This is a genomic window from Lachnoclostridium sp. An181, from assembly GCF_002160325.1.
Lineage (GTDB): Bacteria > Bacillota > Clostridia > Lachnospirales > Lachnospiraceae > An181.
Window position 1 is genome coordinate 1 of sequence record NZ_NFKJ01000014.1, and the last position, 88,320, is coordinate 88,320.

Sequence of the window (88,320 nt, forward strand, 5' to 3'; positions counted from 1 at the left end):
ATCAAGTGGTAGGAGAAAAAAACCAATCCACAGTATCTCTAAACAGTATAGCATACAGACCTTGGAGAGGGTCTATAAATACTACTACTATATAATACGAGGAGAAAAATTATGAGGTTTAAAAACATCTTAAAATATTTATCATTACTTTTAATTCTAAGTATTATTACAATAACTTCCACATCTTTTGCAAAAGCCGCTGATTTAGACTTGCAAACAAAAGCAGAAATGTTCCTAAAAAAAATAGGAACTCCTGAAGAAATTATATCACAATTAGAACCTTGGAAAGTGGAACAGTTTTATTTAAAATATGGGAATATGGAATATTTAAAATTTAGCGGATATGATAAACAAATTTTAGACGTTTCTGAAAACTCTGTATCAGAGGGAACTCCTCAGACTTACGGTAATATTCCAACTTCACAATTACAACTTAGTATTCTAACAGTGGATAATTATAATCCAAATACCAATGTGGTGTCGAGTGTTATTGTAGAATTAAATTATAAGTGGTTAAAAAGACCATTTTTTACTATGACTGATGCCATGACATTTAACTGGGATAGTAATTTATTTGTATTAAAAGGGTTTTATGCACAATCTGGCTATATGATTAGGGACATGTATAACAGGAACCAATGGGCAGAAGTAGAATTTATAAATAGTCCTGCTCGTAGTACTTCTGGTGGAATTGGTTGGTATTTAGAAACAGGCAGAAATATAACGGTACCACCTTCATCAACAGTTATATCTAATAATCAAGGTGCGGCAAGTATCTTATTACATCCTAAACGTACTATATATACAAATACGACCTTAAATAGCGATATGCATTTTAATTATGCACATCAAATTTTAGGAACAAATATTTCGTTAGGTATATCATCAGGTGGCCCAAGTGCAGGTGTTTCTTTCTCAGGCGGATCATATGATGAGTTAGCTGCATATTATACTTACCATTAATTTTGAAAAGATTCAGATTTTGTGTAAAACGAAAAATTTATATAAAATATATCATTAATGGTGAGGGACAAAACGAGACCGTTTCAAGTTGGACCTGTTGACAAACTCATTTCCCCAAGTCTATTTTTGTATATTTTCTTCTGGAATTGAATAGAAAGACTGGTAAATCCGGTTATTCACACCGCTTTTACCAGCCTTTTGAGATTTAATGCAATTGCCGATAAGAAACATTCTTTCGTGGCTTTCTGGACGCCTCTTTTCTGTATCTTATTCAGTTTATATTCCAGACGGAAGGCCATTTTTCTTTACTTTGTCAACAGGCCCACTTGAGGACGCTCCCTCTCGTATCAGGAGCCGGCACAGGCCGGCTCCTTTTTCTATACTATATTAAAAATATCTACCCTTCTAAAACTTCATCGCCATTGCCTCAAACGGCCTTAACGTCATCGACTTCTTTATCTCCTGACCCTCATAATTTCCAATCAAAATTTCACCTTTTCCCGGTTCAAACCCTTCCGGCATAGTAAACTCCTGCGTCTCTTTTCTGAAGTTGCAGATGACAAGCATTCTCTCCTGTCCAAGTGTCCTTGTATACACGTAGAGATTTTTGTCTTCCTCCATCAAAAGCTGATATTTTCCATAGACAATGATTTCGTGCTCTTTTCTAAGCCGGATGAGTTTCTGATAATAATGAAATACGGAATCCGCTCTTCCCATCTGCTCTTTTGCATTGATCTCTTTGTAATTTGGATTCACCTTGATCCACGGCACTCCATCTGTAAATCCTGCATTTCCGCTGTCATCCCACTGCATCGGCGTTCTGGCATTGTCCCTGCTTTTATAGCAAAGATAACGCATCATATCTTCCGGGGCGATCTGCCCGTTTTGGGTATACTGATGGTAGGCATTAATGCTCTCAATATCCCGAAAATCCTCTAGACTTTCAAAGGTTGTGTTTGTCATACCAAGCTCCTCGCCCTGATACACATACGGGGTTCCCTGCATCATATGAAGACATGTTCCAAGCATCTTTGCAGATGCCTCCCGCAGCTCTTTTGTACTCGTATCGCCCAGCCTGGAGATCATCCTTGGCTGATCGTGGTTGCACCAATAAAGGCTGTTCCATGCCTTTCCATAGAGCTCATACTGCCATTTGGACAGCGTTTTCTTTAACTCCACAAGATCGATCTTTCTGTCATTCCATTTAAAAGATTCTCCCCCGTCCAAATCCATGTGTTCAAACTGGAAGACCATGTTGAGCTCCCGACCGTCCAGGTTTGCATATTTCTTTGCCTCCTCAATGGTCACGCCTGCACATTCCCCTACGGTCAGAAGATCATATTTTGACAAAACTTTTTGATTCATTTCCTGCAAATATTCGTGTACATGAGGTCCATTGTGCACATACGGTCCAAAATCTCCGTACCCGTTCTCTCCCACTTTTCCATCCGGCAGCCCGGGTGTTTTGGAAATCATGCTGATGACATCCATGCGAAACCCATCAATGCCTTTTTGACACCACCAGTCCATCATCTCAAATACATCTTCTCTCACTTTTTCATTGTCCCAATTTAGGTCCGGCTGTTTTTTGGAAAAAAGATGAAGGTAGTACATCTGTGTCCTGCTGTCGTATTCCCATGCCGGGCCGCCAAAGCAGGAACCCCAGTTGTTCGGTGCCTGGCCGTCTTTTCCCTCCCTCCATATATAATAGTCCCGGTACGGATTGTCCGCTGACTTTCTACTCTCCACAAACCAGGCATGTTCATCTGATGTATGGTTGACAACCAGATCCATCACGATCCGAATCCCCCGTTCATGGGCAGCGGCGAGCATTCTTTCGTAATCCTCCATTGTGCCGAAATCTTTCATGATCGCCTTGTAATCACTGATGTCATATCCATTGTCATCGTTTGGAGACTGGTACACCGGAGACAGCCAGATGACATCAATTCCGAGTTCTTTTAAATAATCCAGTTTTTCCGTAATGCCGTTTAAATCTCCGATCCCATCCCCATTGCTGTCATTGAAACTGCGCGGATAAATCTGATAAACCACACTTTCTTTCCACCATGTCTTTTCCATTTTCGCTCCTCCTCTATGCTAAAACCAATGCCTGGAAAGGCTGTAATTCCACTTGTCCAAAACAGCTTTCCTCAGTCTTGTAATTCGAAAGGACAATTTTTCTCTCCTCATTCCCTAAAGAAATCTTCTGATTTTCCCCAAGAAAATTTAGGACAATGAGTAGTTTTTTCCCATCCCTCACCCTTTCATAGGCGATCACATCTTTTTCTTCCTCCAAAGCCGGATAGATTTCTCCGTAAGTGAGAAGTTCCCTGTACTCATCTGACTTGCGAAGTGCAGTCAGTTTCCGGTAATAGTCAAGCACACTGCCTTCCCGCTCCTCTTTCTTTACATTGATGGTCCGGTAATTGTCATTGACCGGCAAAGCAGGTTTTCCGGTCGTAAAACCTGCCTGTTCACTGTCATCCCACTGCATTGGCGTTCTGGCGTGATCACGGCTTCTCCTGTTTGCCATGTCCAGGCACTCCTCCTCCGTACATCCTTCTTTTTTCGCTCTGTCATATTGTCCCCACAGCATGATATCCTCATATTCACGGATGTCGGAAAAAGTGCTGTTCGTCATTCCGATCTCCTCTCCCTGGTAAATGAAAGGAATTCCTCTAAGCATCAGATTCATGGTCGCCAGCATTGTCTGGCTCTCATACCCTACCTGTTTTGGGAACCATTTTTCCGCAGCCCTTGGCTGATCGTGGTTTTCCAGTACAACTGAGAGAAAACTTTCTGCTTCTTGTGCCATGGACTGGCTTTCAAACAACTTTTCCTTTACCATGGTGGCATTTACCTCAACCGGACGGTACCACTGGAAAAGTTCCACATCAAGCTCCATGTAGCTAAAATCAAAAATGCTGGAAAAAAGGCCGTCCGGTCCAATATATTCTCTTAATTTTGCCGCATCCACTCCGGACATTTCTGCAACGGAAAATGCATCGTATACGTCAAATGTCTCTTCTCTCATCTCTTTTAAGAAGACTTCGATTCCAGGATAATTGGAGGAAACTTCAGATAAAGCGGCAAGTCCGTCAGCTCCATCGGCCGGAAGACTTTTATAGGAAGGATCTTTTTTGATGTACGTGATTGCATCTACCCGGAATCCTCCAAGCCCCTTTTTAAGCCACCAGTTCATCATATCGTAAATCTCCCGGCGCAGTTGCGGGTTTTCCCAATTCAGATCCGGTTGTTCCTTTGCAAACGTATGATAATAATAGTATGGTGTTCCCTTGATCGGCTCCCATACGCTTCCCCCGAAGATGGAGCGCCAGTTATTCGGCGCTTTTCCGTCTTTTCCTTCTTTGATGATAAAGTAATCTCCATATGGTCCTTTTGGATCCTTTAACGCCTTCTTAAACCACTCATGCTCGCTGGAGCAGTGATTCACAACTAAGTCCATCAAAACCTTGAGCCCTTTTTGTTTTGCTTTTAATAGCAGTTCGTCCATGTCCTCCATTGTACCAAAAATTGGATCAATGGCATAATAATCGGAAATGTCATACCCATTGTCTTTCATGGGAGATTTGTAGATGGGACTGATCCAGATCATATCCACCCCTACACTCTTGATATAGTCCAGTTTTTCTATGATTCCTCTTACATCGCCAATCCCGTCCCCGTTAGTGTCCTTAAAACTCCTTGGATAAACCTGATAAACGATTTTTTCATTCCACCATTTTTTCTTCATGCCTTATCTCCTTGTCTCTTATTTCACTGCTCCGTTTGTCACACCATTTATGATAGCCTTTTGTGCAAACAGATAGAATATCAGAATCGGCAGCAATGCCAACAAATAAGATGCAAACGCCACATTATAATTTGTCCCGAATGTGGACTGGAACAAAAGCTGTGCCAGCGGCAGTGTTGTGGAGCTTTCATCCCCTCCGCTTAAAATGACAAGCGGCATCATGACATCGTTCCATGTAGACAGCGCTGTCATGATCGCAACTGTCGCATGCATTGGTTTCATCATCGGGAAGATTACTTTCCAAAATACTGTCCAGTGGTTTGCCCCGTCCACATAAGCTGCCTCCTCAAGTGCGATCGGTATGTTTTTCAGATACCCTGTGTACAAAAGGGTATTGATCGGCATATTAAATACAATGTATAAAAGTATCAGCCCAAACCGGTTGTCTAATCCCATGATGCTGACTTCTTTTACAAGGGGCAGCATGAGCATGGAAAATGGAACAAACATCCCACAGATAAAATACAGATAGATGCCTTTAAAATATTTGCTTTTTGCCATATTCCTTCCGATTGCATAGGCTGCTATGGAATTTAAAAAGATAACACCTATGACAGCACCTGCTGTGATGACAAAACTATTCCACAATGTATGGAAGAAATTCGTTGTCTCAATGGCCTCAATAAAGTTGTGAAAGGACCACTCTTTTGGAAGGGAAAGCAGCCCTGCAATATTCGTTGTCATGTCGGAAGGATTTTTAAAAGCAATGACGATTGTCATATACAGCGGAAAAAGGATCGTCACAAGCCCCACTGCCAAAAGCAGTGTCATCCAGATATTTTTCTTTTCCTTCTTTGTACGCATTACAGCTGCACCTCCCTTTTATTCAATACTTTCATCTGGAACAAAGATATCAGTACAATGACTACAAAGTAGATAACAGAGTTCGCAGATTGGTATCCAAACTGATCAGCTGTCATTCCTGCCTTATAGATCAACATGGAGATCGACTCTGTAGACTGTGCAGGTCCTCCGTTTGTCAAGGACATGATCTGGTCAAACACCATGAGGAAGTTTCTCATGCACAGCACCATATTGATTGTAAAAAACGGCGCTATCAAAGGGAATGTCAGTTTCCAGAACCGTTTCCATCCTGTAGCTCCGTCAATGGCCCCCGCCTCATAGACGTCCTCCGGAACTGTCTGCAGACCGGAAATATAGATGATCGTATTGAACGCAATGGACTGCCACGCCACAACGATGACAACGCCGATCCACGCAAGACTCGTATTTCCAAGGATACTCACGCTGAGCGTCTCGTTTCCGACCATCTTTCCAAACTCCGGCACAATAAAAGTAAAGATGTAATTGAAAATATAACCGACGATCAAACCTCCAAGAATATTCGGCAGAAAATACATGCCTCTGAAAAATCCTTTTGCCTTAATTTTTGAATTTAAAAGAAGGGCCAGACACATGCTCAAAATATTGACTACGATTGTACATACAATTGCAAACTTAAACGTGAACACATAGGAGTTCAGTACCCTCTCGTCTTTGAACAATTCTATGTAATTTGATAATCCGACAAAATCATAACTTCCAAATCCTTTAAAGTTTGTCACACTGTACATCAGTCCCCGGATGAGCGGAAACGTATGAAAGGTGAAAAACAGCGCAACCATTGGAAGTGTAAAAAGAATGTGGATTCTCTTTTGCTTTTTCATCTCACTTCTCCTCCTTCAGCTTTCGGATAATATCCTTATTGGCTTTCTGCCATTCTTTATCTATCCTGTTTAAAAAATTGTCTTTGTCCCCGTCGATCAGATAGGTCTGTACAAGCTCCGCATAAGGAATGGCTGCATTGTAGACAGACTGTGCACTCATAACAAGGTCTTCCTCCTCAAAATAATGTTTGACCTCGTCAAGCTGTTTTGCATAAGTGAACTCTCCTTCAATCGCAGGAACAGCTGTCTGTTCATCCATATACTGCTGCATACTGTCCTCTTCCGTCAAAAACTCAATAAACCGCATACATTCTTCTTTGTGCTCTGTAGTCCGAAACAGAGAAAACATCAAATCAATCTGCGTTGTCATATGGTTGTCCTCTTCGTTTTCTGTGACAGGCAGCACAAACATGCCGATATTGGCATCCGGGTTTGTCTGCAGGATCACCGGAAGAGCCCAGTTTCCCTGAAGGAACATGGCTGCCTCTCCGTTGGCAAAACTTACGCAGGCATCATTATAACCGTATCCAAACAAATCTTCCTGCCCAAAACCGGAAAGTTCTTTCATCTGATCCGCACATCCATCATAGGCATCTTTTAAGGTAGCCTCCCCTTGATTGACCTTTGTGTACAAATCCTCTTCCACTGTATTCGCAACAATCGCTCCCCACGGCGCAGACACATTCCATGCATCTTTAAATCCGAACACACATGGGGTCACGGAATTTTTTTTCAATTTCTCGCAAAGTGCGGTGTATTCACTCCATGTCTTTGGCACCGAAAGCCCGTTTTCTTTGAAAATATCTTTATTATAAAGCACTACATTTGCATTTCCCGCAAATGGAACCGCATACTCACCTTTTTTTGGTATGGATTCCAGCTGTTTTGCCATGTCGCGGTATACTGGTTTCACTTTATCGAGCACTTCTTCCCCATTAAGATCTAAAAACATGTCAGAATCCACAAAACTGGTGTAGCTGGAATCTCCAAGCACAGCCACCATGTCCGGCTCGTCGTTTTTGATCAGCCTTGTCTTCAAAATGGAGATCGGGTCTGACGGTGCCGACATTTCCACATGGATATCCGGGTTCTCGTCCTCAAACTTTTCAATCAATGACTCAAATGTCGCAATACACTCTCTTTTTCCAAGGAAAAATTCAATGGTCGTACCATCCGTGCCCTCTTCCTTTGCACACCCTGCAAACAGACAGGATGCCAACATCAAGCCAAGGACCATTGCCATCTTTTTAATCTTCATGCCCGTTTGCCTCCTCTTTTTTTTGACTCAGATAAAGCTCCTTTTGTCTGTTCCAATACCTGGCATCTTCTTCGGTGAGTTCACGCAGTACTTTGCATGGATTGCCGACTGCAATCGTGTTTGCCGGGATGTCTTTTGTCACGACTGATCCGGAACCAATGATCACATTGTCTCCGATCGTTACTCCCGGATTCAGGACAACATTTCCTCCAACCCAGACATTATTCCCAATGGTCACCGGCTTTCCAAACTCAATTCCAAAGTTGCGCACGTCCGCATCCAGCGGATGTCCTGCGGCGTAAATCCCAACTCTTGGTCCAAACATTACATTGTCCCCAATCCGCACATCACACACATCCAGGACGATCAGATCATAATTTGCATAGAAATAGTCACCCACATAGATATTCCTGCCATAATCACAGTGAAACGGCGGTTCAATGTACGGTGCTTTTCCTGCGTTTCCCAAAAGTTTTCTCAAGATTTCTTCCCTGTACTCCATTTCCTCTTCAGTTGTACGATTGTAAAGTCTTGTGAGAACTCTGGACTGCCTCATCTCTTCCTTCAGCTGCCTATCCACTGGACAATACATCATACCTGCGAGCATTTTCTCTTTCTCCGTCATAATTCCACCTCCATAGGTTTTACGTTAAACTTTATATTGTTATCATAGCAACTACGCTTTAGTTTTTCAATAGTTTTACGTTAAACCATCATTTTATATAATATTTATATTATTAATTTGTGCATTTTGTCCATTCCATAATATAAAAGAAGGAGAATCCATTCCGATTCTCCTCATTTATATGCCTATTTCCTGTTCTTTTCAGCCTTCTCTCCTGCAGATCACAGCTGAGCGCCAGCCTCTTCTGGCACCACAATTTCCAGAAAAGATCCAAGGCTCTCCATATCCTTTAACAGCATATCAACCTTTTTTACATTTTCCATGTTGACATGTAAATAACATTCCAACAATGGCTCGCACTTCTTTAATTCCTTTTCATCCCTTACCATACCGCAGAACTCCTGATATGACATGATCTTTTTTTCCTGCTCATCATATACCAGATCACCAATACTATTCTGCATCATATAATGGATCTTAAAATATTTCATATAATCTTTCATAATATTATTGAGCAGATCCAGCATCTTTGTATCGTCTTTCACTGTCAATTTCAAAAACGGAGAGCTCTCCCTTACCCGTTTCATCATGGCAAACAAAACTGCTGTATAATAGTACGCACTAAGAAGATGATTGCTCTCCTCGTCAAACCATGCATCTTCCCTCCTCAAGATCTCATCTGCCGTACGGATATCAAACAGGCTCTCCTCCTTAAGCTCTTTTATCTTTTCAGAAATCCAGCCTATCCTGCCCTGGCTCTCTTTTAAATATCTTTTCAGCAAGTTTAAAACCTCTTTTTCAGCCTGCTGTTTTTCCTTCTTTTTTTTAAAAAACTTAAACTCAATCCCCATATGTAGACCCTCTCTGTATAACATCAAATTAATCAAGCTAATATACTATCACTATTTCTCTGTATATTATAACACGAAGTAATATTTATACAATATGGCTCATTCTACTTGGAGAGATTTTTCTCAAAACATAAAAATTAAACACTGCCCCTTCACCAAAGCAGCTTTCCCGTTTTCAAAAGATTGTCTGTGATTCCAAGTCTTTCTATTTACTCTTTTACCATAACTGCATTGCCGCCCTCTTTTTGTATTTCTTTCTCTGTAAAATATTGCCATACCATTCCATCCTCATTCTCCGGAGCATAGCAGAAATATCCTCCCTTCACCGGATATGCAACCCAATATTCCTTCTGTGCGACTACGGCCTCCATTTCAAACTCTTTCATGTTATAGATTTCTCCCAAGCCCTTTTCATTTTGGACAACGATATGCTCGGCATCCAAAATAGTATACATATATTTTGCAGTAATATCTCCTTTTTTGAGAATCGTTTCTTCCCCTGTTTTTCTGTCCTTTCGGCACAGATTTTTTGTCTCCATATATCCGGTTCCGAGAAAGTCATTGTAGTAAATTCCAATATCATCTGTAGCAGCACTGACAAACCCACTCTTCAATTCAAAAACCTGCTCTTTTCCCCCATTTTTTGCATCTGCTCTGCAAACCCTGGTGTTCATCTTTTTTTCCTGCTCTTTCCACTCTTCCTCCGTGGCTGTCTCAGGCTGAAAATCTTTGTCATACGCATTTTGCGCCTGATAATATGTAATGTTATTTTTTGCGCTCAATATTTCCAATGTTTCTTTTGAGGCATCCACGGTCTCAAGTACTGTCTGCTTTTTCGCCGCAGTATCCAACACGTGGAGTTCTTCTCTTTCCTTATAAGCCCCCTCTTCATCCGTGTAAGCAATTCGTACCACTGTATATACGTAGTTTCCTGTCACAATATATCCTGAAAAAGAAATGGATGTCTCATCTCCCATTTCTTTCCTCAATGTTTTCCCCATGTCCCATATTTTTTCTTCGGACGTATTGTCAAGCTTTTTTCTGGTAAGCTCTCCTTCCAAAGAAAGATAATAAAGGCTGTCATTTGCCGCATCCGGCATACCGAATGTTTCTATATATGCAGGACAGCTTTTCCCTTCATGAGAACATCCTTTTTTGTTGCAGAGTACGGTTGCCTTTTGGGAAGAGGTATCAAAATAACACAAAATGTCATTCTTATTTTTATAATATACACCATCTTCATATGGCTCTATCCCTGATACAGATCGAATGTTTGTCCTCCATTCCTTGTCTTCATATACATGATCCTTTTTATCTGCACAGCCACAAAAGAGTATACTGACTGCCAGAAATACGCTTATAAAATTTATCTTTCTCATAACTTTTCACCTCAATTTCTTTTTGTTTTTTCACGCAAAGCTATCACCAAAAGCATGGCTCCTGCCACAATGTACAGCCACACTTTGTTTCCTGACTGCAAAATCGCATTGCCGTCCAAAAAGGCATTCATGGACCCCATCTTCACGAACGGAATCGCAAGCACTTCCATCACTGCAGGGACAGCGAACACAAACAGGGAAATCCCCATTGCCATGACATTGCTTTTACATTTTTCTGAAATTTTCAAAATACAAAGGCAGGTCAAAATTCCCCCGGCTATTCTCAGCAAAAATAACATGGCCAGGTACATCCATATTTTTATTCCTTCATTCCAGCTTTCAAATTCCAAAAGCCAGTTTAATGGCGATCCAAGATGGGATATCCCATACTGTTTTGCTATCCATACAACGTCAAATCCCCACGCAAGGAAAGCTCCTGCAAACGCATATCCCACTGCGATCCACTGTTTCTTTCGTTTTACAAAACTCCATCCTTTTTTCGTCGGTCGAATCAACTGTACCATACCGCCGGAATTTTCCATGGACAGATACATACCACACCCAAATACAAGCGTCATCGCATACAAAAGTACATGCATAGCATCCCTGCTTTTATTGGAAATGCCAAACAATTTTTCATATCCGCTCTGCAGGATAAACTGCGTTTCTTCACCTGCATCCTTCTTTTCTTTCAGGCTTTCATAGAGAGGAAGGATTTTATTTTCAAACACCATGCGCTCTTGTGCTGAAATCTCCTGATCCTGATTCATGCGCGCCTGCTCATTTTCCATAAACCTTTGCTGCTTTTCTCCAAATTCTCCTTCCAACTGCCTGATATAGATGGTTTCCAGTATTTCCTCCGAAGAAGGTCTGTAATCTACCGGATATAACCACAGTTGCAGCAGCGCGAACAGCACTAAGAGGCCCCCTCCTCTTTGCAGGACAAACAATTTGTACACTTCCTGCCCCCACACACTTGCACAGTAAGGACGTTTTTTTTCTCTTACCTTCTTTTCCAAAATCTTCTTTTCGCTTTTTTCCGTTTTTCTAAACAGCACCATACCTGTCATAAGAAACACAACAGCCAACGCCATTGCTGCAAAAATCATGATCACCGGATTTACCGGATTGCCAAATACATTTATGTATGCCTCTTCTAAAAACAAAGGCGCTGCCTTTAAAACTGCCACCGGATTCATGTAGTGCGGCACTCCAAAACACGTTTCCGGGGAACTTCCATAAAAGGAAATCATACCAATCGCGCCCAAGGCCAGACTAATCCCAAAGGAAGAAACCGTTTTTTTCGTCCAGATAGTGCAAAGCAGAGCAAACTGCGCGATCATACAAAGAGCTGCCGAACGCACTGCCCAAATGAAGACCAAATACAACCATACCGGAATCCGAAAACTGACCGCCTCATATCCTGCCAACGACTGCAAGGGCCTTGTCAGATCTCCAAGCCCATACAGCCATCCGCCTGCTGCCAGATTTTCCAGAAGAAACAACGCACACAATCCCATTCCCAAAATCCAGACCGCTATGCTCTTCCTTAAAAAGAATTTCCCTCTTCCATTTTTCGTACACCGCAACACCGGAAGAATCCCATCCTCCTGTTCTTTCATAATGGAAGAAACAGCCAAAAACAGCACCAGGCATGCAGCCAGCAAATTGCTGGCAGAAAAATCCACCATGGAAATCCCTTCTGACGGCCCATAAGTCACCGGTACCTGATGCAGTTTTTCATAGGATGCGAGCAATTTTTCATCTGTTTACTTTTCAAATGTTCCTGTGTCTGCAAAAATAGAGATCTCATATTTCCGTCGTATATCGCTCTCCAGTTCATGCAGGTATTTTTCATAGTATGCTATCTTTTCAGCATCCTTTGCAAGTTCCATGCTCATGCGCTGTGTTTCAAAGTCTGCAATTGTCATCTGATCTGCTTGCTTTTCCCCCATCTCTTTTAAATACACCGCTTTTCCAATGGAGTTTTTGCCTTCCACTTCCGAAAACAGCCTGCGGTATCCTGATGGTTCATACTGATTTCCGTACATCCCATTGACAGCTAGGATTAACAGGACAAGAAAATTTGCAGCCAGAACGCAAAGGATCAGCAAAAGATTTCTTCTGGAGCAAAGCTTTTTCAGTTCATCATACATACCTGCTCCCCTCTTCCTCAAAAATCGTCAAATACAGATCCTCCAGATTCGCGCCTGCCAGCTCCCACTTTCCTTCTGGCTCCTCATTCGCAATGATACGCACCCGGATATTCTCCTGCTCGTCCTTTCGGATATTGCTGACAAGGTGATGTTTTTGAAACGTTTCCAGTCCACTTTCCTCTACTACGACTTCATAAACTTTTCCATTCAGTCTTTTCAGCCATTGGCCCGGAGATTCCATCCCCAAAATCTCACCTTTTTTCAACATCACAATCTCTTTTGCAATAAATTCAATATCGGACACCACATGAGTTGCAATGAGGACAATCTTTTCCATTGCAATCTTGGAGATCAGATTCCTGATGCGAATCCTTTCTTTTGGATCCAGACCTGCCGTTGGCTCATCCAAGATCAAAATCTTTGGATTGCCCAGGATTGCCTGGGCAATCAAAACACGCTGTTTCATTCCTCCGGAGAAACCGCCAAGTTTTTTGCCTGCTGACTGCTCTAAGTTGACCAATTTTAGTACTCTCTCAACTTCTCCTTTGATCTCCTTTTTTTCTATTCCTTTTAAAGCTGCCATATAGGTCAGGAACCGCCCTGCTGTGAAAGATTCATACATTCCCTGCTGCTGTGGCATGTATCCAAGTGTCTCCCGGTATGTTTCTTTCAGTCTGCGGATATCTTCCCCACAGTAAAGGATCCTGCCTTCATCCGGCAAAAGCGTATCTGTGATCAATTTCATCATCGTACTTTTACCTGCTCCGTTCGGCCCGAGCAAGCCATAGATTCCTGGTGTGAACCGAAGGTTCACCTCACGGAGCGCAGTAAAATTTCCATATCGTTTTGTCAGATTTTCCAAACATAACTCCATCATTCCCCAGCCACTTCCTGTTCTTTTAACTCTTTGATCTGTTCCAGCACGTTGCTCATTCCTGCTTTTTCCAATTTTTGATTCCATGCATCTAATCCCTTTTTTATGCTCTCCGACGTAACCTCGCCGTTTTCCGAGAAATAACGCATCAACGGATTCGCTGTGGCCTGGTCTGTTTCCTTACAGTAATCAAGAAATACTTTGCGGACAGCCTGTACTTCCGGGGTATTGATCTGCTTTACCTGATGAGCGATCTCAAAAGTTGGCGCTGTCTTTATGATCTCCTTATATCTTTCCTCCTCTTCCTCATCATATCCGGTCTCAAATACAAGAGAAACTGTCTGATCTGGAGAAACCTCTTTTAACGCCTTATGCAAAGTTTCATCCGTGATCATATCAGCCAGCACTTCAAATGCAAGATCCTTATTTTCACTTTTAGAACTGATCCCAGTGAATGGATCCAACGGAATTCCTTGTTGTTTTGTAATATGCAACGCATATTCCTGTGGGCGCACTGACAAATACACTTTTCCGCTGATCTCCGACTCGTCAACCCCAAAATAATTCCCCGCCATTTGCACAAGCGGTTGTTCTGATGTATCCGTATTCACATATCCTTTTTCTATGTATCTGTTCCATGCATTCAGCACACTTTCCATATAATCTGCAGAGAGGATATTGCTCGTATCCAAATCTGTTCCGCTGGATATGGCCGCCCCTATTCCCGCATCATTTACCTGATAAATTCCATAATTATTCTGGATTTCTTCAAGGAACTGTGGAATATCATAGATATTTCCATTGACTCCGCTCCCTCTCTTTTCATCGCTGAACGTCAAAAAAGGCGTTTCCCCTAATTGCTCATATATTTTTTGAAAAATTTCATCACACTTAGTAAAGTCCGGAAACTCATCGCTTTCCTTCCATCCCATTTTTTCAAACAAACCCTTTTCTATCAGCAATGATGATCCAATGGCCGGGGTGAGAGCTGTCGGCAAAAGCATTTGCCTTTCATTCCATTTTCCTGACTCCAATGTCATTTCTGAAAGCATTTTTTGTTTTATGCGTTGTCCGTCATCCGTCTCCATAAAATCGTCCAGAGGTGCAAACAGCCCTTCTTTCATATAGTCAATCAACGTAGGATACATTTGAACACTGTAATCTTCCGGAAGAATAACCTGATTTTCCATTGTAATGATATCGCATTTCTGCATAGTTTGTTCCTGCTCTTCAGTGAAAGTTCCATTATTTCCCGGAACCACTTCAAATTCCACCTGATACTCTTTTTTATTTTTTTTCAAAGTATCATTAAAGTTTTCTTCAATTTCTTTTGTAATAACCCCTTCCTCTGTAAATCCTTCTACGTTCAATCCCGCAATACACCATTTGATCGTGTGCTCCTGTTTTGTTGTTTCAGGTTTTGAGTCATTGTTTTGGCTGCTGCATCCCATGCCCAAGACCAATGCCATCAGGCAAAGACCTCCACATAATTTCCTTCTTTTTTTACGGTTACTCATGTTCTCTCCTCCTCTCCGGTTTTGTTTAGTCCTTTACAATAACCGCCTTCCCATCCTCTTTTTGTGCCTCTTCATTTGTATACAAAAATTACTTATCTTTTTTTCTTGTACTTCCTCCTCATCATAACCTGTTTCAAATTTAAATTTCTCATTTTTAATTATCTGTATTTTTATTTTGTTTTGATATTTTTTTGTATTTTTCAACCTTAATATAACATAATTTTTAATTATTTCCACTATTTGGATGTGGAGCGATGATATTTCTTTTATAGATACGAAAAACGGTATTACTTCAAAAATAACATTAAAGTAATACCGCTAAATCTATTTACTATATTTTAGTTCTTTTATTACATTTAGCCCCAAGTCTAATACAGAAATTTTCGTAGATTCTCCTTCCTGCATCATCAATACCTCTTTTTCAATCGGATACAAAAATATCTGGCCTTGAAGTCCGCTTTTTCGCACCTCTCCTTTCTTTCTATTTTTAATACTGACAAAGGTCAGATAGAGACATGACCAAAATACCTTTTCGCTTGTTTTCCCCCGAAATACCATAGTTCCAACAAATATAAAAACAATGACTGTTGCCATAAAAGCAATCGATGTATCGATTTTTAAAAGGCTAAAGCCTGTCTGCATACACACTATTCCCAATGCTCCGCAAAAAACACGCCCTACCCTGCTGATTCCAAAAACATTCCACAAAAAAACGAAAAAAAGAAATGCCTCTATACAATTTGCTAATATATTTAAAAACATAATTTCTCCTCTAAATATATAACGCACTTAAATTCAAAAACTTACTTCAAACGCATCAAAAAACGCCATTATTTTGAAAATTTTTCTATTTCCAAAATAATGGCGCTTTTCTCTGAAAGTCATTTTCCTATTTCAGTTGTTTCACCGACTCCCTCTCCACAAGTGCAACCGGAAGTCTTACACATTTTTTCTCCATCTTCTTTTTCTGTATCTGATTCATCAACACCTCCACCGCGAGCTGTCCTTTCCTTGCAACCCCTTGTTTCATGGTCGTCAACCTTGGAGTTACCAGTCTTGCCATATCAATATCGTCAAACCCGATGACAGAAATATCCTCCGGGATTTTCACCCCTTTGTGTCTGAGAAAATCCATGGCCTCAATGGCATAATAATCATAGCAGAAAGCAAGCGCTGTCATAGAGTTTAGGTTTCGGTAAATATGTTCAAACATTTCCTCCTTATTTCTCATCCTCTTATGTCCCCAGAAAAGCCATTCTTTCTGCGGCTCGATCCCTGCCTCTTTCATGGCTCTTAGGTATCCCTGATATCGGAAATATCCAACTCCCGAATCTTTTTTCCCTTCCTCATAGCTTTCATCCGCCACGTAACCAATCTTCGTATGCCCCTGTCCGATCAAATAACGAACCGCCCCATAGGCGCCTTCTTCATCTTTTGTGCCTACGTTAAAATACGGTTCTTTTTCCTCAAAATAGCAGTCCGTGTACACTGCCGGTACTTTGGTGATCTTGCCAAGTTTCCTGCACACTTTTGTCTCTATCCCAATGGTGATGATGCCGTCTACATTCCATTTTGAAATCAATTCTTCAATTTCTTCTGTATTTTCCGTTGCATATAGCATCATATAGTACCCTAATTTTTGAATTTCTTTTTCAATTGCTCCGAGGATTTCCGCTCCAAACGGGCTGTGAAGATTCTCTTTTTGTGCGTCAGACAGCACATTGGATATTACGCCAATGATCCTGGACTGATTCTGCACGAGCATCCTTGCGCCCATATTCGGTACGTAATTCTTCTCTTCCATAATGCGGTTGATCTTCTCTATGGTCGCCTTGGAGACTTTTTTGGTATTTCCGTGAATGACATTGGAGACAGTCGTAAAGCTGACGCCTGCCTCCTTTGCAATATCTTTAATTGTTGTCATATTCCCCATCCTGCCTGTTTTTTTCTTCCACCACTGCCCGGACTTCTTTTAGAGAGTGGATCACCCTCCCCTCTGTCCATGTGCTCTTTGCACTTCTGTCCAAAAGCACAGGACAGATTCCCACAGCCTTTGCTCCAAACACATCCGATTCCACGGAATCTCCGATGTGCAGCACTTCGCATGCCTTGCATCCGCTCACTTCCAACGCCTTTTCAAAGATTTCCCTGTGAGGTTTATAGGCCCTTACCATATCCCCGGAAATAATTCCTGCCGGGTGAAGATCTTTTTCCCTCATACTCTCCTCTATATAGGCGCAGCCGTTGTTGCTGATGATATAGATTGGCAACGAACAGGTTTCAAAAAATTCTTTTGTATCCGCAAATGCCGGTGCATGCATCCAGAACTCCTGAAACAATCTGTGCAGCTGCTCAAAGTCATCTTTCAGTCCAAGCTCTTTTTCGCACTTTTCCAAAAGCCTGTCCACGATTTCATCTTCCGTAATATACGTTTCCTGATAGCTTTTCTGTTCATATTCTTTCAAATGTTTCCACCAGTAAGAAAGCACTTCTTTTGGATCTTTTACATTGCTGTTTTGACAGCAGCGTCTCACAATCTCTGTCATTTCTTTCCCGGTTTCTTCCATAATGGTTCCCGTATAATCGATAAATATCGCTTTTATCATATATTACCCTTCTTTCAGAAATTGTTATACGGATATTATAACCATATTCTTCCTGCTTTTTCAACGAAACTTCTATTTATCAATATATGATCTTGTAATCTTTTTTCGTTTCCTGAAGTTTCCAAACTTTATCAGCTTAGCCAGTTTGTACACTTCCCTCACCACGATAAAACTCCAGGCAATGATGAGAACGATCCTCATCATGATCCCATCATTCTCAGTCATCAAAAATCCTGTGAGCATGACGCAGATTCCCATGCACACCACTGCACAGATGCTGACATACATGCCTGCCTTTGAGCGGAACCTGCCCTCCGCCATATCTGCGATGACCATACACAAAATCGCACAGTCAATCGCAAGCATTTCCGGCTTTCTCTCATGAGATATCTCATAGATGATCAGCAGACTCATGATCGCTATCCCACAGATCCAGTACCAGATTGGCCAGTCAATTCCGCGGTGAATCTCCCATTCTCTTTTGGAGATTTCCAGTTTTCGAAATTTTTCTTCTTTCATAAACTTTTTCCCTCTTTTTCATCAAACCAGTACAACATCCTCCACATCTTTTACTATCCTTTTTCACTCTGCATTTCCCTCACCTTCTTTCTTTGATATTATTACACATATTTAATATATAATAAATTTTCAAAATATTTCTTTATTTTTATATTTTTGTCTGTATTTATTATATAGCACAGAATTCCTGTTTTCAATTTTATTATTTGTTCATTGAGCAAAATAATTTTCTTAAGAGTACGAATTGTGCCGTAAACACGGTATTCTCTTCACTCATTCCTTGACCTCGGCTCTCTTTCTCTATATACTAAAATCGAAAACGAAGACACAAGGAGATGAATTTTATGAAATTTCAAATGGTTCATGAAAACTACAATGTTCTGAATCTAAAACGTTCTCTTACTTTCTACGAAGAGGCTTTGGGATTGAAAGAGCTCAGGAGAAAAGAGGCCGAGGATGGGTCTTTTATCATCGTATACGTCGGAAATGAGACAACAGATTTTGAGCTCGAGCTGACTTGGATAAGAGACTGGGAACGCCCATACAATCTGGGTGACTGTGAATTTCACCTTGCATTTAAGACTGATGATTTTGAGGCAGCACACAAAAAACACGAAGAGATGGGCTGCATTTGTTTTGAAAACAAAGAAATGGGGATCTATTTTATCCAGGACCCGGACGGATACTGGCTGGAAGTGGTACCTGCAGACATGTAAGCAAACGAAAGCTTACACAATAGGAGCAGATGCTTTCAATTGTCGGCATCTGCTCCCTATTTTTAAATACCTTACTCACTTTTTTGATCCACAACACCGTCTCCGTGGAAAATCAATTCCATCTTTGTCCCTTTTCCCGGTTCACTGGTGATCCTGATATCCGCTTTGTGCAAAAGCGCTCCATGTTTTACTATGGAAAGCCCAAGGCCGGTTCCGCCTGTCTCTTTGGAGTGGCTTTTATCCACCCGGTAAAACCTTTCAAAAATGCGCTCCTGCTCTTCCTTTGGAATGCCGATACCTGTATCCTCAACCATGACCTTGATTCCCTCTCTCGTAAGTCCGGTCCATACAGTTACAGTTCCACCCTCCACATTGTACTTGATGGCATTTTCACAGAGATTGTAGATCATCTCATTTAAGATAATTCGGATACCCTTGTACACAACGGAACGGCCATAGCAGATAAGACTCACATTTCTCTTCTTTGCGGTCAGTGAAAGCCTGTCGCATATTTCTTCAGACAGCTTATACAAGTCCACCTCTTCTTTGTCAAGTGTGATGTCATCCTCCTCCAGCCTGGACAGCTTGATGATATCGTCAATAAGAGATACCAGCCTGCTGGCTTCATGATAAATACGCTCAGAGAAAACTTTGATGTCCTCCGGTCTTGCAATTCCTTCCTTCATAAGCTCCGCATAACCGGAGATGGAGGTCAGTGGGGTTTTCAGCTCATGGGAAACATTTGCAGAAAATTCCTTTCTCATCTTTTCCGTCTGCTCTTTCATGACATTGCGGTTCTCAATATTTTCTAAAAGCGGGTGCAGTTCCTCGTAGATCTGATTGTCCAAAGGGTGCTCCAGATTGATCTTGTTGATCGGATTTATCAGCCTGTCTGTCTGCCATCTTGCAAGGAAAAATGCAACCAGGCACATAGTGAGGGCAATGAAAAACATATAAGGCGCAACATCTTGCATTGTAGCAAATACAGTATCCGTTGTGTTGGAAATGCGGATCACTGTTCCATCGTCCAGTTTCATGGCATAGTAATAAGTCTGTTTGTCCAGGGTATCTGACTTCCTCCTGCTTTCGCCTTCTCCCTTTTTTAAGGCATCTTTGATCTCTTGTCTGCCTTTGTGGTTTTCCATATTCCTCTCATCTTCTTTGGAATCATACAAAACCGTACCATCCGGAGAAACCCATGTCAGTCTTTTTGCCCCAATAAAGTTTTTTACCCTTGTGAAAAATTCAATTCCGGAACGGTCCACTGAATCTGAAACAAACTGTGCTTCCTGTTTCACTTCATTCTTCATATGTTCCAGCGTCTGGCTGTACACCATGATCGTGATCAGGATAAATGAAATAAAAAGCGTGATCCCAAGTACCAGGATCATACTTCTTTGGATTTTACTGCGCATACTTTTTTGCTTTTTATGACTCATCTTTCTCACCTATCCGATAGCCGACTCCACGCACAGTTTCTATATACTTCCCGGCACTGCCCAGTTTTTGGCGCAGCGTACGGATATGTACATCCACAGTCCTCGTCTCTCCCGTAAAGTCATATCCCCAGATTTTTTCCAGAAGCTGCTGTCTAGTCAGCACCACATTCTCATTCTTCAAAAGATATCTTAAAAGTTCAAACTCCTTGAACGTGAGTACAACCTGTTCTCCGTCCACGAGCACTTCATGTTTCTGGATATCCAGTACAAGATTCCCGATCTGCATGGCATCCAAGTCCGTCTCCTTTTTGTTAGCCCTGCGAAGGACCGCCTTGATCCTGGAAACCAACTCCATCATCCCAAATGGTTTTGTGATGTAATCATCTGCCCCGCTGTCCAGCCCAATGACTTTGTCGTACTCAGAGCTTTTCGCCGTCACCATGATAACTGGGATCTGCCTTGTCCTTGCGTTTGCTCTGAGCTCTTTTAAGATGTCCATACCGTCTTCATTCGGAAGCATAATGTCCAGCAAAATAAGCTCTGGAAGATTTTCTTCCAAAGCCTGTCGAAACGAATTTCCGTTTTCAAATCCTTTTGCATGAAATCCTGTTGATTCAAGTGTATATACTATCAGTTCTCTTATATTGCCATCATCTTCCACACAGTAAATCATTGTTTTCCTCTTTTCTTATATGACTTCTTCTGACCGGTGGATACCAGTGATGGAAAATTCCACCCACTCTGCAATATTGGTCGCGTGGTCGCCGATCCGCTCCAGATATTTTGCGATCATGAGGAAATCAATCACATCCTCTCCCTGATTTCCACCCTCTTTTGCAATAAATTCTATCAGCTTATGTTTGATGTTGTCAAACATATTGTCGACTTTGTCATCCGCCTCCAATACTTTTTTCGCCAGATCCAGGTCTTTGTTTACATAGGCCATAACACTGCTTCTCACCATCGCAGATGCTGCTGATGCCATTTTTACGATTTCCGGAATCGCTCTTGTATCCTTGATCTCAGCGGAAAGAATGATCTCAGCGATGTCAGATGCCTGGTCGCCGATCCGCTCCATATCCGTGATCATCTTAAGTGCTGCCGAAATCTGTCTTAAATCTTTTGCAACCGGCTGCTGCTGCAAGATCAGTTTCAGGCAGAGCTGCTCAATTTCTTTTTCTTTCTGATCGATCTCCGCATCTGCAGAGATTACTTCTTTTGCGATTTCTTCAGAATCCTTTTCCAGCGCCTTTGTCGCTTTTCCAATGGCAACTTCGCAAAGCTGCCCCATATCGATCAGTTCCACATTCAGCCTGTCGAGCTGTTTGTCAAATTTATTTCTCATTTTATCCAAACCTCCCTGTGATATAATCTTCTGTTCTCTTATCCTGAGGTACTGAGAACAATTTCTCTGTATCCCCGTATTCCACCAGCTCTCCAAGGAGGAAAAATGCTGTGTTATCCGAAATACGCACTGCCTGCTGCATATTGTGAGTAACGATCACGATGGTATAGTTCTTTTTCAAATCAGCTGCAAGATCCTCAATCTTGGATGTGGAAATTGGGTCCAGAGCCGATGTCGGCTCATCCATGAGGAGAACTTCCGGCTGTACCGCCAGTGCTCTGGCAATACAGAGTCTCTGCTGCTGTCCGCCGGACATGCCAAGCGCGCTCTTTTTCAGTCTGTCTTTTGTCTCCTCCCAAATCGCCGCATCGCGCAGAGATTTTTCCACAATATCATCCAGCTTTGATTTTGAATGAATTCCATGTGTCCTCGGTCCAAATGCAATGTTGTCATAAATACTCATCGGAAATGGATTTGGTTTCTGAAATACCATACCAACCCTTTTTCTTAAAAGGTTTACATCCATGTCCCTGTAAATATCTGTTCCGTCCAGTGTGATGGAGCCATCGATTTTGCATCCTTCCACCAGGTCATTCATCCGGTTGATACTTTTTAACAGTGTTGATTTTCCGCATCCACTTGGTCCGATAAAGGCAGTGATCTTCTTTTCTTCGATATCAATGTTCACATCCTTCAATGCGTGAAAATCGCCATAATGCAGATTTAATTTTTTTACTTCTATTTTATTCATCGATTTTCCCTTTCGTAATCCGTTTCGCTAAAAATGCTGAAAGCGCATTCATTCCAATTACAATGACCAGCAATACCACAGCAGTTGCGTAAGCCTGATTCATATACAGGCCTTCGTTGGAAAGATTATACATATGCACTGCCAGCGTCCTTCCTGAACTCATCAGATTTTTCGGTGTCTCTGCAACCGTACCTGCTGTATAGATCAGCGCAGCAGTCTCTCCCATTATTCTACCGACTGCCAAGATGACTCCGGAGAGAATGCCAGGCACTGCGGCTGGAAGTACGATCCGAAATACAGTTCGAAGTTTTCCTGCGCCCAATCCAAAACTTCCTTCCCTGTAGCTGTCAGGCACTGACTTCAATGCCTCTTCTGTTGTACGCATGATCAGCGGCAATATCATGATCGCCAGCGTAAATGCCCCAGCCAAAAGCGAGTACCCCCATTTGAGCGTGGTTACAAAGAATATCATACCAAAAAGTCCATACACAATGGAAGGAATTCCTGACAAAGTTTCTGTGGTCAGCCTGATCACTCCGATCAGCTTATTTCCTCTTTTGGCGTATTCAACAAGATAGATCGCTGAGAAAATTCCAAACGGGACCGCGATCAGCAGTGAAAAGAACGTAATGATGACCGTATTGATCAAAGCCGGCAAAAGCGATGCATTTTCTGTCGTATATTTCCATGCAAACAATTCCGGTTTGATGTGTGGAATCCCCTTTATCAATATATATGCGATCAAAAACAATAATACCGCAAACGTAATACATGCCGCCAAAAGTACCAAAATGCGCACCAACAAGGAAAATGGTTTGCTCCTATATCCTTTCAACAGCTGTTTCATATTTCCCTTACTCATGCTCGCTCCTCCTCTTCATCAGTGCAATACAGAAATTGATTATGAGAATGAACACGAACAAAACGACCGCTGTAGCGATGAGTGCCTCTCTGTGCAGATCCGCAGCGTACCCCATCTCCATAACAATATTTGTCGTCAATGTACGTACACCTCTTAAAAATCCTCTTGGCATTCTCGGCTGGTTTCCTGCAACCATGATAACAGCCATGGTTTCACCGATGGCACGCCCAATCCCAAGGACAACTCCCGCCATCACTCCGGATTTTGCCGCCGGAAGGACAACTGCAAAGATACTTCTCTCCTTTGTCGCTCCAAGTGCAAGCGCCCCTTCATAGTACATACTCGGCACTGCGCGGAGGGCAGATTCTGTCACGCCGATGATCGTCGGCAGGATCATCATTCCAAGAAGAAGTGATGCTGTGAGGATGCTGTTTCCGTTTCCTCCAAATAAATCCCTCACAAGAGGTACCATGACAACCAATCCAAAAAATCCATATACAACTGATGGAATTCCCGCCAGCAGTTCCACCGCTGGTTTCAGGATTGGATAGATTCTTTTCGGGCAATACTTTGCCATAAATACAGCGGTAAGGATTCCGATCGGAACACCTACAATGATCGCCCCCGCTGTCACATAAAGACTTCCCATGATCATTGGGAAGATTCCGTAAATATCATTACTCGGTCTCCAAGTTTCTCCAAGGAGAAAATCAAAAAGGCCGATTTTTTTCATCGCTGGTATTCCGTTTGCAAACAAAAATACACAGATTAAAATGACTGCTATGATAGATGCGCAGGCGGCAATCAAAAATACCGCCTGCATTCCTTTTTCTTTCCAAACCTTTGATTTCATATCAAAACTCCACATTCCTTAAGATAAGGATTATTCTACTACCTGATCCCATGTAAGTGCATCGCCTGTGTAGATGCTTTTTACTTCTTTTGTTCCAAGCTCATCCGTTGGGTTTTCTTTGTTTACAATAACTGCAATTCCGTCAAGAGCGATCACTGTCGGTGTAAGTCCTGCCTTGGTCTCGCTGTCTTTGAGCTCACGGGATGCCATACCGATATCCGCAATTCCGTCTTTTACTGCTGTCATACCTGTAGTGGAATCGTTTGTCTGGAGTTCAATGTTGACATTTGGGTTCTTTGCCACATATGCCTCTTTTAATTTTTCCATCAAAGGTGAGATGGAAGATGATCCTGCGATTGCTACTTTTCCAGACGGATTTGTGGAAGAATACTCTTTTGCGCCGTCCATTGGAATATATCCGTTCTCTTCCACGATTGCCTGTCCCTCTGTACTCATGATAAAGTTAATAAAGTCCTGTGCCTGTGCACTTACTGTTCCTTTTGTAGCAATGTTGAATGGTCTTGAAACTTTATAGGAACCGTCTTTGATATTCTCAGCTGTTGCTTCAGTCCCGTCAATCTTCAGTGCTTTTACACTGTCATCCAAAGATCCAAGTGATATGTATCCGATCGCATATTCATTTCCTGCAACTGTTGTCATCATGACAGATGTGCTGCTTGTTGTATTTGCCTCTGTTGTAGTCATGTCAACTTTTTCACCGTCAACCTCTTCTTCCACTCCAAACAGTTCCACAAAGGCTCCTCTTGTACCTGAACCTTCTTCTCTGGAAACTACCGTGATGTCATTGGAAGAATCCCAGCCAGCCTCTTTATCATCTCCATTTCCACATCCTGTCACGACAGATCCTACCATCAATGCCGCTGTCAATAATGCTGCAAATCTTTTCATTTTCATAATTTTTGTCTCCTTATTTTATTATTGTTATTATTTATTCTTTTCATCCTTACAGCCGCTATTTTATATAGCCAATGTAAAATCCAAAATCTTCTGTTTGTTAAACCTTTGTAAAATCCTTTCTTTTTCTTTCTGGCTTTTACCTTAGCACTCCCTCATTAACTCTGTATCAAGACCGGGTAAAATCTCCGTAAAACAAATATAGAAATCCTCTGGATTATCCACGTAAACGGCATACATGTACATCATCCAGAGGATTTCCATCAATTTTTCATTTTCGGCTCAAACACAAACGATGCCAGATATCCAAAGATGAGTGCTGCAGAGATTCCTATCGCGCTGGCTTTGAAACCTCCGCTGAAAATCCCAAGAAATCCCTCCTTGTCCACTGCCTCTTTGACTCCGGTCCACAAAAGGTGCCCGAATCCAATGAGCGGAACACTTGCACCAGAGCCGGCAAAATCCACAAGTGGTTTGTAAAGATGCAGGAAACTTAACACCGCCCCCGAACACACAAGCAGTACCATCACTCTCCCCGGCATCAGTTTTGTTCTGTCCAGGAGAATCTGCACAAGCGCGCAGATTAGCCCCCCGATTAAAAAAGCTTTGATATAATCCATGTTTCCTCCTTAACAATGCTCCAGAACGATTGCATGCGCAATACCAGGCACACTGTTTCCTTCATTGTAACTGACTGTTGACATGAGAGCCCCTGTCGGCACAAACAATACCTTCTTCCATTCCCCACTTTCCAGTTTCGGTAAAATGTAGGCAGCCAATGTGATTGCTGCACACCCGCATCCGCTTCCTCCGGCATGCGTGTCCTGGCTGTCCTGATCAAATATCAATTTTCCACAATCTGCATGGTTCGGCCTGATATTGAACCCTTTCTTTCTCATCAGATCGAAGAGGATTGTCTGTCCTACATATCCAAGGTCCCCGGTAATGATCCTGTCGTATTCCTCCGGCTCCCTTCCGAAATCCTTCAGGTTCGTGACAATGGTATCGCAAGCTGCAGGCGCCATACATGCACCCATGTTCTGGGAATCCTTAAGTCCAAAATCCACAATCTTTCCGATCGTCACCCCGGAAATCCTCACATGGCTTTTCTTTCTGCCCACCACAAAAGCTCCGCTTCCCGTCACTGTCCAACTGGCAGAAAGCGGCCTTTGACTTGCATATCCAAGGGGAAAACGGAACTCTTTTTCTGCGCTTCCAAAATGGCTGGACGTGACTGCCAAAATCATATCCCCATATCCTGCAGCCACACACATGGCGCTAAGCGCCAGCGCTTCCCCGGACGTGGAACAGGCTCCAAAAAGCCCGAACATCGGAATCTGCATCTTTTCTACGCCCATGGATGTGGCCACACCCTGCCTTAAGAGGTCGCCTCCGAACAGGTAGCGAACATCCTTTGGCGTCACATCCGCATTCTCCATTGCATGCCTGCAGGCCATTCTCTGCATACTGCTCTCGGCCTGTTCCCATGTTTTCTCTCCGAACATATTTGTATCGTCAACATAGTCAAATTTTTTGCCGAGAGGACCTTCACTTTCTTTTTTCCCTGCCACAGCCCCATGTCCGATCACATAAGGAGATTCCGCGAACATAAGACTTTGACTGCCCTTTGTCATCGTCATCATAGAACAATCCCCACTTTCGTAAGTAGATAATACACAAGCCCTAAAAGCCAGCTCACAAAGATTCCATAGAGAATCACAGGCCCTGCAATGGTGAAGATCTTGCAACCGATTCCAAAGACCTGGCCTTCTTTTTTGTACTCAATCGCAGGAGCGGCCACAGAATTCGCAAATCCGGTGATCGGAACCAGTGTGCCTGCTCCTCCCCATTTGGCCATCTTTGGATAAAGCCCAAATCCGGTCAATATCACACTTGCCAGTACGAGCAGAAGAGAAGTCCACGATCCGCTCACTTCTTTAGAAAGCCCAAGCTGAATACAGTAATTGTTTATCCACTGCCCGACCACACAGATGGCCCCTCCTGTGACAAAGGCTTTCAGCATATTCAGGTATACATTGTGCACCGGCGTTTTCTGTTTTACATAATTTTCATATGCCTCCTGTTTCTTTTTTCTTGTTTCTTCCATTGTCCTTTCACCTCTTCCATTTTTGACTGTCACCATCTTTGCCAAAAGTACAGCAATCCTCCAAGTCCTTTCCCAAGTGCAATCCCAACGATCAAATACGGGATTGCCTTTAAGATTTTCGCCCTTCTGATAAATATTGGGAAAATATTGAGAATTTCCGCCAACGCCATTGCCCAGCATCCGACAAATATTCCCCCGAATATTCCGAATAGGGGGACAAGAAATTCCCCGTAAGGAATACGGATATGGTAAATATACATAAGATTCCCAAGGATTCCTCCAAGCGCTGTGCACTCTTCATATAAAAGAATTTTGTCTCCTGTATGAGTCCTGTCCGCAAACTGAGAGATCACGCCAAGGCCGATGATAAAAGAAATCAGTCCTCCTGCAATGACAACGCCGGAAGAAAACCCGATGATTCCAAGTAATACCTGCGTCATTGTTTCCCGCTCCCCTTCTTACGTGGAGACTGCCCCACATCCATCTCCTGTTTTTCTCTGGCATAGTTTTCTATCAGTGTCTCCTGGATCTCCATCTCATACGTACGCATCTCAACCTCCATCGGCGTTGGATCCACGGAAAATTTCTTCCCGCCAAAATGGTTGAAAAAGATAAGGATTCCAGAGATCAACCCGATACAGTACGTAAGCTCCAGAATGGTAAAACCGTTTGAATGCTTACCGGTCAGCAGCTCATAAATATTGGAGAACATATTCGTGATATCCACATCATTGTTGAAGGACATGATGGAAAACGCTGCGCCGATGAAGGTGAGAAGCACGATTCCTGTTGTCTTTGCCGCATGCATCCATTTGTGATGTTGTTTTGGCTCCTCGTACGTCACGATAAAATCCGGCTCTCCCACGCTTTGAATCTCCACATTCGGTATTTCCCTGTGGATGCATTCAATAATCTTTAATATGGAAATCACATAGCGGTGCTGCCCTGTATCCGGGACTTTTAAAATTCTGATCGCTTTCAGCCTTGCGACAATCTGCGGATTGGAAGACTCCATAGTCAGAATGTCCCCAAGGGTCACTTCTCTTTTTTGCACTTCCACATTTTTATCCGCTTTGATATACACAGTCTCATTCGATGCCATGTCCATCATCCTCTATTTCTTTTATGACAAGTGTTCCCCTGTTGTGCTCCTGGGCCTGCTGCCTTTGCTGAGTATAATAGACAAGTCCTGCAACAATGGCTGCCAGAAGAACTGTTATAACACAGGCTGCAATCTTTTTTCTTGCTTTTTCCAAATCTACCCACCTTCTTTTCTTGGTTTTACACCTAGTATGCCGGATTTTTTTCAAAATATGCGAAAAAATAGGGCTGTCATAAAATCGCGACAACCCATAAATTTTTCATATTTTTTCACGTAATTGTTTCAATATCCTCTTTTCCATTCTGGAAACCTGTACCTGAGAGATTCCAAGTTTTTTTCCAACCTCTGATTGTGTCTCATTCTGAAAATAACGAAGATAGATCAACTGTCTCTCATCTTTATCCAGGCTCTCCAACAGTTGCTGGAGAAGCATTCGGTTTAAGATGCCTTCCTCTCTTTCTTCCTGTTCTTCCAGCTTGTCCAAAAGCAATATTTCATTTCCGTCTTTCTGGTAAATGGTTTTGTGTAAAGACTCCACCTCATTGGATGATTCCATGGCCATCATCAAGTCCTCTTTGTCAATCCCAAGCTGACCTGACAATTCTTCGATCGTCGGCTCCCTGTTCCATTTCATCCGGAAACTCTCTTTTGCCTGGTAGGCTTTATAAGAAATCTCTTTCAAGGATCTGCTCACCTTTATCATACCGTCATCTCTTAAAAACCTTTTGATCTCCCCGGAAATCATGGGCACTGCATACGTGGAAAACTTGACATCATACTGCAGATCAAACTTGTCGATCGCCTTCAAAAGTCCAATGCTGCCAATCTGAAATAAGTCTTCCGCCTCCGCCCCTCTGCCGTAGAATCTTTTGACAATGCACCATACAAGCCCTACGTTTTCTTCCACCAGCTGTGCCCGCGCTGTTTCATCCCCTTCGTGGCTTCTTTGAATCAGAGCGGCTGTGTGGTCCATAGTTCCCTCCCTTTTCCAATTTCCTTCTTCATTTTTACGGTTGTGCCCTCTCCCACTTTGGATATGACTTCCAGTTCATCCATAAATGCCTCCATAAATGCAAATCCCATACCCGAACGTTCCAGCTCTGGCTTTGTGGTGAACATGGGCTCCATTGCTTTTTCCACATCCAAAATTCCCTTTCCTTTGTCTTCCACCTCTATCCAGATGCTCTTTCCTTCCAGGCGGCAGGAAATTTTTATTTTATGTACTTCTTCCTCATATCCATGGATAATGGCATTGGTGACTGCCTCCGAGACAGCAGTTTTTACATCTGACACCTCCTCCAGTGTCGGATTGAGCTGCGTCATAAAAGAGGACACCGCAACCCTTGCAAAGCCTTCGTTTATCGAACGGCTGTCAAAAATAATCTCCATTTCATTCGTGTTTTTCATCTCACTTCTTCCTCCTCACACACATGAATATATTTCCCTACTCCGGACATCAAAAGCGTCTTCTTTAGTCTCTCGCTTACGTGTACTGCCCAGATTTCTCCTCCTATAATGCTCAGCAGGCGATATCTGCCCATGATAACTCCTATTCCCGAGCTGTCCATAAAATCTGTGTTTTTAAAATCAAAAATCATATGTTTGATATGCTTTTTCTGAATCAACTTGTCTGCATCCTGTTTGATTTTTTCTGAGCTGTAATGGTCCACCTCTTTTGGCATAAATACAGTCAGACAGTTCTCCTGAATCTGATACTCCATTTTGTTTCCCCCTTAAATTTCGGTATATTTTCCCCTCTTTTTAAACACCTTACTGTGGCGTTCATATCCTTCCCGGAAGGCTTATTTTCATATGGGAATGTCAGCCGGACTTCCCCGTATGAAAACAAAAAGAGCTATGATTTCTTTCATAGCTCTTGTACTTTCTACTGCTGTCCCTGCGCCTGGTCTTGTGTATTTCCCGCAGTACCGGCATTGTTATTCTGTGTATTTGCATTGAGTTCATCCAGTGCTTCCTGCGCCTCCCTGGCCGCATCTGTGTCAGGGAACAAGGTGATCACTTTGTTGTAATTTTCAATCGCTTTATCATTTTGTCCGTTTTTCGCATAACACTCTGCCAGAAGATTCAGTGCATCCCCATCCAGATATGTCTCCTGCAGAGCAACCACATCCTCAAGTGTGGTGATCGCAGTCTCATAATCTTCCGCATTGTAGGAACGCTTTGCACTTCTGTAATTCTTCTGAAGAATAGGTTCGACAATGGATACATGAAGCTCATCATACAATTTTTTTGCTTCTTCGCCCAAAACATCTGCATTGACTGCCTTAAGATTCTTGGCAAGCGTTGTGTTGCCGTATCTTCTTGAGTCATAGTCATCATTTACCTTCAAGAGTGCCTCATAGCTTTCCTTTGTCTTCTCTGCGTCCTGCTGTGCTGCCTTTGCGGCCTCACTTTCTTTTCTGTACTCCTCCAGTTCCTGCTGCATCGCATTGATCTGAGACTTCTGCGTTGCGATCTTTTCGCTGTATGTCTTGTCCCTTTGGTTTGCCTTCTCAGCTTTTGACTGATCCACTGCAGGCACGATCAAAAACCAGACAACTGCAGCCCCTACCAAAAGACCGATGAGCATATTCAAAACTGCCGAGCCAAGAGTCCTCTCTTTCAGAGAAGTCTTTGCCGGCTGGATGATCGTCTCATTTCCAAGATTATAGCTTATGGCTTCCTGTTTTTCTCTTTCTTCTTTCATCTTCTCCGCTTTTTTCGCATACATGCGGTTGAGTTCATGCATGTATCGAAGTGTCATCTCATTTGTAGTGTCCAGTTTGTTTGCTCTTTTTAAAACCTGCCTTGCCTTTGCATACTGTCCTGTGTGCATCAGCAGAAGTCCTAAAAGCTGGTGAGCCTTTAAAAAGGATGGCTGTTCTGCCGTCACCTTTTTAAGCTGGAGAATCGCCAGATCCTCTCCGCCCTGATCACAGGATACCAAACATTGGTTGTACTTTTTCACAGCCTGATCGACTGCCTCAAGCTCCGATGCATTCTCCTGCACTTTTGTGATAAAATACTCGGCAAGATTGTCGTCTGTCTTTAAATTCTTGCTGATGATCCATTCCACAAGCGCCTCCATCACTTCGCCTCTGCCAAAGTACACAAGACCCAAAAGGTTTCTTGCGTCAATATTGGCGCGGTTGTACTGGAGACTCCTCTTAAGAGCAATCACAGCCCCGGATAAATCTCTGATATTTGCTTTCTTTAATCCATCATTGTACCAGTAATTTGACTGGTTTCTTAATTTTTTCGTGTAATCCACCCCGGTATCACCCACAATCTATCTACTCCTTTGTCTGCTGTTGCTGCATCATTTCACGCAGAATATCCGTCATGTCCGTAAGGTCTTCCTGATACACTGCGTCCTCAATATCTTCCACTTCCAGACTTGGCTTAAATTTCTTTAATTCTTCCTCAAAATTCAACATGGAAATTTTCCTCCTGCAATCGCTTTTTTATCATCCCTACAAGATACAATGAGCCAAGACAATATACTACGCCATCCTCTCCGCTTCTTTCTTGTGCTGCCTTCAGCGCGTTGTCCAAGTCGTTCTCTGCCACGACCTCCCTGTCTGTATACTTTTCAAACACGTTTTTTAACTCTTCTGCCAAAACACATCTTTCATCTTTGATCGTTGTCACGACATAAGCCCTTGCCGGCAGTTTTTCACATAGTATGCGGATCATCTCTTCGTAATTTTTGTCCTTTACTGCTGAAAAGAGAAGAACCCTCTTCTTTCCTGCATCTTTTCCTGCACAGACACTTTCCACAAAGCCCTCTACAGCACCCGGATTGTGGGCGCCGTCCACGATAATTCCTTTTCTTATCTCTTCCATACGGCCCTCCCAGTGTACATGCTCCAAAGCCTGTTTCCAGACCTCTATATGTTTCACTTTTGGCTGCAGCATCCACACAAAAGCCTCAAGCGCCAATGCGGCATTCATAGCCTGATAAGGAGCTGGATTGGAAAGTCTCCATACAACATCTTCATAATACGCATTTGCCATAGAAAATGCAATATGACTTTCTTTTGTTTCTGTGATTTTATACGCACATTTCGAGATTTCTCTACAAGGTGCTCCCATTTCTACTGCTTTTTTACGAATTACTCCAAGAGCCTCCTCTTTGCTCGAGCCATCCAGGATAAGCGGAACTCCTGCTTTTATAATTCCAGCCTTCTCTTCCGCAATTTTTGCCAGTGTATCCCCAAGAATATCCGTATGATCCAGGCTGATGGAAGTGATGATTGTCATCTCCAAAGACTCCACAGCATTTGTTGCATCCAGCCTTCCTCCAAGCCCGGTCTCTAAAATCACATATTCCACATCCTTTTTTCGAAAGGTTTCCATTGCCATGGCAAAAAGAAACTCAAAAAAGGTCGCGTGCTTTTTCCCTTCTCTGTGCATATCCATGACTGCCGAATAAACTGTTTCAAATGCATTGAGAAATTCTTCGCCGGAGACCTCTTTTCCATTGACACGGATCCGCTCTTTCATGGAGACAATGTGAGGGGATGTAAAAAGCCCGACACGCCTGCCTTCCGATAAGAGCAAAGATTGCAGATAGGCACAAACGGAACCTTTTCCGTTTGTGCCTGCCACATGAATCACTTTCTTCTCTTTCTGAGGATCACCAAGCCTTGCGAGCAGTTCCTTTGTATGCTCCAAAGGATTCTTTGATGTAAATTTTGGAATTTCCAGAATATATTTTTCTGCCTCCTTATAATTCATCGTCTTCCCCTTTCCTATCTTGGATACATATCCTCCCAGCTGATTCTCTCTTCCGGTGGTTTTGCATTGTTCTCCTCCAGTTTGCTGTTCCACTCATCGTCTGGTTTTTCCACTAAAGCATTGTTCTGGTACAGATAATTTTTCGAGGAACGGAAAACAGTATTGCTCGAACCCACCTGCTTGATGCTGATGACATCCCCCTCGTTTAAGGTGATATCCTCCAGCTCAATTCTCGTATTGTTTAAAAATTTTGCACTCTGTTTTTCTCCATTTACATAAACCTTGCTGGATTTTGTAAAGTTCTCTCCATACAGGCTGTAGCTGCCGTCCATCTCCGGCACAATGGAATTTAATGAAACGTCCTTGACTCCCATCTGCATATAGTTTCCAATATCCGGACTCTTCTCATCATACACATACTCTTTTCCGTAAAGGATATCATACTGCAAAAGCTCCAGGTCGGAAAGATAATCCTTTGTCTTTCTTCTGTCCTGATGATAGTTGAACACTGTTCCTGTGTGAATGTCCAGCCTGTCAAAAACATCTGCCATGATCTGATAGGACGGAATATTCCGGTTCTCTTTTTTCAGTCCGATATTGTCCCAGATCACATAGTTTGTATTGTAAAGATACCTGCTCTTTAAGTCTTTTACAGAAAGCCCCATCGTCGGGAGGTGGTCTCCGTAGAAGACGACAACTGTCGGCTCATCCCGCTTTTCAATCTCACTGATCAGCCTTCCGGCAAAAGCGTCCATCTCATAAACCTGGTTCACATAGTATTCCCATTTATTCTTCAGCCCTTCATCCTCGATTCCGGTGACCTTGATCTCCGGGTTCTCCAAAATCTGCTCTGTCGGATACTCACCATGTCCTTGCACGCTGACGCAGAACACAAAATCCTGCTGCTTTGTCGTATTCATGGAATCCAAAATACAATCCACAAGAATGTCGTCCTTTGCCCATCCGTTTTCTGTGTACTGCAGAATATTCATAAACTCTTTGCTCGTAAAAGAATCAAATCCGATATGGTTGAATACCTTTGCCCTGCTGTAGAAATTTCCTCCGTTATTGTGGATCGCATGTGTGCCATATCCAAGGGACTTTAAAGCAGAGGCAGCACTTTCACACGAATTATCTTTTAACACAGTTTTGTATGGATATTCCCCTGGTCCAAAATATCGAAGATTCATTCCTGTCAAAACCTCAAATTCTGTGTTCGCTGTTCCCGCACCAACAGAAGGTACTTTAAAATATCCGCTTGAATATTCTTTAAACATTTTGCGAAGATTCGGTATCGGATCCTTGGAAGTCTCGAAGAACTCTGCCTCCGAAGGATCAAAAAACGATTCCAGCTGTACAAAAATAATGTTCGGCGTCTCCTCTGGAAACTCTCCCTGGCTCGTAAGCTTTCCATTTTGGCTGATCCTCTCCATAGTCTCTTTTCCGTAGCCGTTTGGCTCATTGATGCCTGTGTTAAATAGACTGGTACTAAAACAGTACGGAAGGCCATAGTCCTCATATGCAAACGCAATATTTCCAAAATAAGTAGAGATCACCCGGTTGTCCACCGCTGCTTTTGTCACAAAGCTGTAGAGTCCGAACCACACAAACACGCCCACAAGGGCAAGGATGCGGTGCATTTTCCCTTTATACTGTCCTCCTCTTCTCCACATGGCAATGACCCATATGATAACAGCGACAAGTCCGACTGCCAAAGTGATCAGCTCCTGCACTGAAAAATAATTCGTAAAAAGCGAAAGTCCTTCCTTCCAAGTCTTCAGATCCTGAGCATTGAAAGGCGTTACCCTCTTAAGCAGCATGTATCCATTGCACACTCCGATAGCCAGCCAGATGACACTGATGATGATTCTCGTAAAGACACGTCTTCTGACAAGATAGACAATGGAAAACGTAACAAATATGAAAAATGCATTGTACAAAAATACCCATGGACTCTTTGTCATGTAATCCCATGCCTTAAAAAACGAGTGCCTGGAGATCACTTCAATGACAAAATTCAAAAGACAGGCCAGTACAAAATGAAGGATCAGCGAAATCCGGTTCATGATCTTGTATACCTTCTGCATTTTCTTCGCAAAAGCTGTGTTTCTTCTCGCCTCCAGAATCCTCTCCCTTCGCTCTTTTCTCTCCCTGAAATGTCTTTTGATATCTTCCCTTTTCAAATGCCTCAGTTTTTGTAATGACCCTTTGATATTGGGCTTTTTAATATGAATATGTTTCATCTATGAACCTCTCCCGGGCTTACCAACAGATACTCCCCTATTTCTGCAGCTGTGCAAGTCTTTCTTTGACTTGATTCATCATCTGTGTGTAAGTCTCCAATTTCTCTTTTTCTTCCTTAATTTTTGTTTCCGGTGCTTTACTCATAAATTTCTCATTACTCAACATTCCATTTACACGTGCAAGTTCTTTTACAAGTCTTGCCTCTTCTTTTTTCAGTCGCTCAATCTCCTGTTCAAAGTCGATAAGCTCTTCCAAAGGCACATACACAGTAGCATCAGGAACGACAATGGATACCGCATCCTCGGAAATTCCATCTTTGTTTTCCTTAACCTCCATGCCAGATGCACTCATCAGTCCACAAGCGGATTCCTTCACACTCTCCAAACCTGCTCCAAGCTCTTTGTCAGCACACACCACATATACATTTGCTTTTCTGCTCGGCGGCACATTCATCTCAGCGCGCGCATTTCGAACTCCTCTGATGACTTCTTTCATATGATCCATGATCGTCTCCGCCTCTTCATAATGGCAGGACTCCTCGTATACCGGCCATGTGGACATCATCAAAGATTCTTCCTCCGGCACAAGCGCTCCATAAATCTCCTCTGTCACAAACGGCATGAACGGGTGAAGCAGTTTCAGTGCATCCGCCAATACTGTCTTCAATGTGTAAAGCGCTGCATTTGCCGCTGCCGGATTTTCATCTGAATGGTAGATTGGATATTTTGCCAACTCAATATACCAGTCACAGAATTCATCCCAAATAAAGTCATATACTTTCTGAACCGCAATTCCAAGTTCGAATTTATCCATGTTTTCGGTCACTTCTTTTGTCAGGGTATTCACCTTGGAAGTGATCCATTTATCCACTGAAGAAAGCTCCTCTTCCAGCGGCTTTCTGATCTTTCTGCCCTCCATATTCATCATGATAAATCTGGATGCATTCCACACTTTGTTTGCAAAGTTTCTGCTGTTTTCCACTCTTTCTTCGTAGAAACGCATATCATTTCCCGGCGCATTTCCGGTCACGATCGTAAGACGCAGCGCATCTGCTCCGTATTTATCAATGACTTCCAGAGGATCGATGCCATTTCCCAAAGACTTGCTCATCTTTCTTCCCTGGGAATCTCTGATAAGTCCGTGGATAAATACTGTATGGAACGGGGATTTTCCTGTGTGGGCATATCCGGAAAATACCATACGGATCACCCAGAAGAAAATGATATCGTATCCTGTCACAAGCACATCCGTTGGATAGAAATAATCGTAATCCTCTGTCTTTTCCGGCCATCCAAGCGTGGAGAACGGCCACAGAGCGGAGCTGAACCATGTATCCAGCGTATCCTCATCCTGTGTAAAGTGTTCGCATCCACAGTGAGGGCATTTCTTTGGCATTTCTCTGGCCACTACAAACTCACCGCACTCGTCACAGTAGTAAGCAGGGATTCTGTGTCCCCACCAAATCTGTCTGGAAATACACCAGTCTCTGATATTCTCCAGCCAGTGCAGGTAAATCTTATTGAACCGCTCCGGCACAAATCTCAATTCACCTTTCTCCAATGCCTCAATCGCAGGTTTTGCCAGCTCTTCCATCTTGACAAACCACTGCTGCTTGATAAGAGGCTCTACTGTCGTCCCGCATCTGTCGTGCGTTCCTACATTGTGAGAGTAGTCTTCTACTTTTACAAGATAGCCCTGCTCCTCTAAGTCTTTTACCATCTCTTTTCTTGCTTCGTATCTGTCCATGCCTGCATACTTTCCGCCAAGCTCATTGATGGTCGCATCATCGTTCATGATGTTGATCTCAGGCAGGTTATGTCGTTTCCCAATCTCAAAGTCATTCGGGTCGTGGGCCGGGGTTACCTTCATGGCTCCAGTTCCAAACTCTTTATCCACATAAGCGTCCGCGATGATCGGGATCTCTTTGTTTACAAGCGGCAGAAGAGCCATCTTTCCGACAATGTCCTTGTATCTTTCATCGTCCGGATGAACAACGATCGCAGTATCTCCAAGCATGGTTTCCGGTCTTGTTGTTGCGATCACAAGGTAACGGTCTGTTCCCACCACCGGATATTTGATATGCCAGAAATGTCCTGCCTGCTCCTCGTGTTCCACCTCCGCATCAGAAAGGGACGTTTTGCACACCGGACACCAGTTGATGATTCTGGATCCTTTGTAAATATATCCTTTCTCATACAGACGGATGAAGACTTCCTCCACTGCTTTGGAACATCCCTCGTCCATTGTAAAACGTTCTCTGTCCCAATCACAGGATACACCCAGCTTTTTGAGCTGTGCCTCAATAGTGCCTGCATACTCTTCCTTCCACTGCCATGTTCTTTCCAGGAATCCTTCCCTTCCCAGCTCTTTTTTGTCAATGCCCTCTTCTTTGAGCTGGTTTGTCACCTTTACTTCCGTGGAAATAGCTGCGTGGTCTGTCCCCGGGATCCACAAAGCATTATAGCCCTGCATTCTTTTATAGCGGATCAGAATATCCTGCAGCGTATTGTCAAATGCATGCCCCATATGCAGTTTGCCCGTAATATTCGGTGGAGGCATCACGGTTGTAAACGGTTTTTTGCTCCTGTCCACTTCAGCGTGAAAATATTTCTTCTCACACCATTTTTCATATAATTTTGGTTCAATCTCTTTTGGATTGTACGTTTTTTCCAAATGTCTGCTCATGGCATCCTCCTTATATTTTTCCTCATAAAGTACACTTTTTAGGCGGACTTGAAAGAATTTTCTGAAATAAAAAGCCCTTTACATCACTGTAAAGGGCGAATCTTCCGCGGTACCACCTTTATTATATAGAAACAAAATTTCCATACTTCTCTATGGTCCGTTAACGGGAACCATCCGTGACATCTTACTTTCCTTGTAACACATGGACTTTTCAGACATCCGGCTCCAAAGCTACCTTCCGCCCAACCTGCTTGCAGCCACCTTTCAGCCAGGGATGGCATTCTCTTTCAAGGGTTTACAACGTACTCCTCTTTTTCATCGCCTTATACCATAAATGTTAAACAAATGTTAACTAATGATAGTTTATTCTCCGGTTTTCTCTTTGTCAAGGAAATTAAATAATCTTTATAAATCCTTAAGGAAATCTATAGAGCCTCCTCATCAAACTCCACGACCACCTCAAATCCTCTTGGCGTATCCTTCACCTCATACACAGTCCCCTCACTGTTTTTTATCCTCTGATGACTCCTGAAGATTCCTGACATGGCCACGGATGGCTCGATCACATAGCTGTACAGTGTGCCGTTTGCCCTCTCCGTAATCTGAACATGATCGCCCTTTTTCACAAGTCCCGGACGCTCCATTCTGAATTCCTCGTAACGCATTCTGACTCCTTCTTTCTCTACCTAATTTGCACGTTTATATTTTGTGAATAAAATATCATGATTCACCATTGTGTAGAACATTTCTTTCATCTTTTCGTAAGACAACCCGGGAATCCCCATCAGCCACATCATCTTTGTGATCACGGCCTCCAATGTCATGTCGTAGGATTCCATCATGTCAAAATCCTGTTTTACTTTCTTTCCCACTTCATAGACTGTCATGTTGCTTCCTTCATTGGCAACCTGTGTGGCCATCACCACGACTTTTCCTTTTTCCCTCCAGGCATCCATCTGTTCATAAAACTCCTCGGTAATGCTTTCTGGTATTCCCCCCACTCCGAAACTTTCTATGACAATACAGTCATAGTGCTCAAACAAATAGGACAGCATGTGCGCCCGCATTCCCGGGATCATCTTCAAAACAAACACGCTCTCCTTCATGTCTTTATAAAAACGCACGGGTTCCCTGTATGGAATAACCGGAATATAGCGGATGATATGTCCGTCCTGGATCACAGCCGGATATGGAAAATTAATGCTGGAAAATGCATTGTAGCTTTTTGCCCGATCTTTCTTTGCTCTTGTCCCCACGATCACTTTCCCGTCAAACACAATGTTCACATCCTGAGATTCATCGTCCGCAGCGTAGATAAAGCTGTCCAAAAGATTTGTCTTTGCATCTGTCACATCCATATTGATCGGTTTCTGTGCCCCTGTGATCACGATCGGTTTTGAGGAATACTGGATCATATAGGACAATGCCGCAGCTGTGTACGCTAACGTATCCGTACCGTGACAGATTACGAATCCTCCGTAGTCCTTATAATTCTCCTCAATTGTCCGCACCATCAGTTTCCAGTGCTTTGGGGTCACATTTGTACTGTCAATATTACAGATCTGAATGGCATCCACCTCGCAAACATCTTTCACCTGCGGAATATAAGATAACACATCCTCTGAGGATAACCCTGGAGCCAGGCCCTTATCTGTCTGCCTGCACGCAATGGTCCCTCCTGTACCAATCATCAAAATCCGTTTCATACTTATCTCCTTCTTCCTGTACTCTGCATCTTAGTATATCATTAACCATTGCATTTTACAAAACTTTGTGATACACTACATGCGAATTATGAAACAGATTGGAGATGAAAGGATGTATACAATTTCCTGCTAATTTTTATGGCACAATCAAAACAGACGGATTCCTCTTTTGACAAAAGAGCTGTTTTATTGTGCCCGCAGGAAAGTATACATTCCAGGATTCTTTTGAGAAGGGCATAGCATGCTCTCCAAATGGACTGCCAGAATACTTTTCTGCGGTCCATTTTTATTTTTGAAAATAATGTTAATGATTGAAAAATGGGAGGGATTCTATTGTCTATGATACAAATTTCAAATTTATCGTTTTCCTATGAGACAAGCGGGGACTCTATTTTTGACCATGTGTCCCTTTGTCTCCACACAGACTGGAAACTTGGCCTGATCGGCCGCAACGGACGGGGAAAAACTACACTTTTTCGCCTTCTTCTCGGAGAATTTCCCTACAGTGGCACCCTTTCTTCATCCGTGGAATTTTCCTATTTTCCGTATGAGGTGCCTGACAAGACAAAATATACGTATGAGATCATTGAACAGATCTACCCTGACTACGAACACTGGCGTCTTGTGAAAGAATTTCATCTTCTGCATCTTTCGGAAAATGTGCTGTACCGAACCTTTGAAATGCTTAGTTTTGGAGAGCAGACTAAGGTTTTGCTCGCCATCTTATTTTTGCGGGAAAACCGTTTTCTCCTGATCGATGAACCAACCAATCATCTGGATGAGGAGGCCCGAGAGTTGATCGCCAGGTATCTGAATACGAAAAAAGGATTTATACTCGTATCCCATGACAGAAAATTTCTCGACACCTGTATTGATCATGTCCTTTACATCAACAAAAAGACCATCGGCATCCAGCAGGGAAATTTTTCTTCCTGGTATGAAAACAAACTCAAACATGAACAATTTGAGACTGCCGAAAACGCAAAACTCAAAAAAGAGATCAGGCACTTAAAAGAGGCTGCCACCAGAACAGCCGGATGGTCTAATGAGGTGGAGAAGACAAAATATGCCACCCAAAATGGCGGGCTGCGCCCTGACAGGGGATACATCGGACACAAAGCGGCCAAAATGATGAAACGTTCCAAGTCCATTGAAAAACGCCGGCAAACTGCATACGAAGAAAAGGCTGCTCTTTTTCAGGATTTAGAAAGTGCGGATGACCTGAAACTTTCGCCTCTGATCTTTCACCATGAAAGGCTGCTGTCCCTTGTGGATGTCTCCCTTTCCTACGGAAAACATACTGTGCTGGAGCATTTCTTTTTGGAGCTTAACAAAGGAGAGCGCGTCTGCCTTGACGGGCCAAATGGCTGCGGAAAATCCACGGTGTTCCGCCTTATCTTAAAAGACCTTGTTCCGTCTTTTGGATGTGTGACCACTGCCGGCGGACTTAAGATTTCCTATGTGCCGCAAAATGCAGACTTCTTAATGGGACCCTTAAAGGACTATGCCGCGGATTGTGGAATTGACATCAGCCTCTTTTTCACCATTCTCAGAAAACTTGGTTTTGCCCGCTCACAGTTTGAAAAACAGATGGAACAGTTCAGCGCAGGGCAAAAGAAAAAAGTGCTGCTCGCAAAAAGTCTTTGCGAATCAGCACATCTTTACCTGTGGGATGAGCCACTTAATTATCTTGATATTTTTTCCAGGATCCAGCTTGAAGAACTGCTGGTCAAATATGAACCCACACTGCTTTTCATTGAACATGACAGCTATTTTCAGGAAAAAATCGCGACAAGGATCATTTCTTTTTCATAGCCTTAAGCTGGTAGGATTTTACTCTTACTGTGTTTGTGTCATTCTCCCGAACATTGACGCTCCATTCCTTCATATCCGTGGAGTGCAGATCATTATCTGCACTCCAATATTTCCAAGGGAAATAGTAATCTGTAGTGCCGTAGGTGGAGATATCCAGCATATACATACCGCGCTCCATCTCACACCACATCACGCAGGAGTCCTGAGGTTTGCCTATGCGTTTCCAGAATGGAATCTTATACCCACTCCACGCGCATTTTTTGATGGTGTCCCCAAGGCGGTAGGATGACGTACAGTAATGGTATAATCCATGCTGCTCTTTAAACAAATGTTCCGGACGGCTGTCCACCTTAATTTCATCCTGATACCGGAATGTCCGATTGATACCGAGCAGCTCGTTGAGCGCCGGCGCAAACAACGCCCATGTGGTACGGTTGAAAGCAAAATCTATACACTGCAGTGCTCCGTCTTTCCATACGAACATATCAATCCTGCTATACAGAAGTTCTGTCACATGAGCAATATAGACTACCATCTCCCGCGTCAGACTGTATTTTTGTATTCCAGATGCCGCTAAATCCTTTAGGATCAACACCTCTCCATCTCTGACACAGAGTAAATATTCATAATACGATTTTCGGTACGGGAGTTTGGGAACTTTCACGATATAGTCCCTACTTCCCTCTTCCTTCCATCCTGACAGGAATTCCCTGTATTTTTCCGGAATATCCTCTTTTTTTTCCAACTCCAACGGCCAGTCATTCAATGTCGGAGTGTGATTGATCCTAAGCCAGCTCATCTTTCATCTTCCTTTCCTTAAATCTTACTCCATTTCGCGGATAATTTTTCGGATTGGCAAGATAAATGTCGGAGAAACAGAGAGTTCATCCACTCCCATCTCCACAAACCGTTTTGTCAATGTCATATCCGCGCCGAGTTCGCCGCAGATTCCTGCCCAGATTCCTGCTTTGTGGGCATTATCCACAACCATCTGAATCATGCGCAACACTGCTTCATGGTGAGAATCATAGAAATCATCCAATTTTGCATTCTGCCTGTCAATCGCCAGCGTGTACTGGGTCAAATCGTTTGTTCCGATACTGAAGAAGTCCACTTCTTTTGCCAGTTCTTCGCTGATCATGACGGCTGCAGGTGTCTCGATCATGATCCCCTGCTCGACATCCTTAAACGGAATCCCTTCTTCTTTCAGTTCCGCTTTCACCTGATCCACGATTTCTTTTATCTTCTTCACTTCACTCACTGAGATGATCATCGGGTACATCACAGAAATCGTACCATATACACTTGCTCTGAGAAGCGCGCGCAGCTGTGTGCGGAAAATTTCCGGCTGTGTCAGGCAGATACGGATTGCACGATAACCCATAGCCGGGTTTTCTTCATGTTCCATATTAAAGTAATCCACCTGTTTATCTGCACCGATATCCAATGTTCGAATAATTACCTTCTTTCCCGCCATGTTCTGGGCAACGGTCTTGTAAATCTGGAACTGTTCTTCCTCTGTCGGAAATGTATCTTTCTCCAGATAGATAAATTCACTTCTGAAAAGTCCGATTCCGCCGGCATCATTTTGGAGGACAGACGCAACATCGGAGAGATTACCAATATTTGCATACAGGTTCATCTTGCGTCCGCTCTTTGTCTCAGTCGGTTTTCCTTTGAGTTCTTTGAGCATTGCTCTCTGTTTTAATTCCTCTTCTTTTTCCGCACGGTATTTTTCCAATGTCTCCTCGTCCGGATCGATCAAAAGACAGCCCTTCTTGCCGTCCACGATTGCCATTTTTCCATCCATATCTTCTGTATAATCCACATTGATCAGTGCCGGAATATTCATCGTACGCGCAAGAATTGCCGTATGTGAATTAGAGGAACCAAACTTTGTCACAAATGCAAGCACTTTGCTCTTGTCCATCTGTACTGTTTCGCTTGGCGCCAGATCGTCCGCCACCACGATGACCGGTTCATCACTCTCCACATCGTTGTCATCTTTTCCCATCAAAATGCGGATAACACGTTCAGAGATGTCTTTTACATCCGCAGCTCTTGCCTTCATATACTCATCATCCATTGCAGAAAACATTGCAGAAAAATTATCCCCTGTGGATGCAACTGCATACTCTGCGTTTACGTTCTCCGTTTCGATCATATTGTAGATAGACTCCATATATCCATCGTCATCCAGCATCATCTGATGTACCTCAAAAATAGCTGCTCCTGACTCGCCCACTTCCTGTACTGCTTTCTCATACAGTTTCTGCAGTTGTTCCACTGCCCTTCTTTTGGCAGCTTTTACACGCTGTTTCTCAGCCTCTACATCCTCCACTTTCCATCTGCGTATACTCTGATCCGCTTTTTTCAACACGGATATTTTTCCGATAGCAATACCGGAAAATACAACTTTACCTTCTAACATTTTCATACCGAATGCCCGCCTTCCTGCGTATTTTTTCTCAACGCCAGATCACCGGATGCTCTTCCATCCGGCGGCTATACGTCTCAATCCCTCCTGTTTAGGGATACTTAAGTGAAAGCCTGAATGGAGCAGCTCCATTCAGGCTTTTATCTTTAACAACAATAGAAACAATTGGTTCTACTGCCTGTTACCAGTCAAATCTCTTACAGATTATTTTCAAAAAACGCCTTGATTACCTCTGCGTCTGCAGTTTCATTCTCACCTTCAATTGTCACAGTAACTTCATCTCCGCATTTTACAGCAAGTCCCATAATCCCAAAGATCATTTTTGCATTTCCGGATTTCTCACCTTTTTTGATCGTCACTGTGCTTGACAGTTTTGCCACTTCTTTTACAAGCATTCCTGCCGGCCTTGCGTGAATTCCAAGTTCGTCTTTGATTACATAGTTGAATGATACCATTGTATATTCCCTCCTACACCTGAATAAATTTCATACTTTCTGTATTTTTTCTAATTTAACTTTATTTTTATTATGCACAAAGTTTTGCCACTTGTCAAATCTTACCTTGAAGAATCGGTATTTTTTTCGTTTTAAATTTTACTACACACAAAAACAAAGCTCCTATCTGCTCTCGCCGAAATTCTTTTGCACAAGAATGCAATATTCCTCATAGGCCGGGATTCCTGAAAACCGTTCACAAAGGGCGTCTCTGACTCCTTTATAATACCATCCGATCATGTCTTTATCCTTCATCCGAAATCTATCCCACAACTTTTCCCCGCACACAGGATAATCTCTGTTGATATCTCTCATATTAGACAGCTTGTCCGCAAGCCCTATCATCTGCATCTCAAAATCCGCATTTTTAAGCCGCTCGATCGTGGCACCTTTCCGCTCCACCCACGTCTTGGATTTATCTTCACTCTCCTGTACAACAAGGGATGCCACTCTGCTGCCAAATATCTGTGTCAACAGTTCTTCTGTCACACCCTCACAGTCCTCAATCGTATCATGCAGTACAGCTGCACTTATGACTTCCTCATCGGAAGTCATGGATGCCACAATGTCCCCGACCTCGATCGGATGTACAATGTACGGCCTCTTTGTCCCTTTTCTAAACTGTCCTTCATGAGCCTTTGTCGCAAATTCAATTGCCTTATCCACCATTCAAACGCCCTTCTCTCCTACAATCATCTTACGCACAGTCCCTGACACCAAAGCGGGCAAACCCGCTTCAACTCTCCCTTCTCCTCACTCTTGAGGGACTTTGGCACTTTGCGCGCCGCCGCAATACCGCTGAGCGGTAAATAACCTATTGCGGTGTGTGCATCCTGCCCGGAGTGTTTTTATTCTATAGGAAAGGCATAAGGACTCTCCTATAGAATAAAATAAAAAATGCTATAATAACATATCGTTATTATAGCATTTTTCCTTATCTGTCTCAATGTCACCTGGACATAAGTTTTGATTTTTTACTAGGCCACCGAAGAAAAAAGGATGATCAGCATAAAAATGATTCCTCCTGCGATAATCCCGTCCAGAATCTTCACCGGTATTTTTGCATCTCCATACAAACCGCCTTCTGCCTTTTTAAAGGTCAGCTCCGGCACCTCCTTCTCCGTTATCTCAATATCTTCCACTTCTATGTTTTTCTCCATCTCTTTCTCCATCTTGATCAGCCTCTCTTCATTATTTACGTACTAAGTATTTTCTCATGTCGATTGCACATGCAACAAGGATAATGATACCTTTGATGATGTAAATCATATTAACACTTACGCTCAAGAAGTTCAATCCTGTGAAGATAAGTTTCAGGATCAAAACACCAAGTACGATACCGCTGATCTTACCGATACCACCTACAAAAGATACACCACCGATAACGCAGGCAGCGATACCATCCAGCTCGTAGTTGAAACCTGTACTTGCAGAGTTAGAACCGATACGTGCTGCTTCAATGAAACCTGACAGACCGTACATAATACCTGCAAGAACGAATACTCCTGTGATCGTTCTGTTAACATTTACACCAGACACATTTGCTGCCTCTGGGTTGGAACCTACTGCAAACATATTTTTACCAAATGCTGTTTTGTTCCAGATCACCCACATCAAAGCAGTCAAAAGAATACCGTACAATACATACATTGGAACAGCTGTTCCACCGATCGTGAACAGTGTACCTTTAATGAAAGATGTATATCTTTCATCCAGACCGGAAATAGCCTGACCATTGTTATTTCCATTCATAAGGTAGATCAAAACGATTCCGTATAAGATCAACTGTGTAGCCAATGTTACGATGAATGGGTGAAGTCCAAATTTTGCAACCGAAAAACCGTTTACAAGACCTGCGATCGCACCAATTGCAACTACTGCAAGCAAAACAACGATAATCGGAATTTCCGGCAAATTTGGGAACATTTTGTTTGCATAATCTGACATCTGAAGTAAGGATGCAGATACACAGGCTGTCAACCCAACGCATCGACCAGCTGAAAGGTCAGTACCTGTCAATACGATCGTTCCGGCAACACCAAGTGCCAAAGGCATCGCTGCTGCGGAAAGTGATATAATGTTGATGATGGATGCAGGTGCCAGGAATCCTGGTGCCTGAATCTGAATATAGATGATCGCAATCACGATAAAGATGTAAAGAGAGTTGTTCAGCAAAGTCTCTTTCCAAAACCTTCTTTTATCTTTTGCGTCCATTGCTTTAATTTCTTGCATACGTGTCTTCATACGTCCAGCCATTTTCTCATTCCTCCCTATACATATTTTGCTGCATATGTCATGATTTCTTCCTGGTTTGTCTCTGCAGCGCTTACTTCTCCGGCAAGTCTACCGCCGGACATAACAAGAATTCTGTCACATACACCGAGAAGCTCCGGCATTTCGGAAGATACCATGATGACAGATTTTCCACGGTTAGCCAAATCAAGAATCAGCTGATAAATTTCATATTTCGCTCCAACGTCGATACCACGCGTAGGCTCATCGAGAAGAAGTACATCCGGGTCTGTCAAAAGCCATCTTCCAAGGATAACCTTCTGCTGGTTACCACCTGACAGAGAACGAATCTGTGTTTCCTGGGATGGAGTTTTGATCCTCATCGCGTTGATAGACCATGCAGTGTCTTCTTTCATCTTTCCGCTGCTGAGAAGACCTGCTTTATTCTTGTATTTCTTAAGGCTGGAAATAACCGTATTCTCCCGGATATTTCTGATCCCGAAAATACCAGTCGCTCTTCTTTCTTCTGTCAACAATGCGAAACCATTCTTGATGGATTCCACAGCATTTCTGTTCTTCACCTGTTTTCCATTCAGGTAAATTTCGCCTTCTTTTCTCGTAGCAACACCAAAAATGTTCTCCAATACTTCTGTACGGCCCGAACCGTCCAGTCCGGCGATTCCGAGCACCTCGCCCTTATGTAACTCAAATGATACATTTTTGATATGTGAATACATGGCTGTAAGTCCTTTTACCTGCAAAGCCACGTCTCCAATCTTGTTTTCCTTCGGAGGATATAAGTTTGTCAACTCACGACCTACCATCAGTTTGATGATCTCGTTCATCGTAAGTTCTTTTGCCGGTTTTGTGGCAATCCACTTACCATCTCGCATGACTGTGATGTCATCGGAAATCCTCAAAATTTCGTCCATTTTGTGAGAGATATAGATAATGCCACAACCTCTGTCTCTCAGCATATTGATAATTTTAAACAGATGCTCTACTTCCTTCTCTGTCAGCGAAGAAGTAGGTTCGTCAAATACAATGACTTTTGAGTGGAAAGATACTGCCTTTGCAATTTCAACCATCTGTCTTTGAGATACCGGCATGGTACTCATGATACGTTTTGGGTCAACATTTACTCCCAGCTCTTTGAACACATCCATCGTGTTTTTGTACATCTGTCTTTCAGAGGTGATCACTCCTCCGATTTTTGGGTAACGCCCGAGCCAGAGGTTATCCATTACATTTTGTTTCAGCGCCTGGTTCAACTCCTGGTGCACCATTGCCACACCACTCTCCAGCGCTTCTTTTGATGTCTTAAAATCGATTTCTTTTCCTTCCAGATAGATATGTCCGCTGTCTTTTTTGTACATGCCGAACAGACATTTCATCAATGTGGATTTTCCGGCACCGTTCTCGCCCATCAGTGCATGTACTGTACCTTTTCGCACTGTCAATGACACATTGTCCAGCGCTTTGACACCAGGAAATTCTTTACTGATGTCCTTCATCTCCAATAATACGTCGCTCATAGTTCACCTCTCCCTACCTTAGATATTTAAGGACGCAGGCTCCATCTAAATGGACGCTGCGTCCTTTGATTCTGCAATATATGCTGATTAAAACAAACTATTCTGCTTATTCTTCTCCAAGGTATGTCTGGTATGCGATACGAACTTTTGCAACGGATTCATCAATTGTATAATCATCCATTCCGTCTAACAAGTCTTTGTCGCCAAGACCATTCTGAGCGGATGTTGCGATAGCTTTTGCCATACCTTCAGCATCCTGTTTGATTGTACCAACCATCTGGCCTTTGGAAATCAAAGATTTCGCTGCATCTGTAGCGTCTACACCGAATACAGGGATTGTCTTGTCTCCGCCTTCTTTGTTGTATCCGACTGTCTGCAGAGCGGAAATAGCACCCTCAGCCATGTTGTCATTGTTACAGATAACAAGCTCGATCATGTTTCCGCTTGCATCGTTGTATTTTCCAAGTGCTGTTGCCATGTAGTCCTGAGCTGCTTTTGCAGACCACTGTCCATCCTGGTCAACCTGGTATTTGTTCGGGTTACTTGTATCATAGTATTCCAGTTTTGCTTTTCCGTTTTGTTCCAAAACTTTGTCAGCATCTTCTACAGAATACTGTGTTCTCATATTTGCCTCAGCGTTACCTTCCTGTCCTTTGAACATTGCATAGGAAATCTTTCCGTCTTTGTTCAGGTCAACTTTATCAAAGTTCTCAACAAGGTATTTACCGATCATATCACCCTGCATATGTCCTGCCTCAGCTGCATCTGTTCCAACGAAAGCACATTTGTCATATCCGTTTACAACTTCGTCAGAAACCTCACGGTTGAAGAAGATAACAGGTACATCTTTTTCTTTTGCAGCATTGATAATTGTGTTAGCTGCATCGTCAGATCCTGTCTCTACGATGTTTACTACAAGAAGGTCAGCTCCGCTTGACAATGCTGTCTGAACCTGCTCAGTCTGTGTCTGCTGCGTACCATTTCCATCATAGTCTGTGTACTTGATTCCAAGGTCTTCCCACTGTTTGTCAAGTGCTGTTCTTACTGTGGAAATATATGCATCACTGTAGCTGTAGTAAAATACATGTACATTTCCTGCGGACTTGCTGCCGCCATCTCCTCCGGATTTGTCTCCGCCGCTGCCACATCCAACAACTAAAGCTGCCGTCATCGCTGCAGCCAATAATACGCTAACTGCTTTTTTCATAATATGTCCTCCTTTTTGTTTAAGATTAGCTCGTGAATATAGTATAGTAAATTTCAGGCTATACTGAAATAGAAAATTTTATAAAAAAGGTATAAAATTCAACTTTTTTAATGTAATTTTATACCTTCAGCTATTATTCAAACGGAAAAAGCAATTTCTGGCACTTTGAATCAAACATATTTTCTTCTGTCACAGTGACGGTTTCAGTTACTTTTTTCTCGCTGGCCCCTCTGTTACCAGTAGAGAGCTCCCACGCAGACTTCACGCCCAAATACCCCATGGCAAATGGATTCTGTACGATCAGCGCGTCAATCGTTCCTGCCTCCAGCATTTCGATCGCAGCTATATGATTGTCAAACCCCACAACTGCGATATCTGTCTGTTGTCCGATCTCCTTCACTGCATCTCCAACTCCAAGCGTAGTCCACTCGTTGAATGTGACGATCGCATCGATATTGGGATTTTCCTTGAGCATCTCAATAGTCCTCTCTTTTGTCTCCACCCGGTCAGACGGAACTTTGATCCGTTTTTCTATGATCGCTCCCGGTTCTTTTATGATGGTGTCAAGAAATCCTTTTTCTCTTTCCTGTCCATTCTCAGTATTTTCATCAAAATTTACAACTGCGATCCGAAGATTGCCCTCTCCTTTTTTCAGCAGTATCTCTGCCGCCTGCTGCCCTGCCGCATAATTGTCCGTGCCAATCCTCTGCGACACCTTGTCCGAATTGACATCACTGTCCACAACGACCACTTTGATCCCGCTGTCTGCAGCCTTGTCCAAAAGCTCTACAGACTGGTTGTAATCAATGGCAGATATGATGATAGCATCAACCTCCCTGTCAATCGCATTTTTTATCATCACATTCTGCATTTCAAAATCCTCCTCATGCTGTGGTCCTTCGTACTGGAGCTCCACATTAAACTCTGCGGCTGCGGATTTTGCGCCGGCATACATGCTTTTGAAAAAAGAAGAATTAGTGGATTTTGTGATCATAGCAACTTCTTTTCTTTCATTCTTCCTGTCCGTGCACCCTAAACCGCAGGTCATGGCCACCAGGGAGAGAACGAGCAGGATCAATCTTTTTCTACTTTGTTTCATCCGGAGCCTCCTTGATTATTGGAAAACGGATCGTTATGGTAGTGCCAACATCCAGCTCACTCTCAATCCAAATTCCATACTCATCACCAAAAAATATCTTTATTCTGTCATTCACATTTTTAATACCAATGCCGCTGCTGTCACTTCTTTCCTTTTTTAATATACTCTCACACTGCTCTTTTGTCATACCCGCGCCATTATCTTCTACACTGAATACAATATCGTTCTCTTCGCGCTTTGCAATGACCGTGACCTTTCCTTCGTCAACCATTCTTCCTATCCCGTGATAAATGGCATTTTCCAGAATCGGCTGCAGTGTAATTTTGTTGCACAAATAATCAAGAATGGTTTCATCTACAATAAACTCATAGGTAAACTGATTTTTATATCTGTAGCTTTGAATTACAAGGTAGCTCTTTGCGTGATTGATCTCATCTATGATAGGAATCAATTCTTTGCCGCGGCTGATACTGATCCTAAAAAGCCTGGCAAGGGCGCCCACCATCTTCACCGCATCTTTTGTCTTTTCCTGCTCACACATCCACTGTATGGAATCGAGCGTATTATACAGAAAATGTGGATTGATCTGCGCCTGCAGTGCCTTCAGCTCCGTCTTTCTCAATGAAATCTCCTCTGTCTTTACTTTATTGATGAGTTCCCGGATCATATATACCATATGTGCAAATGACGAGGACAGAGAGCTCACCTCTGAAATCCTGCTGTCCATCTGATAATCAAATTTTTCCACATCTGTCTCAAACTCCTGCATTGCACCTGCCAGATTCCGGATGGGTCTTGACAAAATCCTGGAGAACACGATACAAATTCCCGCTGACAGGAGAATGCCTGCAAATGCAATCGCAAACACCACTGAGGCGATACGCCCGATCTGTTCATCTATCATCTCAGACGTATAACTTACACCTACGATTCTCCAGTCACCGCTCTCCAGTGTTTCCATTGCGTAAATAACATCTTCCTGCGGATGCACCCCGTCTTTTAACCGGCTCAGCTTTTGCGCATCCTCCTGTTTCATCCCTGCAAAGAGCACCTGCTGCTGCGGATGATATACGATTTCTCCCCTTTCATCCATAATGAAACAATACCCTCTTTGTCCTATCTTGATATTGTCCACATAGGATGCAAGAGAAGAAAACTGAAAATCAACGGCAATATAAACCTCCTCAGGATAAAACTTAAGTCTGCCCTGCCGCGCCACTGTCACTACCCACGGATATTCTCCTGCAAACACATTCTGTACATGCGGTTCCATGATAATGTATTTGTCCGCGTTTTCATATATTCCCTTATTAAAAGAGAGATTGCCGGCTCCGGACTTCAATGTTTTTCCGTTCGCACCGTAATGCAGAATATTTCCTTCTTTATTAAAGATAAATATAGCTGCAATATCATTTCTTGTACCAGAGGACAGGTCAAGCTGATTTTGGATATCCTCCGAGAAACTGAGTGTGGAAATTCCGGAAATAATGTTCTCCAAATCCTTCTCCATTCCCCGTTTGGTGATTTCGATCGTATCCGATGCCTGACTCACAACCTGCCTCGAGTTTTCCTGTGCAGAGCTCATCAGATTTCTTTTACTCATACTGATGAACATCTGGGCAAGCGCAAGGATGACAAACAGACACAGGCCTCCGATACTGATGGCGAGCATGGCTGACAACGATATTTCTCTTTTTCTCTTTCTCATACTTTTTCCGCCTTTGCGGCTTCCTCACGCATCTTATTCGGTGAAAGCCCGTAAAATCGTTTAAAACAATAGCTGAAATAATGCTGTTCACTGTATCCGCACTGCGTAGATATCTCCAGCACTTTCATGGATGTGCACAAAAGATATTCTTTTGCCTTTTCCATCCGTTTCCTTGTGAGAAGACTGACAAACGTCTCACCTGTATTCTTTTTGATGATCGCACTCAGATAGCTCGCACTCACATGCAGCTTATCGCTGACCACTGCCATGGAAAGTGATGTATCCGAATACTCTTCATCTATCAGCCTTAAGACCCTGTCGCAGATCACTTCCGAGTTTGCCTTCCTCTGACTGGAGATCTGGTTTCTCGCCTGAACACAGATTTGGATGACTTTCTGTTTGATCGATTCATTTGTTCCGGCATCATCATCCTCATTCCAGATAGAACACCTCCGCAAAAATTCAGCTGCCGCCTCCGGCTCTGATGCCATATTGACTGTGCGGTAGACACAGGATAAAATCTGGACCATCAAAAAATCAATGCTGTATTTCCATGTCCGATCCTCCTCCATCTCCTCAAAAAGTCCCATTAAAAACCGCTCTATTTCCCAGCGCTCCCCTGTCTTTATCAGATGGTCCAATTTCGCGACCGTCTCCTCAATGCCTTCATATTTTATCGCCTGCTCGGGCGAGATGTCAGAAATAAACTGTACTTCACTCTCTTCATCCACATACTGTATCGCCGCCACAGCCTCCTCATAAGCTGCACCTGCAAAAGTAAGCTGGTCAAACTGATGGCTGACCCCCATTGCACACTTCAAATCCAGGATCCTCTCCGCACTTTGGATCACTTCCATGGATAAAATATGAAGGTATTTGTGGATACTGCGTGCAGTGGCAGAAATCAGAGTAACAATCTTTCCTCTGGAGTAAAAACTGCTGGATGTCACATATTTATCCAAAATCTGACTGACAAAGTTTACATGCTCTGGCCCTGTTTTATTCTTTCTTTTATCATCCTCCAACAGTGTGACCACAACAACATACTGAAATTCTTCACCAATATTTTTTCTCACCCCAAGATCCACTGCCTTTTTTTCCAGGGAATCCACATCCTCCGCTGATTTTGCAAACGGAGCTTCCGCATCCATAAAAATGGGCATCAAAAATTCTTCCTGCTCCAACTGCCGGATCCTGTCTTCCCGATATCCCAGATTGGTTCCTTTTAAATCTTCAAACTTCTGGTCTATCTTCTCTTTTATTACTTTCATTTCCTCAGTCAGCTCGTTTGCTGAGATTGGTTTCAGCATATAGCTGATGATATTGTACTGGATGGCCTTCTGGGCAAACCGGAAGTCGTCGTATCCGCTCAAAAAGGCAATCTGCATGGAAGGACGGATTTCTCTTGCCTGCCTTGCAAGTTCAATGCCGGAAACAAACGGCATTTTTATGTCCGTGATCAGAAGGTCTGGTCCAAGCTGTTCTATCAACTCCAAAGCTTCTGCACCATTTTCCGCTTCACCTACCACTGTAAACCCAGCGCTTTCCCAATCGACTTTTTGTATGACAGCTTTTCTCAATTCCTCTTCATCGTCTGCAATCAGTACCGTATACATTCTATTCTATCCTCTCCTGTCCTTTTCACTATCATATATGATTATATCGTTTTCTCCCAAATTATCAAACATTTAATTCCAAACTATGTTAGAATTATACTATCATTTTTTCATTCATGGAGGTATCTTATGTCTACAAAAACCATTTTTATAAGCGGCTCTTCCAGAGGCATCGGAAAAGCCTGCGCCCTCCTCTTTGCCCGCAACGGATGGCATGTATTTCTCAACGGCCGGAAACAAAGCGATGATCTTCTAAATGTATTCCGTCAGATCAAGGAGGAAGGACTTGGCTCCTGTGAAATGCTGCCCGGAGATGTCTCGGATCCCAATACCGTGGAGGAGCTTTTCCGGCATATCTCAAAATCCTGCCTTTCCCTAAACGGCACACCTGCCCTGGATGTACTTGTAAACAATGCCGGGATTTCCTATCTAGGACTTCTTACTGACATGACAAATGAAGACTGGAGACATTTACTCGACACAAATCTGTCTTCTGTCTTTTACTGCTGCCGCTGTGCAATCCCTGCCATGGTATCCCAAAAATCCGGAAAGATCATCAACATCTCCTCCATGTGGGGCACATCCGGAGCTTCCTGTGAGGCAGCCTACTCAGCTACAAAAGCCGGAGTTCACGGGCTTACACGCGCACTTGCCAAGGAGCTTGCTCCCAGCAATATCCAAGTGAACGCTCTGGCGTGCGGGTGTGTCGACACATCTATGAACTCCTCCTTCACAGAGGAAGAGCGAAAGACTTTGGAAGAGGAGATTCCGATGGGACGTTTTGCATCTCCTTGGGAAACCGCACAGATGATATATGAACTTGCCGGAAGTCCACAGTATTTAACAGGTCAGGTCATTGGCTTTGATGGCGGATTTTTGTAAGCCTCAAGATATCTTTATAACGTAAAAGGAGACACCATCTGCGATGGTATCCCCCTTTTACGTCATTTTTATGGTCAAATACTCCCATCTATTTGATAAGTCTTTGTATCTTTCTGCTCTCTTTTGTACCTGCCTCTTTTAAAAGCTCAAAAAGCAGCGCCTCATATGTGGTTACTATGGCTCCTTCCTGCTTTGCCCTCTCTATAGCATACTCTTTGTCCGTTTCCTTCCTGCTGGAAATACAGTCCGTCACAAGCACAGGAATCATGCCGTCCGCTTTGGCATCAATCAGCGTCTGCAGCACACAGATATGAGATTCTATTCCGCACAAGATGACAAATTTTTTTCCCTTTGTGAGCTCTCTGATGTCCTCCCATGCACTGAATGAAATTTTTTCCACATACTCGTCCGACTCAACGACTTCACGGATTTCCTTTACCGTATCGCCAAGCCCTCTCGTGTACTGCTGCGTCACGATGATCGGCACCTCCAGCATGTGGACTCCTTTTAAAAGGATCATGGAGTGCTCCAAAAGCGCCTCCTTTTTTGACATGACCGGCATCAGTTTTTCCTGATAATCCACAGCCACAACAACGGCCTTATCCCTTTCAATTCTCATCTATTCCATCTCCAATTCCACAGGACAATGGTCAGAACCCATAATGTCCGTCAATATCCTTGCATCTTTTAAACGGCCTTTCAGGCAATCGGATACGCAGAAATAGTCAATTCTCCACCCTGCATTCTTTGCTCTTGCACTGAATCGGTAGGACCACCAGGAATAGATGCCTTCTTGGTCCGGGTAAAAATAGCGGAACGTGTCAATAAATCCGGCACGCTTTACCTCCCTGAATTTTTCTCTCTCCTCATCCGTAAACCCAGCGTTTTTCCGGTTTGTCTTTGGATTTTTCAAGTCAATCTCCTCAGCGGCCACATTGAGATCTCCGCAAAATACAACCGGTTTTTTCTCCTCCAGCTTTTTCAGATAAGCGAGGAAATCCTCTTCCCACTGCATCCGGTAAGGCAGTCTTGCAAGTTCATTTTGAGAGTTCGGCGTGTATACTGTCACCAGATAAAACCCCTCAAACTCCAAAGTGATGACCCGCCCCTCCTTGTCGTGCTCTTCCATGCCAATCCCATAGGCAACGGACAATGGCTCCTTTTTCGTGAACACAGCGGTTCCGGAGTACCCTTTTCTCTGTGCATAATTCCAGTACTGGTGATATCCTTTAAGTTCAAGAACAAGTTGTCCTTCCTGCATCTTTGTTTCCTGGATACAGAAAATATCTGCATCCGCTTTCTCAAAGAAATCCAGAAACCCTTTTTGCACACAGGCGCGGATCCCATTTACATTCCATGATATCAGTTTCATTCTCTATCCTCCGTCTTGGTCTTTTTATAGATGACTTCTTTTAAAAACAATCCGTGGGCCGGGGCAAGAAATCCTGCATTCTCCCGTTTCTTTTTGGCGAGGATCACCGGGATATCTTCTGCCGTTTTCTCCCCTCTTCCCACTTCCAGCAATGTCCCTGTCAGTATGCGCACCATATGGTACAAAAATCCGTTTCCATGATAAGTAATGTGCAGTAAATTTCCTTCTTCCCGAAATTCGATAGCATAGATATCCCGGATGTTGGACTTTTCCTCTTTTTTATCGCAAAAGGCAGAAAAACAATGACTGCCGAGAAGAAACATGGCTGCGTGTCTCATCTTTTCCACATCCAAATGCTTTGGATGATGGAATGCATATTTTCTCCAAAACACATCCGGATAAATCCCTCTGTCAATATGGTACTCATATTTCTTTTCCGCAGCTGAAAGTCTTGCATGAAAACCATTCTTTACAAGCTCGATCCTGTACACACAGATATCCGAGGGCAGGTTTTCCTGCAAACTTAAAAGAATGTTTTCCTCATCCAGTTTCCTGGAGACCTCAAAGCTTGCGGTCTGGCCAAGAGCATGCACCCCTGCATCTGTTCTCCCGGAACCGTGAATCCTGACAGGATATCCGACCGCGTCCGAAAGTGATCCCTCCAATATTCCCTGAATGGTATTTCCTGTGGTGCTCTGCCTTTGCCACCCTTGATAGTTTTTCCCGTCATAGGAGACTATGATCTTGTAGGTCCTCACCCTTTACTCCTCTTCGTGAATTTCAATTTCGTAAAATTTCTGCCATGTGCCGCCCGCATCCAACACATTTCCACAGCACTTATCTTCCAGTTTTCTGTTAAAAGAAAGTCCGTCCGCTCTTCCGTACCAAGGCTCGATGCTCACAAATGGGACGTCGTCTCCCGGCATGGACCAAACACCTACGATCGGCGTCTCAAAAGATACGGTAAGATACTCTTTCTTCTCTGGTGTACAGTATGTGATCTCATTGATCTGGCTGTTTTCCATCAAAAGCGCATCGTTGTCAAACAAATGTCCCGTGAGAGCAAGATATCCGTTTCCTTTGCCGTCCGGTATCAATGCAATCGTGTCTTTCTTTTCCTCATCGATCAGGCAGTATTCTAAGTTTACTGCAGTGGAGACTAATTTCTCTACGCCTTTAAACTTCAGGAAATTCTCACTTCTTTTTGATCCGTCGATCGGGATGTTGAATGCCGGATGTCCGCCAATGGAAAAATACATTGTCTCTTCCCCTTTGTTCTCCACTTTCCAGTAAACGCGCATCCTGCTATTTTTCAGTACATACCCAACGCTCAGCGCAAATGCAAACGGATAGCTTTTTTTCGTCTCCTCATCTGCCTTCAGGCCAAACCAGAGCTCGTCCTTTTCCTGTCTTACCACCTCAAATACTCTGTCTTTTACAAATCCGTGCTTACCTATCTCATACTCTTTCCCTCCATACAGATAGCTGCCCTCCTTGCACACGCCGATCGTAGGGAAGAGAAGAGGGGAACGCCTTCCCCAATATGTTTTGTCCCCGTTCCAAAGAAGATTTTTCCCGTCCGATTTTCTCACGATGGACTGCAATTCAGCTCCAAGGTCCGCAATTTCAACTTCCAGGTACTTGTTCTCAATCTTATAGTTCATTGCCTTTCTCCTTTCATCAAAAAAGAGGGCTGCCCCTCTTTATTTATCCAATATTTTTCTGATCTCATCCATGAATGTATTGACATCTTTGAATTCACGGTACACAGATGCAAACCTTACATAGGCTACCTCGTCCAGACTCTTTAATTTGTCCATGACGATCTCGCCTACCACGCTGCTTGGGATCTCTTTTTCCTCCCGATTAAACACAGCGGTCTCTACCTCGTTGATCGTCTTTTGAATTTCATCGGCAGAAACCGGTCTTTTATAACATGCGCGCAGAACCCCGGCCTCGATTTTCGCACGGTCATACTGCTCCCTGCTGTTGTCCTTTTTAATGATAATAAGCGGGATCGTCTCTACTTTTTCATATGTTGTGAATCTCTTTCCGCATACATCGCAGGAACGTCTCCTGCGGATGGAATTTCCGTCGTCCGCAGGTCTGGAATCAATGACCCTTGTATCCGGGTGACTGCAATATGGGCACTTCATGGTCGTTCCACCTTTCTTCCAAACTTTAAATTCAGTATATAATGGAAGACAAGGAATTGTCAAACTCTTCTGTCTCATTTACAGCTCTTCAGACATTTTTCTTCCTTTATCTCTACCAATATGATATCTTCTCCTACCTGTCTGATGCACTCGACAGGAATAATGTACTCTGCCTCATACCCTAAAATCCCACAGATCTTACACGGCCCCGGAACAATGATCGCCTCTATCTTTCCACAACACAGATCAAAGATCATGTCCGTCACACATCCCAAACGTCTGCAGGTACAGACATTGATGACTTCTTTCCTCCTCAATTCGCACAAACGCATATTGCCACCGCCATCTCCCTTTTGTTATTAAGTTATGACAGTCCCCTTTATTTATTGACGATCTTGAGGATCTCATCCATCATTGCACCGGCCACTTGAAGTTTTGACATTTTCTCGAGCTTTATCTCCTTGTCTTTTGTGAGCAGTGTCACTATATTTGTGTCTGTTCCAAAACCTGCTCCTGCTTCTTTTAGATTATTCGCTACGATCATATCCACATTTTTCTTTTTCAGTTTTTTTCTGGAATTTTCCACAAGATGTTCTGTCTCCATGGAAAATCCGCACAAAAACTGGTCTTCTCTTTTATGCTTTCCAAGATAGGCGAGGATATCATCCGTCCGCTCAAACTCTATGGACAGATCTCCTTCCTTTTTTTTCACTTTCTCATCACTGTACTCTTTTGGCCTGTAATCTGCCACTGCAGCGGCTTTCACGATAATATCCATCTCTCCCGCCATGGATGTGACAGCATCAAACATCTCCTTTGCAGATGTTATATTTTTCACTTTTACAAACGGCGGAGGGGAAAGATTTGTCCTGCCGCTCACAAGCGTTACATCCGCGCCGCGCAGCATGCAGATTTCTGCCACCGCATATCCCATCTTTCCGGTGGAGTGGTTGGTAATGTACCGCACCGGGTCAATGGATTCCTGTGTCGCCCCTGCAGTCACAAGCACCCGCTTTCCCTTCATATCTTTTTCCATCGCACACGCCCTCAAAACATAGGAGAGAATCTCCAAAGGCTCCGGCATCTTTCCTGATCCTACATCCCCACAGGCAAGGTACCCGCAGGCCGGTTTTACAACTTCCATTCCATATTTTTCCAGTGTTCGGATATTGTCCTGAGTCACCGGATTTTCGTACATATTTGTGTTCATGGCAGGGACGATGATCTTATGCTTTCTGCACGCAAGCATAGTCGTGGTGAGCATATCGTCCGCAATTCCGTGTGCAAGTTTTGCGATGACATTTGCTGTGGCCGGAGCCACGACAGCCACATCCGCCTTTTTTGCCAAAGACACATGTTCAACGTGAAATTCAAAATTTCTGTCAAATGTATCCACGATACATTTATGGCCAGTCAGTGTCTCAAAGGTGATCGGGTTGATAAAATTCGTTGCATTTGCTGTCATGATCACGTGCACATCTGCTCGCTGTTTTATAAGAAGGCTTGCAAGCATAGCGCTTTTGTATGCTGCAATCCCGCCTGAAACGCCAAGCAGTACAGTTTTTCCTTTCAGCATTTTTTGTCCTCCTCATCTATTTCGTATTTTGTCAATTGTTTGCAGATTACTTGCCGCATGTTCCAATGCATGGTATACTTTTCGCTGTATTGTATTGTATCTCATTACGAGAATGATAACAAGGAGGAAACTAAATAATGAAAAAAAACAAAAAAGACACCCGATGGATGGTCAGTGTTGCACTTATGGCAGCCATTATCATTGTCCTTGCGAACACTCCGCTTGGCATGATCCAACTGCCGGTCATTAAGGCGACAACCGTACACATTCCTGTCATTTTAGGCGCACTGCTGTTTGGTCCCCTGGCCGGAGGCATTCTTGGCGGCGTATTCGGCGTCTGCTCCCTTGCGAGCAATACGATGGCCCCAACACTTTTATCCTTTGCCTTCTCGCCATTTCTTAGCACCACCGGACTTTTAGGTTCTTTAAAAGCAGTCTGGGTTTCTGTCGGATGCCGTATTCTTCTCGGAGTTGCGGCTGCATGGATCTGGATCCTGGTCACAAAGTTTTTAAAGAATCAAATTCTTTCTCTTGTAGTTACAGGGTTTATAAGCTCTATCCTGCACACTTTTTTGGTCATGGGGAGTATTTATCTTTTATTTGCATCCCAGTATGCGCAGGCAAAAGAGGTGGCTGTAACAGCTGTATGGGGACTTATCATGGCAACCATTGCGACTTCGGGCATACCGGAGGCCATCGCAGCCACAGTTTTAGTAGCTGCCGTCGGAAAAGTGCTGCTGAAATTTACAGCCAGGTTAAAACTTCCGGTAAGACAGCATTAAATTTATTTGTACTTGTATGTAAACTATGATATAGTAATGAGAGCATATTGAGGATACCGTAAAATCTGAAAATGTTTTGCGGTGTCCTCAGTTTTTTAATTTTACAGAAAGAAAAGGAACAATATGAATTTTAATGAATTGAACTTAAGACACGAAATACTAAGAGCCATTTCAGAACTTGGGTATGAGCACGCCACAGATATTCAGTCCGGCTCCATCCCTCCGATCTTAAACGGTCATGATGTGACCGGGCGTTCTGCCACAGGCACAGGGAAGACAGCTGCATTCGGTCTTCCGCTCATCCAGAGGGCTGCAGAAAACGGCGAACGGGCAAACACATTGATTCTGGCCCCGACACGGGAACTGGCCCTGCAGATCACAAAGGAACTACGGAAGTTTTCCAAATATCTCTCCGGCATCAGCATTGCCTGTGTGTACGGGGGAGAACCGATCCAAAGACAGATAAAAGCATTAAAAAAGGCGCGGATCGTTGTGGGAACCCCGGGACGTATTATGGATCATATGCGCAGACATACCTTAAAACTCTGCAATCTGCGCACAGTTGTTCTCGATGAGGCGGATGAAATGCTCAACATGGGATTTGTGGACGATATCCGCAAAATCCTCCTCGATACCCCAAAGGAGAGACAGACCATTCTTTTCAGCGCAACCTTGTCCCCTGAAATTTTGAAGATCACGGAAGAATTCCAGACAGACACTGTATTTATCAAGGCTGACAAAGGAAAGAAGTCTGCCCCTGACATCCGGCAGAATTTCTATTACCTGCCTTCCTCTAAGAAAACAGATGCCCTGAAACTGCTTCTTGAATACCTGACCCCTTCTAAATGCCTTGTATTCTGCAATACCAAAAAGACAGTGGATGAGCTTTCTTCCAACCTGAAAAAAAGCGGATACCGCGCTGCCTCTCTCCACGGAGATCTGCGCCAGAGCCAGCGCACTGCCATCATGGATGATTTTCGAAACGGCCACGCCAAAATCCTCATCGCCACAGACGTAGCTGCCAGAGGAATTGACATTGACGATGTGGATATGGTATTCAATTACGATATCCCGCAGGAGCTGGAGTACTATGTACACCGGATCGGAAGATGCGGGCGCGCGGGCAGAAAAGGGGAGAGCCATACACTTGTGTCCGGCCGCAGACAGTTTGAACAGCTCAAAAAAATCGAGCACTACACAAAACTTCCTATCCGTGAGCAGACACTCCCAAAAGTGGAAATGATCCTGGAACACCAAAAACAGCTTTTTGCCCAAGAGCTCCTTCATCTTTCCTCCCAAGAACTCTCCCCGGAATGGGAAACTTTTGTAGAACAGCTGCAAAAAGAAGGATTGAGCGCATCAAAGCTTGCGCAGATACTCCTCGCAAGATCATTTAGAAAAAACAAACGTCTTGACTCCATTTGTCAGGTAGAGTGTTTGCGGGTACCAAGGATGCCAAAGCGAAACCAGTCCGTCAAAAAATATTCCGGCATCGAAAAAGACAAAAAGAGAAGGAATCCTAAGAAGGATTCCTTCTCCAAAAAGTTTCCCGCAAAACTTGCACGCCATTCCCGAAGGAAAAAGTAAGGTTTATAGAGACATCACCTTTTCACTTTCAAATGCTTTGACGATCACACCGCAAAGCAGTACTCCCAGCACGATCGTCATGCCCAGTGTGATTCCATACTCGGACATGGCGATTTCCTGTGTGAGTATTTCTTTCATGGCAAGTGAACTGTTGTAGACCGGAACGCAGTAAGAAGTAAGGTCTGCGCCCTTTGTGGAGAACATGGTCAAAAGCCCCACAACAAGAATTACCATATAAGCAGGCGTCACATAAGTGTTCGCCTCTTTTATTGTCTTTGCAAACACAGACAACAGCACAATGATCGCGGAATAGAGGAATGCCAGCGACACGAGCAGTGCACCAAGCATCACACCCTGTTTCGGGCTTAACTGGATATTCAAAGTTTCCCCTCCTGACATCATCGGCATTGCAGCGATCATAGCCCCAAGATAAATGACGGAAGAAATTCCGGAAATCACCATCAGTGCAAAGACTTTGCCCAGAACAATACTGCTTCTTCTCACAGGTGTCACAAGAAGGCTTGCCATGGTACCTCTCTCTTTTTCCCCTGCGATCATGTCGGTTCCAATACCCATCGCACCGGCAAAGAGAAGAATTGTGATCAGATACGGCAGCATCATGCCAAGCGCCTTGCCGCCTGCTTTTGCATCGTCCTGGATCACCATATCCGGATTGTCTGAATTCACATGAAACACTGCAATATTGTCAAGACTGCCTACCCTCTCACTCAAAAGCGACTGTCTGTACAACTCAAGTATGCCACCTGAGATCTCCTGGAATGCAGAAGAGGAGTATTCCTCGGACGGATTATAATATGTCTTGATCTGAGGCACTGTATCTCCTTCTTTATAATCACTGACTTCCATTTCAAAATTTTCCGGAAATTCAATGATAAGGTCAGCGGTTCCATTCTTAATCTCTTCCTTTGCATCATCCATATCCTCTACATTTTTCACATCGCATTTTGTTTGGGACGCCTCCAGAAATGCCTGAAAGCTTTCCGGCTCATTCATCATATACACAATGGAAGTATGTTCCTCAATATCGTCCGCCATATTCTGGGACAGACTATTGATAATTCCAAGGATACCAACCATGATGATCACGGGAAGGAAAAATACGGAAAATATCATCTTTTTGTCCTTAAAGATCCTTGCCATCTCTTTATTAAATATTTCTTTTACCCCGTTCATTCCTTATGCCCCCTTCTTCGCTTTGTATAACTCAAAGAATGCCTCTTCCAAATCCTGGCCGCCGGTCTTTATAAGCAGTTCATTTACAGTGCCTTCTGCCACCTTTTCCCCGTCAATGATAACACCGATCCTGTCACACAATTTCTGTGCCTCGGACATAATGTGTGTGGAAACAATGACGACTTTCCCGTCATCTCTTAATTTCCTAAGATAGTCCGTCACACTTCTTGCCGTGATGATATCCAGCCCATTTGTCGGTTCGTCAAAGATGATGACCTTTGGATCGTGTACAAGGCTAACGGCAATGGCTGCCTTTTGTTTCATACCAGTGGACAGCTCTTTGATCGGTTTGTGGGCAAAGTCCCGGATTCCAAAGTAGGAAAACAATTCTTCTTTCCTGGCCTTGAGCCTGTCTTTTGGAACATTGTGCAGTCTTCCAAAAAAGTCAAACAGATAATCCACGGAAAACTGTGGGTCCAGCTTAATATCGCTTGTCAAAAAGCCAATACTTCTTCTGACAGCCTCAGAGTCTTTTCTTGCCTCATGGCCTTCCACAACAATCTCTCCGTCCGTAGGTTTTATGATGGTTGCAATGCAGCGCAGCGTCGTCGTCTTTCCGGCACCGTTTGGACCTAAAAGTCCGTAAATCTCCCCTTCTTTTGCCAAAAAAGAAAGATGGTTTACCGCAACTTTTTTCGGATTCTTTGTATGTGATTCCTGCATCTGCTTTTTATTCAATCGATAAACCTTAGTCAGATTTTTAATCTCAATCATAACGTTTCCTCCCTGCATTTTGTATTACTTAATTAATACAATAATATTCTTCTTTTTTAGTCTTGTCAACTGATTTTTTTATTCTATCATACCCCCCCCCCGAAAATTTCAACACTTTATCTTTTCACTTTCCATATTTTCGTATACAATATACTTACCTTCTCTAAAGAGGAGGTTAGAGAGGAGAATTGAAATGAGAGAAACAGTATTATTATTTAACTTTAAAGATAAGCAGAAACTTTTAAATGTGGAGCTTGTTCTTTTTCCGCTCAAGGTGCGGATCAAGAAGGTGGACAAAAAAGACTACCTCCAGCCAGTTGGCCTCTTCGCTGGCTCCAAAGATGTGGAGGCTGTGGACAATCTCTATGACGGCGATGAACTCGAAAAAGAAATGATGATCTTCTGCAACCTCCCGGAGCAGAAATTAAATCTTCTTCTCTCCGGGCTTAGAAACAGCAAAGCAGGACCTATTCCATACAAGGCTGTTCTGACAAGCGTAAACCAGCACTGGAATGCACTCCGCTGTTTTGAGGAACTCAAAGCCGAGCATGCAGCCATCACCAAGAAAGAACTCACAGAATTTTAACTGCAAAAAGTCCTTAAGATACCAAAATGATTTTCATCTCTTAAGGACTTTTCTTTGTTACGCAAACTGGCTTTCATAGAGGTTCGCATAAAACCCTCTCTTTTCAAGCAATTCTTCGTGCGTACCCTGCTCAATGATATTTCCATCCTTCATGACCAGGATACAGTCTGCTTTTCTTACTGTGGAAAGCCTGTGGGCCACAATAAAACTCGTCCGACCTTCCATCATCTTTTCAAATGCCTGCTGGATCATGATCTCTGTTCTTGTATCAATGGAAGAGGTTGCCTCGTCCAAAATCAACATAGGAGGAAGTTTCAGCATTACCCTTGCAATACATAAAAGCTGCTTTTGCCCCTGAGAGAGGTTTCCGCCGTCTTCTGTGATAAGCGTGTCATATCCATGCTCCATTCTTTTGATAAAACTGTGGGCATGCGCAGCCTTTGCGGCATCTACGATCTGCTCCCTCGTCACATCCCCTTTTCCATATGCAATATTCTGGGCAATGCTGCCGGATTTCAGCCATGTCTCTTGAAGCACCATCCCATAGTTTTTTCTGACACTGTCCCTCTTGATCTCCATGATGGAATTTCCGCTCATATAGATCGTCCCCTCATCCACATCATAGAAACGCATCAGAAGATTGATCAGCGTTGTCTTTCCACATCCAGTTGGTCCTACGATCGCAATTCTCTGTCCCGGTTTTACGGAAAGGTTTAAATTCTTCAAAAGCTTTCTGTCTTTTTGATAGGAGAAGGACACCTTGTCAAGTTTTAGACTTCCATCTGCCTTTCCTATCTCCAGTGCTGCCACGCTGTCCTCTTCTTCTGTCTCCTCATCCAAATAGTCAAACACACGTTTCGCGCAGGCAGCCGCATTCTGCAGCTCTGTCACCACACCGGAAATCTCATTAAACGGCTTTGTGTACTGATTTGCATAGGTGAGAAAACAGGAAAGCTGTCCTACACTGATTGCACCTCTGATTGCACCAAGCGCCCCCATAATTCCCACTCCTGTATATACAAGATTGTTGACAAAACGTGTACTCGGATTCGTGATCGAGGAAAAAAAGGTTGCCTTTAAACTGCACTCCTTAAGCCTTTCATTGATCTCTTCAAACTCTTTAAGCGCCCGCTCCTTATACCCAAATGCCTGCACTACTTTCTGGGCACCCACCATTTCATTGACCAGAGATGTCATCTCGGCCCTTGTCTGTGACTGTCTGTGGAACATGGTGTACGTGCGCTTTGCAATGAACCCGGCCACAAAAAAGGACAACGGCGTGATAAGAATGACAACAAGGGAGATTTTGACGTTGATGGACAGCATGAACACCAACGTGCCAACGATCGTTACAACCCCTGTGAACAGCTGGGAAAATCCCATTAAAAGTCCGTCCGAAAACTGCTCCACATCCGTAATGATCCTGCTGATGGTATCCCCGGACGGATGGCTGTCCACATACTGCAGCGGCAGTTTCTGGAGATGTGCAAAGGCCATCACGCGGACATCGCGCACTACCCGGAAGGTGATCGTATTGTTGCACAGATTCATCATCCACTGGGCTAGTGCTGTCACTATAATGACCACTGCAAGCTTTCGCAGAATTTCCAGAATTTTCACAAAATCCACGTTACCCTTTCCGATGATCTCATCCACCGCATTTCCCACGAGAATGGGTGCATAAAGTGTCAGTGCCACTGATACCACTGCAAACAGAAGTGAAAAGAAAAGATAATGCCCGTACGGCCGTATAAGCCCAGCCACCTTTTTCCATACCCCATCTTTCTTACGCATGTTTCTCCACCTCCTTATTGGACATCTGAGAACGGCAGATTTCCTGATATACACTACAGTTTTTCAAAAGCTCTCCGTGCGTTCCCATACCTACGATCTTTCCGTCATCCAAAACAAGGATGCAGTCTGCGTGCATCAGTGTTGATGCTCTCTGAGAAATAATAAAAACAGTCGTATCCTTTACATGTTCACGTAAAGCTTTGCGCAGTTTTGCATCCGTGGCAAAGTCAAGCGCAGAGGAGCTGTCGTCCAAAATGAGGATTTTCGGTTTTCGCACAAGCGCCCTCGCAATCGTCAACCTCTGGCGCTGTCCTCCGGAAAAGTTTTTGCCCCCTTCGCTCACCATGGTATCCAGCCCTTCTGGTTTTGCAGCGATAATCTCCTCTGCCTGGGCAATCCTAAGTGCCTCATGAATCTCCTCATCGGATGCCCCCTCTTTTGCAAACTGCAGATTCTTACGGATCGTTCCATGGAAAAGGACAGATTTTTGGGGTACAAGCCCGATCATCTGCCTTAAATCCGAAATCTTGTAATCCTTCACATTTTTTCCAAACACCTTGACCTCTCCTTTAGAGACATCATAAAATCTTCCGATTAACTGGATCAGCGTAGATTTCCCTGCACCTGTTCCACCGATGATCCCCACAGTCTCACCTGGTTTCACCTGAAAAGTAATACCGGACAGCATCGGCTCCTTTGTATTTCCATAGGTAAATTCCACCTTGTGCATCTCCACTGCATAAGACTCAGGGTTTACGTCCTCCCTCAACTCTCCTGCAGTTTCCCCCTCTTCTCTGTCTGCATCCACGATGCCGGGCTTTAATGCAAACACTTCCACAATTCTGTTGCCGGAGGCCATCGCTTTTGTGAAACTTACGATCAGGTTTGCAAGCGCCACCAGGGCTAGCAGAATCTGTGTCATATAATTTACAAGCGCGATCACTTCCCCCTGCGTCACTTCCCCGCCATCCACTTTCAGGCCCCCATACCATACAATGGCGATGATGGCTGCATTTACAACAACATAGGTCAAAGGATTCATTAAAGCAGATATTCTCCCGACAAGCATCTGGATACGCAGAAGAAAAACACTTTTTTCCTCAAATTCTTTCTCCTCCTGCTTTTGTGTACAAAATGCACGGATCACACGTATACCTGCCAGATTTTCACTTGTGGACATTAACACTTCATCGAGTCCTCTCTGCACTTTTTTATAAAGCGGGATACTTACCATCATAATACCGTATATGATCACGGCCAAAAGCGGGACTGCGACAACAAATATCAGTGACAATTTCACATTAATGGTAAAGGACATGAGCATGGCCCCTACGACAATAAACGGTGACCGCAAAAAAAGCCTGAGTACAAGGTTTACCCCTGCCTGCGCCTGATTGATATCGCTTGTCATCCTTGTGATCAGAGTGGACGTTCCGACTTTGTCAATCTCTGCATAAGAAAGAGACTGGATATGGCTGAACATATCATACCTTAATCCTGTCCCAAAACCTGCTGCTGCTTTTGCCGCAAAATACTGGGCTGTCAGAGAACATGCCATGCCGAGAACTCCAAAAGCCACGAGAACTCCCCCCATTTTCATAATATAAGGGATGTCACGATTTTTAATCCCAACGTCAATGACAGAGGCCATCACCAGGGGAACCAAAAGCTCAAAACACGCCTCCAAAAGCTTGAATAGGGGCCCGATGATGCTCTCCTTTTTGTAATCTTTTAAATATGATATCAATTGAAACATGTTCTTTTCCCTTTCTTTGTACTCTGTTTATTATAAAATTGCTTTATCTTTTATGCAAGGCCATACTTTTTCTTGTTTTTTTTCCGTTTATTCACTATACTAAACTTATGTTTAAAAATTAACAAATTTAAAAAAGGAGATTACCCATGAGTGATTTTTATATCAGCGACGTGTACACTACAGCTCCTGACCCGAATGGACGTCTTCCAAAAGAGATGGCTGTCTACGATTTATTGAAAAAACTGAATATCCCTTTTGAACGCGTGGACCATGACCACGCAGATACAATGGAAGCCTGCGAAGATATCGACAAAAAACTCGGTGTGACCATGTGCAAGAATCTCTTTTTGCGCAATCAACAGAAGACAACTTTCTTCCTTTTACTTATCCCAGGCAACAAAAAGTTCCTCACAAAGGATTTATCCAAGCAGCTTCACATTTCAAGACTGTCCTTTGCAGAGCCGGAATACATGGAAAAATATCTGAATATCACCCCTGGCTCTGTGAGCGTCCTTGGGCTGATGAACGACAAAGACTGGTATGTAGAGCTGTTGATCGATAAAGATGTGCTGGAGAGCGAGTACATCGGATGCCATCCTTGCATCAACACCTCCAGTTTAAAGATCAAGACCTCGGACATCATGAAAAAGTTTTTGAAACATACCGGACACCATGCAACAATCGTGCGGCTGTAATTTTCTCTTTATATTGCACAGTTTTGCACATTATCATTGCTTTTTAAGGCAAAAAATTATATAATTTTTATATTATTCCAAAATGACAAGAAAGAAACAGAGGGAAAGCATATGAAGAAAAAAGTTGTAGTGGCCCTCGGCCACCGTGCACTAGGGACAACTCTCCCTGAACAGATGGTAGCGGTAAAAAATTCCGCAAAATCCATCGCTGATTTGATAGAGGCCGGATATCAGGTCGTCATCACCCACAGCAACGCCCCGCAGGTCGGCATGATTCACGCGGCGATGAACGAATTTGGGAACACGCACACAGAATACACTGCAGCTCCCATGTCTGTCTGCTCTGCCATGAGCCAGGGATACATTGGATACGATCTGCAGAATGCTATCCGCGAAGAGCTTTTGGACCGCGGAATCTTTCGTACTGTCAGCACTGTACTGACACAAGTACTTGTGGACCCTTATGACGAGGCATTCTACACGCCTACCAAAGTCATCGGACGATATATGAGCGCAGAGGAAGCTGCCGCTGAAAAGGAGAAAGGAAATTATTGTATTGAGGTGGAAGGAAAAGGATTCCGCCGCATTGTCTCCGCACCAAAACCTGTGGACATCATTGAAATTGACGCGATCCGCCTTCTTGTGGACGCAAACCAGGTAGTCATCGCTGCCGGAGGGGGAGGAATTCCTGTTCTTTTGCAGGGCAACCGCCTAAAAGGTGCAAGCGCTGTTATTGAAAAAGATTACACTGCCGGAAAACTTGCAGAGCTTATTGACGCGGACATGCTCATCATTCTCACCAATGACGAAAAAGTGTCCATCAATCTTGGAAAGGAAAACGAATGCGAGCTGGACAAAGTCTCCGTGGCACAGGCAAAGGCCTACATGGAGGAAGGGCAGTTCGGAAAACATGCCATGCTCCCTAAATTCGAGGCATCCGTCTCTTTTATCGAAAAACGCCAGGGAAGAGCAGCACTCATTACTTCTTTTGACAAGTTAAAAGATGCTGTGAAAGGCAAGACCGGAACTTGGATTTCTGAGTAAACATTTCTAAAAACAAAGAGGATAGGGCTGTCGGTTAATACCACTTTATACCCCTGCCACCTACAAATAAGATTATCCCGTGAATCCATGCTTTTTAAAGCTTTGAATCATCACGGGATAATCTTGTTTTTGCATAGTTACATTATTAAAGTTTTCTTATTTATTTCGTGTAGTTTTGCAAATTGTCTGATTGTAAATAATTTTTTTATCAAAAAACATTGATAATCTCTCTTGACCGTACAGTTACAGTACGGTTTATTATAAATCAAGAAAGAAAACAAGGCAAGCAGGAAGGAGGAATTATAGATGTATTTATTATTGCTGGTATTGATAGCAGGATTAAAAATGCTTTTATGCAAAGCATTTGCATTAGGCATTTTTCTGTTGCTGTTTTGGATTAAAGGCAGGCAGCTGCAATTCAATTCTGACAGGTGGGATGATTTTTTCTTATCTTTTCCGGCAAAAAGTGCACAAAAATGTACAATGTGGATATATTTAATAGCTGCAGCCATTTCTTCGGTTATCAGTTATTTTATTCTTGAACTGGCAGGATATCGGTACAGTCTGGGAATAGCAGTATTACTCTTTACAGTAGGATTAGCGGTTACAGCTTATAAATGGCATACAAAGGGAAAAGATTATTTGACAAAACGGTATCAGGAAATACCAAAGACAATTTTAGAAAGACGTGAAAGGGACAAAACATCTAAATGAACGAACAGTTTATTTTACGAGAATATCATAAAACAGACCATAGAGCATTAGAAAATGTGGTGCGCGAAACGTGGAAGTACGATCGGTTTTGTTCTCCTAAAACAGCAGAAAAGCTGGCAAAAGTATATTTGAATAGCTGTTTTGCCAACCAAACCTTTGTGAGAGTTGCGGAGATAGACGGTGCTCCGGTTGGCATTATTATGGGGAAAAATGTTGACAAACATAAGTGTCCGTTATCTCTGCGTATTAAATGGCTGAAATCCGTTGTCACACTGTACATATCCAAAGAGGGGCGAGAAATCTCAAAAATATTTAAATGCGTACAGGAAATTGATAAAGAGTTGCTCGCTGCTTGCAAAAAAGACTATAAAGGAGAATTGGCATTCTTCGCCATCAGCGAGAAGTGTCGCGGAAAAGGCTTAGGTCGAAAGTTATTCCAAACAATTGTTGATTACATGAAATCACAAAATATTTCTGAGTTTTATTTATTTACGGACACCAGCTGCAATTATCCATTTTATGAACATTTAGGATTGACAAGACGTTGTGAAAAGAAACAGGCTATTGATGTAAAGAAAGAAAAGGGGGATATGGTTTTCTTCATTTATGATTATCAGATAAGAACGTAAATTTCCTATAATTACGATAAGGTGAATGAAAACTATTATCAAAGAATTGCGGCCTGTCGTTAGGTTTGTACAACAGCAGTTTGCGACCAAGTTTATGTAAATAAAGAACAGAATTGTATTGCAGCGGTAACATACATAATAGGCCACATCCGCCTCAAATTCAAAAAGGGAAAAGATCATATATAGGGGGCGCCGGATTAAAATAACCGACGCCCTTTTACGTATTTGTGAAGTATCCAGTCATCTCCTGAAAGGTAGAGAAACCGCTCAAGCCGCTCCTTTACAGTCAGCTCCTGGGGGTGGGGAATCCGGCTTTCATCCAGCACAATGGCATCGATTTCGTATCCCTCTTCAAAGCTTCCTACCTTTCCGAAAAAACTGCCTCCTCCCTTTGTGCCCATAAAGAAGGCTTCTTCCATGGTGATAGGCTTTAATCTGTCATCCACAAGTCGGGCCCTTAGCTTTGAGACCTGGATAGCCTCAGCCATGGACCGGAAGATAGAGAGGACAGTGCCACCGGCAATATCAGATCCCAGGCCCACATTCATATCCTGATCAAGAAAAAGACGCACAGGTGCAACTCCGGAAGTTAAGTTGGTGTTAGACTGTGGACAATGGGCAATATAAACTCCTTGTTCTTTCATCAGACGAATTTCCTCCGGCGGACAATGGACGCAGTGAGCCATAATAGTGGGAACATCACCACCGAACAGGCCGAACCGTTTATAAGCATCGCCATAAAACCGGGACTGAGGTGCCAATTTCTGAACCCAGGAAATTTCCTCCGGATTTTCTGAAAGATGAGATTGAATAGGAAGCCGCCATTCCTTCTGAATCTGATTCAGCCGTTCCATAAGCCTGTCAGAGCAGGCCGGAATAAACCGAGGTGTGAGTATTGGCCGTACATGGGAATAAATTCCGGCTGTTTCCTCTAGCCAGGCGATGGTAGTATCGGCGGAGACATCCCCGGTTGCCTCCCGCAGATATCCCGGACAGTTGCGGTCCATATTCACCTTTCCCACAAAGGTCTCCAGTCCGGATTGCTCCAGTAGCTCCATAAGGATTTTGGTGGCCGGAAGGTGGAGAGTGGCAAATAGGCAGGCTCTGGTATTTACGCTTTTTCTCAGATCCTGAACAAAGATAGTGTATGCTTTTTTTGCATATTCCGTATCCTCGTATCTAGCCTCTTCCGGGAAAGCGCTGGAATTCAGCCAGTCTAAAAGCTCCAGATCCATCTTGAAACCTCGAAAGGCATACTGAGGAGCGTGAATGTGCAGATCGACAAGACCGGGTACAATGAGTTTTCCAGAATAGTCCTCTATAGGAAACCCATCGTACTGTTTCGGAAGACGGGGAAATACCCCCGCAGACAGTCCGTTTTGGCAAATCAAATAGCCGTCCGGCACAGTAATAAGAGTGTTTTTATCTGTACTGTAGCAGATGTCGCCTTTTAGGATTCGTGTGTTTTCTTTATTCATATACCAATCTCCTTTTTCTTATTGAGACATAACCATAATCTATTTAAAGAAACAAAACAAAAAACCGCCTGCTCTCTGACTTTGGTTTCCGTCCCTGAAATATTGGATAGAAACACATAGTCAGCTGATACGGCAGCCGGTAGATACATTCACCCATTCTGTGAATTTATACATGTTTTACATTCCTAATTTATCACCCACCAGTCATTCTGTCAAGATTTCTATTGTATCCGTAATTTCAAAATCTCCATCCATTCCATCCCACTATACCCCCCTCTGTGCTGCCTATGACTATTATATTGCCAGATTTCCATAATAACTAAATTTCCACAAAAATAGGACATCTCAAAATTGTATCCATGATCTTTATTTTGAGATATCCTATTTTTTTGGCATTATCTTTAAGATTATACTTGCGCTATTTTTTCTCTAATTTTTCCAGACGCTTTTTTGTAACCCTTTTCTCCTCCACAAGGCGTTTCACTCTGTCGTCAAGATGCCTTTTTACAATGTACTGGTATACTGTCTTTGGCACAAGATTTCTCCAGTCCTGTCCTGTGATTATGTTTTCCCTTACCTCTGCTCCGGTAATTCCTTTTTCGTCAGGACTTTTCCACCATATTACTTCCGTCTTAAGCCCCAGACCTTCCAGTACTTTTTTATTGTCCTCGCTCCAGCTGTCACAGATACCAAGAAAGTATACCGCATCCTGCGGAGCATACTGCAAAAGCTGATCTGGCTTTGTAATCGGGAAAGGGATGATCTCAAATTCTTCCCTGTCCACTCCGAACTCCTTCATTGCATCCCTTAACATTTCATACCGTTCAATATAAGTAAATGGATTAGCCGCTATCTTCGCTTTGTTCAGGCGGTTGGAAACCTTTGCCAGATAAGAGTCCTCCGGATTTGTAATCCCTATATAAAGTCGTTTGCATCTCATCTTTGCTGCAAGTATATACTCCATATGTTTTAAATGCAGTCCCTGAAATCGTCCGTGGATGACACCTGTCTCTACCATATCTCTAATCTTCCTCCATCTCACCCTTTATCTTCCGTTTTTTACACTTTGCCCATTATAACATATATTGATAAATTCCGCCAATATCAATACAGCGCTACCCCGGAATACTGTCTCCAAGGCAGAGCGCCCCATATCCCACCTGCGGATTCGGATATTCTGAAAATCCAGGCAGTTTTTTTGCCCCTCTGCGCAAATAAGCCTTGACCTTTTCCCCGTACAGATACCGGTCATTTTCACGTATGATCCCCCACTCCATCAAAAGCGCTGCACTGCCGGTCACAAAAGGGACTGCAAATGAAGTTCCACTTACCACAACCTCTCCCCCAGTGCCGGGCACAGCAATCCCAACGCCGGGAGCTGCAAGATCCGGCTTGATAACTTCCAGCTGCCTTGTAAATCCCCGCCCGGAAAATCCAGCGTACGCCCCTGTTGCAGCATCATATGCCCCCACTGTTACAACCCGTGACGCGGTGGAAGGAATCGTCAAAGTGGTGTCCTTGACCGGGTACAAAAAACCAGTGCCCCGATTTAAAAGTACTCCGGATGGCATCCACATCTCATAATTTCCCTGCACGATCCTTCTTGGTGACAGCAAAATTCTCCATTCTCCGCTGTCCAGGTACTGTCTCGTCGGAAGGAATGTCAGATAGATTTCCTGGGCAGTACTGAAAGGACTTGGTTCTCCGTAATAGAGAAGTACCTCTGTCTCCTGAAACACAAGCCTCTGCGTGCCAAGTTCCTCCTGAATCGGGCCTGCTCTTCTCCCGGAAGGCGAAATCAAAGAAATGTCCACCAAGTCCTGATACTCCTTCCATATCTGAATGCTGATCGCCTGCTGCCGCTCCTGAACGGAAAACCTGACCTCCACTTCTTCATCCTCTTTTAAAATTCCGGCTGTATGGCCTGCTGTCTCCCCCTCGTTCCCCGATCCCACACAGATCACACTCTTCCAGATATTTGCCACATCATCCAGATATCTTTCCACTAGCGAGGTACCGTCATGAGAACCATATGTATTTCCAAAACTAATGTTCAGCGCTAGCGGCATGCGCATTTGGAGTGCTTTCCTGATACAGTAATCCACTGCCTGCATCAGTTCTGTAGTTCTTGGAAAACCTCTTTCTCCTGCAAGTCCCATCTTTACCACAAGGAGCATACTCTTTGGTGCCACCCCGTCATTTCCTGCTGCAATTGACGCCACTGCAGTCCCATGTCCCGAGACATCAAATCCCGGCGCAATCCCGTCATTTCCTTCCTTGAGAAGACGGTTTAGATCCTCCGACGAGTATTCCGCCCCCATATGGAACCCTTCAGGCGGGGTTCCCTGGCCCATCTGATCCCAAAGAAATGCAATCCTTGTCGTCCCGTCCATATTTTTGAACTCTGCCTTTGTGTAGTCAATTCCAGAATCTACAATCCCGACTAAAACCCCCTCTCCCAAAAGGGAAAAGGGAGCCCTTTGCACCCTTGTGATACAAGCCTCCCTCTTTGCATTCTGCAGCTCAAAAAACAACAGTTTAGGTTTCTCAATAAATTCCACGGGAGCAAGTGACGCCAACTCCTCCATGCGTTCTTTCTGTATCTTCAAAACCGCATATTCATTTTGAAGTTCTGTCACTTCATCTGCAACTTCTCTGACTGTATCCAAATCTCCGGAATACTTAATAATGACTTCCCAAAGCTCCCCCTCTGTTCCGACATCCAGCTCCGCAGATTTTTCCCGCTCTGCTTCCGTTGCGTCCAGCGCAAGGTTCAATACATTGTCTGCTTTTTGACTGTTCATATTTTTCCTGTTTTTATTTGATTATATTTCCGCAGTACGGAGCTAATGACACTGGAATGAAAAATCCCTGCGGATGCCGGCAGACCGGACATACTTTTGGAACCTGTTTTCCAATGTGAAGATGTCCGCAATTTAAACACATCCATTTCTGCTCCTCTGGTGTCTCAAAATACTCGCCGCTCTTTAGAAGTGCTGCAACTTCCCGGAATCTTTCTCCATGCAGTTTCTCAATCTGGGCAATCTGGAGAAAAGCTCCCGCTGCCTCATAGAATCCTTCTTCTTTTGCAATATTTCCAAATGCAGGATACACGTCATCATACTCTTCAAACTCGTTTTTTCCTGCCATCTCAAGCAGTGTCTCCGTTTTGTCTGCAATGTCTACCGGATATCCGCCGTCAATGTGTATCGTCTCTCCCGCCATCTCACCAAGCAACTCATAGTATCTCTGCGCATGCGCTCTTTCCTGCTCTGCGGTAAAAAGAAAAATATTTGAGATTGCGTAGAGGCCTTCTTCTCTTGCCTGCTCAGCTGCGATTGTATAGCGGTTTCTAGCCTGGCTTTCCCCTGCGAACGCCCGCATCAGGTTCTCTTTTGTCTGACTTTTACTAAAATCAACTGCCATATCACACACTCCTTTTCTTCTCTGAAAGAAGTATGCCCCTCAGCACAAATTTTATACCAGTTTCTTCCTTATTTTCCCATTCAGTATAAATTCTAATTAAATCCCCAAAGCCTTCTCGCAACCTGATACACCATGACTGATATCTTTCGTCCCGAATGCCCCGGCAGGTTGGCTGTCTGTCCAAGAATTCCATAACGGATTTTCCAGTACACCCGATAGTCATTCTTCTTCAGGTAATCCCAGAGTTCTTTTTTCTTACGCAAAGCCTCCTCCGTTTTGGATCTTATTAAAATAATGGAAGATACTGTCATCATGATCGCCAAATAATTCACCATGTAATTCCTCAGCTTTTTATTCGGAATTTTTCTCAGCACATACATATCGATCAATGTTTTTGTTACAAATATCTGCTGATCCACCCTTTTGATCATATTCTTTTCATTGACAGACTGGTCATCTCTGCCGATGAAATAACGATAGAAATTTAGGTTCATATAATAGATGGTGCGAACATGAGGCAGCGGATAATATACATAAATATTGTCTACATAAAAAGTATGTTTTGGCAATTTAAGCTGGCAAAGTTTCAAAAGCTCTGTCCGGTAAATAACAGAATGCATCAGAATATATTGGCCGATCCGGAAATGTCCGACTTCCTTCCACGTAAAAATCTGATTCTCCGGAAGGACATTCCGGTAATGGATGACGCGCTTATGCTGTGCTCCTACTTTCTCGTACACATAATTTGCCAGGAACATGTCCACCTCCTGTCCCTGTTCGTACAATTCTCTTATCACAGACAGAATTTTCTTTAAGGACTCTTCATCCACCCAGTCATCGCTGTCCACTACTTTAAAATATATTCCTGTTGCTGTTTCCAGTCCAGCATTCACCGCATCTCCATGCCCGCCATTCTCCTTATCCACAACTTTTACAATGGTCGGATATTCTTTCTCGTATCTTCTTGCAATTTCAAGTGTACTGTCCGATGAACCGTCATTTACAATGATCAGCTCTATGTCCTCTCCTCCAGACAATATCGATTCCAATGCCTTCTCCATATACTTTTCGGAATTATAACACGGAACCGCAACCGATAAATATTTCATTCCTTTCACTCCTTCTCACAAGTATTTTCTAGTATAAATCATTCTTCCCCAATTTCCAACCATATATTGTAAAATCGTCATAATTCCATTATATTATTATTAAAAATAACATTTTGGAGGAAATGAAAATGAAAAAAAATCTTATTGTTGGCCAGTCAGGCGGCCCTACTGCTGTCATTAACGGCAGCCTGTGCGGAGTTATCCGCGAAGGGAAACGCCAGTCTGATTCCATCGGACATCTGTACGGCATGATCAACGGAATTGAGGGGTTTTTAAACGGGCACGTTTTGGACATTAAAACTGAAATTTCTGAAACTGAGCTGAATCTTATTCACACTACACCCGGTGCATATCTTGGCTCCTGCCGCTACAAACTTCCGGAAGATTTTAATGATCCTGTGTATAAAGCACTCTTTCAAAAATTTGAGGAATACGATATCGGATATTTCTTTTATATCGGCGGAAACGACTCCATGGATACTGTAAGCAAGCTTTCCCGCTACGCATCCCAAATCGGCAGCGATATCCGCTTTATCGGTATTCCAAAAACAATTGACAATGATCTTATCCACACAGACCACACGCCTGGTTTCGGAAGTGCTGCAAAATATGTTGCCTCCACAGTGCGTGAGATTGCCGTGGATGCATCTGTATATGACAATAAAAAATCTGTTACTATCGTAGAGATTATGGGACGGCACGCCGGATGGCTCACTGCTGCAAGCGCACTTGCAAGAAAATTCAAAGGGGACAACCCTGTGCTCATCTATCTTCCGGAAACCACCTTTGATCCGGATGCATTTATCGAAAAAGTACGTCAAAACCTTGAGACTGTTTCCAACCTCATTGTCTGTATCTCCGAAGGGATCAATGACGGAAAAGGGACTTTCATCTGCGAATTGTCAAGCGAAGTGGGTGTGGATACATTTGGACATAAAATGCTGACCGGCTCAGGAAAGTATCTTGAAAATCTTGTGAAGGAAAAACTTGGTGTCAAAGTACGTTCTGTAGAATTGAATGTAAGCCAGCGCTGCTCTTCTTCCATGCTCTCAAAAACAGACTTGGACGAGGCAGAGGAGGCAGGCGCATTTGCAGTTTTAAAAGCACTGGAGGGCCAGACCGGAAAAATGATAACCTTCATACGCACAGAAAATGAACCTTATACGATCGCCTGCTCTACTGCAGATGTAAACGATATCTGTAATCAAGAAAAAGCAGTACCACTTTCCTGGATAACCGAAAACGGCTGTGATGTGACTGACGAATTTATCTCATACGCACGCCCGTTGATCCAAGGACAGGTGGATGTACCGATGGAGGACGGACTTCCGCGGTTCGCCTACCGTTCATAAATTGTTCATTTTTTATTTCTAGAATCTTTACCTCTTGAACATGATTCTTTCATTTCTGTTACTTATACTAAAGTCATCAAATAGATAAATCTAGAAATTAGACGCTACCAAGTTTAACACTATTTGAAATAAACTTTTTCATAATACATGCCAGGAGCTGCACCACCAGCTGCCTGGCATCCTCCCTTTTACAGACCTTTTGGTCTGTATTTTTTTATCTTGTGTTCTTTCATACTCTGAAATAAAATAAGGGTAAGATGTTTATAGACAATTCTAGACAAAAAGGTGAAACTGACATGACAAAAATGAAAAAAACACGAAAACCAGGAAAATATATTGGATTTCTTGATTTGGAATATAATACCGGCTTTGATACGGACAATGCTCCAGGTCTTCTCTCCATCGGCATCGTAATCGCAGATTCCTGCACTCTGGAAAAAAAGGATTCCTTCTACTCACTGACAAGGCCACGCATCAATGTGATTCTGACTGAATATTGCCAGGTCTTGACAAAACTTTCACAAGAAGACATTTACCACGCCCCTCCTCTTGATCATGTACTCGCACAGGTCATTGGTTTTCTGCGCAAATGGTCTGTTCAAACTCTGTACGTGTACGGCAACTGTGACAAACCAGTGCTCGCAGCAAATATTGCCAGCATCGGTATGGAAAAGAAATGGCACTATCTGTGCGATATGATCTTGGATATCTCTGTTCAGATTACCCGTACTCTCTTCGATGAAAAACAGTCTCTTGCACTCGAAAAACTTGCTGCTCTTCTTGGAACAACTCCCCGCGGACACTGGCACAATGCCTTAACAGACGCAGATATGCTCTATCATGTGTACTGTTCACTGAAGCGCAAAAGCTATTCCCGCAAAGATGTTGCATCCGCCAATGCGGAGATGAAATTGCGTCAGATATACAATGACAGCAGAAATTTTTATCGGCTATCCTTTTCTCTCCCTGAAAAAAAGAAAAAGGAGCTCTTAATGGCTGCGGATTTATTATGGACCTCCCAAAACCATGGAAATCCGGAAGAAAAGGTGCGTATTGCAGCTCTCTGCGATGACCTCACCGTTATATGCGGTGAACCCCCCAGCTACAAAGACCGCCTTTTTCGTTTTATTTGAGAGTCTATTTCCCGGCCCATATTTTTCCTCCCTCCATCTTCAGCTGATATTGTGCTGCAATCTTTTTTATCTCCTCATCCTTTATCAGATTGGGATTCTGGGCGATGTAAGCGCTCAGTACTCCCAAAAGCTTTTCCCTGCTGTTATCGGGAAACATACACATTGCCTGCACTCTGAGCCGTTTCAGTTCGTCTGACCCCGGTACCTTCTCAATACCTTTTTGACAGACTTCATCTGATTTTTTCCAGTCATTTCTCTGCATGAGGGCTTTGGCCCACTGGGTATAGTACTGCTGCCGCTGTTCCTCATCCAGTTTTAGCCTGGACATCTCTTCGTAACATAAATCCGCCTCTTTTTTTTGTCCTGTCATCTCATACATTCTGCAAAGTATACTTTTCACCTCAAACTCTCTCTTTTCATTGAAATAAATATCCTTTTCATACTCATGTATACAACATCTCTTTGCCAGATCTATCATCTCTTCGCAGTCTTCCATGTCACCTATCTTTTCGTATACTCTCAGCATACACAAAAGATCTCCCTTGTCTTCTGCCTCTAAAGATTTCAGCGCTTCTTTTGCCTTTTCTTCTTTTTCCTGTCCACTCATATACTCTGCCAGTATGATGTAATGCTTTGCCTTTTCATGTTCATCCTCCACCCTTCCAAAACATTGTTTACTTTCCTCATAATCTCCAAATTCCAGAAAATACTTCTTGCCCTGCTCCATGTAACTGTCATCCATCATCTTACCGACAATGCTTTTCTCAATTATTGAATGTTTCTTCTGGCCTTCTTCTTTTACATGTTTTATTGCGTACCAGCCACCGCCGCCTATGCACAGAGACAAACATAAAATCCCCCATAAGACCGCAGGCACAGGTTTCCTCTTCCTGCCAAGACAGTGAACATTTCTTTCTATGGATTTTTTCTTTTTTTCCAGGTCCTCCTTTCTTCCACAAAGTACAACTATTTTTTTAATATACTGTTTCTCCCTCCAATGTATGGAAGGATAAATATCACTCTGGGCCATCATACACTGAATCATCCTGCCTGCTGCAAACATTGTTTGCACTTCTCTTTCTCCTGTACATTCAAACTTTTCTTTAATCTTCTTCCTTTGGCCTTTCTTTTTGCAGGATTCGTTATTTTCATCCTCCATATCCAAAAGATAGAGGTTGCGGTCTGCTCCCAAAAGAACCCCATATGGATTAAAAAGAAATCGTCCGCTCTCCTCCCGGGACATGCACACACAGAATGCCATCTCGACAAGCTGACGCATCCATCCAACTGCTTCCTCCTTCACGATCTTGGGTCCTGGAGCAAATTTTTCATACCACAGGACACCTTTTTGAAAATCCATGACAACCCGACAGTTATTACCGCACATCGACAGGCGCAGAACCGCATATCCTTTTTCGTCTTTCATAAACGCTCTCACTGCCTTTCCATTATGAAATTTTAATCTGTGGAATTTAACAAGAATCTTAGATGTGTGTTTATGTATATATCGTATCATATTTATAACTATTGTTCAAGTAAAAATTCGGGCAGATGCGATCTTACATCTGCCCATCATACACTTATATTTTAAATGGTCTGTAGAGATGACGCGGAATTCCGTCCACCATGACCGGTGGCATATCTCCCTGGATCAGAGGACGCACATACCGTTTAAATTCATCTGTCACATAGGTGCCCTCTTTATTGACCCATTCTCTTGGCACGAGCCGCTCATCATTTGCTATCTTGTGCACATTTTTTACTGCAGTCGCACATTGATATGGATCGTCAGAGATTCTCTCGAACACGACCATGACTCCTGAGTCTCCTTCATCCGCAGCCATCACAGCAGCTCCTCCTGCCTGCATTGCCTCCAGTATATCCACCCTGGATGCCAGATGCGCACCTGAGCGCTGAAGTGTACTCAACTCAATGGCTCTTGTCTTACAGCCAATCTCTCCGGCAATGAGGCTTGCCAAATAGTTTGCTGTTCCGGACAACTGTTTATGTCCAAACGCATCCACAAAGTCAACACTCTGCCCAAGCTCGCACACATACCTCCCGTCCGCCAGTTTGATTCCCTCTGACACAGCCACCACAACGGAAGATTGCTTTTTAAGTATCTTCTTTACCCTATCCACAAAAGTCTCCAGTTCAAACGGAAACTCCGGCAGATAGATAAGATCCGGGCCCTTACAGTCCTCTCCTTCTGCCAGACATGCGGCCCCGGTAAGCCATCCTGCATTCCTTCCCATGATCTCCACGATGGTGACGATACCTTTATTATACTCCAGGCACATACCATCACGTATGATCTCTTTTACAGATGTACCAATATATTTCGCAGCACTCCCGAAACCAGGCGTATGGTCAGTGAGGGCAAGGTCGTTGTCTATGGTCTTTGGAGCACCCACAAACTTTGTAGGCTGCCCTGTCAGGATTCCATAGTCGGAAAGTTTTTTAATCGTATCCATGGAGTCATTTCCTCCGATATAGATAAATGCCTCAATGTCCAGTTTGTTGAGGATATCAAATATCTTCTCGTACACTGCCTTGTCCTCATGGATCTCCGGAAGTTTATAGCGGCAGGAACCAAGATATGCGGCCGGGGTACGTTTCAAAAGCTCCACATCCAGGTCATTGGTGATATGATCTGCTAAATCAACATAACGCTCCTCCATTAATCCCTGAATGCCATTCCTCATCCCATAAACTTTTTTGGCACCGCGCTCTATCGCTGTACGGTAAACTCCTGCCAAAGTTGAATTGATCGCTGACGTAGGTCCTCCGGATTGACCGACTATTACATTTCCTTTCATTTACATACCTCCCTGTCTTTACATTTTGTATATTTATCGATAATGATTAACACTATTTTAGTATATTATCACTATTTTGTAAATATTTCTTCCTGATTTAACCGTTATACTACACATTTTCAAAATGTAGGACAGGGTACATTCTAACTTTTTTCACAAATACTTCCATCTATTTTTATCTTCTTTGCCTTCAGCCTGTCATAGACATACTTTCTGAACAAACTGTAGATCACGGACACGAGCGGAATAAAAATAAGCATTCCCACAATTCCCATCAAACTTCCGCCCACACTGACTGCAGCCAGAACCCAGATAGACGGAAGCCCTACTGAATTTCCCACCACGTGGGGATAGATCAGGTTGCCCTCCACCTGCTGCAAGACAAGGAATAGAATGATAAACATCACTGCCTGCATCGGGTTGATGACCAGTATCAGAAAGGTACCGATCGCACAGCCGATAAATGCACCGAAAATCGGAATCAGAGCTGTAAATGCAATGAGAATTCCGACAAGCATAGCATATGGAAATCTGAATATATTCATTGTAACCACAAACATCAGGCCAAGTATACACGCCTCCAGGCACTGCCCGGTTAAAAAGTTGGAAAATGTCCTGTATGTCAAAGAACAGATATCCATCACTTTTTCCACGTGCTCCTTCTTCATAAACGCATACATGATCTTTGTCACCTGCACACGCAGTTTTTCCTTTTGCAGAAGAATATAACACGCAAAAACAAATGCGATAAAAAATGTCATGATTCCGCTGATGATACTGCGCGCTGCTGTGTAGGTAGAGCCAATGACATTCCCTGCTCCCGTCTTCAGAAAATCAACGGCATTCTGGAAAAGGCTCTCCCAGTTGATCTGTATCTGTCCTATCCATTCCACAATACTTGGATTGTTCTGAAACATATCCATTGCCTTTTTTTGCATATCGCTCAAAAAATCCTGTATATTTCCGCCAAGATTAAGGAAGGTTTTTCCAAGCTCCGGCAATACAACAAACATCAGAAGAACAAGCAGACCCACAAAAAGTGTCAATGTCAGCAGAAGACTGACCGGCCTTGCAAGTTTCTGTGCCACTTTTTTCTTTTCCATGTATTTATTACAGAATATACATTTTTCCAGAAAACTCATCGGCACATTTAAGATAAATGCCACCGCCCCTCCGATAAGAAACGGAAGAATGACATTTCCAGCAACTCCAATATAATGGAAAACCACTTTGTAATTCCATGCTGCCACGAGAAGAATCACCGTGTACAGTACAAGCCATCTGATTTTTTTAATGATCCGATTGTCTAAATCCAAGCTTTCCCTTCTCCTTTCAGGAGCTGTACTACAACAAGGTTCATCAATGCCATCAGGCAAATGATTCCATACTGTTTTAAGGTCAGTGTTGCAACCTGCATTACAGGTGCAAATACAGGAATCAAAAGAACCGCACTGATGAGCACAAATCCAATTGCGAATGCTCCGAATAAATAAATATTATTATAAAACTGCTTTTTGAACAATACTCTTTTGTCTGATTTACAATTGAACCCATGAACAAGCCGTGCCATACATAAAGTTCCAAATGCCATTGTGCTTGCAAGTTTCGCGCTTGTCTCCAGTCCGATCATAAAGGACACACCTGTCAGAATACAGATCACAGCGCCCTGCACCCCGATTCTTGCCAAAAATGACTTTGTAAGAATCGATTCATCCGCCCTTCGCGGTTTCTGACCCATCACATCATGCACATGCGGTTCCAGTCCAAGGGCAATCGCCGGAAGGCTGTCTGTCAAAAGGTTGATGAACAAAAGGTGTACTGGTTCAAACGGTACCGGGAGACTCAAAAGCGCTGCAAACAATACCATCAAAATAGCGCCGAAATTACCGGAGAGCAAAAACTGAATAGAATGCTTAATGTTCTGATATACATTTCGTCCGTTTTCCACTGCTTTGATGATCGTTGCAAAGTTGTCGTCTGTCAGGATCATGGCAGCTGCATCCTTTGACACTTCTGTTCCTGTAATACCCATGGCAACACCAACATCCGCCTGTTTCAGCGCAGGGGCATCGTTCACCCCGTCTCCTGTCATGGCCACAATATTTCCTTTGTTCTGCCATGCCTTTACAATACGTATTTTATGCTCCGGTGAAACTCTCGCATACACGGAAATGTGCTCCACAAAGTCTTCCAACTCCTTATCGCTCATGTGTTCAATCTCCATTCCTTCGCATGCTTCACAATCTTCTTTTAAGATACCGATTCGTTTTGCGATCGCAGCAGCTGTGATTTTATGATCTCCTGTTATCATCACCGGTTTGATACCTGCTGCAATACATTCTTCCACTGCTGGCTTTGACTCATCTCTTGGCGGATCCATCATAGCCGCCATGCCAAGGAAGATATAGTCTTTTTCATCCTCAGTGCCAATCTGCGCCCGATCAATCTCCCGGTATCCAACAGCCAGAACACGAAGTCCTTCTCCTGCGAAAGCCATGTTCTTGTCAAAGATTTTGTTTCGCCATGTTTCCGTCATCGGCTCAGTCCCTGAAACGGTTTCTATCATCAAAGAACGGCCTACAAGGACATCCACTGCACCTTTTGTAATGATATACTGCTTTCCGTCTATTTCATGTACTGTTGACATCAATTTTCTGTCACTGTCGAACGGAACTTCCCCAATCCTTGGTGTGCCTTCTCTCAAAGGCCCAGTGTAGATTCCATTTTGCTCCCCTGCTTTTACAAATGCAGTTTCCGTAGGGTCACCAATCTCCACGCCATCCTGAATAGACGCATCGTTGCACAAAAGACTATATTTTAGAAATCTCTCTCCTTTTGGACATTCCAAAAGGTTTTCTGCCGCAAATGTTTCGCCGCCGATATAGTACTGCTCAATCGTCATTTCGTTCTTTGTCAATGTGCCTGTCTTATCGGAACAGATAACAGAAACACTTCCAAGCCCTTCCACAGCCTGTAGTTTTCTGATGACCGCATGCTCTCTTGCCATTTTCTGCGTTCCAAATGCAAGTACGATGGTCACGATAGAACTCAAGGCTTCCGGTATGGCTGCCACAGCCAAAGCAATCGCAAACATAAACGCATTACCGATATCTTCACCCTTGATAACGTTTACACCAAATAACACAGCACAAAATACAAGAATCAAAATAGAAAGATTTTTTCCAAACTGATCTAAATTTCTCTGCAGCGGAGTTCTCTTATCCGCGGTATTTGCCAAAAGTCTGGCGATCTTTCCTACCTCTGTATCCATACCAATAGATGTGACAAGGAAACTTCCTCTTCCGTAAGTAACAAATCCACCAGAGAATACCATATTTTTCTGGTCTCCAAGAGGTGCTGTTCCTTCAATAAGACAGTCCTCTTTCTCAACACTCACACTTTCTCCTGTCAGCGCACTTTCATCTATTTTTAAGCTTGCACAATCCAAAATCCTGCCGTCTGCAGGTACATAATCTCCAGCCTCCAAAATAACTTCATCACCGATCGTGACTTCCGAGACAGGAATTACTTTTACGCCGCCGTTCCTTACGACCTTTGTCTCAGGCGCGGAAAGTTTCTTTAAACTTTTAAGTGAACTCTCAGCCTTTAATGTCTGTACTGTTCCGAGTATCGCATTGATGGTGATCACGATCAGGATGACCGCAGTACTCTCAAGATCGCCCAAAAAACCTGAAATGATCGCGGAGATGATCAAAATGATAACAAGAAAATCTTTAAACTGTTCCAGAAAAATCTGGATGGGTTTTTTCTGTTTTCCTTCAGCCAGCTCATTCTTTCCATATTTTTTCTGATGTGCTTCCACATCTTCTGGGCGAATCGACTCCTGATAGCCGTTCACCTGTTGGCGTACCTCCTCCTTTGTCATCTGATAAAACGTTTTCATTATCTTTTCTCCCTCCTAAACAATATAAAATTTTCATTTTCGTGCAATAAAAAAGGTGACACTTTTTATTGCACCTTATACATGCAATAAAAGTCTCACCATTTCATCACGACACGGATGTATCCATCGTATTGACGATATCGCAAACACCAGTTTCCTGATGCCGGTTACTCCCTCTTATTATTTAGTATGATACCTGCAAACATAGACTCTGTCAACCACTATTCTTATTTTCCACTTTTTCTTTTAAAATATATAATCATTTTTGATTTACTTGTTGACAATACTCAGCTTATGCTATATAATAACTATTGTTGTGAGCAACGCAGACAACATGTGGGTTTAGCTCAGCTGGATAGAGCGTTTGGCTACGGACCAAAAGGTCGGGGGTTCGAATCCTCTAACCCACGTTAAAAGGCAAATCGTGTTTACGGTTTGTCTTTTTTATTTTATCTTATTCTTTCCCAAAATTTCCCTTGTATTCACTAAAAGAACAAAACGGCAAATACGCTATTGCGGCGTGCGCATCCTACCAGGAGAGCTTTTATTCTATGGGGAAGACAAAAGGACTTTCCTATAGAAAATAAAAAATGCTTTAAATCTCTGATCCACAAAGATTTAAAGCACTTTACTGCCGGCGACCGGAATCGAACCGGTACGGGAGGATAAGTCCCGCAGGATTTTAAGTCCTGTGCGTCTGCCAGTTCCGCCACGCCGGCAAAATGGGACCAATAGGGCTCGAACCTATGACCCTCTGCTTGTAAGGCAGATGCTCTCCCAGCTGAGCTATGATCCCACACAAAAAACTATATTTAATTTTGTATCGCTTTTACGATACAAGCGACCCGGATGGGACTCGAACCCACGACCTCCGCCGTGACAGGGCGGCGCTCTAACCAACTGAGCCACCGGGCCTTAATAAAAGTGGACCTTCAGGGACTCGAACCCGGGACCGATCGGTTATGAGCCGATTGCTCTAACCAACTGAGCTAAAGGTCCATATTTATCTAAGGTAAGTCTTGAAGACCTCTTATGTTTGTTTGCTTTTTCAAGCAAAGCCGATGATCGGACTCGAACCGATAACCTGCTGATTACAAATCAGCTGCTCTGCCAATTGAGCCACATCGGCATATCTTCTTTGAGCAGCTGATTTATAATCAGTCTGCTACTGCCTCATATTGCCCTTCGCACAATCTGCACAAATGAACCAATTCGGCATATTCATCAATGACTCCTACGGGAATCGAACCCGTGTTACCGCCGTGAAAGGGCGATGTCTTAACCGCTTGACCAAGGAGCCTTATTTTTTTCTGGACACTGTCCGCTTTTGGACGGATGTCACCGGTATCCTGGTCAGCATGTCCTCTCGCTGTACCTTTTTTTAGGTAACCGTGTCAACGAAGATAATATTATCATATTTATAAGATTTTTGCAAGAGGAATTTTCATTTTTTTTGAAAAAATTAAAAAAACTTTTTATCTTGAAGTTTATCCAATTCTCTTTTCATTAACCCCCCACCAATTTCATTAATAACTTCTCGAAAATACCACACGCACATTCTTATATGACAAAAAAGCCCGTAAATTAATATTTACGAGCTTTTCCTAAACTCCCCCTGTTGGACTCGAACCAACGACAACTCGGTTAACAGCCGAGTGCTCTACCGACTGAGCTAAGGAGGATCATTCCTTCCTCGAAGGTTCATGCACCTTCAAAAC

83 protein-coding genes, 8 tRNA genes, 1 riboswitch and 1 other annotated feature are annotated in these 88,320 nt (G+C 43.3%); of the genes, 14 read left to right on the forward strand and 77 right to left on the reverse strand.

Annotated features, from left to right (window positions below):
* Positions 1–111 precede the first annotated feature (111 nt).
* Positions 112–963 carry a hypothetical protein gene (locus B5F18_RS09140; RefSeq protein WP_087157363.1) on the forward strand — a complete coding sequence of 284 codons (852 nt, stop codon included), beginning with the start codon at positions 112–114 and terminating at the stop codon, positions 961–963.
* Between the two features lie 405 nt (positions 964–1,368).
* On the opposite strand, the gene B5F18_RS09145 is transcribed toward B5F18_RS09140, so the two are convergent.
* The 16 genes from B5F18_RS09145 to B5F18_RS09225 all read right to left on the reverse strand — a co-directional run bounded on the left by B5F18_RS09145 (position 1,369) and on the right by B5F18_RS09225 (position 18,232).
* On the reverse strand, positions 1,369–3,045 hold the full coding sequence (locus B5F18_RS09145) for a glycoside hydrolase family 13 protein (protein ID WP_087157364.1): 1,677 nt from the start codon (positions 3,043–3,045) through the stop codon (positions 1,369–1,371).
* A gap of 13 nt (positions 3,046–3,058) precedes the next feature.
* Positions 3,059–4,720, reverse strand: a complete 1,662-nt coding sequence (locus B5F18_RS09150) for a glycoside hydrolase family 13 protein (RefSeq protein ID WP_087157365.1) — start codon at positions 4,718–4,720, stop codon at positions 3,059–3,061.
* 18 nt (positions 4,721–4,738) lie between these two features.
* Positions 4,739–5,584 carry a carbohydrate ABC transporter permease gene (locus B5F18_RS09155; RefSeq protein ID WP_087157366.1) on the reverse strand — a complete coding sequence of 282 codons (846 nt, stop codon included), beginning with the start codon at positions 5,582–5,584 and terminating at the stop codon, positions 4,739–4,741.
* Positions 5,584–6,447, reverse strand: a complete 864-nt coding sequence (locus B5F18_RS09160; RefSeq protein ID WP_087157367.1) for a carbohydrate ABC transporter permease — start codon at positions 6,445–6,447, stop codon at positions 5,584–5,586. Before B5F18_RS09160 ends, B5F18_RS09155 begins: the two co-directional genes overlap by 1 nt.
* Before the next feature lies 1 nt (position 6,448).
* On the reverse strand, positions 6,449–7,705 hold the full coding sequence (locus tag B5F18_RS09165) for an ABC transporter substrate-binding protein (RefSeq protein ID WP_087157368.1): 1,257 nt from the start codon (positions 7,703–7,705) through the stop codon (positions 6,449–6,451).
* Entirely contained in the window at positions 7,695–8,330 is a 636-nt protein-coding gene (locus B5F18_RS09170; protein WP_275532826.1) for a sugar O-acetyltransferase, read from the reverse strand. Before B5F18_RS09170 ends, B5F18_RS09165 begins: the two co-directional genes overlap by 11 nt.
* A gap of 221 nt (positions 8,331–8,551) precedes the next feature.
* Positions 8,552–9,181, reverse strand: coding sequence for a hypothetical protein (locus tag B5F18_RS09175; RefSeq protein ID WP_087157370.1), 630 nt, complete (start codon positions 9,179–9,181; stop codon positions 8,552–8,554).
* A 209-nt stretch (positions 9,182–9,390) separates the two neighbouring features.
* Complete coding sequence (locus tag B5F18_RS09180) at positions 9,391–10,560, reverse strand: hypothetical protein (RefSeq protein WP_087157371.1); 1,170 nt, start codon at positions 10,558–10,560, stop codon at positions 9,391–9,393.
* Positions 10,561–10,571: 11 nt separating this feature from the next.
* On the reverse strand, positions 10,572–12,317 hold the full coding sequence (locus tag B5F18_RS09185) for a hypothetical protein (RefSeq protein WP_143468403.1): 1,746 nt from the start codon (positions 12,315–12,317) through the stop codon (positions 10,572–10,574).
* A 12-nt stretch (positions 12,318–12,329) separates the two neighbouring features.
* On the reverse strand, positions 12,330–12,716 hold the full coding sequence (locus B5F18_RS09190; protein WP_087157373.1) for a hypothetical protein: 387 nt from the start codon (positions 12,714–12,716) through the stop codon (positions 12,330–12,332).
* Complete coding sequence (locus tag B5F18_RS09195; RefSeq protein ID WP_242955835.1) at positions 12,709–13,593, reverse strand: ABC transporter ATP-binding protein; 885 nt, start codon at positions 13,591–13,593, stop codon at positions 12,709–12,711. Before B5F18_RS09195 ends, B5F18_RS09190 begins: the two co-directional genes overlap by 8 nt.
* Positions 13,590–15,107 (reverse strand): hypothetical protein, encoded by a 1,518-nt coding sequence (locus tag B5F18_RS09200; RefSeq protein ID WP_087157374.1) that lies wholly within the window; start codon positions 15,105–15,107, stop codon positions 13,590–13,592. Before B5F18_RS09200 ends, B5F18_RS09195 begins: the two co-directional genes overlap by 4 nt.
* A gap of 324 nt (positions 15,108–15,431) precedes the next feature.
* Entirely contained in the window at positions 15,432–15,869 is a 438-nt protein-coding gene (locus B5F18_RS09210) for a hypothetical protein (protein ID WP_087157376.1), read from the reverse strand.
* Between the two features lie 127 nt (positions 15,870–15,996).
* Positions 15,997–17,031: a LacI family DNA-binding transcriptional regulator gene (locus B5F18_RS09215; RefSeq protein ID WP_162607578.1), complete on the reverse strand. Its 1,035-nt coding sequence runs from the start codon at positions 17,029–17,031 to the stop codon at positions 15,997–15,999.
* Positions 17,018–17,713, reverse strand: coding sequence for an HAD family hydrolase (locus tag B5F18_RS09220; RefSeq protein WP_087157378.1), 696 nt, complete (start codon positions 17,711–17,713; stop codon positions 17,018–17,020). The genes B5F18_RS09215 and B5F18_RS09220 overlap by 14 nt, the downstream gene beginning before the upstream one ends.
* 72 nt (positions 17,714–17,785) lie before the next feature.
* Positions 17,786–18,232 (reverse strand): hypothetical protein, encoded by a 447-nt coding sequence (locus B5F18_RS09225; protein WP_087157379.1) that lies wholly within the window; start codon positions 18,230–18,232, stop codon positions 17,786–17,788.
* 344 nt (positions 18,233–18,576) lie between these two features.
* On the opposite strand from B5F18_RS09225, the gene B5F18_RS09230 reads away from it, so the two are divergent.
* Positions 18,577–18,948 carry a VOC family protein gene (locus B5F18_RS09230; RefSeq protein WP_087157380.1) on the forward strand — a complete coding sequence of 124 codons (372 nt, stop codon included), beginning with the start codon at positions 18,577–18,579 and terminating at the stop codon, positions 18,946–18,948.
* Between the two features lie 71 nt (positions 18,949–19,019).
* On the opposite strand, the gene B5F18_RS09235 is transcribed toward B5F18_RS09230, so the two are convergent.
* From B5F18_RS09235 to B5F18_RS09335, 23 genes are all read right to left on the reverse strand, one after another.
* Positions 19,020–20,363, reverse strand: coding sequence for a sensor histidine kinase (locus B5F18_RS09235; RefSeq protein ID WP_087157440.1), 1,344 nt, complete (start codon positions 20,361–20,363; stop codon positions 19,020–19,022).
* A 13-nt stretch (positions 20,364–20,376) separates the two neighbouring features.
* Positions 20,377–21,060, reverse strand: coding sequence for a response regulator transcription factor (locus tag B5F18_RS09240; protein WP_087157381.1), 684 nt, complete (start codon positions 21,058–21,060; stop codon positions 20,377–20,379).
* A gap of 15 nt (positions 21,061–21,075) precedes the next feature.
* A complete protein-coding gene (phoU, locus tag B5F18_RS09245) occupies positions 21,076–21,732 on the reverse strand; it encodes a phosphate signaling complex protein PhoU (protein ID WP_087157382.1) in 657 nt (218 codons plus the stop codon).
* Between the two features lies 1 nt (position 21,733).
* Positions 21,734–22,483: a phosphate ABC transporter ATP-binding protein PstB gene (pstB, locus tag B5F18_RS09250; RefSeq protein WP_087157383.1), complete on the reverse strand. Its 750-nt coding sequence runs from the start codon at positions 22,481–22,483 to the stop codon at positions 21,734–21,736.
* Positions 22,476–23,345: a phosphate ABC transporter permease PstA gene (gene pstA, locus B5F18_RS09255; protein ID WP_087157384.1), complete on the reverse strand. Its 870-nt coding sequence runs from the start codon at positions 23,343–23,345 to the stop codon at positions 22,476–22,478. The genes pstB and pstA overlap by 8 nt, the downstream gene beginning before the upstream one ends.
* Positions 23,338–24,198: a phosphate ABC transporter permease subunit PstC gene (gene pstC / locus B5F18_RS09260; RefSeq protein WP_087157385.1), complete on the reverse strand. Its 861-nt coding sequence runs from the start codon at positions 24,196–24,198 to the stop codon at positions 23,338–23,340. Before pstC ends, pstA begins: the two co-directional genes overlap by 8 nt.
* Before the next feature lie 30 nt (positions 24,199–24,228).
* Positions 24,229–25,113, reverse strand: coding sequence for a substrate-binding domain-containing protein (locus B5F18_RS09265; RefSeq protein WP_087157386.1), 885 nt, complete (start codon positions 25,111–25,113; stop codon positions 24,229–24,231).
* A gap of 263 nt (positions 25,114–25,376) precedes the next feature.
* Positions 25,377–25,733, reverse strand: coding sequence for a stage V sporulation protein AE (spoVAE, locus tag B5F18_RS09270; RefSeq protein ID WP_087157387.1), 357 nt, complete (start codon positions 25,731–25,733; stop codon positions 25,377–25,379).
* 9 nt (positions 25,734–25,742) lie between these two features.
* Positions 25,743–26,753 carry a stage V sporulation protein AD gene (locus B5F18_RS09275; RefSeq protein ID WP_087157441.1) on the reverse strand — a complete coding sequence of 337 codons (1,011 nt, stop codon included), beginning with the start codon at positions 26,751–26,753 and terminating at the stop codon, positions 25,743–25,745.
* Positions 26,753–27,220, reverse strand: coding sequence for a SpoVA/SpoVAEb family sporulation membrane protein (locus tag B5F18_RS09280; protein ID WP_087157442.1), 468 nt, complete (start codon positions 27,218–27,220; stop codon positions 26,753–26,755). The genes B5F18_RS09275 and B5F18_RS09280 overlap by 1 nt, the downstream gene beginning before the upstream one ends.
* 29 nt (positions 27,221–27,249) lie before the next feature.
* A complete protein-coding gene (locus B5F18_RS09285) occupies positions 27,250–27,660 on the reverse strand; it encodes a stage V sporulation protein AB (protein ID WP_087157388.1) in 411 nt (136 codons plus the stop codon).
* Positions 27,657–28,322, reverse strand: coding sequence for a stage V sporulation protein AA (locus B5F18_RS09290; protein WP_087157389.1), 666 nt, complete (start codon positions 28,320–28,322; stop codon positions 27,657–27,659). The genes B5F18_RS09285 and B5F18_RS09290 overlap by 4 nt, the downstream gene beginning before the upstream one ends.
* Positions 28,309–28,476 carry a hypothetical protein gene (locus tag B5F18_RS12515; RefSeq protein ID WP_162607577.1) on the reverse strand — a complete coding sequence of 56 codons (168 nt, stop codon included), beginning with the start codon at positions 28,474–28,476 and terminating at the stop codon, positions 28,309–28,311. Before B5F18_RS12515 ends, B5F18_RS09290 begins: the two co-directional genes overlap by 14 nt.
* A gap of 105 nt (positions 28,477–28,581) precedes the next feature.
* Complete coding sequence (sigF, locus tag B5F18_RS09295) at positions 28,582–29,295, reverse strand: RNA polymerase sporulation sigma factor SigF (protein ID WP_087157390.1); 714 nt, start codon at positions 29,293–29,295, stop codon at positions 28,582–28,584.
* Positions 29,274–29,729 (reverse strand): anti-sigma F factor, encoded by a 456-nt coding sequence (gene spoIIAB, locus B5F18_RS09300; protein ID WP_087157391.1) that lies wholly within the window; start codon positions 29,727–29,729, stop codon positions 29,274–29,276. Before spoIIAB ends, sigF begins: the two co-directional genes overlap by 22 nt.
* Entirely contained in the window at positions 29,726–30,043 is a 318-nt protein-coding gene (locus B5F18_RS09305) for an STAS domain-containing protein (protein ID WP_087157392.1), read from the reverse strand. Before B5F18_RS09305 ends, spoIIAB begins: the two co-directional genes overlap by 4 nt.
* 164 nt (positions 30,044–30,207) lie before the next feature.
* Positions 30,208–31,608 carry a tetratricopeptide repeat protein gene (locus B5F18_RS09310; RefSeq protein WP_242955836.1) on the reverse strand — a complete coding sequence of 467 codons (1,401 nt, stop codon included), beginning with the start codon at positions 31,606–31,608 and terminating at the stop codon, positions 30,208–30,210.
* A gap of 7 nt (positions 31,609–31,615) precedes the next feature.
* Positions 31,616–31,759: a hypothetical protein gene (locus tag B5F18_RS12625; RefSeq protein ID WP_204217101.1), complete on the reverse strand. Its 144-nt coding sequence runs from the start codon at positions 31,757–31,759 to the stop codon at positions 31,616–31,618.
* Complete coding sequence (locus tag B5F18_RS09315; RefSeq protein WP_087157393.1) at positions 31,746–33,062, reverse strand: bifunctional folylpolyglutamate synthase/dihydrofolate synthase; 1,317 nt, start codon at positions 33,060–33,062, stop codon at positions 31,746–31,748. Before B5F18_RS09315 ends, B5F18_RS12625 begins: the two co-directional genes overlap by 14 nt.
* Before the next feature lie 14 nt (positions 33,063–33,076).
* Positions 33,077–35,305 carry an LTA synthase family protein gene (locus tag B5F18_RS09320; protein WP_087157394.1) on the reverse strand — a complete coding sequence of 743 codons (2,229 nt, stop codon included), beginning with the start codon at positions 35,303–35,305 and terminating at the stop codon, positions 33,077–33,079.
* Positions 35,306–35,342: 37 nt separating this feature from the next.
* Positions 35,343–37,991, reverse strand: a complete 2,649-nt coding sequence (locus tag B5F18_RS09325; protein ID WP_087157395.1) for a valine--tRNA ligase — start codon at positions 37,989–37,991, stop codon at positions 35,343–35,345.
* 88 nt (positions 37,992–38,079) lie between these two features.
* Positions 38,080–38,319, reverse strand: a binding site (T-box leader).
* Between the two features lie 97 nt (positions 38,320–38,416).
* On the reverse strand, positions 38,417–38,656 hold the full coding sequence (locus B5F18_RS09330; protein ID WP_087157396.1) for a hypothetical protein: 240 nt from the start codon (positions 38,654–38,656) through the stop codon (positions 38,417–38,419).
* A gap of 21 nt (positions 38,657–38,677) precedes the next feature.
* Complete coding sequence (locus B5F18_RS09335) at positions 38,678–39,697, reverse strand: asparaginase (protein WP_087157397.1); 1,020 nt, start codon at positions 39,695–39,697, stop codon at positions 38,678–38,680.
* A 333-nt stretch (positions 39,698–40,030) separates the two neighbouring features.
* Here B5F18_RS09335 and abc-f point away from each other — a divergent pair, with 333 nt between their 5' ends.
* A complete protein-coding gene (abc-f, locus tag B5F18_RS09340) occupies positions 40,031–41,512 on the forward strand; it encodes a ribosomal protection-like ABC-F family protein (protein ID WP_087157398.1) in 1,482 nt (493 codons plus the stop codon).
* Here abc-f and B5F18_RS09345 read toward each other — a convergent pair.
* The 11 genes from B5F18_RS09345 to B5F18_RS09395 all read right to left on the reverse strand — a co-directional run bounded on the left by B5F18_RS09345 (position 41,496) and on the right by B5F18_RS09395 (position 53,840).
* On the reverse strand, positions 41,496–42,311 hold the full coding sequence (locus B5F18_RS09345) for a hypothetical protein (RefSeq protein ID WP_087157399.1): 816 nt from the start codon (positions 42,309–42,311) through the stop codon (positions 41,496–41,498). The genes abc-f and B5F18_RS09345 overlap by 17 nt on opposite strands.
* Before the next feature lie 24 nt (positions 42,312–42,335).
* Positions 42,336–43,949 (reverse strand): phosphoenolpyruvate--protein phosphotransferase, encoded by a 1,614-nt coding sequence (ptsP, locus tag B5F18_RS09350; RefSeq protein WP_087157400.1) that lies wholly within the window; start codon positions 43,947–43,949, stop codon positions 42,336–42,338.
* Between the two features lie 197 nt (positions 43,950–44,146).
* Positions 44,147–44,404 (reverse strand): HPr family phosphocarrier protein, encoded by a 258-nt coding sequence (locus B5F18_RS09355; protein WP_087157401.1) that lies wholly within the window; start codon positions 44,402–44,404, stop codon positions 44,147–44,149.
* Between the two features lie 162 nt (positions 44,405–44,566).
* A complete protein-coding gene (locus B5F18_RS09360; protein WP_087157402.1) occupies positions 44,567–45,112 on the reverse strand; it encodes an HD domain-containing protein in 546 nt (181 codons plus the stop codon).
* A gap of 308 nt (positions 45,113–45,420) precedes the next feature.
* The gene (locus B5F18_RS09365) at positions 45,421–45,615 is read right to left on the reverse strand and encodes a hypothetical protein (RefSeq protein WP_087157403.1); all 195 of its coding nucleotides are present in this window, start codon (positions 45,613–45,615) and stop codon (positions 45,421–45,423) included.
* A gap of 19 nt (positions 45,616–45,634) precedes the next feature.
* Complete coding sequence (locus tag B5F18_RS09370) at positions 45,635–46,699, reverse strand: galactose/methyl galactoside ABC transporter permease MglC (RefSeq protein ID WP_242955837.1); 1,065 nt, start codon at positions 46,697–46,699, stop codon at positions 45,635–45,637.
* A gap of 14 nt (positions 46,700–46,713) precedes the next feature.
* A complete protein-coding gene (locus B5F18_RS09375) occupies positions 46,714–48,210 on the reverse strand; it encodes a sugar ABC transporter ATP-binding protein (protein ID WP_087157404.1) in 1,497 nt (498 codons plus the stop codon).
* 106 nt (positions 48,211–48,316) lie between these two features.
* On the reverse strand, positions 48,317–49,417 hold the full coding sequence (locus B5F18_RS09380) for a galactose ABC transporter substrate-binding protein (RefSeq protein WP_087157405.1): 1,101 nt from the start codon (positions 49,415–49,417) through the stop codon (positions 48,317–48,319).
* Positions 49,418–49,550: 133 nt separating this feature from the next.
* Entirely contained in the window at positions 49,551–50,516 is a 966-nt protein-coding gene (locus tag B5F18_RS09385; protein WP_087157406.1) for a substrate-binding domain-containing protein, read from the reverse strand.
* Complete coding sequence (locus tag B5F18_RS09390; RefSeq protein WP_087157407.1) at positions 50,503–52,224, reverse strand: cache domain-containing sensor histidine kinase; 1,722 nt, start codon at positions 52,222–52,224, stop codon at positions 50,503–50,505. The genes B5F18_RS09385 and B5F18_RS09390 overlap by 14 nt, the downstream gene beginning before the upstream one ends.
* Positions 52,221–53,840 carry a response regulator transcription factor gene (locus B5F18_RS09395; RefSeq protein WP_087157408.1) on the reverse strand — a complete coding sequence of 540 codons (1,620 nt, stop codon included), beginning with the start codon at positions 53,838–53,840 and terminating at the stop codon, positions 52,221–52,223. The genes B5F18_RS09390 and B5F18_RS09395 overlap by 4 nt, the downstream gene beginning before the upstream one ends.
* Positions 53,841–53,969: 129 nt before the next feature.
* Between B5F18_RS09395 and B5F18_RS09400 the strand changes: the two genes are divergently transcribed.
* Positions 53,970–54,722, forward strand: coding sequence for an SDR family NAD(P)-dependent oxidoreductase (locus tag B5F18_RS09400; protein WP_087157409.1), 753 nt, complete (start codon positions 53,970–53,972; stop codon positions 54,720–54,722).
* A gap of 88 nt (positions 54,723–54,810) precedes the next feature.
* On the opposite strand, the gene B5F18_RS09405 is transcribed toward B5F18_RS09400, so the two are convergent.
* From B5F18_RS09405 to coaBC, 7 genes are all read right to left on the reverse strand, one after another.
* The gene (locus tag B5F18_RS09405; protein ID WP_087157410.1) at positions 54,811–55,341 is read right to left on the reverse strand and encodes an isochorismatase family protein; all 531 of its coding nucleotides are present in this window, start codon (positions 55,339–55,341) and stop codon (positions 54,811–54,813) included.
* Complete coding sequence (locus tag B5F18_RS09410; RefSeq protein ID WP_087157411.1) at positions 55,342–56,094, reverse strand: exodeoxyribonuclease III; 753 nt, start codon at positions 56,092–56,094, stop codon at positions 55,342–55,344.
* On the reverse strand, positions 56,091–56,852 hold the full coding sequence (truA, locus tag B5F18_RS09415) for a tRNA pseudouridine(38-40) synthase TruA (RefSeq protein WP_087157412.1): 762 nt from the start codon (positions 56,850–56,852) through the stop codon (positions 56,091–56,093). Before truA ends, B5F18_RS09410 begins: the two co-directional genes overlap by 4 nt.
* A gap of 3 nt (positions 56,853–56,855) precedes the next feature.
* Positions 56,856–57,758, reverse strand: a complete 903-nt coding sequence (locus B5F18_RS09420) for an aldose 1-epimerase family protein (protein WP_087157413.1) — start codon at positions 57,756–57,758, stop codon at positions 56,856–56,858.
* 39 nt (positions 57,759–57,797) lie between these two features.
* Positions 57,798–58,250 (reverse strand): transcriptional regulator NrdR, encoded by a 453-nt coding sequence (gene nrdR, locus B5F18_RS09425; protein WP_087157414.1) that lies wholly within the window; start codon positions 58,248–58,250, stop codon positions 57,798–57,800.
* A gap of 74 nt (positions 58,251–58,324) precedes the next feature.
* Positions 58,325–58,582, reverse strand: a complete 258-nt coding sequence (locus tag B5F18_RS09430) for a PRC-barrel domain-containing protein (protein WP_087157415.1) — start codon at positions 58,580–58,582, stop codon at positions 58,325–58,327.
* Between the two features lie 47 nt (positions 58,583–58,629).
* On the reverse strand, positions 58,630–59,826 hold the full coding sequence (coaBC, locus tag B5F18_RS09435; protein ID WP_087157416.1) for a bifunctional phosphopantothenoylcysteine decarboxylase/phosphopantothenate--cysteine ligase CoaBC: 1,197 nt from the start codon (positions 59,824–59,826) through the stop codon (positions 58,630–58,632).
* A gap of 137 nt (positions 59,827–59,963) precedes the next feature.
* On the opposite strand from coaBC, the gene B5F18_RS09440 reads away from it, so the two are divergent.
* The gene (locus B5F18_RS09440) at positions 59,964–60,608 is read left to right on the forward strand and encodes an ECF transporter S component (RefSeq protein ID WP_087157417.1); all 645 of its coding nucleotides are present in this window, start codon (positions 59,964–59,966) and stop codon (positions 60,606–60,608) included.
* 123 nt (positions 60,609–60,731) lie between these two features.
* Positions 60,732–62,195 (forward strand): DEAD/DEAH box helicase, encoded by a 1,464-nt coding sequence (locus B5F18_RS09445; protein ID WP_087157418.1) that lies wholly within the window; start codon positions 60,732–60,734, stop codon positions 62,193–62,195.
* 3 nt (positions 62,196–62,198) lie between these two features.
* Here B5F18_RS09445 and B5F18_RS09450 read toward each other — a convergent pair whose 3' ends face one another.
* Together B5F18_RS09450 and B5F18_RS09455 are read right to left on the reverse strand one after the other, a co-directional pair.
* Entirely contained in the window at positions 62,199–63,389 is a 1,191-nt protein-coding gene (locus B5F18_RS09450; protein ID WP_087157419.1) for an ABC transporter permease, read from the reverse strand.
* 3 nt (positions 63,390–63,392) lie between these two features.
* Positions 63,393–64,163 (reverse strand): ABC transporter ATP-binding protein, encoded by a 771-nt coding sequence (locus tag B5F18_RS09455; RefSeq protein ID WP_087157420.1) that lies wholly within the window; start codon positions 64,161–64,163, stop codon positions 63,393–63,395.
* Between the two features lie 193 nt (positions 64,164–64,356).
* Here B5F18_RS09455 and B5F18_RS09460 point away from each other — a divergent pair, with 193 nt between their 5' ends.
* Positions 64,357–64,749 carry a DUF3783 domain-containing protein gene (locus B5F18_RS09460; protein ID WP_087157421.1) on the forward strand — a complete coding sequence of 131 codons (393 nt, stop codon included), beginning with the start codon at positions 64,357–64,359 and terminating at the stop codon, positions 64,747–64,749.
* Between the two features lie 57 nt (positions 64,750–64,806).
* On the opposite strand, the gene B5F18_RS09465 is transcribed toward B5F18_RS09460, so the two are convergent.
* Together B5F18_RS09465 and B5F18_RS09470 are read right to left on the reverse strand one after the other, a co-directional pair.
* Complete coding sequence (locus B5F18_RS09465) at positions 64,807–66,543, reverse strand: ABC transporter ATP-binding protein (RefSeq protein ID WP_087157422.1); 1,737 nt, start codon at positions 66,541–66,543, stop codon at positions 64,807–64,809.
* Positions 66,536–68,299, reverse strand: coding sequence for an ABC transporter ATP-binding protein (locus tag B5F18_RS09470; protein WP_087157423.1), 1,764 nt, complete (start codon positions 68,297–68,299; stop codon positions 66,536–66,538). The genes B5F18_RS09465 and B5F18_RS09470 overlap by 8 nt, the downstream gene beginning before the upstream one ends.
* A gap of 146 nt (positions 68,300–68,445) precedes the next feature.
* On the opposite strand from B5F18_RS09470, the gene B5F18_RS09475 reads away from it, so the two are divergent.
* The 4 genes from B5F18_RS09475 to B5F18_RS09490 all read left to right on the forward strand — a co-directional run bounded on the left by B5F18_RS09475 (position 68,446) and on the right by B5F18_RS09490 (position 71,381).
* Positions 68,446–68,994, forward strand: coding sequence for a prolyl-tRNA synthetase associated domain-containing protein (locus B5F18_RS09475; RefSeq protein WP_087157424.1), 549 nt, complete (start codon positions 68,446–68,448; stop codon positions 68,992–68,994).
* Between the two features lie 111 nt (positions 68,995–69,105).
* A complete protein-coding gene (gene arcC, locus B5F18_RS09480; protein ID WP_087157425.1) occupies positions 69,106–70,038 on the forward strand; it encodes a carbamate kinase in 933 nt (310 codons plus the stop codon).
* A 306-nt stretch (positions 70,039–70,344) separates the two neighbouring features.
* Positions 70,345–70,752 (forward strand): hypothetical protein, encoded by a 408-nt coding sequence (locus B5F18_RS09485; RefSeq protein ID WP_087157426.1) that lies wholly within the window; start codon positions 70,345–70,347, stop codon positions 70,750–70,752.
* Positions 70,749–71,381 carry a GNAT family N-acetyltransferase gene (locus tag B5F18_RS09490; RefSeq protein WP_087157427.1) on the forward strand — a complete coding sequence of 211 codons (633 nt, stop codon included), beginning with the start codon at positions 70,749–70,751 and terminating at the stop codon, positions 71,379–71,381. Before B5F18_RS09485 ends, B5F18_RS09490 begins: the two co-directional genes overlap by 4 nt.
* A gap of 197 nt (positions 71,382–71,578) precedes the next feature.
* Here the strand turns inward: B5F18_RS09490 and B5F18_RS09495 are convergent, their stop codons facing one another.
* The 5 genes from B5F18_RS09495 to B5F18_RS09515 form a co-directional block, all read right to left on the reverse strand.
* On the reverse strand, positions 71,579–72,859 hold the full coding sequence (locus B5F18_RS09495; RefSeq protein WP_087157428.1) for an amidohydrolase family protein: 1,281 nt from the start codon (positions 72,857–72,859) through the stop codon (positions 71,579–71,581).
* A 97-nt stretch (positions 72,860–72,956) separates the two neighbouring features.
* A riboswitch (purine riboswitch) is annotated at positions 72,957–73,053 on the reverse strand.
* A gap of 224 nt (positions 73,054–73,277) precedes the next feature.
* Positions 73,278–73,877 carry a nicotinate-nucleotide adenylyltransferase gene (locus B5F18_RS09500; RefSeq protein ID WP_087157429.1) on the reverse strand — a complete coding sequence of 200 codons (600 nt, stop codon included), beginning with the start codon at positions 73,875–73,877 and terminating at the stop codon, positions 73,278–73,280.
* Positions 73,878–73,974: 97 nt separating this feature from the next.
* Positions 73,975–75,663 carry a S8 family peptidase gene (locus tag B5F18_RS09505; protein ID WP_087157430.1) on the reverse strand — a complete coding sequence of 563 codons (1,689 nt, stop codon included), beginning with the start codon at positions 75,661–75,663 and terminating at the stop codon, positions 73,975–73,977.
* 13 nt (positions 75,664–75,676) lie between these two features.
* Positions 75,677–76,285 (reverse strand): rubrerythrin, encoded by a 609-nt coding sequence (rbr, locus tag B5F18_RS09510; RefSeq protein ID WP_087157431.1) that lies wholly within the window; start codon positions 76,283–76,285, stop codon positions 75,677–75,679.
* Between the two features lie 92 nt (positions 76,286–76,377).
* Entirely contained in the window at positions 76,378–77,394 is a 1,017-nt protein-coding gene (locus B5F18_RS09515) for a glycosyltransferase family 2 protein (protein WP_087157432.1), read from the reverse strand.
* 128 nt (positions 77,395–77,522) lie between these two features.
* On the opposite strand from B5F18_RS09515, the gene B5F18_RS09520 reads away from it, so the two are divergent.
* The gene (locus B5F18_RS09520; RefSeq protein ID WP_087157433.1) at positions 77,523–78,746 is read left to right on the forward strand and encodes a 6-phosphofructokinase; all 1,224 of its coding nucleotides are present in this window, start codon (positions 77,523–77,525) and stop codon (positions 78,744–78,746) included.
* 296 nt (positions 78,747–79,042) lie between these two features.
* Entirely contained in the window at positions 79,043–79,879 is an 837-nt protein-coding gene (locus B5F18_RS09525; protein WP_162607579.1) for an exonuclease domain-containing protein, read from the forward strand.
* Positions 79,880–79,883: 4 nt separating this feature from the next.
* Here B5F18_RS09525 and B5F18_RS09530 read toward each other — a convergent pair whose 3' ends face one another.
* From B5F18_RS09530 to B5F18_RS09545, 4 genes are all read right to left on the reverse strand, one after another.
* The gene (locus tag B5F18_RS09530; protein WP_087157435.1) at positions 79,884–81,305 is read right to left on the reverse strand and encodes a tetratricopeptide repeat protein; all 1,422 of its coding nucleotides are present in this window, start codon (positions 81,303–81,305) and stop codon (positions 79,884–79,886) included.
* A 154-nt stretch (positions 81,306–81,459) separates the two neighbouring features.
* Positions 81,460–82,698 carry a 6-phosphofructokinase gene (locus tag B5F18_RS09535; RefSeq protein WP_087157436.1) on the reverse strand — a complete coding sequence of 413 codons (1,239 nt, stop codon included), beginning with the start codon at positions 82,696–82,698 and terminating at the stop codon, positions 81,460–81,462.
* A gap of 143 nt (positions 82,699–82,841) precedes the next feature.
* Positions 82,842–84,014, reverse strand: a complete 1,173-nt coding sequence (locus tag B5F18_RS09540) for an AI-2E family transporter (protein ID WP_087157437.1) — start codon at positions 84,012–84,014, stop codon at positions 82,842–82,844.
* Positions 84,005–86,602, reverse strand: a complete 2,598-nt coding sequence (locus tag B5F18_RS09545) for a cation-translocating P-type ATPase (protein WP_087157438.1) — start codon at positions 86,600–86,602, stop codon at positions 84,005–84,007. Before B5F18_RS09545 ends, B5F18_RS09540 begins: the two co-directional genes overlap by 10 nt.
* A 336-nt stretch (positions 86,603–86,938) precedes the next feature.
* On the opposite strand from B5F18_RS09545, the gene B5F18_RS09550 reads away from it, so the two are divergent.
* Positions 86,939–87,012 (forward strand) — tRNA-Arg (locus B5F18_RS09550).
* Between the two features lie 222 nt (positions 87,013–87,234).
* Here B5F18_RS09550 and B5F18_RS09555 read toward each other — a convergent pair.
* The 7 genes from B5F18_RS09555 to B5F18_RS09585 all read right to left on the reverse strand — a co-directional run bounded on the left by B5F18_RS09555 (position 87,235) and on the right by B5F18_RS09585 (position 88,284).
* A tRNA-Leu gene (locus B5F18_RS09555) sits at positions 87,235–87,321 on the reverse strand.
* Between the two features lie 4 nt (positions 87,322–87,325).
* A tRNA-Val gene (locus tag B5F18_RS09560) sits at positions 87,326–87,398 on the reverse strand.
* Positions 87,399–87,443: 45 nt separating this feature from the next.
* Positions 87,444–87,517, reverse strand: a tRNA-Asp gene (locus B5F18_RS09565).
* A 10-nt stretch (positions 87,518–87,527) separates the two neighbouring features.
* Positions 87,528–87,601 (reverse strand) — tRNA-Ile (locus B5F18_RS09570).
* A gap of 57 nt (positions 87,602–87,658) precedes the next feature.
* Positions 87,659–87,731, reverse strand: a tRNA-Thr gene (locus tag B5F18_RS09575).
* A 99-nt stretch (positions 87,732–87,830) separates the two neighbouring features.
* Positions 87,831–87,902, reverse strand: a tRNA-Glu gene (locus B5F18_RS09580).
* 309 nt (positions 87,903–88,211) lie between these two features.
* Positions 88,212–88,284: transfer RNA gene (locus tag B5F18_RS09585), tRNA-Asn, on the reverse strand.
* Positions 88,285–88,320: the final 36 nt, after the last annotated feature.

Bases quoted from the DNA above. Each gene is read 5' to 3' on its own strand.
- B5F18_RS09140 (WP_087157363.1), top strand. From the start codon at position 112: ATGAGGTTTAAAAACATCTTAAAATATTTATCATTACTTTTAATTCTA.
- B5F18_RS09145 (WP_087157364.1), bottom strand. From the start codon at position 3,045: ATGGAAAAGACATGGTGGAAAGAAAGTGTGGTTTATCAGATTTATCCG.
- B5F18_RS09150 (WP_087157365.1), bottom strand. From the start codon at position 4,720: ATGAAGAAAAAATGGTGGAATGAAAAAATCGTTTATCAGGTTTATCCA.
- B5F18_RS09155 (WP_087157366.1), bottom strand. From the start codon at position 5,584: ATGCGTACAAAGAAGGAAAAGAAAAATATCTGGATGACACTGCTTTTG.
- B5F18_RS09160 (WP_087157367.1), bottom strand. From the start codon at position 6,447: ATGAAAAAGCAAAAGAGAATCCACATTCTTTTTACACTTCCAATGGTT.
- B5F18_RS09165 (WP_087157368.1), bottom strand. From the start codon at position 7,705: ATGAAGATTAAAAAGATGGCAATGGTCCTTGGCTTGATGTTGGCATCC.
- B5F18_RS09170 (WP_275532826.1), bottom strand. From the start codon at position 8,330: ATGACGGAGAAAGAGAAAATGCTCGCAGGTATGATGTATTGTCCAGTG.
- B5F18_RS09175 (WP_087157370.1), bottom strand. From the start codon at position 9,181: ATGGGGATTGAGTTTAAGTTTTTTAAAAAAAAGAAGGAAAAACAGCAG.
- B5F18_RS09180 (WP_087157371.1), bottom strand. From the start codon at position 10,560: ATGAGAAAGATAAATTTTATAAGCGTATTTCTGGCAGTCAGTATACTC.
- B5F18_RS09190 (WP_087157373.1), bottom strand. From the start codon at position 12,716: ATGTATGATGAACTGAAAAAGCTTTGCTCCAGAAGAAATCTTTTGCTG.
- B5F18_RS09195 (WP_242955835.1), bottom strand. From the start codon at position 13,593: ATGATGGAGTTATGTTTGGAAAATCTGACAAAACGATATGGAAATTTT.
- B5F18_RS09200 (WP_087157374.1), bottom strand. From the start codon at position 15,107: ATGAGTAACCGTAAAAAAAGAAGGAAATTATGTGGAGGTCTTTGCCTG.
- B5F18_RS09210 (WP_087157376.1), bottom strand. From the start codon at position 15,869: ATGTTTTTAAATATATTAGCAAATTGTATAGAGGCATTTCTTTTTTTC.
- B5F18_RS09215 (WP_162607578.1), bottom strand. From the start codon at position 17,031: ATGACAACAATTAAAGATATTGCAAAGGAGGCAGGCGTCAGCTTTACG.
- B5F18_RS09220 (WP_087157378.1), bottom strand. From the start codon at position 17,713: ATGATAAAAGCGATATTTATCGATTATACGGGAACCATTATGGAAGAA.
- B5F18_RS09225 (WP_087157379.1), bottom strand. From the start codon at position 18,232: ATGAAAGAAGAAAAATTTCGAAAACTGGAAATCTCCAAAAGAGAATGG.
- B5F18_RS09230 (WP_087157380.1), top strand. From the start codon at position 18,577: ATGAAATTTCAAATGGTTCATGAAAACTACAATGTTCTGAATCTAAAA.
- B5F18_RS09235 (WP_087157440.1), bottom strand. From the start codon at position 20,363: ATGCGCAGTAAAATCCAAAGAAGTATGATCCTGGTACTTGGGATCACG.
- B5F18_RS09240 (WP_087157381.1), bottom strand. From the start codon at position 21,060: ATGATTTACTGTGTGGAAGATGATGGCAATATAAGAGAACTGATAGTA.
- phoU (WP_087157382.1), bottom strand. From the start codon at position 21,732: ATGAGAAATAAATTTGACAAACAGCTCGACAGGCTGAATGTGGAACTG.
- pstB (WP_087157383.1), bottom strand. From the start codon at position 22,483: ATGAATAAAATAGAAGTAAAAAAATTAAATCTGCATTATGGCGATTTT.
- pstA (WP_087157384.1), bottom strand. From the start codon at position 23,345: ATGAGTAAGGGAAATATGAAACAGCTGTTGAAAGGATATAGGAGCAAA.
- pstC (WP_087157385.1), bottom strand. From the start codon at position 24,198: ATGAAATCAAAGGTTTGGAAAGAAAAAGGAATGCAGGCGGTATTTTTG.
- B5F18_RS09265 (WP_087157386.1), bottom strand. From the start codon at position 25,113: ATGAAAATGAAAAGATTTGCAGCATTATTGACAGCGGCATTGATGGTA.
- spoVAE (WP_087157387.1), bottom strand. From the start codon at position 25,733: ATGGATTATATCAAAGCTTTTTTAATCGGGGGGCTAATCTGCGCGCTT.
- B5F18_RS09275 (WP_087157441.1), bottom strand. From the start codon at position 26,753: ATGACGATGACAAAGGGCAGTCAAAGTCTTATGTTCGCGGAATCTCCT.
- B5F18_RS09280 (WP_087157442.1), bottom strand. From the start codon at position 27,220: ATGGAAGAAACAAGAAAAAAGAAACAGGAGGCATATGAAAATTATGTA.
- B5F18_RS09285 (WP_087157388.1), bottom strand. From the start codon at position 27,660: ATGACGCAGGTATTACTTGGAATCATCGGGTTTTCTTCCGGCGTTGTC.
- B5F18_RS09290 (WP_087157389.1), bottom strand. From the start codon at position 28,322: ATGGCATCGAATGAGACTGTGTATATCAAAGCGGATAAAAATGTGGAA.
- sigF (WP_087157390.1), bottom strand. From the start codon at position 29,295: ATGGACCACACAGCCGCTCTGATTCAAAGAAGCCACGAAGGGGATGAA.
- spoIIAB (WP_087157391.1), bottom strand. From the start codon at position 29,729: ATGAAAAACACGAATGAAATGGAGATTATTTTTGACAGCCGTTCGATA.
- B5F18_RS09305 (WP_087157392.1), bottom strand. From the start codon at position 30,043: ATGGAGTATCAGATTCAGGAGAACTGTCTGACTGTATTTATGCCAAAA.
- B5F18_RS12625 (WP_204217101.1), bottom strand. From the start codon at position 31,759: ATGTTGAATTTTGAGGAAGAATTAAAGAAATTTAAGCCAAGTCTGGAA.
- B5F18_RS09315 (WP_087157393.1), bottom strand. From the start codon at position 33,062: ATGAATTATAAGGAGGCAGAAAAATATATTCTGGAAATTCCAAAATTT.
- B5F18_RS09320 (WP_087157394.1), bottom strand. From the start codon at position 35,305: ATGAAACATATTCATATTAAAAAGCCCAATATCAAAGGGTCATTACAA.
- B5F18_RS09325 (WP_087157395.1), bottom strand. From the start codon at position 37,991: ATGAGCAGACATTTGGAAAAAACGTACAATCCAAAAGAGATTGAACCA.
- B5F18_RS09330 (WP_087157396.1), bottom strand. From the start codon at position 38,656: ATGCGTTACGAGGAATTCAGAATGGAGCGTCCGGGACTTGTGAAAAAG.
- B5F18_RS09335 (WP_087157397.1), bottom strand. From the start codon at position 39,697: ATGAAACGGATTTTGATGATTGGTACAGGAGGGACCATTGCGTGCAGG.
- B5F18_RS09345 (WP_087157399.1), bottom strand. From the start codon at position 42,311: ATGAGCTGGCTTAGGATCAATCACACTCCGACATTGAATGACTGGCCG.
- ptsP (WP_087157400.1), bottom strand. From the start codon at position 43,949: ATGAAAATGTTAGAAGGTAAAGTTGTATTTTCCGGTATTGCTATCGGA.
- B5F18_RS09355 (WP_087157401.1), bottom strand. From the start codon at position 44,404: ATGGTATCATTCAACTATGTAATCAAAGACGAACTTGGAATTCACGCA.
- B5F18_RS09360 (WP_087157402.1), bottom strand. From the start codon at position 45,112: ATGGTGGATAAGGCAATTGAATTTGCGACAAAGGCTCATGAAGGACAG.
- B5F18_RS09365 (WP_087157403.1), bottom strand. From the start codon at position 45,615: ATGGAGAAAGAGATGGAGAAAAACATAGAAGTGGAAGATATTGAGATA.
- B5F18_RS09370 (WP_242955837.1), bottom strand. From the start codon at position 46,699: ATGGCTGGACGTATGAAGACACGTATGCAAGAAATTAAAGCAATGGAC.
- B5F18_RS09375 (WP_087157404.1), bottom strand. From the start codon at position 48,210: ATGAGCGACGTATTATTGGAGATGAAGGACATCAGTAAAGAATTTCCT.
- B5F18_RS09380 (WP_087157405.1), bottom strand. From the start codon at position 49,417: ATGAAAAAAGCAGTTAGCGTATTATTGGCTGCAGCGATGACGGCAGCT.
- B5F18_RS09385 (WP_087157406.1), bottom strand. From the start codon at position 50,516: ATGAAACAAAGTAGAAAAAGATTGATCCTGCTCGTTCTCTCCCTGGTG.
- B5F18_RS09390 (WP_087157407.1), bottom strand. From the start codon at position 52,224: ATGAGAAAGAGAAAAAGAGAAATATCGTTGTCAGCCATGCTCGCCATC.
- B5F18_RS09395 (WP_087157408.1), bottom strand. From the start codon at position 53,840: ATGTATACGGTACTGATTGCAGACGATGAAGAGGAATTGAGAAAAGCT.
- B5F18_RS09400 (WP_087157409.1), top strand. From the start codon at position 53,970: ATGTCTACAAAAACCATTTTTATAAGCGGCTCTTCCAGAGGCATCGGA.
- B5F18_RS09405 (WP_087157410.1), bottom strand. From the start codon at position 55,341: ATGAGAATTGAAAGGGATAAGGCCGTTGTTGTGGCTGTGGATTATCAG.
- B5F18_RS09410 (WP_087157411.1), bottom strand. From the start codon at position 56,094: ATGAAACTGATATCATGGAATGTAAATGGGATCCGCGCCTGTGTGCAA.
- B5F18_RS09420 (WP_087157413.1), bottom strand. From the start codon at position 57,758: ATGAACTATAAGATTGAGAACAAGTACCTGGAAGTTGAAATTGCGGAC.
- nrdR (WP_087157414.1), bottom strand. From the start codon at position 58,250: ATGAAGTGCCCATATTGCAGTCACCCGGATACAAGGGTCATTGATTCC.
- B5F18_RS09430 (WP_087157415.1), bottom strand. From the start codon at position 58,582: ATGCGTTTGTGCGAATTGAGGAGGAAAGAAGTCATCAATGTCTGTACC.
- coaBC (WP_087157416.1), bottom strand. From the start codon at position 59,826: ATGCTGAAAGGAAAAACTGTACTGCTTGGCGTTTCAGGCGGGATTGCA.
- B5F18_RS09440 (WP_087157417.1), top strand. From the start codon at position 59,964: ATGAAAAAAAACAAAAAAGACACCCGATGGATGGTCAGTGTTGCACTT.
- B5F18_RS09445 (WP_087157418.1), top strand. From the start codon at position 60,732: ATGAATTTTAATGAATTGAACTTAAGACACGAAATACTAAGAGCCATT.
- B5F18_RS09450 (WP_087157419.1), bottom strand. From the start codon at position 63,389: ATGAACGGGGTAAAAGAAATATTTAATAAAGAGATGGCAAGGATCTTT.
- B5F18_RS09455 (WP_087157420.1), bottom strand. From the start codon at position 64,163: ATGATTGAGATTAAAAATCTGACTAAGGTTTATCGATTGAATAAAAAG.
- B5F18_RS09460 (WP_087157421.1), top strand. From the start codon at position 64,357: ATGAGAGAAACAGTATTATTATTTAACTTTAAAGATAAGCAGAAACTT.
- B5F18_RS09465 (WP_087157422.1), bottom strand. From the start codon at position 66,543: ATGCGTAAGAAAGATGGGGTATGGAAAAAGGTGGCTGGGCTTATACGG.
- B5F18_RS09470 (WP_087157423.1), bottom strand. From the start codon at position 68,299: ATGTTTCAATTGATATCATATTTAAAAGATTACAAAAAGGAGAGCATC.
- B5F18_RS09475 (WP_087157424.1), top strand. From the start codon at position 68,446: ATGAGTGATTTTTATATCAGCGACGTGTACACTACAGCTCCTGACCCG.
- arcC (WP_087157425.1), top strand. From the start codon at position 69,106: ATGAAGAAAAAAGTTGTAGTGGCCCTCGGCCACCGTGCACTAGGGACA.
- B5F18_RS09485 (WP_087157426.1), top strand. From the start codon at position 70,345: ATGTATTTATTATTGCTGGTATTGATAGCAGGATTAAAAATGCTTTTA.
- B5F18_RS09490 (WP_087157427.1), top strand. From the start codon at position 70,749: ATGAACGAACAGTTTATTTTACGAGAATATCATAAAACAGACCATAGA.
- B5F18_RS09495 (WP_087157428.1), bottom strand. From the start codon at position 72,859: ATGAATAAAGAAAACACACGAATCCTAAAAGGCGACATCTGCTACAGT.
- B5F18_RS09500 (WP_087157429.1), bottom strand. From the start codon at position 73,877: ATGGTAGAGACAGGTGTCATCCACGGACGATTTCAGGGACTGCATTTA.
- B5F18_RS09505 (WP_087157430.1), bottom strand. From the start codon at position 75,663: ATGAACAGTCAAAAAGCAGACAATGTATTGAACCTTGCGCTGGACGCA.
- rbr (WP_087157431.1), bottom strand. From the start codon at position 76,285: ATGGCAGTTGATTTTAGTAAAAGTCAGACAAAAGAGAACCTGATGCGG.
- B5F18_RS09515 (WP_087157432.1), bottom strand. From the start codon at position 77,394: ATGAAATATTTATCGGTTGCGGTTCCGTGTTATAATTCCGAAAAGTAT.
- B5F18_RS09520 (WP_087157433.1), top strand. From the start codon at position 77,523: ATGAAAAAAAATCTTATTGTTGGCCAGTCAGGCGGCCCTACTGCTGTC.
- B5F18_RS09525 (WP_162607579.1), top strand. From the start codon at position 79,043: ATGACAAAAATGAAAAAAACACGAAAACCAGGAAAATATATTGGATTT.
- B5F18_RS09530 (WP_087157435.1), bottom strand. From the start codon at position 81,305: ATGAAAGACGAAAAAGGATATGCGGTTCTGCGCCTGTCGATGTGCGGT.
- B5F18_RS09535 (WP_087157436.1), bottom strand. From the start codon at position 82,698: ATGAAAGGAAATGTAATAGTCGGTCAATCCGGAGGACCTACGTCAGCG.
- B5F18_RS09545 (WP_087157438.1), bottom strand. From the start codon at position 86,602: ATGAAAACGTTTTATCAGATGACAAAGGAGGAGGTACGCCAACAGGTG.